This is a genomic window from Pseudomonas pudica (assembly GCF_015680405.1).
In the GTDB taxonomy this organism is placed as follows: Bacteria; Pseudomonadota; Gammaproteobacteria; order Pseudomonadales; family Pseudomonadaceae; genus Aquipseudomonas; species Aquipseudomonas pudica.
Window position 1 is genome coordinate 1 of the sequence record NZ_JADLJS010000021.1, and the last position, 89,409, is coordinate 89,409.

At 63.9% G+C, this 89,409-nt stretch carries 73 protein-coding genes and 1 riboswitch; of the genes, 53 read left to right on the top strand and 20 right to left on the bottom strand.

Translation table 11 applies throughout. The annotated features are described in order from the left end of the window. Positions 1-88: 88 nt before the first annotated feature. Entirely contained in the window at positions 89-295 is a 207-nt protein-coding gene (locus IRZ77_RS26965) for a hypothetical protein (RefSeq protein WP_080958527.1), read from the bottom strand. A gap of 229 nt (positions 296-524) precedes the next feature. On the opposite strand from IRZ77_RS26965, the gene IRZ77_RS15850 reads away from it, so the two are divergent. The 6 genes from IRZ77_RS15850 to IRZ77_RS15875 all read left to right on the top strand — a co-directional run bounded on the left by IRZ77_RS15850 (position 525) and on the right by IRZ77_RS15875 (position 5,952). Then, complete coding sequence (locus IRZ77_RS15850) at positions 525-1,505, top strand: quinone oxidoreductase family protein (protein WP_085598824.1); 981 nt, start codon at positions 525-527, stop codon at positions 1,503-1,505. Positions 1,506-1,518: 13 nt separating this feature from the next. Beyond that, complete coding sequence (locus IRZ77_RS15855; RefSeq protein ID WP_196173908.1) at positions 1,519-2,367, top strand: TauD/TfdA dioxygenase family protein; 849 nt, start codon at positions 1,519-1,521, stop codon at positions 2,365-2,367. A 54-nt stretch (positions 2,368-2,421) separates the two neighbouring features. Beyond that, on the top strand, positions 2,422-3,474 hold the full coding sequence (locus IRZ77_RS15860) for a BKACE family enzyme (RefSeq protein WP_085598828.1): 1,053 nt from the start codon (positions 2,422-2,424) through the stop codon (positions 3,472-3,474). 188 nt (positions 3,475-3,662) lie between these two features. Further along, the gene (locus IRZ77_RS15865) at positions 3,663-4,979 is read left to right on the top strand and encodes an MFS transporter (RefSeq protein WP_196173909.1); all 1,317 of its coding nucleotides are present in this window, start codon (positions 3,663-3,665) and stop codon (positions 4,977-4,979) included. Next, a complete protein-coding gene (locus IRZ77_RS15870; protein WP_108481477.1) occupies positions 4,976-5,629 on the top strand; it encodes a DsbA family oxidoreductase in 654 nt (217 codons plus the stop codon). The genes IRZ77_RS15865 and IRZ77_RS15870 overlap by 4 nt, the downstream gene beginning before the upstream one ends. Further along, entirely contained in the window at positions 5,626-5,952 is a 327-nt protein-coding gene (locus IRZ77_RS15875) for a Rieske (2Fe-2S) protein (protein ID WP_085598834.1), read from the top strand. The genes IRZ77_RS15870 and IRZ77_RS15875 overlap by 4 nt, the downstream gene beginning before the upstream one ends. 196 nt (positions 5,953-6,148) lie before the next feature. Here the strand turns inward: IRZ77_RS15875 and IRZ77_RS15880 are convergent, their stop codons facing one another. Further along, positions 6,149-7,159, bottom strand: a complete 1,011-nt coding sequence (locus IRZ77_RS15880) for an AraC family transcriptional regulator (RefSeq protein ID WP_108481478.1) — start codon at positions 7,157-7,159, stop codon at positions 6,149-6,151. A 206-nt stretch (positions 7,160-7,365) separates the two neighbouring features. Here IRZ77_RS15880 and IRZ77_RS15885 point away from each other — a divergent pair, with 206 nt between their 5' ends. The 7 genes from IRZ77_RS15885 (at position 7,366) to IRZ77_RS15915 (ending at position 18,361) form a co-directional block, all read left to right on the top strand. Then, positions 7,366-7,944, top strand: coding sequence for an RBBP9/YdeN family alpha/beta hydrolase (locus IRZ77_RS15885; RefSeq protein WP_046616696.1), 579 nt, complete (start codon positions 7,366-7,368; stop codon positions 7,942-7,944). A 74-nt stretch (positions 7,945-8,018) separates the two neighbouring features. Further along, complete coding sequence (locus IRZ77_RS15890) at positions 8,019-9,974, top strand: DUF1302 domain-containing protein (RefSeq protein ID WP_046616695.1); 1,956 nt, start codon at positions 8,019-8,021, stop codon at positions 9,972-9,974. A 38-nt stretch (positions 9,975-10,012) separates the two neighbouring features. Then, on the top strand, positions 10,013-11,371 hold the full coding sequence (locus tag IRZ77_RS15895) for a DUF1329 domain-containing protein (protein ID WP_046616694.1): 1,359 nt from the start codon (positions 10,013-10,015) through the stop codon (positions 11,369-11,371). Positions 11,372-11,392: 21 nt separating this feature from the next. Beyond that, positions 11,393-12,388, top strand: coding sequence for a WD40/YVTN/BNR-like repeat-containing protein (locus tag IRZ77_RS15900; protein ID WP_196173910.1), 996 nt, complete (start codon positions 11,393-11,395; stop codon positions 12,386-12,388). 15 nt (positions 12,389-12,403) lie between these two features. Next, on the top strand, positions 12,404-14,938 hold the full coding sequence (locus tag IRZ77_RS15905; protein WP_196173911.1) for an efflux RND transporter permease subunit: 2,535 nt from the start codon (positions 12,404-12,406) through the stop codon (positions 14,936-14,938). After that, positions 14,931-16,709 carry an acyl-CoA dehydrogenase C-terminal domain-containing protein gene (locus IRZ77_RS15910; protein ID WP_196173912.1) on the top strand — a complete coding sequence of 593 codons (1,779 nt, stop codon included), beginning with the start codon at positions 14,931-14,933 and terminating at the stop codon, positions 16,707-16,709. The genes IRZ77_RS15905 and IRZ77_RS15910 overlap by 8 nt, the downstream gene beginning before the upstream one ends. Positions 16,710-16,720: 11 nt before the next feature. Beyond that, positions 16,721-18,361 (top strand): fatty acid--CoA ligase, encoded by a 1,641-nt coding sequence (locus IRZ77_RS15915; protein ID WP_085598850.1) that lies wholly within the window; start codon positions 16,721-16,723, stop codon positions 18,359-18,361. A 139-nt stretch (positions 18,362-18,500) separates the two neighbouring features. On the opposite strand, the gene galE is transcribed toward IRZ77_RS15915, so the two are convergent. The 3 genes from galE to IRZ77_RS15930 all read right to left on the bottom strand — a co-directional run bounded on the left by galE (position 18,501) and on the right by IRZ77_RS15930 (position 23,702). Continuing rightward, positions 18,501-19,475, bottom strand: a complete 975-nt coding sequence (gene galE / locus IRZ77_RS15920) for a UDP-glucose 4-epimerase GalE (RefSeq protein ID WP_196173913.1) — start codon at positions 19,473-19,475, stop codon at positions 18,501-18,503. 79 nt (positions 19,476-19,554) lie between these two features. Continuing rightward, the gene (locus IRZ77_RS15925) at positions 19,555-22,170 is read right to left on the bottom strand and encodes a cellulase family glycosylhydrolase (protein WP_196173914.1); all 2,616 of its coding nucleotides are present in this window, start codon (positions 22,168-22,170) and stop codon (positions 19,555-19,557) included. Between the two features lie 5 nt (positions 22,171-22,175). Then, on the bottom strand, positions 22,176-23,702 hold the full coding sequence (locus IRZ77_RS15930) for an O-antigen ligase family protein (protein WP_196173915.1): 1,527 nt from the start codon (positions 23,700-23,702) through the stop codon (positions 22,176-22,178). A 96-nt stretch (positions 23,703-23,798) separates the two neighbouring features. On the opposite strand from IRZ77_RS15930, the gene IRZ77_RS15935 reads away from it, so the two are divergent. The 11 genes from IRZ77_RS15935 to IRZ77_RS15985 all read left to right on the top strand — a co-directional run bounded on the left by IRZ77_RS15935 (position 23,799) and on the right by IRZ77_RS15985 (position 35,993). Then, positions 23,799-25,175, top strand: a complete 1,377-nt coding sequence (locus tag IRZ77_RS15935) for an oligosaccharide flippase family protein (protein ID WP_196173916.1) — start codon at positions 23,799-23,801, stop codon at positions 25,173-25,175. Positions 25,176-25,408: 233 nt separating this feature from the next. Further along, entirely contained in the window at positions 25,409-26,875 is a 1,467-nt protein-coding gene (locus tag IRZ77_RS15940; protein ID WP_196173918.1) for an FAD-dependent oxidoreductase, read from the top strand. Positions 26,876-26,980: 105 nt separating this feature from the next. Further along, positions 26,981-27,598, top strand: a complete 618-nt coding sequence (locus IRZ77_RS15945) for an acyltransferase (RefSeq protein ID WP_196173919.1) — start codon at positions 26,981-26,983, stop codon at positions 27,596-27,598. Continuing rightward, positions 27,591-28,547 (top strand): glycosyltransferase family 2 protein, encoded by a 957-nt coding sequence (locus tag IRZ77_RS15950; RefSeq protein WP_046614241.1) that lies wholly within the window; start codon positions 27,591-27,593, stop codon positions 28,545-28,547. Before IRZ77_RS15945 ends, IRZ77_RS15950 begins: the two co-directional genes overlap by 8 nt. An 8-nt stretch (positions 28,548-28,555) precedes the next feature. Then, entirely contained in the window at positions 28,556-29,080 is a 525-nt protein-coding gene (locus IRZ77_RS15955) for a serine O-acetyltransferase (protein ID WP_046614240.1), read from the top strand. 5 nt (positions 29,081-29,085) lie between these two features. Continuing rightward, a complete protein-coding gene (locus tag IRZ77_RS15960; protein ID WP_046614239.1) occupies positions 29,086-30,063 on the top strand; it encodes a glycosyltransferase family 2 protein in 978 nt (325 codons plus the stop codon). A 147-nt stretch (positions 30,064-30,210) separates the two neighbouring features. Then, positions 30,211-31,215, top strand: coding sequence for a VirK/YbjX family protein (locus IRZ77_RS15965; RefSeq protein ID WP_046614238.1), 1,005 nt, complete (start codon positions 30,211-30,213; stop codon positions 31,213-31,215). A 60-nt stretch (positions 31,216-31,275) separates the two neighbouring features. Next, positions 31,276-32,478 carry a glycosyltransferase gene (locus IRZ77_RS15970; protein WP_046614237.1) on the top strand — a complete coding sequence of 401 codons (1,203 nt, stop codon included), beginning with the start codon at positions 31,276-31,278 and terminating at the stop codon, positions 32,476-32,478. Beyond that, a complete protein-coding gene (locus tag IRZ77_RS15975) occupies positions 32,475-33,662 on the top strand; it encodes a glycosyltransferase family 2 protein (protein ID WP_046614236.1) in 1,188 nt (395 codons plus the stop codon). The genes IRZ77_RS15970 and IRZ77_RS15975 overlap by 4 nt, the downstream gene beginning before the upstream one ends. Then, on the top strand, positions 33,662-34,414 hold the full coding sequence (locus tag IRZ77_RS15980) for a WecB/TagA/CpsF family glycosyltransferase (protein WP_046614235.1): 753 nt from the start codon (positions 33,662-33,664) through the stop codon (positions 34,412-34,414). The genes IRZ77_RS15975 and IRZ77_RS15980 overlap by 1 nt, the downstream gene beginning before the upstream one ends. A 157-nt stretch (positions 34,415-34,571) precedes the next feature. Beyond that, positions 34,572-35,993 (top strand): undecaprenyl-phosphate glucose phosphotransferase, encoded by a 1,422-nt coding sequence (locus IRZ77_RS15985; protein ID WP_046614234.1) that lies wholly within the window; start codon positions 34,572-34,574, stop codon positions 35,991-35,993. 199 nt (positions 35,994-36,192) lie between these two features. On the opposite strand, the gene IRZ77_RS15990 is transcribed toward IRZ77_RS15985, so the two are convergent. Further along, positions 36,193-37,134 (bottom strand): LysR substrate-binding domain-containing protein, encoded by a 942-nt coding sequence (locus IRZ77_RS15990; protein WP_046614233.1) that lies wholly within the window; start codon positions 37,132-37,134, stop codon positions 36,193-36,195. A 146-nt stretch (positions 37,135-37,280) separates the two neighbouring features. On the opposite strand from IRZ77_RS15990, the gene IRZ77_RS15995 reads away from it, so the two are divergent. Then, positions 37,281-38,657 carry an L-serine ammonia-lyase gene (locus tag IRZ77_RS15995; RefSeq protein ID WP_196173920.1) on the top strand — a complete coding sequence of 459 codons (1,377 nt, stop codon included), beginning with the start codon at positions 37,281-37,283 and terminating at the stop codon, positions 38,655-38,657. Between the two features lie 140 nt (positions 38,658-38,797). Here the strand turns inward: IRZ77_RS15995 and IRZ77_RS16000 are convergent, their stop codons facing one another. Further along, positions 38,798-39,475, bottom strand: a complete 678-nt coding sequence (locus tag IRZ77_RS16000) for a DUF3313 domain-containing protein (RefSeq protein WP_135001945.1) — start codon at positions 39,473-39,475, stop codon at positions 38,798-38,800. Positions 39,476-39,686: 211 nt separating this feature from the next. On the opposite strand from IRZ77_RS16000, the gene IRZ77_RS16005 reads away from it, so the two are divergent. Both IRZ77_RS16005 and IRZ77_RS16010 read left to right on the top strand, forming a co-directional pair. Beyond that, positions 39,687-40,070 (top strand): type II toxin-antitoxin system RelE/ParE family toxin, encoded by a 384-nt coding sequence (locus IRZ77_RS16005; protein WP_046614230.1) that lies wholly within the window; start codon positions 39,687-39,689, stop codon positions 40,068-40,070. Further along, a complete protein-coding gene (locus IRZ77_RS16010) occupies positions 40,051-40,356 on the top strand; it encodes a helix-turn-helix domain-containing protein (protein ID WP_003260255.1) in 306 nt (101 codons plus the stop codon). The genes IRZ77_RS16005 and IRZ77_RS16010 overlap by 20 nt, the downstream gene beginning before the upstream one ends. A gap of 102 nt (positions 40,357-40,458) precedes the next feature. Here IRZ77_RS16010 and IRZ77_RS16015 read toward each other — a convergent pair whose 3' ends face one another. The 3 genes from IRZ77_RS16015 to IRZ77_RS16025 all read right to left on the bottom strand — a co-directional run bounded on the left by IRZ77_RS16015 (position 40,459) and on the right by IRZ77_RS16025 (position 44,403). Beyond that, positions 40,459-41,754: an NAD(P)/FAD-dependent oxidoreductase gene (locus tag IRZ77_RS16015; RefSeq protein WP_196173921.1), complete on the bottom strand. Its 1,296-nt coding sequence runs from the start codon at positions 41,752-41,754 to the stop codon at positions 40,459-40,461. A 13-nt stretch (positions 41,755-41,767) separates the two neighbouring features. Continuing rightward, positions 41,768-42,856, bottom strand: a complete 1,089-nt coding sequence (locus IRZ77_RS16020; RefSeq protein WP_196173922.1) for a polyamine ABC transporter substrate-binding protein — start codon at positions 42,854-42,856, stop codon at positions 41,768-41,770. A gap of 188 nt (positions 42,857-43,044) precedes the next feature. Next, positions 43,045-44,403 carry a glutamine synthetase family protein gene (locus IRZ77_RS16025; protein ID WP_046614227.1) on the bottom strand — a complete coding sequence of 453 codons (1,359 nt, stop codon included), beginning with the start codon at positions 44,401-44,403 and terminating at the stop codon, positions 43,045-43,047. A gap of 184 nt (positions 44,404-44,587) precedes the next feature. On the opposite strand from IRZ77_RS16025, the gene IRZ77_RS16030 reads away from it, so the two are divergent. Both IRZ77_RS16030 and IRZ77_RS16035 read left to right on the top strand, forming a co-directional pair. Next, positions 44,588-45,487 carry a helix-turn-helix domain-containing protein gene (locus tag IRZ77_RS16030; RefSeq protein ID WP_046614226.1) on the top strand — a complete coding sequence of 300 codons (900 nt, stop codon included), beginning with the start codon at positions 44,588-44,590 and terminating at the stop codon, positions 45,485-45,487. A 175-nt stretch (positions 45,488-45,662) separates the two neighbouring features. Further along, a complete protein-coding gene (locus IRZ77_RS16035) occupies positions 45,663-47,573 on the top strand; it encodes a DEAD/DEAH box helicase (RefSeq protein WP_196173923.1) in 1,911 nt (636 codons plus the stop codon). Between the two features lie 151 nt (positions 47,574-47,724). Here IRZ77_RS16035 and IRZ77_RS16040 read toward each other — a convergent pair whose 3' ends face one another. After that, positions 47,725-49,110, bottom strand: coding sequence for an aldehyde dehydrogenase family protein (locus tag IRZ77_RS16040; RefSeq protein WP_046614224.1), 1,386 nt, complete (start codon positions 49,108-49,110; stop codon positions 47,725-47,727). A 107-nt stretch (positions 49,111-49,217) separates the two neighbouring features. Between IRZ77_RS16040 and ptrR the strand changes: the two genes are divergently transcribed. From ptrR to IRZ77_RS16060, 4 genes are all read left to right on the top strand, one after another. Continuing rightward, positions 49,218-50,084 (top strand): putrescine utilization regulator PtrR, encoded by an 867-nt coding sequence (ptrR, locus tag IRZ77_RS16045; protein ID WP_013972688.1) that lies wholly within the window; start codon positions 49,218-49,220, stop codon positions 50,082-50,084. Between the two features lie 125 nt (positions 50,085-50,209). Next, positions 50,210-50,653, top strand: coding sequence for a hypothetical protein (locus IRZ77_RS16050; protein WP_046614223.1), 444 nt, complete (start codon positions 50,210-50,212; stop codon positions 50,651-50,653). Between the two features lie 54 nt (positions 50,654-50,707). Continuing rightward, positions 50,708-51,454, top strand: a complete 747-nt coding sequence (locus IRZ77_RS16055) for a phytanoyl-CoA dioxygenase family protein (RefSeq protein ID WP_046614222.1) — start codon at positions 50,708-50,710, stop codon at positions 51,452-51,454. Positions 51,455-51,650: 196 nt separating this feature from the next. Beyond that, a complete protein-coding gene (locus tag IRZ77_RS16060; RefSeq protein ID WP_046614221.1) occupies positions 51,651-52,172 on the top strand; it encodes an acyloxyacyl hydrolase in 522 nt (173 codons plus the stop codon). 114 nt (positions 52,173-52,286) lie between these two features. On the opposite strand, the gene IRZ77_RS16065 is transcribed toward IRZ77_RS16060, so the two are convergent. Further along, on the bottom strand, positions 52,287-54,416 hold the full coding sequence (locus tag IRZ77_RS16065) for a TonB-dependent siderophore receptor (protein ID WP_046614220.1): 2,130 nt from the start codon (positions 54,414-54,416) through the stop codon (positions 52,287-52,289). 242 nt (positions 54,417-54,658) lie between these two features. Then, entirely contained in the window at positions 54,659-55,549 is an 891-nt protein-coding gene (locus IRZ77_RS16070; protein WP_046614219.1) for a universal stress protein, read from the bottom strand. A gap of 147 nt (positions 55,550-55,696) precedes the next feature. Between IRZ77_RS16070 and hisN the strand changes: the two genes are divergently transcribed. The 15 genes from hisN (at position 55,697) to IRZ77_RS16145 (ending at position 71,735) form a co-directional block, all read left to right on the top strand. Beyond that, positions 55,697-56,488, top strand: coding sequence for a histidinol-phosphatase (gene hisN, locus IRZ77_RS16075; RefSeq protein ID WP_108481603.1), 792 nt, complete (start codon positions 55,697-55,699; stop codon positions 56,486-56,488). A gap of 225 nt (positions 56,489-56,713) precedes the next feature. After that, on the top strand, positions 56,714-57,445 hold the full coding sequence (locus IRZ77_RS16080) for a hypothetical protein (protein ID WP_046614385.1): 732 nt from the start codon (positions 56,714-56,716) through the stop codon (positions 57,443-57,445). A gap of 295 nt (positions 57,446-57,740) precedes the next feature. Continuing rightward, entirely contained in the window at positions 57,741-58,697 is a 957-nt protein-coding gene (locus IRZ77_RS16085; RefSeq protein WP_196173924.1) for a helix-turn-helix transcriptional regulator, read from the top strand. Between the two features lie 159 nt (positions 58,698-58,856). Continuing rightward, entirely contained in the window at positions 58,857-60,215 is a 1,359-nt protein-coding gene (gene benA / locus IRZ77_RS16090) for a benzoate 1,2-dioxygenase large subunit (protein WP_046614216.1), read from the top strand. Continuing rightward, a complete protein-coding gene (gene benB / locus IRZ77_RS16095; RefSeq protein WP_016499611.1) occupies positions 60,212-60,697 on the top strand; it encodes a benzoate 1,2-dioxygenase small subunit in 486 nt (161 codons plus the stop codon). Before benA ends, benB begins: the two co-directional genes overlap by 4 nt. Positions 60,698-60,769: 72 nt before the next feature. Further along, positions 60,770-61,780: a benzoate 1,2-dioxygenase electron transfer component BenC gene (gene benC / locus IRZ77_RS16100; RefSeq protein ID WP_046614214.1), complete on the top strand. Its 1,011-nt coding sequence runs from the start codon at positions 60,770-60,772 to the stop codon at positions 61,778-61,780. Between the two features lie 145 nt (positions 61,781-61,925). Next, on the top strand, positions 61,926-62,687 hold the full coding sequence (locus IRZ77_RS16105; RefSeq protein ID WP_046614213.1) for a 1,6-dihydroxycyclohexa-2,4-diene-1-carboxylate dehydrogenase: 762 nt from the start codon (positions 61,926-61,928) through the stop codon (positions 62,685-62,687). Positions 62,688-62,745: 58 nt separating this feature from the next. Next, the gene (locus IRZ77_RS16110; protein WP_046614212.1) at positions 62,746-64,095 is read left to right on the top strand and encodes an MFS transporter; all 1,350 of its coding nucleotides are present in this window, start codon (positions 62,746-62,748) and stop codon (positions 64,093-64,095) included. 30 nt (positions 64,096-64,125) lie between these two features. Next, positions 64,126-65,040 (top strand): catechol 1,2-dioxygenase, encoded by a 915-nt coding sequence (catA, locus tag IRZ77_RS16115; protein ID WP_108481605.1) that lies wholly within the window; start codon positions 64,126-64,128, stop codon positions 65,038-65,040. Positions 65,041-65,171: 131 nt separating this feature from the next. Further along, entirely contained in the window at positions 65,172-66,371 is a 1,200-nt protein-coding gene (locus IRZ77_RS16120; protein ID WP_046614210.1) for a benzoate/H(+) symporter BenE family transporter, read from the top strand. A gap of 54 nt (positions 66,372-66,425) precedes the next feature. Further along, positions 66,426-67,676, top strand: coding sequence for an OprD family porin (locus IRZ77_RS16125; protein ID WP_046614209.1), 1,251 nt, complete (start codon positions 66,426-66,428; stop codon positions 67,674-67,676). Between the two features lie 186 nt (positions 67,677-67,862). Next, the gene (locus tag IRZ77_RS16130) at positions 67,863-68,939 is read left to right on the top strand and encodes a metal-dependent hydrolase (protein WP_196173925.1); all 1,077 of its coding nucleotides are present in this window, start codon (positions 67,863-67,865) and stop codon (positions 68,937-68,939) included. 3 nt (positions 68,940-68,942) lie between these two features. Further along, the gene (locus IRZ77_RS16135) at positions 68,943-69,635 is read left to right on the top strand and encodes a TraX family protein (RefSeq protein ID WP_046614207.1); all 693 of its coding nucleotides are present in this window, start codon (positions 68,943-68,945) and stop codon (positions 69,633-69,635) included. A gap of 107 nt (positions 69,636-69,742) precedes the next feature. Then, the gene (locus IRZ77_RS16140; RefSeq protein WP_196173926.1) at positions 69,743-70,654 is read left to right on the top strand and encodes a LysR family transcriptional regulator; all 912 of its coding nucleotides are present in this window, start codon (positions 69,743-69,745) and stop codon (positions 70,652-70,654) included. Positions 70,655-70,754: 100 nt separating this feature from the next. Continuing rightward, positions 70,755-71,735: an LLM class flavin-dependent oxidoreductase gene (locus tag IRZ77_RS16145; RefSeq protein ID WP_196173927.1), complete on the top strand. Its 981-nt coding sequence runs from the start codon at positions 70,755-70,757 to the stop codon at positions 71,733-71,735. Between the two features lie 116 nt (positions 71,736-71,851). On the opposite strand, the gene IRZ77_RS16150 is transcribed toward IRZ77_RS16145, so the two are convergent. From IRZ77_RS16150 to IRZ77_RS16160, 3 genes are all read right to left on the bottom strand, one after another. Further along, entirely contained in the window at positions 71,852-72,862 is a 1,011-nt protein-coding gene (locus IRZ77_RS16150) for an aldo/keto reductase (protein WP_196173928.1), read from the bottom strand. 71 nt (positions 72,863-72,933) lie between these two features. Next, entirely contained in the window at positions 72,934-74,454 is a 1,521-nt protein-coding gene (locus tag IRZ77_RS16155; RefSeq protein WP_085598910.1) for an FAD-dependent oxidoreductase, read from the bottom strand. A 198-nt stretch (positions 74,455-74,652) separates the two neighbouring features. Then, a complete protein-coding gene (locus tag IRZ77_RS16160) occupies positions 74,653-75,981 on the bottom strand; it encodes an MFS transporter (protein WP_046614202.1) in 1,329 nt (442 codons plus the stop codon). A 163-nt stretch (positions 75,982-76,144) separates the two neighbouring features. On the opposite strand from IRZ77_RS16160, the gene IRZ77_RS16165 reads away from it, so the two are divergent. The 3 genes from IRZ77_RS16165 to IRZ77_RS16175 all read left to right on the top strand — a co-directional run bounded on the left by IRZ77_RS16165 (position 76,145) and on the right by IRZ77_RS16175 (position 79,687). After that, a complete protein-coding gene (locus IRZ77_RS16165; protein WP_025339054.1) occupies positions 76,145-77,242 on the top strand; it encodes a sugar diacid recognition domain-containing protein in 1,098 nt (365 codons plus the stop codon). 222 nt (positions 77,243-77,464) lie between these two features. Further along, positions 77,465-78,604, top strand: coding sequence for a glycerate kinase (locus IRZ77_RS16170; RefSeq protein ID WP_196173930.1), 1,140 nt, complete (start codon positions 77,465-77,467; stop codon positions 78,602-78,604). A gap of 87 nt (positions 78,605-78,691) precedes the next feature. Beyond that, complete coding sequence (locus IRZ77_RS16175; protein WP_046614200.1) at positions 78,692-79,687, top strand: SMP-30/gluconolactonase/LRE family protein; 996 nt, start codon at positions 78,692-78,694, stop codon at positions 79,685-79,687. Here the strand turns inward: IRZ77_RS16175 and IRZ77_RS16180 are convergent. From IRZ77_RS16180 to IRZ77_RS16195, 4 genes are all read right to left on the bottom strand, one after another. Beyond that, the gene (locus IRZ77_RS16180) at positions 79,677-80,627 is read right to left on the bottom strand and encodes a site-specific integrase (RefSeq protein WP_196173932.1); all 951 of its coding nucleotides are present in this window, start codon (positions 80,625-80,627) and stop codon (positions 79,677-79,679) included. The two genes, IRZ77_RS16175 and IRZ77_RS16180, sit on opposite strands and share 11 nt — an antisense overlap. A gap of 119 nt (positions 80,628-80,746) precedes the next feature. Then, a complete protein-coding gene (locus IRZ77_RS16185) occupies positions 80,747-83,071 on the bottom strand; it encodes a putative bifunctional diguanylate cyclase/phosphodiesterase (protein WP_196173934.1) in 2,325 nt (774 codons plus the stop codon). Between the two features lie 81 nt (positions 83,072-83,152). Next, on the bottom strand, positions 83,153-84,136 hold the full coding sequence (locus tag IRZ77_RS16190; protein WP_046614197.1) for an SCO family protein: 984 nt from the start codon (positions 84,134-84,136) through the stop codon (positions 83,153-83,155). Between the two features lie 54 nt (positions 84,137-84,190). Continuing rightward, the gene (locus tag IRZ77_RS16195) at positions 84,191-87,583 is read right to left on the bottom strand and encodes an Ig-like domain-containing protein (protein WP_196173935.1); all 3,393 of its coding nucleotides are present in this window, start codon (positions 87,581-87,583) and stop codon (positions 84,191-84,193) included. Between the two features lie 241 nt (positions 87,584-87,824). Next, a riboswitch (TPP riboswitch) is annotated at positions 87,825-87,939 on the top strand. Between the two features lie 79 nt (positions 87,940-88,018). Between IRZ77_RS16195 and IRZ77_RS16200 the strand changes: the two genes are divergently transcribed. Together IRZ77_RS16200 and tenA are read left to right on the top strand one after the other, a co-directional pair. Further along, positions 88,019-88,666: a TenA family protein gene (locus IRZ77_RS16200; RefSeq protein ID WP_046614194.1), complete on the top strand. Its 648-nt coding sequence runs from the start codon at positions 88,019-88,021 to the stop codon at positions 88,664-88,666. Next, positions 88,663-89,325 carry a thiaminase II gene (tenA, locus tag IRZ77_RS16205; RefSeq protein ID WP_046614193.1) on the top strand — a complete coding sequence of 221 codons (663 nt, stop codon included), beginning with the start codon at positions 88,663-88,665 and terminating at the stop codon, positions 89,323-89,325. Before IRZ77_RS16200 ends, tenA begins: the two co-directional genes overlap by 4 nt. Positions 89,326-89,409 lie beyond the last annotated feature (84 nt).

Genomic DNA, 89,409 nt, shown 5'->3' on the forward strand with positions numbered 1-89,409 from the left:
GGCTGCTACGCAGCCCATCGCGACACAAGGCCGCTCCTACAGGGATCGCGCAGGCGTCTGGATTCTGGGTAAGACAGCGCGCCCGCGATCAGCCTGCATCACCGCGTTTGTTCATCTGTTCGCACTGCACCAGTGCATCCGTCCTGCTTGGATAACTGGGCTTGAGCCGCTCCTTCGCTTGGTTATCGTAAATGTCGAACCCCCCACAAACGGTAGCGGCGTAATAGCGGCTACCCACGCGGAACGATTCCTTTTCGATCGGTACAGCGGGAACGATAACGAATCTTGGTTGCATTTTTCGTGCCTCCCCAGGCAGAGACTTAAGTATTAGTCTGACCATGGATAACCATCAAGGAGACTCATGAATAAAACTTGGTTTTCGTTATCGGCAGGTCGACAGCTGTACTGTCATCAAATGAAAACCCGCTGTCGTCCGATGCGAAGCGCCCCACACACCAAGGGCATACAGTCCAGTCACACAGAACTGACGCCATGCGTCCAGATCGATGATTGGAGAGACAAGCATGTCCAAAGTCGTACGTTTCCATCAGACCGGTGGCCCCGAGGTGCTGCGCTACGAGGACGCCGAGGTCGGCGAGCCCGGCCCGGGGCAGGTGCGCTTGCGCCAGGTGGCGGTGGGCCTGAACTATGCCGATACCTATTTCCGCAACGGCACCTACCCGATCCCGTTGCCCAACGGCATTGGCGTGGAAGCGGCCGGCGTGGTCGAGGCGCTGGGCGAGGGCGTGACCCAGGTGGCGGTCGGTGACCGGGTCACCTATACCGGCTTCCTCAACACCCTGGGCGCTTACTGCACCGAGCGCCTGATCCCCGCGGCCGCGCTGATCAAGCTGCCGGATACCATCGCTTTCGAAACCGCCGCCGCCATGACCATGCGCGGCCTGACCTCCGCCTACCTGCTGCGTCGGCTCCATGACTTCAAACCCGGCGACAGCGTGCTGCTGCATGCTGCCGCTGGCGGGGTCGGCCTGATCGTCGCGCAGTGGGCGCAGTTGCTGGGGCTGAACGTGATCGGCACGGTGTCCACCGAGGCCAAGGCCGAAGTGGCTCGCGCCCATGGCTGCAACCACGTCATCAACTACAGCGCCGAGGACGTTGCCACGCGCGTGCGTGAACTGACCGATGGGGTAGGGGTGAACGTGGTGTTCGACAGCGTTGGCAAGAACACCTTCATGGGCTCGCTCGATGCGCTCAAGCGCCGCGGCCTGATGGTCTGCGTCGGTACGGCGTCGGGCACCATCCCGCCGTTCGACCCGCAGTTGCTGGCGATCAAGGGTTCGCTGCAGCTCACCCGCCCGGCGCTGGCCGACTTCATCGCCGACCCGGCGGAGAAGGCCGACCTGGCCGGCGAGCTGTTCGATCACGTTGGCAGCGGGCGCATCCGTATCGAGATCAACCAGCATTACGCACTGCAGGATGCCGTCCAGGCACACCGTGACCTGGAAGCGCGCAAGACCACCGGCTCGTCGATCTTCGTCATCTGAAGAGGGCAACAGCATGCACATCGAACAACTGACCTGCGCGATCGGTGCCGAAGTAAGTGGGGTCAACCTGGCCGACGCGATCCACGACGACGACCTGTTCGCCCAGCTTCGCGCGCAGTTGCTCCGGCACCGTGTGCTGTTCCTGCGCGACCAGCACTTCAGCCGCGCCGAACACGTGGCTTTCGCCCGCCGCTTCGGTGACCTGGAGGACCACCCGGTGGCCGGCAGCGACCCGGAGCATCCGGGCCTGGTACAGATCTACAAGCGCCCCGACCAGCCCAACGACCGCTATGAAAATGCCTGGCACACCGACGCCACCTGGCGCGAGGCACCGCCGATGGGCTGTGTGCTGCGCTGCATCGAATGCCCGCCCGTGGGCGGCGACACGATGTGGGCGAACATGGTGCTGGCCTATGAAAACCTGCCAGGCGATGTGAAGGCCAAGATCGAAGGCCTGCGCGCCCGTCACAGCATCGAGGCCAGCTTTGGCGCCGCCATGCCGCTGGAAAGACGCCTGGCGCTGAAGGCGCAGTTCCCTGATGCCGAGCACCCGGTGGTGCGCACCCACCCGGAAACCGGTGAGCAGGTGCTGTTCGTCAACGCTTTCACCACCCATTTCAGCAACTACCACACCCCGCAGCGGGTGCGCTTCGGGCAGGACGCCAACCCCGGTGCCAGCGACCTGCTGCGTTACCTGATAAGCCAGGCCTACCTGCCGGAGTACCAGGTGCGCTGGCGCTGGAAGCCCAACAGCGTGGCGATCTGGGACAACCGCAGCACACAGCATTACGCCGTCATGGACTACCCGCCGTGCCACCGCAAGATGGAACGCGCCGGGATCAAGGGCAGCACCACGTTCTGAGTTCGTCGCCGTCGCTGGCGGCAACCGCACAATAACAATAGCGAGGACTACAGCATGCAATTCTTCGACGATTCGTTGCACCCGGAAAACATGGAAAAGGTGGTGATCACCGTTGCTCCCTATGGCCCGGAGTGGATGCCCGAAGACTTCCCTGAAGACATTCCACTGACCATGGATGAGCAGGTGCAGAAGGCCGTCGACTGCTTTGATGCCGGTGCCACGGTATTGCACCTGCACGTGCGCGAACTGGATGGCAAGGGCTCCAAGCGCCTTTCCAAGTTCAACGAGCTGATCGCCGGGGTGCGCGAAGCGGTGCCGGACATGATCATCCAGGTTGGCGGGTCGATTTCCTTTGCTCCGGAAGGCGAAGGCGAGGCGGCCAAGTGGCTGTCGGACGACACCCGGCACATGCTCGCCGAGCTGACGCCGCGCCCCGACCAGGTGACCGTGGCCATCAACACCACGCAGATGAACATCATGGAGTTGCTGTACCCCGAGTACCTGGAAGGCACCTCGCTGGCCAGCCCGGCGATTCATGCCGCGTACAGCGAGATGACCGTGCCGGCCGGCCCGGCCTGGGTCCGCGAACACCTGCGCCGCCTGCAGGCCAGCAACATCCAGCCGCATTTCCAGCTGACCGGCATGCATGCCTTGGAGACGCTCGAGCGCATCGTCCGCCGTGGTGACTACATGGGCCCGCTGAACCTGACCTGGATCGGCATTGGCGGCGGCTTCGACGGCCCCAACCCGTTCAACTTCTTCAACTTCATCCACCGCGCGCCGGACGGTTGCACCCTGACCGCCGAATCGTTGCTGAAGAACGTGCTGCCGTTCAACACCATGGCCCTGGCCATGGGCCTGCACCCACGCTGCGGCAACGAAGACACCATCATCGACCAGCATGGCAAGCGCTTTACCTCGGTGCAGCAGATCCAGCAGACCGTGCGTGTGGCCCATGAGCTGGGCCGCGAGATTGCCAGCGGCAAGGAAGCACGCGCCATTTACCGCATCGGGCAGCAGTACGACAGCATCGAGCAGACCCTCAAGGCCAACGGCATGGCGCCGAATCGCCAGCCGGGCGTGAAGGGCGTGCCGCAGCGCGGCTGATGCTGGTACGGCAGGCCCGGCCTCTTCGCGGGCATGCCCGCTCCCACAGGTGCGGCACTGGCCCAAAGGTCGACGCTGTCCCTGTGGGAGCGGGCGAGCCCGCGAAGAGGCCCGCAAAAGCAATATGAATGTTGGCTGTAACCCATAACAACAAGAACAACCTCACGCCCCGCACCCAAGGAGGCAACATGGCCACCTATCTCGCCAGTGCCGAAGATTCCGGCACCGACACCGCCCACAGCGTCCCCCGGCGCTATGCCTGGGTGGTCTTCGCCCTGACCTTTGGCCTGTTGATCTCCGACTACATGTCGCGCCAGGTGCTCAACGCGGTGTTCCCGCTGCTCAAGGGCGAATGGGCATTGAGCGACAGCCAGCTCGGCCTGCTCAGCGGTATCGTCGCGCTGATGGTCGGCCTGCTGACCTTCCCGCTGTCGCTGCTGGCCGACCGCTTCGGCCGGGTGCGCAGCCTGGTGCTGATGGCGGTTCTGTGGAGCCTGGCCACCCTCGGCTGCGCCCTGGCGGAAAACTACCCGCAAATGTTCATCGCGCGGTTTCTGGTCGGGGTAGGCGAAGCTGCCTACGGCAGCGTCGGCATCGCCGTGGTGGTCGCCGTGTTCCCCCGCGACATGCGCTCGACCCTGGCCGGCGCGTTCATGGCCGGTGGCATGTTCGGTTCGGTACTGGGCATGGCCCTCGGCGGTGTACTGGCCCAGCACCTGGGCTGGCGCTGGGCATTCGCCGGCATGGCGCTGTTCGGCCTGGTGCTGGCGATGCTGTACCCGCTGATCGTCAAGGAGGCGCGTATTGCGCCTCGATGCACGCAGCAGTCGCAAGGCAAGGCCGGCCGCCCGTTGCGCACCCTGTACAGCAGCCGCTCGGTCATCGCGGCCTACGTCGGCAGCGGGCTGCAGCTGTTCGTTGGCGGCACCGTGATGGTATGGATGCCCAGCTACCTGAACCGCTATTACGCCATGGGCACCGACCGCGCCGGGGCGATTGCCGCAGTCATCGTGCTGTGCAGCGGCATCGGCATGATCCTCTGCGCCATGCTCTGCGACCGGCTCGGGCGGCAGCGCCCGGACCGCAAGATCAGCCTGGCCATCGCCTACTGCCTGGGCAGTTGCGCGCTGTTGTCCCTCGCTTTCGCGCTGCCAGCCGGAACTGCCCAACTGGTGCTGATCTGCCTGGGCATGATGATCGCCGCCGGCACCAACGGCCCGTCCAGTGCCATGGTCGCCAACCTCACCCACGCCTCGGTGCACGGCACCGCGTTTGCCACCCTGACCCTGGCCAACAACCTGTTGGGCCTGGCCACCGGGCCGCTGATCACCGGGCGCGTTTCCGACCTGGTCGGCCTGCATGCCGCCTTCCAGCTGGTGCCGCTGATGAGCATCGGCGCAGCGGGGGTGTTTTTCCTCGCCAAACGTCATTACCACCGCGACATGGACCGTCTGCATGCACCGGCACACGACACTGCCGACGCACCCCGGGAGTTGAAACCGTGAAACAGCTGTTGTCCGTCGAAGTGTTCTTCGATTTCGTCTGCCCGTGGTGCCTGATTGGCCAGCGGCACCTGCAGGCCGCCCTGTTGCACTTGCAGCGCGAACAGCCGCAAGTGCAAGTACAACTGCAATGGCGAGGTGTGCAGTTGTTGCCTGGCTTGCCAGCCGGTGGCGTGCCGTTTCATGCCTTCTATCTGCAACGCCTAGGCAGCGAGGAGGCGGTACGCGAGCGCCAGGCCCAGGTGCGCGCCGCTGCCCGTGTGGTAGGCGAGGACATCGACTTCTCACGTATTCGCCGCATGCCCAACACCGGCAATGCCCATCGGCTGCTGCAACGGGCTGCCCAGTTGCTCGAACCATCGCAACTGGAAGCCTTGCTGGCGCAGCTGTTCATCGCCTATTTCCACCAGGGGCGCGACCTGGGGGATAGCCGCACCTTGCTCGACATCGCCCAATGTTGCGGGCTGGATACCGCGCAGGTCATCGACTGCCTGCGTGACGACGGCAGCCCGTTCCTCGATGGGGCCGGGCGCGCTGGCAGTGCCGTGCCGCGTTTTCGTTTCAATCATGGGCCGCTCATCGCAGGTGCACAGCCTGCCGAGGTGCTGTATGCGGCCATGACCGAAGCGCTGCAAGAGGTCGAGAGGGCGTGACCCGACGTATTGCATTGGCTCCCCATCAGGTGCCGGAACGTGGCGGCCGTGTGCTGTTGGCCTGCGAAGGGCGCAGCGTGGCGCTGTTCAACGTTGCCGACTCGCTCTATGCCATCGAAGACAGCTGCCCGCACCAGGGCGCGTCGTTGTGCGGCGGCCGGCTGGAAGGCCGTGTCATCCAGTGCTGCGCGCATGGCCTGCGCTTTGACCTGGCCAGCGGCTACCTGGTCAATTCCAGGGCTTTGAAGGTTACCAGCTACCCGGTCGAGCAGCAGGGCGGTCAGGTCTACATCGTATTTGACGGTGAGGAAGCGGGACAATGAATACACTGGCACTTGGCGCTACCCATCAGCGTATTCGCACCCTCTCACCGTAATCGGCGTGTCGGCGCTGTCGACCCTGGCGTTGATGGTGGGGGAGAGCGTGTTTCTTGTGCTTTTGGTGCTGGCGTTGATGCACTGGGGCCTTGCCTGACTGCTTGACGCGGTCGATTGTAGGAGCGGCCGTACCAGGTTCAAGCTAAAGCCCTTGATCATCCCGCTGTGCCCGCCAACTGGCCGGCGGCATGCCGAACTGGGCGATGAACCAGCGGGTGAACGAACTTGGCATCGAATAACCCAGCATGTCGGCGATACGCCCCAGCGAATAGCCGGGGTTCTCCAGGTAGCGCATCACCAGGTCACGGCGCACGCTGTTGATCAGGTCCTTGAAGGTCAACCCGCTTTCTTCCAGGCGACGCTGCAGGGTGCGCACGTTCATTCCCTGGGTCTGTGCCACCTGCTCGATGGTGGCACGGCCCATGGGCAGCAGCAGGTAAATGGTCTTGCGCAACTCCAGCTCCAGGGACGGCGTGCCGCCCGCTGGCAGGCTGTCCAGATAGCGTTGCGCCAGGCGCGCCATGGCCTCGTTGGCCTGCGGGCTGGCGGTGTCGAGGTCGGCGGCCGGGCAGACGATACCGTTGAACTCGCTGCCGAACACCAACGTGCAGCCGAAAATGCGCCGGTGGGTGGCCAGGTCGGCGGGAGGCGCGTGGGTGAAGTTGGCGCTGATCGGGTGCCAATGCGCACCCAGCAGCGCCGCGCACAGGCGCATCATCACGCCGATTGCCAGCTCGGTGGCCTGGCGGCTGCAGGGCGCGCGTTCGTTGATCACTTCCTCGCGAATGACCACGGTCTTGCCGGCTTCCTCGATATGAATGGCCAGTGCGTCATTGAGCAGGTGACGGTATTGCACGATCACCTGCAGTGCATCACGCAGGGTGCGTTGGTGGCTGAGCAGCAAGCTGATTTCGCCGAAGTCCGACAGTTGCCGCAATTCGGCCATGCGCAGGCCGAAGCTTTCGCAGCGGCTGGCGTTGGCGGAGGCTTCCAGCAAGGCGATGACGCTGGCAACCGGAATACGCCTGTTGGGGTCTTCGAGCAACGCGGCGCTTAGGCCAACCTGTGCCAACAGCGCTTGGGGATTGAGGCCCAGGTGGCGGGACACCTCAAGATAGTTGGTCAAGCTGGCGGCACGGACTAGGGCAGGCATTTTTTTTGTTTTCCATGCGGTTTCTTGTTGTTGGGTATGCCGACATGCGTTTTGTGTCTTATAGCCTGCGTGTCATGAATTGAAAAGCAAAGCCCCGTCATGGCCATTGTCATCAAATGAAAAGTCCCTGACGCCCAATGTGAAGCACCCGGTGGGTGGGCTGTTTACTGTGAACCTCAAGAGCTACACCGCACACGAGGTTCACCGTGGAAAAACTGCAAACCACCGCCACCGTGCTGATCGTCCCCGGCCTGCGCGACCATGTCGCCGAACACTGGCAGACCCTGCTCGCAGGCCGCCTGGCCAAGGTACGCAGCGTCCCGCCGCTGCAAGTCGACGGCCTGAGCTGCACGGCCCGGGTCGAGGCGATCCAGCGCGAACTGGGCCAGATCGATGGTGAGGTGATCCTGGTGGCGCACAGCGCTGGCGTGTTGATGGTCGCCCACTGGGCGGCGCGCTACCGGCGGCCGATCAAGGGTGCATTGCTGGCGGCACCGCCCGACCTGAACGCGCCATGGCCGGCCCACTACCCAAGCCCGGCCAGCCTGGCCGAGCACGGCTGGTCGCCATTGCCCCAGCAGCCGTTGCCGTTCCCCAGCATTGTCGCGGCCAGTAGCAACGACCACCTGGCCAGCTTTGCCGCAGCCAGCACCCTGGCCCAAGGCTGGGGTAGTGAACTGGTCGCACTGGGGGCCGTCGGCCACCTCAATCCGGCCTCCGGCTTCGGCCCCTGGCCGCAGGCCGAGGCCTTCATCCTGCGACTGGACCAGCCCAACCTGCAATAGCGCATGGACGCCCCAGCCACGCTCGCAAAAGACGGGCGGCGAAAAGAACAATAACAATACGTGGAGCCATCGTAATGCCAGAACACCGCATTCACCGTGCTGTGAAACCACAGCGCTGCCTGCTCGCCTGCGCCATCGGGCTGCTCACGCTGCCCGCCGCCCAGGCGTTCGAAGTCGATACCGGTAATGAAAACTGGGCCGTGCGCTTCGACAACACCGTCAAGTACAACTACGGCGTACGCACCGAAAGCGCCGACAAGCGCATGCTAGGTACGCCCAACAGCAACGACGGTGACTACAACTTCCGCAAGGCCGGCACCAACATCACCAACAGGGTCGACCTGCTGACCGAACTGGACGTGGTCTACCAGGGCAACACCGGGTTTCGCCTCAGCACCGCCAGCTGGTACGACAAGGCCTATGACAACACCGGCTCCAATAGCAACCCGTTCGTCAACGGCAACGGTGACCAGTCCGGCATCAACCCCAGCCTCAATGGCCTGCCCGGCACCGGTGTGCCGCTGGGCAGCCCGCACCTGAGCAACTACGCCCAGCGTTACTACAGCGGCCCGTCCGGTGAAGTGCTGGATGCCTTCGTGTTCTTCAGCCGTGAAGTCGGCGAGGCCTCGCAGGTCAGCGCCAAGCTGGGCCAGCACAACCTGTTCTGGGGTGAAACCCTGCTCAACCCGGTGCACTCGCTAAGCTATGGCCAGTCGGGCCTCGACCTGGCCAAGCTGGCTGCCTCGCCGGGCACCGAGGCCAAGGAGCTGTTCGTACCGCGCAACCAACTGTCGACCTCGTTCCTGGTCAACTCCGAACTGACCCTGGGCGCCCAGTACTTCTTCGACTGGGACGCCGCCCGCCTGCCCGAAGCCGGTACCTACTATGGCGGCTCGGACGTGGTAGGCGAGGGCGCCCAAAGCTTCCTGCTCGGCCACACCGGCACCCCGGGGCTGATCCCGGTGCGCGGTGCGCTGACCACCATCCGCCGTGGCCATGACCTGAACCCCGGCAAGAGCGGCGACTGGGGCATCATGGCCAAGTGGTCGCCCGAGTGGCTGGGCGGCACCCTCGGTTTCTACTACCGCAAGACCTCCGAGATCCTCCCACAGGCCTGGCTCGACGCACGCGGCATGACCGTCGCCAACGGCCCGTTCGGCAACCCGCCGGGCAGCCGCCAAGGTGCAGTCGGCAACCTGTACAACTCGCTGCAAAGCACTACCTACCAGTTCGCCTACTCCGATGACATCGACATCTATGGCCTGAGCCTGTCCAAGGATGTGGGCGGCATCAGTGTCGGCAGCGACCTGAACATTCGCCACAACATGCCGTTGGCGAGCATCCCGGCAATCGTCAGCGCCCCCGGCCAGGGTGGCCTGGGTGGCGGCTTTGGTTTGCTGCCGGCACGCCTGCCCAGCAGCGGGGTGATCTACGACGTACCCAAGGATGGCGACGGCCTGAGCGCCACCGGCGACACCCTGCACTGGACCTTGAACGGCCTGATGACCATTGGCGATACGCCGCTGTTCGATTCGGCAACCCTGCTCGGCGAGCTGTTCTACAGCAACCTGCTCAAGCTCGATAGCCACAACGAGGCCTTGTACAAGGGCAAGAGCAGCTACCGCGGTATCGACAAGGCCACCCGCGACAACTGGGGCATCGCCGTCAACTTCACCCCTACCTGGTACCAGGTGCTGCCAGGTATGGACCTGAGCATGCCGCTATCGGTCAACGTCGGCCTCGACGGCGTGTCGCCGGTGCAGGGCGGTGGCGCCGAGAACACTGGCAACTATGCGGTGGGCGTGAGCGCCGCGATCTACAACCAGTACTTCGTCGACCTCAAGTACGTCGACAGTTTCGGTGAGACCAAGGCCTGCAAGGACGGCCAGACCGACGGCAGCACCCCCAACGCCCTGGACGGCGAACAGGATTACACCTGCTACGGCGGCGGCTACGCCTCCTTCTCCGGCGGTGGTGCCACCACCGAGGACCGTGGCGCCCTGTACCTGACCGTCAAGACGACCTTCTGAGTCATGTTTCCTACAGCCTGCACAGGAAGACAACCATCATGAATTTCGTACGTACCCTGCTGGCCTCGTGCCTGTCACTGGCCGCCCTGAACGCTGCACAGGCCGCTGTTTCCACTGATCAGGCGGCGCGCCTGGGCACCAGCCTGACCGTCATCGGCGCGGAGAAGGCCGGCAACGCCGATGGCTCGATCCCGGCCTACCAGGGCGGCCTGCTGACGCCGCCAGCCAGCTACCAGAGCGGCGCCAGCATGCGCCCCGACCCGTTCGCCAGCGACAAGCCGCTGCTGGTCATCGATGGCAAGAACGCCGAGCAGTACAAGGGCCAGTTGACCGCCACCACCCTGGAGCTGCTCAAGCGCTACCCCAGCTACCGCGTCGATGTGTACCCGACCCACCGTAGCGTGGCGCTGCCGCAAGCGGTGCTCGACAACACCCGCAAGAACGCCACCGGCGCCAACAGCAAGGAGGGCGGCACTGCGGTAGACAACGTGCTGCCGGGCATCCCGTTCCCCATTCCGCAGAACGGCGCCGAGGCCATGTGGAACTTCCTGCTGCGCTATCAGGGCGTGAGCATGACTGCCAAGTACGACTCGTGGAACGTCGACGCTGCTGGCAAACCATCGCTGTCGACCACCGGCCAGGCCAATATCAGCTACCCGATATACGAAGACATGACCAAGCCGATCGGTGCCAAGGACACCTACTACCAGATGAAGCTGGTGTACACCGGGCCCGCGCGCCGTGCCGGCGAAGCAATGATGCTGCGCGACGCCGCCAACCCGCTGGTGCAACCACGCAGCGCCTGGCAGTACCTGCCGGGTCAGCGCCGGGTCAAGCTGGCGCCGAACCTGGCCTACGACACGCCCAACCCGGGCACCTCGGGTTCGGGCACCTACGATGATGTGTTCGTTTTCAACGGAGCGCTGGACCGCTACGACTGGACCCTGGTCGGCAAGCAGGAAATGTACGTGCCGTACAACACCTATCAGCTGACCTACAACACCGACGTCAAGCAGGTGATCACCCCCAACCACCTGGCGCCGCAGTTCGTGCGTTGGGAGAAGCACCGGGTGTGGGTGGTGGAAGGCAAGCTCAAGGACGGTGCGCGCCATATCTACCACAAGCGCCGCTTCTATCTCGATGAAGACAGCTGGATCGCTCTGGCCTCGGACCAGTACGACGCCCGTGGCCAGTTGTACCGCGGCTCGTTCGCCTTCCTCACCCAGAGCTACGACAAACAGACCCCGGACGCCACGCCGTTCATGATCTACGACCTGATCGGCGGCACCTACAACCTCAATGGCGTAGTCGGTGCCTACGGCGGCATCCGCTACATCGACCCGCTGTCGAAAACCCAGTGGTCGCCCGAGTCGCTGGCCGGCAACGGCATTCGCTGAGCGCACGGAGCAGAGGTGGCAATGTCTGTCTTCAAACGATGCAGCGTGGTAGTTCTGGCCTGGGCCGCGCTGCAGGGCGCGGCCCAGGCTGCGCCCTTCACCGATGTGCTGGACCTGCCCGCCATGCCCAGCGCCCTTGTCGCCAGCAGCGCCTTGCGCGATGTAGCCCTGGCTGGGCAGCGCCTGGTCGCGGTGGGCCCGCGTGGGCACATCCTGTACTCCGACGACCATGGCACGCACTGGCAGCAGGCCCAGGTGCCGGTCAGCGCCGATCTTAATGCCGTGAGCTTCGCCACGCCCGAGCTCGGCTGGGCGGTTGGCCACGATGGCGTGGTGCTGCACAGCCGTGATGGCGGCGTGCACTGGCAGAAGCAGCTGGATGGCCGGGCGCTGGCCGAGCAACTGCCGGGCACAGGTAGCGACAATGCCTTGCTCGACGTTTGGTTCGGCGATGCCCGCAATGGCTATGCGGTCGGCGTGTTCAACCTGCTGTTACGCACCGTTGATGGCGGCGAGCACTGGCAGCCCTGGCTCGACCACAGCGATAACCCCCAAGGCCTGCACCTGACCAGCCTGGCCGCGGTGGGTGACGAGCTGTACATCACCGGCGAGCAAGGCCTGCTGCTGAAGCAGGACGGTGAGCGTTTCAGCCGTGTCGAGACACCCTACGCCGGCACACTGTTCGGTGCTGTCGGCAAGCCTGGCGTACTGCTGGTCTACGGCTTGCGCGGGCATGCCTACCGCAGTACCGACGGCGGCCGGCAATGGCAACCGGTCAGCACGGGTGTGAACACCAGCCTCACCGCCGCCGGTGTCGACCGTGACGGCCAGCTATGGCTGGCCAGCCAGGCTGGCGACCTGCTGCTCAGCCGGGATGATGGCGCAAGCTTCAGCCCGGTGCCGCAAAGCGCCCGTGGCCCGGTGACCGCGCTCGCCACCGATACCGGCAACGGCCTGGTCCTGGTGGGCGAGCGGGGCGTGCGCAACCAGGCCGGCAACCCCACGCTGCACCCATAACAAGAGAAGACCCTGATGGCCGCAACCCGCCAAGACAACCTGCCGGTAATCCGCAACCTCGACGACTTCGACCCACGCTCGGGCAATTGCCTGGAGCGCCTGGTGTTCAACCATCGCCTGCCGTTCCTGCTGTGCATGCTGCTGGCGACCCTGGTACTGGGCTACATGGCGCTCACCCGCCTGGAGCTGCGCCCCAGCTTCGACAAGATGCTGCCGCAGAGCCACCCCTACATCCAGAACTACCTGGAAAACCGCCCATCACTGCGTGGCCTGGGCAATGCGGTGCGGGTGGTAGTGGAGAACACCCAGGGCGACATCTTCGACCCGGGCTACCTGCAGACCCTGCGCCACATCAACGACGAGCTGTTCCTCAGCCAGGGCGTGGACCGGGCCTGGGTGAAGTCGCTGTGGAGCCCTGCGGTGCGCTGGACCGAGGTGACCGAGGAGGGCTTCCAGGGCGGCCCGGTGATGCCCGACGGCTACCAGGGCGCTACGGGTGACATCGAGCAGCTGCGGCAGAACATCGAGCGCGCCAACATCGTCGGCAGCCTGGTGGCGCGGGACTTTAAGTCGAGCATGCTGGTCGTGCCGCTGCTCGACCAGGATTCGGCCACCGGCAAGGGCCTCGACTACCACGCCTTCTCGCAGAAGCTCGAGCAACTGCGCAGCCAGTACCAGGCCAGCGGCCAGTACCGCATCCATGTGATCGGTTTTGCCAAGCTGATGGGCGACCTGATCGACGGGCTGATCCAGGTGATGGCGTTCTTCGCCCTGGCGGTGCTGACCAGCCTGCTGATCATCTACTGCTACACCCGTTGCCTGCGCAGCACCCTGCTGGTGGTGCTGTGTTCACTGACCGCAGTGGTGTGGCAGCTGGGCATCGTGGCCTGGCTGGGCTACGCCATCGACCCGTATTCGATCCTGGTGCCATTCCTGATCTTTGCCATCGGCGTATCCCACGCGGCGCAGAAGATGAACGGCATCCTTCAGGACATCGGCCGTGGCACCCACCGTCAGGTGGCAGCGCGCTATACCTTCCGCCGCCTGTTCGTGGCCGGGGTGACTGCATTGCTGGCCGATGCGGTGGGCTTTGCCGTGCTGATGCTGATCGACATACCGGTGATTCAGGACCTGGCGATCACCGCCAGCATCGGCGTGGCGGTGCTGATCTTCACCTCGCTGCTGCTGATGCCGGTGGCGCTGTCTTATGTTGGCGTGGGCCGCAGGGCCGCTGAACGAGCCCTGGCTATCGATGCGCGCTGGGGCCTTCGCGGGCACGCCCGCTCCCACGGGGACGGCGCGATACCTGTGGGAGCGGGCATGCCCGCGAAGGGCTGCAACGCAGCCCCAATCAACCTGTGGGACCTGCTCGACCGCTTCACCGAACGCAAATGGGCCAGCGTCGCACTGCTGGTGGCGCTGGCCCTGGGCGCCCTCGGTATCTGGGGCAGCCTGCAACTGAAAATCGGCGACCTCGACAGCGGTGCCCCCGAGTTGCGCGCCGACTCCCGCTATAACCTCGACAATGCCTACATCACCCAGCACTACGCGCTGTCCAGCGATACCTTCGCGGTGATGGTCAAGACCGCTCCGGAAGGCTGCCTGCAATACCAGACACTGGTGCTTGCCGACCGCCTGGCCTGGGAGCTGCAGCAATTGCCGGGTGTGCAGACCACCGTGTCGCTGGCCAATGCCGTGCGCCAGATCACCGCCGGCACCTACGAAGGCAACCCGCGCCTGAACAGCCTGCAGCGCAACCAGGACGTGCTCAACTACGCCGCCCAGCAGGCTTCGGTAAACGCCCCTGAGTTGTTCAACAACGATTGCTCGCTGATGCCGGTAATCGCCTACCTAAAGGACCATCGCGCCGACACCCTGGCTCAGGTGGCCGCCGTGGCAGAGCGTTTTGCCCAGGCCAACAGCAGCACCGAACAGCAGTTCCTGCTTGCCGCCGGCAGCGCCGGTATCGAGGCCGCCACCAATGTGGTGGTCAGCGAGGCCAACCACCGCATGCTGTTGCTGGTGTACCTGGCAGTCACGCTGTTCTGCCTGTTCACCTTCCGTAGCTGGCGCGCCACGCTGGTGGCGATCCTGCCGTTGATGCTCACCTCGGTACTGTGCGAGGCGCTGATGGTAGCCATGGGCATTGGCGTCAAGGTCGCCACCTTGCCGGTGATCGCACTGGGCGTAGGCATCGGCGTGGACTACGCGCTGTACCTGCTCAGCGTGCAACTGCACTACCAGCGCGCCGGGCTGAGCCTGGCCCAGGCCTACCAGAAAGCCGTGGCCTTCACCGGCCGGGTGGTCGGGCTGGTCGGCATCACCCTGGCAGCCGGCGTGGTCGGCTGGGCGTGGTCGCCGATCAAGTTCCAGGCCGACATGGGCCTGCTGCTGACCTTCATGTTTCTGTGGAACATGCTCGGCGCGCTGGTGTTGATCCCTGCGCTGTCGCATTTCCTCCTGCGTGGCCAGGCCGCCCCGGCACCTGCCGAGGCCCAGGCCACGTCGCTTCCGCAAACCCAAGAAACCGAGTGTTCGCCTCATGTCTGATTACCTTCCGCCACTGCGCGACATGGATTTTCTGTTCAACGAAGTGTTCGACATCCCGGCCTGGTGGGCGCAAACGCCCGCGCTGGCCGAGCAGGTCGATGGGGATACTGCCCGGGCCGTGCTCGAACAGGCCGGCCGGCTGATTGCCGAGGTGGTGGCGCCACTCAACCGCAGTGGTGACGAGCAGGGTTGCCGCTGGGAGGCGGGCCAGGTACGTACCCCCGATGGCTTCGCCGATGCCTACCGGGCATTCGCCGCAGATGGCTGGGTGGGTGTGGCTGGTGCCCCGGAATATGGGGGGATGGGCATGCCGAAAGTGATCGGCGCCCAGCTCGAAGAAATGCTCAATGCCGCCAACCTGTCGTTCGGCCTGTACCCGATGCTGACCGCCGGGGCCTGCCTGGCGCTGCTCAACCATGCCAGTGAGTCGTTGAAGGCGTTGTACCTGCCGCCCATGTACCAAGGGCGCTGGGCCGGTTCGATGTGCCTGACCGAGCCGCACGCTGGCACTGACCTGGGCCTGATTCGCACCCGCGCCGAGCCGGTTGCCGATGGCAGCTACCGCATCAGCGGGACCAAGATCTTCATCACTGGCGGTGAGCAGGACCTGACCGAGAACATCATCCACCTGGTGCTGGCGCGGCTGCCGGATGCGCCAGCCGGGCCCAAGGGCATCTCGCTGTTCCTGGTGCCCAAGGTGCTGGTTGACGCCGACGGCGTGCTGGGCGAGGCCAACGCGGTGAGTTGCGGGTCGATCGAGCACAAGATGGGCATCAAGGCCTCGGCCACCTGCGTGATGAACTTCGACGGTGCAATCGGCTACCTGATCGGCGAGCCGAACAAGGGCCTCAACGCGATGTTCACCATGATGAACTACGAGCGCCTGGGCGTAGGTATCCAGGGCCTGGCCCTGGGCGAACGCTCCTACCAGGGTGCCATCGCCTATGCCCGTGATCGCCAGCAGGGGCGTGCGCCGACCGGCGCCGAAGCGCCGGGGCAAGCCGCTGACCCGATCATCGTCCACCCGGACGTGCGGCGCATGCTGCTGACCATGAAAGCGCTGAACGAAGGCGGGCGGGCATTCTCCACCTATGTGGCACTGCAGCTGGACCTGGCCAAGTACAGCGAGGCCCCGGTCGCACGCGCCCAGGCCGAGGCCAAGGTGGCGTTGCTCACACCGGTGGCCAAGGCCTTCCTTACCGACATGGGGCTGGAAACCACCGTGCACGGCCAGCAGGTGCTGGGCGGTCATGGCTATATCCGCGAGTGGGGTCAGGAGCAGTTGATCCGCGACTGCCGCATCACCCAGATCTACGAGGGCACCAACGGCATCCAGGCCCTCGACCTGGTGGGGCGCAAACTGTTTGCCGATGGCGGCCAGGCCTATCGCAGCGTGTCCGAGGAAATTACCGCCTTTGCCAAGATGCTGCCTGCGGCGTGCGCCGAGTTCGGTGCGCCGCTGCTGGCTGCCGTGCGCAACCTCGACGAGCTCACCGCCTGGTTGCTCGACCGCGCCCAGAGCAACCCGCGCGAGCTTGGCGCGGCAGCGGTGGAGTACCTGCAGGTGTTTGGCTACACCTTCTACGCCTACCTGTGGGCACGCATGGCCGTGGTATGCCAGTGTCATGCGGCCCCCGAGCCGTTCCACCTTGGCAAGCTGGGCACCGCGCGGTTCTACTTTGCCCGCCTGCTGCCACGCATTCATTCGCTGAGCGCCAGTGTGAGGGCCGGTAGCGACTGCCTGTACCTGCTCGAGGCCGGGCAACTGTGAGGGCCGCCGACATGATCACCACTCGCATCATGCCCGCGGCCGAGCAGGCCTACGCCTATCCGCTGCTGATCAAGCGCCTGCTGCTGTCGGGCGTGCGCTACCAGCCGAACCAGGAAATCGTCTACGCCGACAAGCTGCGCTACACCTACACCACGCTGCTCGAACGCATTCAGCGCCTGGCCAATGTGCTGACCGCCGCCGGGGTCAAGCCTGGCGACACCGTTGCCTTGCTCGACTGGGACAGCCACCGGGCGCTGGAGTGCTTCTTTGCCGTGCCGATGCTGGGTGCGGTGCTGCACACGGTGAACATCCGCCTTTCCACCGAGCAGGTGCGCTACACCATGAAGCATGCCGATGACCGGCTGGTACTGGTGCATGACGACTTCCTGCCATTGATGGCGCAATTGCGCGATGATTTGCCGACGGTCGAGGGTTTCATCCGCCTCGGCGAAGGCGACCCCACAGCGCAAGATGTGCCGTTGCTGGGTGAGTACGAAGCGCTGCTGTCGGCTGCCGAGCCGCAGTTCGACTTCGCGGATTTCGACGAGCACTCGCTGGCCACGCTGTTCTACACCAGCGGAACCACCGGCAACCCCAAGGGCGTGTACTTCAGCCACCGGCAATTGGTGCTGCATACCCTGGTCGAGCAGGGCACCCTGGCTGCGTGCGGCGAGGTGCCGCTGCTGCGCAGCGGCGACGTGTACATGCCCATCACGCCGATGTTCCACGTGCATGCCTGGGGCGTGCCCTATGTGGCTACGGCGCTGGGCATCAAGCAGGTCTACCCCGGGCGCTACGAGCCCAACCGCCTGGTGCGCCTGTACCGCGACGAAGGCGTGACGTTCTCCCATTGCGTGCCCACGGTGCTGCAGATGATGCTCGACAGCGAGGAAGGACGCCGCGCCGACCTGAGCGGCTGGAAGATGCTGCTGGGCGGCAGCGCCCTGACCCTGGGCCTTGCGCAGCGTGCCAGCGAGCGCGGTATCAGCGTGCATTGTGGCTACGGCATGTCGGAAAGCTGCCCGTTGCTCAGCATCACCCACCTGAGCGCCGACCTGCTGGCACTGCCCATGGCGCAACAACTGCCGCTGCGTATCGATGCTGGCGTGCCGATTGCTTTAGTGGACCTGCGCATCGTCGATGTTGAAGGCAATGATGTGCCCCGCGATGGCGAAAGCCTGGGTGAAATCGTGGTGCGTGCACCGTGGTTGACCCAGGGCTACCTGCATGAGCCGGAGCAGGGTGCCGCGTTGTGGCTGGGGGGCTGGATGCATACCGGCGACCTGGCCTGCATCGACCCGGCGGGTGTGGTGCGTATTCGTGACCGGATCAAGGACGTGATCAAGACCGGAGGCGAGTGGGTCAGTTCGGTGGCGCTGGAAAACCTGATCAGCCAGCATCCGGCTGTCGCATCGGTGGCGGTGATCGGTATTCCGGACCCGCAGTGGGGTGAGCAACCGTTGGCCTTGGTAGTTTGTTGCGACGGCATGCAGTTCGACCAGGCGGGATTGGCCGGCCACCTGCAGCCGTTTGTCGACAGCGGGCAGCTGAACAAATGGGCGATACCGCGGCAGCTGCGTTGCGTGGAGGAGATCCCCAAGACCAGCGTTGGCAAGATCGACAAGAAGCGGATCCGGCAGGTATTTCTCTGAATGCTGGAAGGGCCGGCTGATTGGCACCTGTAAGAGCAGGCGACGCGGTGGATGGCACCGGCTGCGCCGGTGTTCACGGGCGCGCCCGCTCCCACAGGGTATGGCGCATTCCTTCAGCTGGGTAGCGAGCCCCATGATCTCAGCTTTGGCGATGAGCCCAGGGGTACTGCAACTCCCACTGCCATGCGTGCCGCACAATCGATTCCAGCGTGGCAAACTCCGGCCGCCAGCCCAGCATGCGCATGGCCTTGCCAGCATCCGCCACCAACCGGGGCGGGTCGCCGGGGCGGCGGGCGGCATCGAGGGTGCGGATCTGCCGGCCGGTCACCGCCCGCGCCGTATCGATCACCTGCTGCACCGAAAAACCTAGCCCATTGCCCAGGTTGAACGCGGTTCGCTCGCCACCCGACAGCAGGTAATCCACCGCCAGCGCATGAGCCGCCGCCAGGTCGGCCACATGCACATAGTCGCGTATGCAGGTACCATCCGGCGTGTCGTAGTCGCGGCCAAATACCGTTACCGCATCACGACGGCCCGAAGCGGCCTGCAGGATCAACGGGATCAGGTGGGTTTCCGGGTCATGGCGCTCTCCCAGCTGGCCTTCCGGGTCTGCTCCCGCTGCGTTGAAGTAACGCAGGCATACCGACTTCAAGCCGTAGGCCCGGTCGAAGTCCTCGAGAATCTGCTCGACCATCCATTTGCTCAGCCCGTACGGGTTGATCGGCCCCTTGGCATGCGCTTCGTCGATCGGTACGTACTGCGGGTTGCCGTAAACGGCCGCGCTGGAAGAAAACACCAGGTGCCTGATACCGGCATTCACCATGGCCTGCAGGAGGGAAAGGGTGGCCGAGACATTGTTCTGGTAATACTTGCCGGGCACGCTGACCGACTCGCCCACCTGGATGAACGAGGCAAAGTGGAACACGGCATCGAAACGGCAAACCCCGAACAGCACATCCAGGGCGGGTTCGTCGGCGATATCCAGTTTTGCCCACTGGATGCCGGGGCCGGGCGAGACCAGGTCCGCCACCACCACCTCATGGCCCGCAACGAGCAAGTGCTTGACCATGTGCGAGCCAATGTAGCCTGCGCCACCGACAACCAGAAACTTCATCCATGCCTCCCGGACTCTGCTGTTGTACAGCCGCGCTTTTCAGCTACAGGTCTGTGGTGAGGGTAGATGGCCATATGCCCTATTTCAAGAACAGCCAGTTGGACATGTACTTGCCGTCGAACGTGATGCTGTAGTGCCCATCCTGGTAAGCCATCGGCAACGGTTTCAACTGTGCCTGCGCATCCCGTGCGAACAGCTTCAGGCCAGCAGGTGCCTTGATGCGCAAGGTGCCGGTAAACGGCTCGACGTTGAACGGTGTCTTGTAATCGCCCTTGGGCACGGCACGGGTACCCAGCGACAGCAGCAGTTCGTGCGACTGGTCCAGGGGGTTGCCGTCCAGGCTTTGCACCACGACGCTGGCGTACGGCGTTCGTGCTTGCACCTGAATGGCGCCCAGGCTGATCGAACGACCTCCCAGCCACCCGGTGGCGGCCTGGGTCAGCGGTGTGTCGATGGTATAGATGCCCTGTTGCCAGTTGCGCTTGAGCTCGCCCGTGTCGCTCAGCGCTTCTGTGGCGTCGGCTGGCAGCAGGGACTGCCCGGGGTCGTGCAGTACCTGCGCACCGGCAGGGATGGCGGCGGGTTTCAGCCAGGGCAACTCCGGCGTCTGTGGCAGGGCGATCTGCAGTTGGCCCTTTTCCATGGCCGTGCGCAGCAGCGGTGAATTGCGCGGGGTGATCTCCTGGTTGTACAGGGTGGCGGGCGTCGGCGCGAACACATAGCGGGTAGTGGCCGGCTTCACGTCCGCACGGCGATAGAGCAGGGCGGCAGCGGGCAGGGTGGCGATCATCGCCGGGTCGTTGTAGGCGTGCCAGTTGTCCGCCGTGCGCCAGCCAGGGTTGAAAGCCTGCTGGCTGTAGGCGTATTGCAGCATGGCATCCCAGCCCTGGTGGGCAGCGTTACCGGCCACGTAAAGCGGCAGCGAGTGGCGGTCGGGCAGCGGGAAGGGTTCGGCGTTCCACTCAGTGACGGTCAGTGGTTTGCCGACTACCTGCGCGGCGGCGAGCCAGTCGATCATGCCGTCGCTGGTCAACGGGTTCTTCTCCAGCTGCCCGTTGGCACCGTAGGCATGGGCATCGATGACATCGCCAGCAGTCAGTGCCGGCAGTGCGCTCAGGCCATTGCCGCCCCAGGTGCTGGTGGTGGCGATCGGCACTTTCACGCCGAGGCCGCGCAGGTGGGCGATCATGTCGGCGTTGAAGCGCTGTTCCAGGTCGTTGAGAAACAGCTTCGAAGGGCCATGCTCCCAGGCGCGCCAGGTGAGGTCGGTGGGCAGGTCGTACTGTTTGGCGAAAGCTTTGGCCGCTGCCATGTAGCGGTCGCTGTGGTGCGGTACGTCCTTGTTCGGCATCAGGGCATTACCATAGTGCTGGGTGAGGTCGTTCTCATTGGTGAGCAGTATGGCGGCGATGGCCGGGTCGTCCTTGTAGGCCACGCCGGTGTATTCGTTCACATGGGTCAGGTACTGTTCGGCAAAGCGCTTCATCGCCTGTTGGATACTGCGGTTCACATAGGCGTAACCTTTCAGGTCGATGTGGTCTTCGCCCTTGGCCAGTTCCTTGAAGTCATCGATGTTGTCATTGGCCGTGAGTGCTCGCTGCACGTGCAGGTCCAGCCAGATATAGATACCCTCGTCCTTGAGCGCCTTGATCCACAGGTCGAGCTTGCGCAGCGATTCGGCACTGAGCTGCTGGGTATCGCGCACCAACGTGCCGTCACCAAACACGTTCGGGCTGACCCAGGGCGAATCGTGGTGATGCAGGCGCACCAGGTTGAAACCCAGTGCCGACAGGCGCTTGGCCTGTTGGCGGATTTCTTCGTCGGGGCTCTTGAACAGCGAATAGGCGGACAGGTTGGTGCCCCAGAAGCGCACCGGGGTGTGGTTTTCGAACATCAGCTGCTCGCCGACAGCCTTGACGAAGCCGTGCTTGCCGGCAGGCTTTTCCGTGGCATTGAGGAATGACAGGTCTACTGGCGAGGTGCGCCAGTCCAGTTGGTCGTCGGGCCAAGCGGTTGGGTCGGCCAGGCCGAAGCGTTCGCTGGGCGTGGGCCCCAGCTCGATGTCGCCGGTAATGTTCAACATCGCCTTGATCTGCTGCCGACCGGCGTTGATCGGGTCGCTGTAGATGAACGCACGCAGTTCGGACGGGTTGCCGCGCTCGAAATACACCTTGGCCAGTGGTGGGTCGAAGCGCATTTCGATGCGCCGCCCCTGGTCAGCCTTACCCCATGACCAGCCACGGTTGCCGGGAAGCAGCTGCGGGGTGCCCATCTCTCCGGCTATTTGCGCTGGGTCGAACTGGAACACCATGCCGCCGCCCATTACTCCGGCCTGGCGGCTATGGGCGTCGAGGTCGAAGGCCCAGCTCAAGGTTTGCGCCTGCTCCTTGCGGATATCCGCCGCAAGGTCGAAGTCCAGTTCCTTGTTCTTGCCCTGCAGCACGTAGTGGTAGGGGCCAACTACCTTGAACGTCGTGGCAAAACCGGTCCAGCTCCAGTTGGCCGCCCAGAAGTCGAACTTGGCTTTCATCACCGGCCCACCGCCGCGGGTCACCGTGGGCAGGCCGTTCTGTTCATCGACACTGGCTTGCCACGCTGATGCCCAGCCGGTGAGCGGTAGCAAGGCCAGGCCGGCAATGGCCGAAACCCGCAGCAGGGTTTGAAAACCCCGGTTGCGCAGGGGGAGCAGGCTCATGAGCGTCACCTTGGTAGAAGGCCGGGGTCGGCCAGCGCGATGGCCTGGCTGTTGTGCAGCCTGCGGACCATCTGGATGTAGGCCACGCCCAGCCCGGCGACAGTCCAGTACACCACCGGGATGAAGGTGATGCTGCTGACGGTGAAGATGATCACCAGGATGCCGATCAGTGTCGCCAGCAATGTCCGGCCGAGCTGGCGTTGTTCGTCGTCCTTGTCGGGGAAACTGCGCATGGCCTTGCGGATACCGTGTAGTACGGTGGCGAAGAACGCCACGAACAGGCCAAGCCCGACCAGCCCGACCCGCAGCGCCAGGTTGATGTAGGTGTTGACGATGTCGATGATGCCTTCACCCTGGATCATCGATTGCATTTCCGGGGTGTTGCGGAAGTCGAACGAGCCGAACAGCGGGTTGCGCTGGATGACGATCCACGAGTTGTCCATCAGCCGTTCGCGGTAGGTGATGTTCTCTTTCTCGAGGCTGCCAATGAACGGCAGCATGTCCAGTACCTTGTCGCCACCGGGCACGATGGTCAGCAAGGGCAGGGCCAGCATGCCGGCCGCAGCGAGCAGCGCCAGGCGCCTGACCGCACCTTTGCCCAGGGCGATGAACACCACCACGATGACCACGGCGCCGATCCACGGGCCACGGGACAGTGGTGCGAACAGCCCGGCGGCCAGCAGCAGCGCGCCCAGCGCACGCTGCAGGGGACGGCGCACGTAACCTTGAACGAACAGGAACAGGCCTATGGCCACGCTCATCACATAGCCCAGGGCGATCGCCTGCCCGGTGGTGACGCTGGCGCGCAGCGATCCGCCACGGCTCAGGTAGCCGGACATGCTCCATGGCACGCCCATGGCGTCGACCAGAGCGCTGTACAGCAGCCAGTGGCGCACGTACTCGGCCACACCGATCAGGGCCAGGACGAAGGAGGCAAGCACGAAGGCCAGCAGGGTGTCCTTGAAGTCGCTGATCTGGCGCAGGCCACGGCTGGCCACGTAATACGGCAGGAACACGTCGACATACAGATACAGCGTCTGGCGCAGGGTGTCGGTCAGGGTGGTTTCGCGCAGGTACAGCACACTCATCAGCAGCAGGCCGGCCGCCAACAACCTGTCGGGCCAGGTGCGGCCGAAGCGCAGGTTGTCGCCTTGTCGGCGCAGAGCCAGTGCCGCCGGCAGCAGCACGCACAGGGTCAGCAGGCGGATATGGTTGAGATCGACCAGGTAATTGACCACGCCAAACCCGGGCACCTGCACCGAAGCCGGCGGGACCAGGAACAGCAGCATGTAGAACAGCGCCATGGGGTTATGTTCGCGGCGCCCGGCGATGTACAGGATGACGGCGCCAGCACCCAGGTAAAGCCAGAAGCTGTGCGAGAAGAAGGCCAGCAGGGTAAGCAGGAACCACAGGTTGCGCCGGCGCTTGAAGTCGCTCAGCGGGACCAGGTCGGTGGCAGGCCGCCGCGCCAGCAGGAAGACCACGCTCGCCAGAAACAGGATGACGATCAACGCACGAAAATGTTCAGGCATTGGCTATGTGCACCTTTGCGTCGGTGGGCAACGGCTAGCATCGTGGCTGATTGAAACTATAGTGACCTTTTAGCCAATCAGTCAGAGATTGACGTCATGCCGTCGATTGATGTGTCTGCCACCGCGAGCCTGCGCAAGCGGGCCCTGAGGGCTGGGTCGTGGAACCTGGTTTCGCAAGTGGCGTCACAGGTGATGCGCCTTGGCGGCAACCTGATCATGGCCCGTTTGCTGCTGCCGGAAATGTTCGGGGTGATGGTCATCGCCACCACCGTTTCGGTACTTCTGCATCTACTGTCCGATGTCGGTCTGCGCCAGAACATCATCCAAAGCCATCGCGGTGACGACCCGCATTTTCTCAATACCGCATGGACCGTGCAGATCATCCGTGGCTTCGTGCTGTTTGCCCTGACGTTGCTGCTGACCCTGGGCGCCTGGATTGCCCAGCTGGCCGAGCTGTGGCCGGCGGGCTCCACCTATGCCGCACCGGTGTTGCCGTTGGTGCTGGCGGCGACCGGACTGTCGGCGGTGATCTGGGGGTTCCAGTCCACCAAGATAGATGTGGCAGTACGCACTTTCCAGCAGAAGCGCGTGGTGCTGGTCGACCTGGCCTCGCAGGTGGTCGGCCTGGTGGTGATGCTGGTGTTGGGCTACCTGACGCATTCGGTCTGGGCGCTGGTGATTGCCGGCCTGGTGTCGGCCCTGGCCTGGACCCTGCTGGGCCATACCGCCCTGGAGGGGCAAGGCAACCGTCTGCAGTGGGACCGCAGCGCGCTGACCGAACTGATCGTGTTCGGCCGCTGGATCCTGCTGTCGTCGATGGTCGGTGTGCTGGCCATGTACGGCGACCGCTTGTGGTTTGGCGCCAGCATGACGGCGGCCCAACTGGGGGTGTATTCGATCGCCGTGCTGATCCTCGGCGCCGTGCAGACCGCACTGATGAAAATTTTCGGGGCCGTGGCGCTGCCCGCCTTCAGCGAAGCGGCCCGGGCCGACGACAAGGAGCGCCTGAAGGCCCTGTATCACCGCTTCCGTCTGCTGGTCGACCTGCTGGTGCTGTTCATTTGTGGCGGTTTCCTGACCGCCAGCCCGCTGCTGATCGGCTGGATGTACGACGACCGTTACCGTGAAGCCGGCCCGATGCTGGCGATTCTTTCGCTGTCGTTCTTCATGTTGCGCTATACCTTGGCTCATCAGGTATGGATTGCCCTGGGCCTGACCAAGTACCAGGCCATGGACAACATCATTCGCCTGGTTTCGTTGTGGGGGCTGCTGCCGCTGTTGCTGGCGATCGGCGGGGTGGAGTGGGCGATCTGGGGGGTTGCCTTGCATACCATGCCAACTCTGGTGCTGATCGTGTACGTGAATTGCAAGCTGGATATCTTCAGCCTCAACCGTGAGCTGGTGGTGCTGCCGATGCTCGCGGTCGGGGCGCTTTGCGGGGCGCTGCTGACAGCCTTTTTCAACTGGCTGTAACGCGGCTTGCCGGGTGAAAACTAAGATACAGGTCACGGGATCATGGGGAAGCTTACTTTCTGTACTGAGCAAGTGGGTCGTAGAGGCTTTCTCCAGAGTTGTGTCTTGCTGGGCGTTGGTGGTGCGCTGTTCGGAGCAACGGCTACCGTTGCCAGCCAACCCGCTGACAAAGCCGGATTCGTGGTAATCAACGGCTGGGTATTGCCGTCCCGTTACTTCCGGAACGACCACGCATGATCAAGGACTATCAGCAGCAGAAGGCGCTGCGCGACAGCTATGATGTCTGCATCATCGGCGCCGGCCCGGCAGGCATCACCCTGGGCTTGCGCCTGGCCGCCGCCGGCTGGAGCGTACTGCTTGCCGAAGGCGGCGGGCGTGAGTTCTCGACGAACTCGCAAGCCTTGTACGCCTGTGCATCCACCGGCCTGGAGCTGTATGCCAAGGAAGCGCGCTTGCGTTACCTGGGCGGGACCTCCAACCATTGGGCAGGCCGTTGCCGGCCGTTCAGCCCCTCGGACTTCTCCATTCCCCCCCCTGGTGATTTGCCTGGCTGGCCCATTCCCTATTCGGAAATTGCAGGCTACCTGCCAGCTGCGATGGACATCGTCGACCTGCCGCCCGGGTCGGATTTTCACGCGTTGAACAGTGGCCTGGATGGGGGGGACTTCGAGCCGGACCGCTTTCTGCTCAGTCCGCCAACCCGTTTTGCGCAGAAATACGCTACGGCCCTCGAGCAGACCGAAGGCCTGGATGTCTTCATCAACTGCAATTGCGTGAACCTGGAATTTGACCAGGCTTCCGGCCACCTGGCCGCAGTCGTCCTGTCCGATTACGCATGCAATCGCCAGCGCCTGGTGGCGAGCAACTTCATACTGGCCACTGGCGCCATCGAGAATGCCCGGCAACTGCTCAACAGTGAGTCCTTGGTGGCAGCCGGGGTCGTGAGCAAGGACGGGCTGGTCGGCGGGTGCTTCATGGAGCACCTGAACATTGACCTTGGCAACTTCATCCTCAAGTCGGGGCTGGCCGCTGAGCCGCGCGAGTACTACACCACCGATGCCTTCGTTGAAGAATACAAGGCAGGTAAAGGCAATGTCCGGGCCGCCTTGCTGGCCGATGTACAAACCTATGGTCGTACTGCCGAGGTCAAGCATTTTCTGGAGAACCTGGCCTGTGACATGGGCGTTGCCAGCAAGATCGCCTTCGTGGCCAGCTTCAGTTGCCCAGGTGACGGCGTGATCAGCACCATGATCGAGCAGTTCCCCAACCTGCACAGCCGCATTTCGCTGCTGGATGAGAAGGACGCACTGGGCGTGGCCAAGGTCAATGTCAATTGGGCACTGACCGCAGATGACCGCCACACCATCAAGTGCATTGGTAGCGAATTGGCCAAGCAGTGGGCTGACATGAACCTGGGCTTCGTCAAGCTCAACGATTTCGTTCATGACACTTCGATACCGCTGAAGTTGTCGCCGCATGCCCACCACATGGGGACCACGCGCATGGCATCGTCGGCGCAATTCGGTGTTGTCGACAGCAACTGCAAGGTGTTCGGCACCGAGAACCTTTACGTCGCCGGCAGCAGCATCTTTGCCACGGGTGGCGCTTCCAACCCGACCATGCCGCTGCTGCAGTTTGCGTTACGCCTGGCCGACCACCTCGATACCAGGATGAGTTCGGCCAGGCACGCCGTGGCGTGATGCAGGTTGTACATGGGTTGAGTGCGCTGCGGTCAGCACCCACAAGAACGAGACCGGATGCGCCTCAGGAACAGTCCAGATTGCTTTGATTGCGAGGCGGGCAGCATGAAAGGATGGATACGCAAGGCAGTGATGCACTATGTCCACGCAACGGGGCGAGGAAGTGCGTTTTACCGGAAGTTTTGCAAACCTTCCGGGCTTGAGTGGGGGGCCTACCTGACGCGCTGGGGCAACTTTCACTCGGTAGGCAGCAACTTCTATGTCAATACAGGCTGCAGGTTCCTGGACCCCTCGCTGGTTCGCATCGGCAACAGTGTGGGCCTGTCCGACTGCACGCTGATCGGTCATGACGGGGTGGTACTGCTGATCGAACATCGCTTCGGCAAGCACCTGGATTCGGTCGGTTTCATCGACATAAAGGACAATTGCTTCATCGGCCATGGTGCGATCGTCATGCCGCGCGTGACCATCGGCCCTGAGTCCATCGTGGCCGCCGGTGCCGTAGTCACCAAGGACGTGCCGCCGGGCACGGTGTTTGGTGGCAACCCCGCAGAGTTCATCTGCACCACCGAGGCGTTGATAAAACGGGTCGAGGCACGTTGCGAAGCCTACCCGTGGATCGAACTGATCAAGCAGCGCAATGGCGCCTATGACCCGCTGCTGGAGCCGCTGCTGATGGCGCAAAGGCGCCAGTATTTCTTCGGGGATGGCAACCATGGCTAGCAAACCTGTGGACGTCATGGTGGTCAACTTCAACACGGCCGGGCTGCTGCAGCCGATGTTCGACGCGCTGCGCCGGGCCGACAGCGAACGGCTGGCCAGTTACCTGGTGGTGGACAACGCCTCGGTCGATGACTCGCTGCAGCGCATGGCCGAGGTGTGCCCGCAGGCGCTGCTGCTGAGCAACAAGCAGAACGTGGGGTTTGGCCGGGCCAACAACCAGCTGCTGGCGCACCTGAAGGGCAAGTACGCCTTGCTGCTGAACACCGACGCTTTCGTCGCCGCCGATTCCCTGCAGAAAACCCTCGACTACATGGAAACCCACCCGGAGTGCGGAGTGCTGGGGGTGCGCCTGGAGGGTCGCGACGGTGACCTGCAGCCCAGTTGCCGCTACTTCCCCACACCGCTCAACGTGTTCGTCGGGCGTACCGGGCTGGGGCGCTTGTTCCCCGGCTTGAAGATGGTCGACGAAATGAACTGGGACCACGCTTCGGTACGCGAGTGCGACTGGCTGCCTGGCTGCTTCTACCTGGTGCGCCGCGAAGTGCTCGACCAGGTAGGCCTGTTCGACCCGCGTTACTTTCTTTATTACGAGGAGGTCGACCACTGCAAGCGGGTGAAGGCGGCAGGCTGGAAGGTGGTGTTCTACCCGCATACCACGGTGGTGCACATCGGGGGAGAAAGCTCCCGATCGGTGGCCGAACTGGAGGCAGCCAGCCGGCAGATTTCGTCATACCAGATCGAAAGCGAGCTGCTTTACTTTCGCAAGCATCACGGGCTGGCAGGGCTTGCCCTGCACATGCTGCTGGTCACCGTGGGCGACCTGGTGCTGGCTCTGAAGGCGCTGTTGAAACGACGCGGCCGGGGCGCGATACAGGCCTGCTGGCGTCACTGCCGGGCGACCTGGTCTCTGCTGTTCAAGACCCGTTACGCCAGCCAACCGACAAGGTAGGTGTAGCCATGTTCGAGAATGTACGTGCCGACCTGCGTGCCCATGGCGGTGACTGGGGCGCCCAGGGCTTCTGGGTACTGCTGGTGTACCGCTTCGGCCGCTGGCGCTACGGGGTGCGCCCGGCATTGCTGCGCAAGCTGTTTTCGCTCATCTACAAGGTCCTGTTCAAGTTCGTGCAGATCATCACGGGTGTGGAGCTGCCGTGCGAAGTGGTGATCGGCCGCAACTTCGTCATCGACCATTTTGGCGGCATCGTCATCAGCGGCTATGCCCGCTTTGGCGATGACTGCCGTATTCGCAATGGGGTGGTGGTGGGCCTGAAGAACGTCAGCGAGCCGATAGCACCGGTGTTCGGCAACAACGTCGATATCGGTACCGGGGCCAAGGTGCTGGGTAGCATCCGTATCGGCAACGACGTGATCATCGGGGCCAATGCCGTTGTACTGGTGGATGTGCCGGACAATTCGCTGGCGGTGGGGGTGCCGGCCATCATCAAGGCCAGGCAGCCGGCCGCCAAGGCGCCTGTCGAGTGAGGCCCATGGCGAGCGGGGTCGGTGTGGTGGTGATTGGCCGCAACGAAGGCCAGCGCCTGCAGCGTTGCCTGCTTTCGCTGCAGCAGGGGGCGGACAAGGTCATGTACGTCGACTCGGGCTCCACCGATGGCTCACCGCACTTGGCCCGCAGCCTGGGGGTAGAGGTACTGGCGCTGGACATGGGCACCCCGTTCACTGCCGCACGCGCCCGCAACGAAGGCTTTTTTGCCTTGCAGCGGCGGCTGCCGTCCATGCAGCTGGTGCAGTTCGTCGATGGCGACTGCGAGGTGGATGGCGGCTGGCTGGCCGCGGCGCAAGCGTTTCTCGACGACCATCCCGACGTTGCAGTGGTGTGTGGCCGCCGACGCGAGCGCTTCCCCCAGCGGTCGGTGTACAACCTGTTGTGCGACCTGGAGTGGGACACCCCCATCGGCGAAGCCAAGGCGTGTGGTGGCGATGCTCTGATGCGGGTCGATGCCTTTGCCGCCGTCGGCGGCTTTCGCCCCGAGCTGATCGCTGGAGAAGAGCCCGAACTGTGCGTGCGCCTGCGGGCAAAGGGTTGGAAAGTCTGGCGCCTGGACGCCGAGATGACCCTGCACGACGCCGCCATGACCCGTTTCAGCCAATGGTGGCGGCGTAGCCTGCGCGCTGGCCACGCCTATGCCGAAGGGGCTTACCTGCATGGTCAGCCGCCCGAGCGGCACTGGCTGCGCGAATCGCGCCGGGCCTGGCTGTGGGGGCTGGTCATCCCCATGGGGATCGTGCTGGCCTGGCTGTTGCTGGGGGGCTGGAGCCTGCTGCTGCTGTTAGTCTACCCACTGCAGGCCGTACGCCTGGCCCGCCGTGGTGGCAAGTCGGTGCGGGAGAACTGGCTACAGGCGGTGTTCCTGGTATTGGGCAAGTTTCCGGAAATGCTCGGGCAACTGAAATTCTTGCGCCACCGCATCGCGGCCGGCAAATCGACGTTGATCGAGTACAAGTGAAAGATCACCCAGCCCTTTGCGGCGTGCTGTCGCGCAGAGAACTGAGTTGGCAAGCAGTCCGCGCACCCTGTGGGAGCGGCTTCAGCCTGTCCCACAGGACCCATGCTAATTCAATGAGTTATGTGCAGTTCCATGAGAAAGAGGCCCATGATGCTCGGCATGATCGTGAAAAGCGTGTTTACCTTGCAACCGGGCTACTCGTTGCGGGCGCTGAACAACAAGCGCAAGTTGACGCTGCAGATTGCCAGGCAATGGCCCGAGCTGAATGCGTTCCTGCATCGCATGAAGGCGACGCTGGGCGCGCAAGGTTTGCAGCGGCTGGGGGTGGATTGCATCGGTGTGGTGCAGTGGCCTTACCTCAGCAAATGCTGGGAAGCCCCGCAACGCCTCGAGGTGCTGGCTTCGCACTTCGAAGTGCTGGCCGGGCAGTTTCCGGCGCTGTTGCTGCTGGGGCGGGATGAAAGCCTGACGCTGTGCGAGCTGTCCAGCCATTCGCCGGGCTGCCGCCTGGTACTGGACCGGCCGATCTGGTTCAAGCGCGAAGGCGAGTTGGTATTGAACCTGTTCCAGGGCGACCTGCGCGTGGCATCCCTGGCGTTCAGCCTGTGCCGCAGCCAGGGCGAACTGTGCCTGTTCATCGGTGCCGTGCAGGGCATCCACAAGGGTATCGACAGCGAAACCTCACTGGCCATCTACCGCGACCTGACCAAGGATTTCGAAGGGCTGCGCCCACGCAGCCTGCTGATCGAGGCCTTGAAGTGCCTGGCCAGGACCCTGGGCGTGACACACCTGTATGCCGTCAGTGATGCCTGCCGCCATCATCGGCACGCGTATTTTGGCAATGACAAAGGCCAGGACCTGGCGGCCAACTATGACGCGATCTGGCTGGAACACGGTGCTACCGCATCGAACCATGCCGACTTCTTCGCCCTTTCGCTGGCTGCGGCACGGCGGGCGGAACAGGACATCCCGGCAAAAAAGCGGGCAATGTACCGCCGCCGCCAGGCATTGCTCGACGACGTTTTCGCGCGCTTGCAAGCCATGTTGCCAGGCAGCGGCCACAACCTTGGGCTACAAGGTGAACAGGGGGATGCATCTGACGAGGTGGCATCGGCGGGTCGCCGGCCGCCGATAGTCGACAGCCTGAAGTAACGGCCGGCCCTGCCGCGGCAGGCATGAAGGTTCACTACGCGGGTCTTGATCTGGATTCCTATGCGCATTGCCTACTTCATAAACCAGTACCCGAAGGTAAGCCACAGTTTCATCCGCCGCGAGATCCTGGCGCTGGAGCGCCAGGGGGTAGAGGTGCAGCGTATTGCCCTGCGCGGGTGGGACGCCGAGCTGCAGGACGCCGAGGATGCGAGCGAACGGACCAGGACCCGCTATGTGCTGCAGCGTGGCGTCAAGGGTTTGCTGGCGCCGGCCTGGCAAGTGTTGCGCGCACAGCCGCGCCGGTTCTTCCGGGCGCTGTGGCTGGCCATGCGCCTTGGTCTGCGGGCCGACCGCGCCTGGCCCTACCATCTGGTCTACCTGGCCGAGGCCTGCCAGGTACTGCAGTGGTTGCAGGCAGGCCAGGCAAACCATGTGCACGCACATTTCGGTACCAACTCCACAGAGGTGGTGATGCTGGCCAACGTGCTGGGCGGGCCAGCCTACAGCTTTACCGTGCACGGGCCGGAAGAGTTCGACAAGCCGCAGTTCCTGCACATGGGCGAGAAGGTGCGGCGTGCCGCATTTGTTGCGGCGGTCAGCTCGTACGGGCGCAGCCAGTTGTTTCGCTGGGTCGCACACGACCACTGGGCCAAGGTGAAGGTGGTGCATTGCGGCCTCGAGCGCAGTTTCCATGAGGTGGCGCCGGTCAGCGTGCCCACGGCACCACGCCTGGTGTGCGTCGGCCGCCTGTGCGAGCAGAAAGGCCAGTTGCTGTTGCTCGAAGCCGCCCGGCTACTGGCTGCGCGGTCGATCACCTTCGAGCTGGTGCTGGCCGGCGACGGCGAGATGCGTGGGCAGATCGAGGCGTTGATTGCACGGCATGGCTTGCAGCAGCAGGTGCGCATCACCGGCTGGATCAGCAGCGCACAGGTGCGCGAGGAAATCCTTGCGGCGCGTGCGCTGGTGCTGCCCAGCTTTGCCGAAGGTTTGCCAGTAGTCATCATGGAGGCCATGGCCTTGCGCCGGCCAGTGCTGACCACCTATGTGGCAGGCATTCCAGAGCTGGTGCGGCCGGCCGAGAACGGCTGGTTGTTCCCTGCCGGCGCCGTGGACGAACTGGCGGCGGCCATGGCCGACTGCCTGGCGCAACCTGCCGAAACGCTGCAGCGCATGGGCGAGGCGGCACGCCAGCGTGTACTGCAACGGCACGACATCGATACCGAAGCGGCCAGGCTGGCCAGCTATTTCAAGGCATCCGCATGATGAGTGTATTGGCTTGGACGTTGGGCATGCTGGCGGCCATCGCCCTGTTGCCGGTGCTGCTGCTGTTGGTGCAGGTGCTGATGGCCTGCCTGCCTGCGCGCGCGCAGCCGTTGGGCAACAACGCTCGTCCGCAGGTGGCAGTGCTGGTGCCAGCCCATGACGAGGCTTCGACGATTGCTGCCGCGCTGGCGAGCATTGCCCCGCAGTTGCGCCCTGGCGACCGCTTGCTGGTGGTGGCGGACAACTGCACGGACGACACCGCGCAACTGGCGCGCGAGGCGGGTGCCGAAGTGGTGGAGCGCCGCGATGCGCGGTTGCGCGGCAAGGGCTACGCACTGGACTTTGGCGTGCGCCACCTGGCCAGCCAGCCGCCCGAAGTGGTGATCGTGGTGGATGCCGACTGCCAGGTGGGCGAGGGGGCAATCGAGCGCCTGGCGCGGCGCTGCCACGAGGTCGCGCGCCCGGTGCAGGCGCTGTACCTGATGCACGCACCGGCAGGGGCCGGGCTGACAGTGCAGGTTGCCGAGTTCGCCTGGCGGGTCAAGAACCTGGTGCGCCCGCGTGGTTGGGCACGCCTGGGCCTGCCTTGCCAGTTGATGGGCGCCGGCATGGCGTTCGGCTGGCGTGACCTGGCCTTGATCGACCTGGCCAACGGGCACCTGGTGGAGGACGTGAAGCTGGGCCTGGACCTTTGCCAGCAGGGCAAGCCTCCAGTGTTCTGCCCCGAGGCCGTGGTAAGCAGCCGGTTCCCTGCCAGTCGGCAAGGCCTGGGTAGCCAGCGCACCCGCTGGGAGCATGGGCACCTGAGCCTGATGCTGGCCGATGCGCCCAGGCGTGCGCTGGCCGCAGTCAACCAGCGTAACGGCAGCTTGCTGGCCATGACCCTGGACCTGCTGGTGCCGCCCCTGGCGTTGCTGGTACTGAGCCTGCTCGGGCTCAACCTGGTGGCCTGGCTGGCATACCTGCTGTTCGGGCTGGCGGCACCTGCCTGGATCGCTCTTTGCGCGTTGGCATTGCTCGGTCTTGCCGTTGCACTGGCCTGGGCGCGCTTCTGTCGCGAGCTGATTCCGTTTTCCGTGCTGCTGTATGCGCCGTTTTACGCCGCAAGGAAGGTCCCCTTGTATCTGGGGTTCCTGATCAAGCGCCAGGTTGAATGGGTACGTTCGAAACGGGATGAAGACTGATGGCTGAATGGCAGAAACGCTGGAACACCCTTGTCGGCAAGCTCGAGGTGGTGGCGGATGCCACTGCCGCGCAGCGCCTGCTGGACAGGCTCACCGCCCCGCAGGCTCCGACCGTGCTGGGCTTCGTCAATGCCCATGCAATGAACCTGGTGGTTCGCGATGGCGCCTGCCACCAGGCGTTGTCGGCGGCCGACGTGCTACTGCGCGACGGTTCCGGCATGGCGATTCTGTATCGCCGGTTGGGGCTTGAACCAGGCCTCAACATGAATGGCACCGACTTCATTCCTCGGCTCCTGGCCGCCTACCGTGGGCGGCGGGTCGCGTTCTGGGGCACCCGGCAACCCTACCTCGACCAGGCCGTGCAGCGCAGCGCAACCAGGTTCGGGGTGGTACCGGTGTCGGTCCACGATGGTTTTGCCAGCGTCGATACCTATCTGCAACTGGCCAGCGAGCTACAACCGGAGCTGATCGTGCTGGGCATGGGCATGCCCAGGCAGGAGGTTGTGGCGGCAAGGCTGGCGGCCACTGGCGCGCCTTGCCTGATCGTGTGCGGTGGCGCGATCCTGGACTTCCTCGGTGGCAAGGTCAGCCGGGCGCCCGTGTGGTTGCGGCGGTTGGGCGGGGAATGGCTATATCGGCTGTTGCGCGAGCCAAAGCGTTTGTTCATGCGCTATGTGGTGGGTAACCCGTTGTTCCTGCTGCGTACCTTGCTGTACCGCCGTGACGGCGGGGCGGCCAGGCACCCCGTTTGAGCGGCAGAATCCGCGCACACTGATGGCGTGTGGCTGCTACAGTGAGATCAAAGGGGCGGGGCTGCAGGATTTCGCTTCACGGGCTTTGCATGAGCCGTTGTCAAGTCTTGCTGGTTTGTGGAAGGCGCTTGCTGCACGCAAATTGATGAGGTCTGAAATGGTTCTAGAGCCAAGAAGCAGTCGTTCCTTGTTGCAGAGAAGAAGCAGCGTAAGTAACGCCATTCAGGCCGGCCTAGATGGGATTGCAGTCACCGGTATCGCCTGGTACCTGATCTACGACAAGTTTGGCTACATCACCTCTGATTACGTGATCATGCTGCTGTTGCTGGTGGGCGCCCTGGCAGTCATCTACGACCACTATGCGATCTACCGTACCAATGTCGGCCTTTCCATCAAGGCTTTCCGGCTGTTCAAGGCCTGGTCGGTAACCTTTTGCTTCCTGGTGGTCATGGCCTTCCTGGCCAAACAGAGTGAAACCTATTCGCGGCTGCTGGTCGTGCAGTTGTTCATCATTGGCTACATCGCCCAGTTGTTCCTGCACTTTGCCGTGCGTGAATTGCAAAAGCGCTTCACCGCCCATGCGCGCCTGGACAACGCCCTGATCATCGGCGCCGGCGACCTGGCCAACTTCCTGTACCAGAAAATCAGCAACAACCCTTGGTTCGGCGAGCGTGTGCTGGGGTGCGTGCTGATCGACAGCGCCGATGAGCCAGGGCGCGAAAGCACCGAAGGCAAGCAGCGCATGCCGGTGCTCGGGCATGTTGCCGAACTCGACGATATCGTGGCTCGCCACGGCATCCGCACGGTGTATCTGGTAACCCCGCTGGGCGGTTCCGAGGTCATCAACGATGTGTATCTCAAGTTGCTCGACAAGTGCATTGCGGTGAACTGGGTGCCGGATATTTTCTCGTTGCGCCTGATCAACCACAGCGTACGGGAAATTGCCGGCATTCCCGTACTGACCCTGTCGGAAACGCCGCTGACGGGCATGAGCCTGTTCCTCAAGAACCTCGAGGACAGGGTATTGGCGGCGCTGATCCTGTTGCTTGCATCGCCGGTGTTGCTGGCCATTGCGCTGGCCATCAAGCTCGATAGCCGCGGCCCGGTGTTCTTCCGCCAGGAACGCACCGGCTGGACTGGCGAAGCATTTCGCATCTGGAAGTTCAGGAGCATGCATGTCCATCAGCCGGAAGAGGGCGTGGTGAGGCAGGCGCAGAGAAATGACCCGCGGCTGACCCGGGTCGGCGCCTTCATTCGCCGCACCAGCCTGGATGAACTGCCGCAGTTGTTCAATGTGCTGACCGGGGAGATGTCGCTGGTCGGGCCGCGGCCGCATGCGTTGCAACATGACACGTTGTATTCGCAGGACATCGTCGATTACTTTGCCCGCCACAATATCAAGCCTGGCATGACCGGCCTGGCGCAGGTGCGCGGTTTCAGGGGCGAGACCAGGGATATCGAGCAGATGATCCAGCGGGTGGACTCGGACATCGAGTACATCAACAACTGGTCGTTGTGGCTGGATTTCGTGATTCTGGTGCGCACACTCAGCGCCTTTACCGGCAAGCAGGCCTACTGACACAGCACTGTCGGTAAAGGAGCAAATTTCGTATGCACCCTGCGCACCCTGTGGGAGCGGGTTTACCCGCGAAGAATCCAACACGGTGCATGGCACCGGCTGTGCCGGTGTTCGCGGCTAAGGCCGCTCCCACAGGGTCCCTGCCAATTCAATGAGTCACTCGTAATTCCATGAAAGTGTGCAAGCGCTCTTGGCTGGCCTAGTCCTTGTTCAGCGGGTGCAGCTCCCTGAACCCCCGCGCTTCCTCCACCAGCCAGTCATGCACCGCCCGCGCCCCCGGCTGGTTCAGCCCACCCGGCGGGTAATGCACCACATAGCGCTTGTGATTGGCGATCGGCACCCCGAACGGCACGATCAGCGCCCCGCGCTCCAGTTCGTCGTTGAGCAGCGTGCGCCGGGCAATCGCCACGCCAATGCCGGCAATGGCCGCCTCGATGGTGAGGTGGTTGCGATTGAAGGTGTGCCCGCGCCGTACATCCAGGCCGGCGGCGCCTATGCCCTCCAGGTAGAACTCCCATTCGGCATATTCCGAACTGCCGCGCCAGGCCGTGATGTCGTGCAGCAGCGGGTAGTGGGCAAGGTCTGCCGGCCCGTGCAGTGGTGGGCGCCCACGCAGCAAGGTGGGGGAGCACACGGGGAAGATCTGCTCGTCCAGCAGCGGCGTCGAGAGCATGCCGGGGTAGCTGCCATCGTTCAGGTCGATGGCCAGGTCGAAATCGCCCGGGGTCAACGCTTGTGCACTGTCTTCGGCCACCAGGCGCAGTTCGATGTCCGGGTAGCGTTGTTGAAAGCGCGGCAGGCGAGGCGTGAGCCATTTGGCCAGGAACGACGGGATCGAGCGCAGGCGCAAGGTGCCGCGGATTTCCCCTGCGTCCAGGCGCACCAGTTCGGCTTCGATGCTGCCGTAGGCTTCGGTCACTGTCTGCGCCAGGCGTTGCCCTTCGGCGCTCAGTTCCACGCCGCGCGCCCGGCGCAGGAACAGCCGATAGCCCAGGCGCTCCTCCAGCTGGCGCATCTGTTGGCTGACGGCGCCCGGAGTGATGTGCAGCTCTTCGGCACAGCGGGTGAAAGACAAGTGCCGGGCCGCACAGGCGAACACGTGTAGCCAGACGAAGGTCTGGCCATTGAGTTGACGTCGCATCGTTTAGTACCACTAAAGCCTTGCTTAGGAAGTTTCGTTGGTCATCCATGAGCCAGCGCGGCAGTATCGCGCAAAATCGCAATACCGCTCAATTTTTCCAGATAACCGTGCCGCGGCTTCATACTCGGGTACGGTCAGGCATTAGCATGGCTATCAGTGTTTTCGACCTTTTCAAAATCGGCATCGGGCCGTCCAGTTCCCACACCGTCGGCCCGATGCGGGCGGCGGCTACCTTTGCCCAGGCCCTGCGCGAACAGGGGCTGCTGGCCCGGGCAAGCCGTGTCGAGGTGCGGTTGTACGGCTCGCTGTCGGCCACCGGGGTTGGTCACGCCACCGATCGCGCCTGCCTGCTTGGCCTCATGGGGCAATGGCCCGACCGTATCGACCCGACCACCATCGAGTCGCGCATTGGCCAGGTGATGCAGGAGCACTGCCTGATGCTCGATGGCAGCCACCCGCTGGCGTTCGAGTACAGCCGCGACATGCTGCTGCTCGACGAGAACTTGCCGTACCACCCCAATGCCATGAGCCTGGAAGCCATGGACGGGCAGGGCAGCCTGTTGCGCCAGACCTACTATTCGGTGGGCGGTGGCTTTATCGTCGAGCAAGCCGAGATCGATGCGCCAGCAGTCGAAGCGAATGCTGTGGCGCTGCCGTACGAGTTCGACAGTGCTGCGCAGTTGCTGGCCTTGTGCAAGACCCATGGCTTGAGCGTGGCGCAGCTGATGATGGCCAACGAATGTGCATGGCGCCCGGAGGCCGAGGTGCGCGAGGGCCTGCTGCGAATCTGGGGCGCCATGCGTGAGTGCGTCGACAATGGCCTGCGCAACGAAGGCATCCTGCCGGGCGGGTTGCACGTCAAACGCCGCGCCGCGCGGCTGCATCGCAGCCTGCAGGAGCTGGGCAAGCCCAACGTGATCGGTTCCACCCTCAGCGCCATGGAATGGGTCAACCTGTTCGCCCTGGCGGTGAATGAAGAGAACGCCGCCGGCGGGCGCATGGTCACAGCGCCTACCAACGGTGCGGCAGGCATCATCCCGGCGGTGCTGCACTACTACATGAAGTTCAACCCGAGCGCGTGCGACGCAGACGTGGTGGACTTCCTGCTGGCGGCAGCGGCGGTCGGCATCCTGTGCAAGAAGAACGCGTCGATTTCCGGGGCCGAGGTTGGTTGCCAGGGCGAGGTGGGCTCGGCCTGTTCGATGGCCGCTGCCGGCCTGGCCCAGGTGCTGGGCGCTACGCCGCCGCAATTGGAAAATGCCGCCGAGATTGCCCTGGAACACAACCTTGGGCTGACCTGCGACCCGGTGGGTGGCCTGGTGCAGGTGCCGTGCATCGAGCGCAACGCGATTGCTGCGGTGAAAGCGATCAACGCGGTGCAGATGGCGTTGCGGGGGGATGGCGAGCACTTCATCTCGCTCGACCGGGTGATCCGCACCATGCGTGATACCGGGGCGGACATGCATGCCAACTACAAGGAGACTTCGCGCGGTGGCCTGGCCGTTGCCTTCGTCGAATGCTGACGCGGTCAATTGTAGGAGCGGCCTTGTGTCGCGAAAGGGCTGCGAAGCAGCCCCAGCGATTTCAGCTTGAATACCTGCATCTGGGGCCGCTCCGCGCCCCATCGCGACACAAGGCCGCGCCTACATGTGCCAGTGAGGCTTTAGCGGGCTTTCTGCTTCGCTTCCAGGAAGCTCGCGCGCATGTCCTTGGCCCAGCCATCCAGCACCGGCTTGACGTCGTTCAGGGTCAGTTGCGTGGTCTTGTTCTCCAGTTCCTGCCCCGTACCCTTGCGCACGACCTGGGCCAGCACTTTCTGGCTGGCACCATCGAGAAACGCAGCTTCAACACCGACATCCACCTCCTGGTCACGGCCGCCCATGGCGGTGTTCACTCCGGCTGAAATCAGCGCGATGGGGATGACCTCATAGGGCTTGAGGCCCTCGTTGCTGGTGGACACTGCAGTAATGGCCGGGCGCACCACGATCACGCCCGGGCCGGGGCCCTTGGCCAGCGGTACCACGCTGCCCATTTCACGGCGCAGCGCTTCGTTGAAGTAGCGGGTGATTTCCTGCAGCGTCTGCGCCGAGATGACCGCCGTCGGCTGCGGCCTGGGGTAGAACTGGCTGGGCTCGATGAACACCTGGCTGTACTGGTTGACGTTGACCTTGGGGTCGATCCAGCGCATCACCGGGTCGCCCGACGGGCTCTTGGTTTCCTGCAGCCGGCTGTAATCCTTGAGGAAGCCGGAGTAGTCCTTTGGGTCCACGCGATTGCTGGAGCAGGCGGCAATGGTAAGCAGTGCGGCGCACAACAGGGTAATGCGGGGCAATGATTTCATGATGAAAAGGCATCCATGATAGGTCGGCCAGAACAACGCTAGCAGGTGCGCGACAGTTGGCCAGTGGGCTGGTTCAATCTGTAATGGGAATTGGCTGCGGTAATGTTCCCAGACGCGCAAATTCCTACAGTGTCTTGGGACCTCGCTGGCTTTTCAGTTTCTGCCACCCTTGGAAAACTATGCCCGTAAAGGGTATGGTTGGGGGCCGGTGATGGAAATTTTCAAGCGCAAGGATTTCGCGCGTTGGCAAGCCGCTCACAGGCTCAGCGATGAAGTGCTGTGTAAAGCAGTGGACGAGATGTGCAGGGGCCTGGTCGATGCGAGCCTGGGTGGTGAGTTGTTCAAAAAACGCGTGGCAGCGCATGGTGCGGGAAAGCGCGGCGGTTATCGAACCCTTCTTTCCGCCCGCATTGGCAATCGATGTGTTTTCCTGCATGGCTTTGCCAAAAGTGACAAGGCAAATATCACCTTGGAGGAACAGAAAGCGCTGCGATTCGCTGGCAAAGTCTTTCTGGATTTATCACCGCTAGCGCTCTGCCGGGCGTCGCAGGCGGGTGTGCTGATGGAGGTATGTTGTGAGCAGCAAACTGATTGAATCGTTACGCGAGGACCTTGTCGCTCTGCACGAGGCCGGAGCGATCGGCAAGGTCACGCTTCGGGATTACGAAGCGCTATGCCCTGCACCAGTGCGAGATTTCAGCGCACTGGACATACGCCGTTTGCGCGAGGCACTCAACTTCAGCCAGCCGGTCTTTGCGATGCATTTGCACACGAGCGCATCGACAGTGCGCAAATGGGAGCAGGGCGAGACACGCCCATCGGGACCGGCTTTGAAGCTGCTGAATATCATTAAAAACAAAGGGTTACAGGTTCTTCTTTGAGTCCTTTGTCTGATTTTTGAAAGTCCTTTAAAAACAGTGAATTACGGAATTTTTTGAAAATTTTCCTTTAACTTCCGATTCGCAGGCAAGCCTGCTGCCACGTCAACCCAGCACCTCCCGCAATCGATACCACAACATCCCCAGCGCCAGCAGCGGCGAGCGTAATGCCTTGCCGCCGGGGAAGGTCAGGTGTGGCACGGCGCTGAACACGTCCAGCCCCTGGCTGTGGCCGAGGGCGATGCTTTCGGCCAACAGTTTCGCCGTCCAGTGCGTCACGTTCAGCCCATGCCCGGAATAGCCCTGGGCGTAGTAAACGTTGGGGTGCTGGCTTAGGCGCCCGACCTGAGGGAAGCGGTTGGCGGTGATGCCGATCATGCCGCCCCACTGGTAGTCGATACGCACGTTGGCCAGCTGCGGGAACACCTTCAGCACCTTGGGCCGCATGTAGGCGGCGATGTCCTTGGGGTCGCGGCCGGAATAGTGGCAGGCGCCGCCGAACAGCAGGCGCCGGTCTGCCGTCAGGCGGTAGTAGTCCAGGCCGACTTTCTGGTCGCACAGCGCCATGTTCTGCGGGATCAGGCTGTTGGCCAGTGACTCGGGCAATGGCTCGGTAGCCACCACGTAGCTGCCGGCCGGCAGCACCTTGCCGCTCAGGCGTGGTTCCAGTTCATCGAGGTGGGCGTTGCAGCCCAGCACCAAGCTGCCTGCCCGCACCTTGCCACGAGCCGTGTGCAGGGTCACGCGAGGGCCATGCTCGATGCGCAACACCGGGCTCTGCTCGAAGATGCGTACGCCCAGCCCTTGGGCGGCGCGGGCTTCGCCCTGGACCAAGTCAAGCGGGTGCAGGTGGCCCGAGCCCATGTCCACCAGGCCGCCGGCGTACTGGTCGCTGGCGACGATTTCATGCAGCTGGTCGGCACTGACCAGGCGGGTTTCGGGGCGATAACCGAGTGCGGCCAGGTCGTCCTGTTCGTCCTTGAAGGCGGCGAACTGGGCAGGGGTGTTGGCCAGTTCGCAGAAGCCCCAGCGCAGGTCGCAGGCAATGCCGTACCGGGCGATGCGGCTGGCCACCAGCGTTACCGAATCGATGCCGGCCTGTTTCAGGTAGTGCACGCCGTCCTGGCCGACATGCCGGGCAAAGCCGCTGACGTCATGGCCGATGCCGCGAATCAACTGGCCGCCGTTGCGGCCGCTGGCGCCCCAGCCGATTCGCCGGCCTTCAAGCAGCACCACCGAGAGCCCGCGTTCGGCCAGTTCCAGGGCGGTATTGACCCCGGTCAGCCCGCCGCCGACCACGCACACATCGGCGCTCAGTTCGCCGTCCAGGCTGGGGTAGGGTGCCGCATCGCGTGCCGTCGCGGCATAGTACGAAGCGGTGTGTTGAGTAGTGAATGACATGGGCGCTCTCGACTCAGCGGTTGGACTTGATCTTGCTCCAGGAGCGGGTCATGACGCGCATGATCTTCGGGCTTGGCGTGCTGGAAATGTACAGCTTGTCCAGCACATCCTGGGGAGGGTAGATCTCGGGGTTGTTCACCAGCGACGCGTCCATGTAGGCCTGGGCGTCGGGGTTGGCGTTGGCATAGCCGACCGTGGCGCTGACCTTGGCGATCACCTTGGGGTCGAGCAGGTAGTTGATGAACGCCAAGGCCTGTTCAGGGTTGTTGGCGTCCTTGGGGATGGCCAGCAGGTCGAACCACAGGTTGCTGCCTTCCTTGGGGATGCTGTAGGCGACTTTCACGCCGTTTTTTGCCTCCACAGCTCGGTTGGCGGCCTGGAACACGTCGCCGGAATAGCCGAAGGCCACGCAGACATCGCCATTGGCCAGGTCGGAAACGTACTTGGAGGAGTGGAAGTAGGTGATGTAGGGGCGCAGTTCGAGCAGGCGGGCTTCCGCCTTGGCGTAGTCGGCCGGTTTTTCGCTGCGCGGGTCCATGCCCAGGTAGTTGAGTACGGCTGGGAACAGTTCGTCGGGCGAGTCCATGAACGCCACGCCGCACTGCTTGAGCTTTTTCAGGTTCTCGGGCTCGAACAGCACTGCCCATGAATCGATGTGGTCGACGCCCAGGGCCGCCTTGACCTTGTCGATGTTGTAGCCGATCCCGTTGATACCCCAGAGGTAGGGTACGGCGTACTGGTTGCCCGGGTCGTTCTGTTCAAGCTGCTTGAGCAGCTTGGGGTCCAGGTGCTGCCAGTTCGGTAGCTTGCTGCGGTCCAGCGGCAGGAAGGCGCCGGCCTGGGCCTGGCGTGCGAGGAAGTGGTTGGATGGCACTACCACGTCATAGCCGGTGCGCCCGGCCAGCAGCTTGCCTTCGAGGGTCTCGTTGGAGTCGAACACATCATAGACCACCTTGATCCCGCTGCTGGCCTGGAAGTCGGCCACGGTGGTGTCACCGATGTAGTCGGTCCAGTTGTACACGCTGACCGAGGGAGTGGCCTGGGTGTTGGTGGCGAACAGCAGGGTGAATGCGGCGGGGATCAGGGCTTGCAGATGACGCATGGGGACACCTCGTTGGTATTGTTCTTGGCGTTCAGTGTGTTGGGGCTGCTCCCACAGGTGACTAAACCTTGTAGGAGCAGCCTTGTGCTGCGAAGAGGCCGGCAGGGCAAAAGACCTACTGTGGCGGTACTGGCCCCTTCGCAGCACAAGGCTGCTCCTACAGGTCCAGTGCATGCCCTGGAAGGTGATTACACGCTCAGCATCAGGAATTCGCGCTCCCACGAGCTGATAACGCGCTTGTAGTTCTCATGCTCGGCGCGCTTGACCGCCACGTAACCCTGGACGAACTGCTTGCCCAGGTACTGCTGCACGGTCTCGCAGTCTTCCATGTGCTGCAGGGCGTCTTCGATGGTGATCGGCAGGCGCAGGTTGCGCCGCTCGTAGGCGCGGCCCTGCACCGGTGCGCTGGGCTCGATGCGCTCGACCATGCCCAGGTAGCCGCACAGCAGGCTGGCGGCGATGGCCAGGTACGGGTTGGCATCGGCGCCCGGCAGGCGGTTTTCCACGCGCATCGCTTCGGGGCTGGAGGTAGGCACGCGCAGGCCGGCGGTGCGGTTTTCTTCACCCCACTCGACGTTCACTGGTGCCGAGGTGTCCGGCAGGAAGCGGCGGAACGAGTTGACGTTGGGCGCGAACATCGGCAGCAGCTTGGGGATGTACTTCTGCAAACCACCGATGTGGTGCAGGAACAGCTGGCTCATGCTGCCGTCTTCATTGGCGAAGATCGGCTTGCCGGTGGCGATGTCGACCACGCTCTGGTGCAGGTGCATGGCACTGCCGGGCTCGTCGGTGATCGGTTTGGCCATGAAGGTGGCGGCCACGTTGTGCTTGAGCGCAGCTTCACGCATGGTGCGCTTGAACACGGTGATCTGGTCGGCCAGGTCCAAGGCGTCGCCGTGACGGAAGTTGATCTCCATCTGCGCCGGGCCGTCTTCATGGATCAGCGTGTCCAGGTCCAGGCCCTGGATCTCGCACCAGTCGTAGACGTCTTCGAACAGCGGGTCGAACTCGTTGGCGGCATCGATCGAGAACGACTGGCGACCGCTTTCGGCACGGCCGGAACGCCCAAGCGGCACTTGCAGTGGCAGGTCCGGGTCTTCGCAGCGCTGGGTCAGGTAGAACTCCATCTCCGGTGCCACGATCGGTTGCCAGCCTTTGTCGGCATACAGCTTGAGCACTTTCTTCAGCACGTTGCGCGGCGACAGCTCGATGGGGTTGCCTTGCTTGTCGAAGGTGTCGTGGATCACGATCGCGGTCGGCTCGATCGCCCACGGGATCTGGTACACGGCGCTCGGGTCTGGGCGGCAGACCATGTCGATGTCGGCGGCATCGAGCAGGTTGTAGTAGATGTCATCGTCGACATAGTCGCCGGTGACTGTCTGCAGCAGCACGCTCTCGGGCAGGCGCATGCCACGCTCGTGGAGAAACTTGGCGGTGGGGGCGATCTTGCCGCGGGCGATACCGGTCAGGTCGCTGATCACGCATTCGACTTCGGTGATCCGGTGTTCTTTCAGCCAGGTGGACAGCTGATCGAAGGGGGCGTTCATACAGACCTCTTGGTTGGGTTTTAGTGTGGAAGCAAGCGTGCCAAGCGTAAACCGGTGAACGGTTTCGAAAGCGTCCCGCTTCCCAGGTGACGCGCTGGAGACTATCTTGGTCGCAGCCCGCATGGCTGATCTATCCACTTTCTCCGGCAATGAATGCACCAAAAGAGTGCAACTAGGACCGAGCGTGACAACCGCCAATGCCCTGCAAGTCCAGGCTTTCCACACCACCGACGTGACCGAACAAGTACGTGCCACCCCTGGCTGGCAGCAGCAGTACCGGCAGATGTCGCCTGGGCATTTCAGCGGTGAACTGCGTTGCCTGGGGCTTGACGGGGTGGAGGTGTACGAGGAGCGGCTGAACACCCGGGTGGAGCAGTTTTTCCGCGCACCCAGCGGTTCGCTGGCGTTCTGCTTCGACCGCAGCGAAAACAGCCTGTATCTGCTGAACGAGCAGAGCCGCAACATCTGGATCACCCCGGAGAACTACCAGGAAGTGGCGGTCGTGTTCGACCAGGCTTTCCTGGCCCGTCATGGGCTTGACCCGCAGCGCCTGGAAGGGTTGTTCATGGTGCCGCTGGGCAGTGGGCAGAATGCGTTGTTCGGCAGTTGGCTGAGCGCGACACTGACCCGCCTGGGCGAGGCGGATTGCCCGCTGCAGGGGCAGGCCCTGGCGGAGCAGCTGCTGGAGGACTGCCTGTTCATCCTCGACAACGCCTGCCAGCGCCTGCAGGGCGTGGCGTTGGGCCGGCGTGACGAGGAACGGGCGATCATGCGCCGGGTGAGCGAGTGGGCGGCCGACTGCCCGGAGGAGACGCTTAACCTGGTGGAGCTGGCGGATGTTGCCGGGGTTTCCCTGCGTCAGTTGCAACAAGCCTTCAAGGCGTTTACCGGGATGCCACCGGCGCACTGGTTGCGCCTGCGCCGGCTGAACGGTGCACGGCGTGATCTGCTGCGCGGCGGTGAAGTGACCGTGGCCGAGGTGGCGATGCGTTGGTCGTTCTGGCATTTGGGAAGGTTTTCAGAGAGTTACCGGCAGTTGTTCAAGGAGTTTCCCAGTGAGACCTTGAAGCGGGGCAGGGGCTGAGTCTGGTGGTGTAGCTGGATGGTGTAACTGCTCCTACAGGATCGCCTCAATGCAGGCATCGTGAGGTCCCTGTGGGAGCGGGTTCACCCGCGAAGAGGCCGGCCCAGGCATACACAGCCCAGCATTCCACCGCAAAAATTGCTATCGTGCCGCCCTGATTCCACCCGAGGTGCCGATGTTCTACCTGCCTTTGCCCAGCGACCAGGCCGACCGCCTCGCCAGCGAGCCCACCACCGATTTCTTCACCACAGCCAGCGTCCTCGACGCTGCCGCAGTGCTGTTCGTGCAGAACCTGCCGCGCCAGTCCGCCACCGCCTCCGCGGATGCGCAGGAGCGTCGCTTTGCCGAAATGGTGCGTATTGCCAACGAGGTCGAAGGCGCCGCGCCGGGGCGCTTCCAGGGCCAGGTAGCGCAGCACTTCGATCGCGAAGCCTTCGCCATGGGCCTGGGCATGCTGGGCGAAAACGGTATCGCACTGCTGTCGACCGAGGTGCAGTATCAGGCCGACGAGCTGCTGGACGCCGAGGGCCACTGGAACTTCCAGTTCGCCGACAGCTACCGCCAGCGGGCAACTCCGCTGCACCCGGTGTACCTGCCGTCACTGGCCAGCGACCTAATGCTCAGCGACCAACAGAACCGCCTGCTGCGCGAATTCCTCAGTGGTATCGATGAGTCGGTGGCGGTACAGGGCTTTGCCGGCACCGGCAAGACCTTCCTGATTCACCAGTTCGCCAGGCTGCTCGAGCCGCAGCGTACGCTGTTGCTGGCCTTGACCGAAGGCCAGCTGCGCGCGCTGCAGGCGCGGGTCAAGGACGCCGCTGCCTACACCGCGCTGACCTTTGGCCAGTTGGCCGACGAGTTGCTCAACCGCGACCTCACCAACAATGGCTGGCGCCTGCGCGACCCGTATCGCACCAAGCTTTCGTGGCGCCCGCAGGATGCGCAGGTGGTACGTTGGCTGGCCATCCCCGACATCGGCCCGCTCGCCGCGCGCGATGTGGTTGCCTTGTGCATCCGTGCGGTACGCACGTTCTGCCACAGTGCCGACACCCAGCTGCAGTTGCACCACCTGCCCTGGGCCGGGCCGGGGACCACGCCACTGGACCAGGAAGTGTTGCTGGAAAAGGCACGGCTGTACTGGCAGGAGCTGATTCGCCCGTCGGCACGAGAAATCCAGTTGCCGGTGCGCGACTACCACCGGGTCAAACTGCTGTCGCTGACCGGTCATGTGATCGACAGCCGCTACACCCATGTCATCGTCGACGAGGCCCACGAGCTGTCGGCACCGATGCTTGCCGTGCTCGACCGCAGCCCGCAGTCGATCATTGCCCTGGGTGACGAACTGCAGAATCTCAACGGCCTCAGCGCGCATCATGGCGGCTTCATCCGCCAGCGATACATCGACCACTCACTGCGGGCCGGCCCGGCGATGGACAACGTGCTCAACCCGCTGATCCAGGCCCACCCGGCGGCGATCCAGGCAGCCTTCAGCGGCAGCGCCGAGCATTACACCCGGGTCAGCTTCTTCGATGCGGTAACGGTGCCGGAACAGCCCACGGCGTTGATCGTCGACGATGAGTGGGGCCTGTTTGGCTGGTTCCAGCGCCTGACCCACCAGGGCGTGCCGTTCGTGCTGCTGAAAAGCGCGCGCAAGGACTTCGAGCTGTTCGTCGAAGACTGCATCGAGTTGTACCGCCATGGCACCCGGCCGCGTCACCCGATGCTGTTCCGCTATGCCAGCTGGCAGGCGCTGGAGCAGGACAAGGGTGATGACAAGGCGTTCGTCGCCGTGGCCAACATGCTGCGCAAGGGCTACACGCCAGAGCACTTTGCCAGGGCCAAGAGCCGTTACCGCTGGGACAAGGCACCCAAGCTGTTCCTGGGGCGGGTGCGGGATGTGAAGAACATGGAGTTCGCCCGGGTGATGGTGTCGCCGGAGCTGATGGTGGTGCCGCAGGTGGCGGGGAACCGCAATGAGCGGGCGCGGATGCTGGCGGGGTTGTATACCGCCTGTTCGCGGGCGCGGCATGAACTGATCGTGCCGGGTGGGATGCTGGACTGGGTCAAGGACCAGGTTCGCGATTGAGGCCCCTCGGGCTGCTTTTTCAGCCCTTCAAAGTCCTTGTGGGAGCGGGTTTACCCGCGAACACCGGCGCAGCCGGTGCCAGGCACCGTGTCGCCTGATTCGCGGGTAAACCCGCTCCCACAGGGCCGCAATGCGGCCCCTGAGCATCGGATCAGTTACGGTCCAGCCACACAGTCTGGGCATTGGTGAACTCACGCACGCCAAAGTGCGACAGTTCACGCCCGAAGCCGCTTTTCTTCACCCCGCCAAACGCCACGCGAGGGTCGGAAGCGCAATAGCCGTTGATGAACACGCCGCCGGTATCCAGCGCCGCGGTCATGCGCTCGGCCAGCGCGTAGTCGGCGGTATAGATGGTCGAGGCCAGGCCGAACTCGCTGTCGTTGGCCAGCTCCACCGCATGCTCCGCATCACGTGCGCTGATGATCGCCGCCACCGGCCCGAACAGCTCCTGCTTGAACGCAGTCATCTGCGGGGTGACGTTGGCGAACACGGTCGGCGCGTAGAAGTTGGCAACGCCATCGACCTTGTGGCCGCCCAGCAGCAGGGTGGCGCCTTCGGCGATGGTCGCCTGGACCTGGCCATCCAGCTCGTCGCGCAGGTCGTAACGGGCCATCGGGCCGATGTAGGTATCTTCTTCCAGCGGGTTGCCGACCTTCAGCTCGCGGGTGGCCTCGACGAACTTGCGGGTGAATTCGTCAACGATGCTTTCCTCGACGATCAGGCGCTTGGCCGCAGCGCAGACCTGGCCGGTGTTCTGGTATCGGCCGATCACGGCTGCTTTCACGGCGGCATCCAGGTCGGCGTCGGCCAGCACGATGAACGGGTCGGAACCGCCCAGCTCCAGCACGCACTTCTTCAGCGCCGCGCCGGCTTGCGCACCAATCGCCATGCCGGCACGCACGCTGCCAGTCAGGGTCACCGCGGCGATGCGCGGGTCGTTGATGGCTCGGGTGACGCCGTCCGGGGTCACGTTCAGCACTTCGAACACGCCTTCCGGCAGGCCGGCATCCTTGAACAGCTCGCCCAGCAGGTAGGCACTGCCCATCACGTTCGGCGCATGCTTGAGTACATAGGTGTTGCCGGCCAGGATCGCCGGCACTGCGCCGCGCAATACCTGCCAGACCGGGAAGTTCCACGGCATCACGGCCAGGATAGGGCCCAGCGGGCGGTATTCGATGCGGGCTTTGTCGACCTGGGTCGGCTCGGCGGCGAGCATGGCCGGGCCATGTTCGGCGTACCAGCGGCACAGGCCGACGCACTTGCCGACTTCACCACGGGCCTGGGCGACAGGCTTGCCGATTTCGCGGCTGATCATTTGCGCGAAGGCTTCGGCCTTGGTTTCGAGGGTGCTGGCCAGGGCAAGCAGGTACTCGCTGCGCTGACCCAGCGACACCTGGCGCCACTGGCGGTAGCCAACCTTGGCGCGTTGCAGCGCCGCTTCCAGTGCGGCGTCGGTGTCGAACGGGTAGGCGCCGATCTGCTCGCCGCTGTACGGGTCGAGGGAGATGGCGTGGGTCAGGCTGCTGATCGCGCTCATGGCGGGACACTCTCGTTGTTGTGGAACCGTGACGCCAGACTAGTGGGCTATGGCTTTAATGAAAACTGAATAATAATGAGCGAAACATTCACGTTTGGAGAAAGGCTGTGGACCTGGTGCAACTGGAGATCTTCAAGGCTGTGGCAGAACAGGGCAGCATCAGTGCCGCCGCGCAGCATATCCATCGGGTGCCGTCGAACCTGACCACGCGTATCAAGCAACTGGAGGAGGACCTGGGCGTGGAGCTGTTCATCCGCGAAAAGAGCCGCCTGCGCCTGTCCCCCGCGGGCTGGAACTTCCTCGAGTACACCCGGCGCATCCTCGACCTGGTGCACGAGGCGCGGTTGACCGTGGCCGGTGAAGACCCGCAGGGCACCTTCGCACTGGGGTCGCTGGAAAGCACAGCGGCGGTGCGCATCCCGGCCTTGCTGGCGGCCTATAACCAGCGCTACCCCAAGGTCGACCTGGACCTGTCCACCGGGCCCTCCGGGACCATGCTCGAAGGTGTGCTGTCCGGGCGCCTGGTGGCGGCGTTCGTCGACGGGCCGGTGCTGCACCCGACGCTGGAGGGCATGCCAGTGTTCGAGGAAGAAATGATGGTCATCGCGCCACTCAACCATGCCCCGGTAACCCGCGCCCAGGACGTCAACGGCGAAAGCATCTACGCCTTCCGCGCCAACTGCTCGTACCGCCACCACTTCGAGAACTGGTTCGTGCAGGACCAGGCGGTGCCGGGCAAGATCCACGAAATGGAGTCGTACCACGGGATGCTGGCCTGCGTCAGCGCCGGTGCCGGCCTGGCCATGATGCCGCGCAGCATGCTCGACAACATGCCAGGTTGCAGTACCGTCAGTGCCTGGCCGATGTCGGAGGACTTCCGCTACCTGAAAACCTGGCTGGTGTGGCGCCGGGGCACGGTATCGCGCAGTTTGAGCATGTTCGTGAAATTGCTCGAGGAAGGGCGCGCAACCTGATTTTGCAGCACGATATTCACACCAATGACGCGAATTTCATCCAGACGACCATGCATCTGCACGAACGCCGTTACGTCCGAAGGATCAGATAATAGGTAAGCCATCCTCGAAAGGAGGGTCGTACCATGCGTAACCATCACTATGCCCTCGGCGCGGCACTGCTGGTCGCCTTGGCACTGCCATGGACCTTGGCGGCCGCCGCCGACCTCAATGCCCCCATCGACATGCAGGCCGTGCAATTGCAACAGCAGGAGCAGAACGGCGTCCGCTACCTGCAAGGCGGCATCGGCCAGGATGAAGCCAACGCCCTGCGCAAGACCCCGGGCTACGACCTGCACGTGGAACTTTCCACCGGCCCGGAAGGCAAGTTCCAGAGCGGTGCCACCGTCGACATCCAGAATGCACAGGGCCAGCCCGTGCTCAGCGTTACGGATGCCGGGCCGCTGCTGTATGTGCAGTTGCCTCCCGGCAAATACAAAGTGACGGGCAACGCCCAGGGTGAGACGGTGCAGCAATTGGTGACCGTGAATGGCAAGACCCCCGCGACCGTGAACCTGAACTGGCGTTGATGGAAAAACGGGCAGGAGTACGGATGTGCTCCTGCCCGAAAGGAGCGCATCCCCATGAGCCTGAATCTTCAGCTGGAGATGTTGGACGAGCGGGGCTATGTGTTGCTCCCCGATGTGCTCGAGCCCTTGCGTATCGCCTTGCTGCGCTGCGCTATCGATGACCTGCAGCCCATCCATTGGGATTACCAGGGGCTGCTGGAACACTACAAATGCGTTTTCAACCGCAACCCTTTGTGGCTGCCCTTTCTCGACCTGCCCCCGCTGATTGCCCTGGCCGAAGCGGCACTGGGCGCCGACTGCCACGTGATCGGCCAGACCGCCTGGCGCAGCCACCCGGGCTACCCCGGCATGGCCCTGCACCTGGACCATCTGCCCATGCAGTTGCCCGCCTGGCTGAGCGAGCGCGGCGACTTCATCCAGCCCCCACAGATTCTGACTGCGCAGTTGTACCTCAGCGATATCGACCATCACATCGGGCCGACCTGGATTGTGCCCGGCAGCCACCGCGCGGCTCGGCCTCCGCAGGCTGGCGAGCAACACTGGCAGGGCCGTGAGGCCCAGCCGGTGCTGTGCAAGGCAGGGGACGCGCTGGTGTTTCGCAGTGATGTCTGGCACAGCGGCGGGGCCAACTGCACCCAGTCACGCGAGCGCGACATGCTGCAAGTGCACTATGGCCGGCGCATGGTCGCGCAGAAGTTTTCGCCGTACCTGAACTGGCGCTTCAACCCGCAGGTGCTGGAGGAGGCCACACCCAGGCAAAGGCGCCTGCTGGGTGAACACGAAGAGGCGGAATACGACTGACCACTGCTGTTCGGCATGGCAGATGCTGGCGCAGGGTATTAGCCAATGGTGGCAATTACTTTCAACTTTCTGTTTATCTGGTCGATAATCAGAAAAGTATTACTTCGTGTGACCGGTCTGGATGCATCCGGTCAGCGCATAAGCTCGAGGGGCCCAAGCCCCCACTTGCCGTATAGACCATCAGGAGAAGTCATTGATGAAAACCCGTCTAGCAGCTTCGCTGGCTGCTGCAGTGCTGGCCTTTGCCGGAACAAATCTGGCTCAGGCAGCACAGGTGACCGGCGCCGTCGGCGCCACTGGCCAAGGCGACATGACCTACCGTATCGGCCTGTCGTTCGACTGGGACAAGAAATGGCTGGAAAGCAGCACCGGTCACCTGACCGGGTACTGGGATGCGGCCTACACCTATTGGGAAGGCGGTGAGGCCAGTGGTGCGCACTCGCTGTCGTTCAGCCCGGTGTTCACCTACGAGTTCAGCGGTTTCACCTATACCCCGTACATCGAGGCCGGCATTGGCCTGGCGGCGTTTTCCAAGACCGATGTGGGCGACCAGCGCCTGGGCTCGTCGGTCAACTTCGAAGACCGCATCGGTTTCGGCCTGAAACTGCCGGGGGAGCAGAAGGTGGGGATCCGCGCCATGCATTACTCCAACGCGGGGCTCAAGCAGCCTAACGACGGCATCGAATCGTACTCGCTGTTCTACAGCAAAGGGTTCTGAGACCGGGGGCCGCTTTGCGGCCCATCGCGACACAAGGCCGCTCCTACAGGAGATCGCGGTTTCCTTAGGAGCGGCCTTGTGTCGCGATGGGCTGCAAAGCAGCCCCAGGAACGGTCAGAAGGTATACGAAACTCCAGCCTGCACCGTCCGCGGCGCACCCGGGTAGACGTAGTTGTTGAACGCGCCCTCGTCATAGCCCTTGTTGAACACGTTCTTCACGTCCAGGTTCAACCGCACGTGTTCGTTGACCTTGTAGAAGCTCAGCAGGTCGACCACGCTGTAGCGCTCCATTGTGTAGGTCGTGGCTGCCGTCTGGCCGGCCCGATCATCCACGTACTTCACCCCAACCCCCAACCCCAGCCCCTTGGCCAGGCCATCCTGGAACTCGTAGGTGTTCAGCAGGCTGAAGCTGTTGCGCGGGATGTTGGCCAGGCGCGTGCCCTTGGGCAGGGTCGTATCCTGGGTCACTTCGGCGTCCACGTAGGCATAACCACCGATCACGCGCCACTCCGGCGTCAGGTTGCCGGCGATGTTGATGTCCAGGCCACGGCTGCGCACTTCGCCGGCCGCAATACTGTAGGTACCGGTTGGGTCGTTCGGGTCGCGCGCCAGGACGTTCTCCTTGACAATGTGATAGATCGCCGCGTCGATACTCAGCTGGCGGTCGAGTGCCTCCCATTTCACACCCAGTTCGTAGGATTTGCCTTTTTCCGGGTCGAAGCCTCCGCCCCCGCTTGGTGTGCCTGTATTGGGCTTGAACGAGCGCGCGGTGTTGGCATAGACCGCAACCGTATCGGTCAGGTCGTAGATCAGGCCGAAGCGTGGGGTGACGCCGTTTTCGCCTTTGCTGAAGTCGCGGTTTGCGGGCCGCTTGTCGTCGTAATCATGCTCGAAACGCTCGAAGCGTACACCTGCAAGTGCCTTCAGGCGCTCCGTCAGGGCCACCTGGTCCTGGATGAAATACGCCCAGGTCTCGAGCTTCTCGCTGTCCCAGGTTGTTGGTACCGCTGCCAGCTCCGGCCGTGGCTGGCCTAGTACCGGGTTGTAGATATCGACTGTGTAGGGCGCGGTGGAACGTCGAATGATCGAACTGTAGTGGTAGTTCTCGTACTCGACGCCGGTCAGCAAGGTATGGCTGAACGCACCTGTATCGAAATGCCCGGTGAGGTTCAACTGCCAGTCGCGGTCGGTCCACTCCAGCTTGCGGTAATTGAAGTTGCGCTGCAGGGTACGGCCATCTGCGGGGGCACTGGTGGCCTCTACAGCATTGCCTTTGAGTGAGCCATCGAGGTACTGGAAGCCTCCACCCAGCGTCCAGTTGTCGTTGAGCAGGTGTTCGAAGCGCACCTGAGCCATGTTGTTGTCATTGTGTAGCAGGTTGTCGCTGCCCTTTTCCCAGATATAGGTGTCCCGCGAGGCACTGCCGGTCTGGGTGGCGTAGCGGGTCAGGCCACGGTCCAGCGGGTGGTTGTTGCGCATGAAATCGCCCTCGAAGACGATCTTCGTACTGTCGTTTACCTGCCAGCTGAGCACCGGCGCAACGTCATAGCGCTCGCTTTCCACGTCGTCACGGAAGCTTTCGCCGCCTTCGCCCAGCAGGTTCAGACGGTAGGCCAGCGAGCCGTCCTGGTTCAGCGGCCCCGTGGCGTCCAGGGTCGCACGGTGCATGCCCTGGTCATCGAACTGGCTGCCCAGGGTGACCTTGGATTCCGGCAGCGGCTGCTTGCTGACCACGTTGAAGGTGCCGCCGGGGTCGCCACGGCCATACAGGCTGCTGGCCGGGCCACGGATCACTTCCAGGCGCTCGACGGTGTTGGCGTCGGGTGCGTTGGGGTAGCCGCGGTTGATCGGGAAACCGTTGCGGTAGAACTCGCCGGTGGTGAAGCCACGTACGGTAAAAGTGGTCAGGCCCTGGCCACCGAAGTTGTTGGCGCGGCCGACACCGCCGGCATAGTCCAGGCCGTCCTGCAGACGCGTGGCGCCGGTATCTTCCAGTACATCCTTGGGCACCACGCTGACCGATTGCGGGGTTTCGTGCAGGGCGGTGTCGGTGCGGGTGGCACTGGCCGAGCGGGTAGCCTTGTAGCCTTCGACCGGGCCATCGGCACGTTCGCTGTCGGCGCTGCTGGTGATGTTCAGGGCCTGGAGTTCGATCTGGGCGGGTTCGCCGAGCGGTTCAGGCTCGGCAAAGGCCAGCGGGGAGACAGCATGAAGCACACAAAGCGAAACGAACGTGCGACGCATCGACGGTACGATCCTGGAGTAGGGCGCTGAGGACAGGGTGGGCAAGCGCCGAGAAACTACTACGAATCATTATCAAATGCATTCTTTTTATGTGGCACTGGTGTACCAGATACCAGGTGGAATTTGTGCTGGATTCTTCGCGGGCACGCCCGCTCCCACAGGTCATGCACAAAGCCTGAGCTTGTAACGATCCTGTGGGAGCGGGCGCGCCCGCGAATAGGCCAGTTCAGGTGAAGCAGCACTCAGCGAACCGCCTTGATCGCCAGCACATTGCACAGCGGATGCTCCAGCACATGCGCCGTGGTCCCGCCCAGAAACGTCTGCATGGCGTCATGCCGGTGGCTGCCCATCACGATCACATCCGCCCGGCTGTGGCCGACGAACTGGGCAATCGCCTTGATCGCGGCCCCTTCCAGGAAGTGCCTGCGTTCCAGCGGGATCTGGTGGTGGTCGCCCAGCCGGTTGAACGCTGCCCGCTGCGCGGTCCGCACGCTGGCATCGAAGCCGGGCATGGTCACAGTGCCGGCGCCGAAGTCGGCAATGTGGGTCTTGGCCGCGTCGCACACATGCAGCAGGTGCAGTTCGGCATTGCACTGCAGGGCCAGGGCATGAGCACAGTGGATCACCTGCTCATCCAGGTGCTCGCCGGCACCGTGGCTGTTCAGGTCCACTGCGGCGGCAATCTGCCGGGGCAGCGGCAGGCGGATATCACTGACCAGGTGCACGGCGACCGGGCTGTCCTTCAGCAACTGCCAGTCCAATGGCGTTACCAGCAGGCGCTTGAGCACCGGTTCGTGCTGCACGTCCTTGATCAGCAGGTCGCAACCCAGCCGTTCGACTCGCTCCAGCACGCTACCCAGCGGGTCGCGGGTCAGCAGCAGCTCGGTAGACACATCCAGGCCGGCGTTGGCCAATTGCTCGGCTTCGTCCGCCAACCATTGGCGGTTGTCGCTGAGCAGCCGTTCACGCTCGCGGCTATCGCTCATCAAACCGAAGGTGTCGACATCGTCGACGAACACGTTGATATCCAGCAACGCACCGCTGGACTCCGCCAACGCCGCAGCGCGTTGCAGCGCCGGCGTGTGGCGCATCTGCGGGCCGAGCATGACGAACAGACGCTTGAACTGGCTCATCTCACACCTCCACTTGTGGCAGCCCCCCGGTGATCTGGTCTTGTTCAGTCTAGACCGCGCGGGGCCGCATGGGCGGCCGATGGAGGCTGGCGCGGCACGGCGTGTCGGGTATTATGCGGGCCCCATCATTTTCACGAGGCCCGCCCCATGTCCCTGAGTGCTGAACAGATCGGCGAATTCCGCGCCTTTGCCGAGCAACTGGCCGATGCTGCTGCCGTGGCGATCAAGCCATACTTTCGCGCCAGCCTGGACGTCGAGGACAAGGGCGGGCGCCTTTACGACCCGGTGACCGTGGCCGACAAGGCAGCCGAGGACGCCATGCGCGAACTGATCCAGGCCCGCTATCCCGACCATGGCATTCTCGGTGAAGAGGCCGGCGTGGCAGTGGGCAGCAGCCCACTGACCTGGGTGCTCGACCCGATCGACGGTACTCGCGCTTTCATCACCGGCCTGCCGCTGTGGGGCACGCTGATTGCCCTGAACGACGGCACGCGCCCGGTGGTCGGGGTGATGAACCAGCCGTTCACCGGCGAACGCTTTGTCGGCACACCGGAAGGCGCCTGGCGTAGCGGTACGCCATTGAAGACCCGCGCCTGTGCCGACCTGGCCTCGGCCACGCTGATGTGCACCACGCCGGACATGTTCGATACCGCCGCGCGCAAGGCTGCGTTCGAGGCCGTTGCCGGCAAGGCGCGCCTGATGCGCTACGGTGGCGACTGCTATGCCTACTGCATGCTGGCTTGCGGGTTTGTCGACGTGATCGTCGAGGCGAGCCTGCAGCCTTATGACGTGCAGGCGCTGATGCCGATCATCGAAGGGGCGGGCGGGGTGATCACGGCGTGGGATGGCAGCAGTGCGCAGAACGGCGGGTGTGTAGTGGCCTGTGGTGACCCGGCGCTGCATGCGCAGGTGGTGGAGATGTTGCGTCACGCCATGTGATTCATGTGTTGCCTGCGCCGGCCTCTTCGCGGGTAAACCCGCTCCCACAGGTACTGCACAGTTTTCAGGGTTTGCGGTGATCCTGTGGGAGCGGGTTTACCCGCGAAGAGGCCGGTACAGGCTTACTATCTTCCCAATCACCGCACTTTTTCCAATTTCCGGGCTCTATGCTTGGCCAGGCCACACTGATCCCCGGTGCGGCCGCCGAATATCGACCCGGTGCCGATGGTTGCAAGCAAGCCCATATTCTTCCCCCGCCTGCTATTGGCAGGCACCTTCGCATGCCTGTGCGCCTGCACTCAGCAGCAGGGACGCGACATGGTCAACCAGCTTGGCAACGGCAAGCCCAGCGAACTGTTCCAGACCAGCGTCGATCGCCTGGCCACGCTGTCCATGCGCGACAACCTGCAGAGCTTGTACCTGTTGATGAACAAGCTGTACCTGCGCAACCCCAACCAGTGGAAGCTGTCCGGCTACGTGGATGCTGCCACTGCCGAGCGGCAGATCCGTATCGCCATCGAACAACGCCAGCCCTTGGCGCAACTGGGCAACCGTCGCGACCTGGCAGCCTTGAGCTACGCCCTGAGCCCCGAATTTCGTGGTGACCGGGTCGGCGCCTTCATCTACGCCATCGGCAGCATGCTGATCACCGCGCACGGCGGCCGTACCGAGTTCTACATGACCGATACCATCGACCCGCTGTTCGTCAATAACGCGGCGCGCAATATCGAGAAGGCCACCTGGATGTTGAGCCAGCGGCAGGATGCCAATGGCGTGCTGCTGTTGTTCTCCAACGAAATCTCGGAAGAGGGCAGCAACCTGAGTTTTGCCGTGGAGTTCGGCAAGATCGTGGCTCGGCTGGACTTGCTGGCGGAATTGCTGGACGAGCGATACAGGCGTATTGGGTTGAATTATGCGCAAAGCTTGCTGCTGATGAACTTCCTGCCTGTACAGTGACGTGAGCGGTTTCGGGAATTCTGGGTAACCTGTACCGGCCTCTTCGCGGCGCAGAATAATACCGTTCGATAAACGAACGCGGCCCCTGTCCCGTCTGTCCGCTATCCGCCCATCCATTCCCAAGGCCGCATTGCCCAACCCCCGGCTTTTTGCTTAAGTGTGCCCATCCACCGGTTGTCGCCTGCCCCCGTGAACCGCAACCGGCTCGATAGAATGACCGTGACGACCGCAACCACAGCCCACCGGGCGGTAGGGAGCGGCAACCAGAACAATAACGATACCGAGTGCCTTGCCTATGGAAAGCTGCCTGCTGAGCGAGCGCAGTAGCGTGTTTCATCACGCCGACCCTTATGCTGTGTCTGATTATGTCAACCAGCATGTAGGCCAGCATTGCATCGGCTTGTCCCGCACCACTCATCCGCAAGCCAGCCTCAGCCACCGCAAGTTCGCTGAGTTGGACCTGTGCCGCATCAGCTACGGCGGCAGCGTGCGCGTTACCTCGCCGGCACTGGAAACCATCTACCACCTGCAGGTACTGCTGAACGGCAACTGCCTGTGGCGTGGGCACAAGCGCGAGCATCACCTGGTGCCGGGCGAGCTGTTGCTGATCAACCCCGACGACCCGGTTGACCTGACTTATTCGGAGGACTGCGAAAAGTTCATCCTCAAGGTGCCGACCCGGCTACTGGATTCGATCTGCGACGAACAACGCTGGCACCGCCCCGATGGCGGGGTGCGGTTCTTGCGCAACCATTACCGGCTGGACGAGCTGGATGGGTTCGTCAACCTGCTGGCGATGGTCTGCCAGGAGGCAGAGGTGAGCGATTCGCTGCCCAGGGTGCAGGGCCATTACAGCCAGATCGTAGCCAGCAAGCTGCTGACCCTGATGAGCACCAATATCCGCCGCGAAAGCCTGTGTTCGCCGGGCGCAAGCCTTGAACGGATCATCGACCACATCGACCGCAACCTGAAGCTTGAACTGACAGCTGAAGCGCTGGCGGAGCAGGCGTGCATGAGCCTGCGCTCCTTGTATGCATTGTTTGACCGGCATCTGCAGACCACACCCAAGCAGTATGTGCGCCAGCGCAAGCTGGAGCAGGTACACGCCTGCCTGGCTGATGCCAGTTGCGCGGTACGCAGCGTGACCGAACTGGCCATGGATTATGGCTTCATGCACCTGGGGCGGTTTTCCGAGGTGTATCGGCAGCAGTTTGGCGAGTTGCCCTCGGAAACCTTGCGAAATCGGCGCTGAGCCGCACCGGCCTCTTCGCGGGTGAACCCGCGCCCACAGGGCCCCGCAGAAACACCAACTTGCACAAAACGGATAGCACCGCGCACAAACCGGATATTCCCACCCAATACCAATCCCTAACCTGACCAGGTCTAAACAATAACAAGGGAGACCCTGGCCATGTCCCTGGGATTCGACTACCTCAATGCCTTGCTCGAGGACGACCGTGAAAAGGGCATCTACCGCTGCAAGCGCGAGATGTTCACCGACCCACGCCTGTTCGACCTGGAGATGAAACACATCTTCGAGGGCAACTGGATCTACCTGGCCCATGAAAGCCAGATCCCCGAGAAAAACGACTTCCTCACCCTGACCATGGGGCGCCAGCCGATCTTCATCGCGCGCAACAAGGACGGTGAGCTCAATGCCTTCCTCAACGCCTGCAGCCACCGCGGCGCCATGCTCTGCCGGCACAAGCGCGGCAACCGCTCCAGCTACACCTGCCCGTTCCACGGCTGGACCTTCAACAACAGCGGCAAGCTGCTCAAGGTCAAAGACCCCAGCAACGCCGGCTACCCCGACAGCTTCAACTGCGACGGCTCCCACGACCTGACCAAGGTGGCGCGCTTCGAGTCGTACCGTGGCTTCCTGTTCGGCAGCCTGAATGCCGACGTCAAGCCGCTGGTCGAGCACCTGGGCGAGTCGGCCAAGATCATCGACATGATCGTCGACCAGTCGCCGGAAGGCCTGGAAGTGCTGCGCGGTGCCAGCTCGTACATCTACGAAGGCAACTGGAAGCTCACTGCCGAGAACGGCGCCGACGGCTACCACGTCAGTTCCGTGCACTGGAACTACGCCGCCACCCAGAACCAGCGCAAGCAGCGCGAGGCGGGTGAAGAGATCAAGACCATGAGCGCCGGCGCCTGGGCCAAGCAGGGCGGTGGCTTCTACTCCTTCGACCACGGCCACCTGCTGCTGTGGACCCGCTGGGCCAACCCCGAGGACCGCCCGGCCTACGAGCGCCGTGACCAGCTGGCCGCCGACTTCGGCCAGGCCCGTGCCGACTGGATGATCGAGAACTCGCGCAACCTGTGCCTGTACCCGAACGTGTACCTGATGGACCAGTTCAGCTCGCAGATCCGCATCGCCCGGCCGATTTCGGTGAACAAGACCGAAATCACCATCTACTGCATCGCGCCGAAAGGCGAGAGCGCCGATGCCCGCGCCAAACGCATTCGCCAGTACGAAGACTTCTTCAACGTCAGCGGCATGGCCACCCCGGACGACCTGGAAGAGTTCCGCTCGTGCCAGACCGGCTACGGCGGCGGCACCGGCTGGAACGACATGTCCCGCGGCGCGGCGCACTGGGTGGAAGGCGCCGACGAAGCGGCCAGGGAAATCGAGCTCAAGCCGCTGCTGTCCGGCGTACGCACCGAGGACGAAGGCCTGTTCGTGCTGCAGCACAAGTACTGGCAGGACACCATGATCCAGGCGCTGAAGGACGAACAGCAACTGATCCCCGTGGAGGCCGTGCAATGAGCCTGTATGAAACCGTGCGCGACTTCCTCTACCGCGAAGCGCGCTACCTGGACGATGCCCAGTGGGACCAGTGGCTGGAGCTGTACGCCAGCGACGCCAGCTTCTGGATGCCGAGCTGGGACGATGACGACACCCTTACCGAAGACCCACAAAGCGAAATCTCGCTGATCTGGTACGGCAACCGCGGCGGCCTGGAAGATCGGGTGTTCCGCATCAAGACCGAGCGCTCCAGTGCGACCGTGCCCGACACCCGTACCTCGCACAACATCAGCAACATCGAGATCGTCGAGCAGGCCGAGGGCAGCTGCCAGGTGCGGTTCAACTGGCACACCCTGAGCTTCCGCTACAAGACTACCGACAGTTACTTCGGCACCAGCTTCTACACCCTCGACCTGCGCGGCGAGCAGCCGCTGATCAAGGCCAAGAAAGTGGTGTTGAAGAACGACTACGTGCGCCAGGTCATCGACATCTACCACATCTGATCCAGGGTTTTGCGAGCGCTGCCCGGTGCGTCCTGCGACGCGCCGTGGCCCGGCTCGCCCGCGAGGTGCAACATGAGCTACCAGATCGCACTGAATTTCGAAGACGGGGTGACCCGCTTCATCGAGGCCACCGGTCATGAAACCGTGGCCGATGCCGCCTACCGTCAGGGCATCAACATCCCGCTGGACTGCCGCGATGGCGCCTGCGGTACCTGCAAGTGCAAGGCCGAGTCCGGGCGTTACGACCTGGGCGACAACTTCATCGAAGATGCCCTGAGCGAAGACGAAGTCGCCGAAGGCTACGTACTGACCTGCCAGATGCGCGCTGAAAGCGACTGTGTCATCCGCATCCCGGCCTCGTCGCAGCTGTGCAAGACCGAGCAGGCCAGTTTCAAGGCCGCCATCAGCGATGTCCGCCAGCTGTCGGCCAGCACCATTGCCCTGTCGATCAAGGGCGAGGCCCTCAGCCGCCTGGCCTTCCTGCCGGGGCAATATGTCAACCTCAAGGTGCCGGGCAGCGAGCAGAGCCGCGCCTATTCGTTCAGTTCGCTGCAGAAGGACGGCGAGGTCAGCTTCCTGATCCGCAACGTGCCGGGCGGGCTGATGAGCAACTTTCTGACCAACCTGGCCAAGGCCGGCGACAGCATGACCCTGGCCGGGCCGCTGGGCAGTTTCTACCTGCGGCCGATCCAGCGCCCACTGCTGTTGCTGGCTGGTGGCACCGGCCTGGCGCCGTTCACGGCGATGCTGGAGAAGATCGCCGAGCAGGGCAGCGAGCACCCGCTGCACCTGATCTACGGCGTGACCAACGACTTCGACCTGGTCGAGCTCGACCGCCTGCAGGCGCTGGCGGCGCGCATCCCCAACTTCACCTTCAGCGCCTGCGTGGCCAACCCGGACAGCCAGTACCCGCGCAAGGGCTACGTGACCCAGCACATCGAACCGCGCCACCTCAACGACGGCGATGTGGATGTGTACCTGTGCGGCCCGCCACCAATGGTGGAGGCGGTCAGCCAGTACGTGCGCGAGCAGGGCATTACCCCGGCGAACTTCTACTACGAGAAGTTCGCGGCGGCGGCCTGATTCCTTTTATTCCAAGTAATACGCCGACCCTGTGGGAGCGGGCGTGCCCGCGAAGAGGCCAGCAGGTTCAACAACTTTGTCTGGTCGGACGCATTCGCGGGCATGCCCGCTCCCACAGGAACTGTGGCGAACCGGAGAGATGGATATGAACAACCGATTCCAAGGCAAGGTCGCCATGGTCACCGGTGCCGCCCAGGGCATCGGCCGTGGCGTGTGCTGGCGGCTCAAGGCCGAAGGCGCACAGGTGGTCGCGGTAGACCGCTCCGAACTGGTTCACGAACTGGCCGGCGAGGGCATGCTCACCCTCACCGCCGACCTGGAACAACACGGCGACTGCACCCGGGTCATGGCCAGCGCGGTTGAAGCATTCGGCCGCCTCGACATCCTGGTCAACAATGTCGGCGGCACCATCTGGGCCAAGCCCTTCGAACACTACGAAGTGGACCAGATCGAAGCCGAAGTACGCCGCTCGTTGTTCCCCACCTTGTGGTGCTGCCATGCCGCTCTGCCGTACATGCTCGAACGCGGCAGCGGCGCCATCGTCAACGTCTCGTCCATCGCCACCCGTGGCGTCAACCGAGTGCCCTATGGCGCGGCCAAGGGCGGCGTCAACGCGCTGACTGCGTGCCTGGCCTTCGAAACCGCCGGCCGGGGCATCCGGGTCAACGCCACCGCTCCCGGCGGCACCGAAGCGCCACCCCGGCGCGTGCCGCGCAACACCGCCGAGCAGACCGAACAGGAAAGGCACTGGTACCAGCAGATCGTCGACCAGACCCTCGACAGCAGCCTGATGCACCGCTACGGCAGCATCGACGAGCAGGTGGGCGCGATCCTGTTCCTGGCTTCCGACGAAGCCTCGTACATCACCGGCGTGACCTTGCCGGTAGGGGGCGGCGACCTCGGCTGAGCGACACCCACAAGGCAAAGAGCTTTCTTTCACAACAAAAACAAGAGCGACAGATGCCATGCGAACCCTTGACGTACACCCGATCATCGATAACGCGCGCTTTACCCCGTTCCACTGGATGGTCATGGCCTGGTGCGGCCTGCTGCTGATCTTCGACGGCTATGACCTGTTCATCTACGGCGTGGTACTGCCGGTCATCATGAAAGAGTGGGGCCTGACCCCGTTGCAGGCCGGTGCATTGGGCAGCTATGCACTGTTCGGCATGATGTTCGGCGCACTGGCCTTCGGCAGCCTGGCCGATCGCATCGGGCGCAAGAAGGGTATCGCCATCTGTTTCGCCTTGTTCTCCGGGGCAACGATCCTCAACGGGTTTGCCAGCAACCCGAGCGAGTTCGGCATCTACCGTTTCGTTGCTGGCCTTGGCTGTGGCGGCCTGATGCCCAACGCCGTGGCACTGATGAACGAGTACGCGCCCAAGCGCCTGCGCAGCACGCTGGTGGCGATCATGTTCAGTGGCTACTCGCTGGGCGGCATGCTCTCGGCGGGTGTCGGCATCTTCATGCTGCCGCGTTTCGGCTGGGAATCGATGTTCTTCGCCGCAGCGGTGCCACTGCTGCTGTTGCCGGTGATCCTGTACTACCTCCCTGAATCGATCGGTTTCCTGGTACGCCAGGGCCGTAAAGACGAGGCCCGCAAGCTGCTCAAGCGGCTGGACCCGGATTGCGACGTGCAACCTGACGATGTACTGGTCGCTCCTGTGGGAGCGGGCTTGTCCCGCGAAAGGGCCGGCAAGTTCACCGCTGTAGTCGAACTGTTCCGCAACGGCCTGGCCATTCGCACCCTTGCGCTGTGGTTGGCGTTCTTCTGCTGCCTGCTGATGGTCTACGCGCTCAGTTCCTGGCTGCCGAAGCTGATGGCCAACGCCGGCTACAGCCTGGGCTCGAGCCTGTCGTTCCTGCTGGCGCTGAACTTCGGTGGCATGGCCGGGGCGATCCTCGGCGGCTGGCTGGGCGACCGCTACAACCTGGTCAAGGTCAAGGTGGCGTTCTTCATTGCCGCCGCGCTGTCGATCAGCCTGCTGGGCGTCAACAGCCCGATGCCGGTGCTGTACCTGCTGATCTTCATTGCCGGCGCCACCACCATCGGCACGCAGATCCTGCTGTATGCCGGCGCCGCCCAGCTGTACGGGCTATCGGTGCGCTCCACCGGGCTGGGCTGGGCCTCGGGCATCGGCCGCAACGGCGCCATCGTCGGCCCGCTTCTGGGTGGTGCGCTGATGGGCATCAACCTGCCCCTGCAACTCAACTTCATCGCCTTCGCCATCCCCGGCGCAATTGCCGCGCTGGCCATGGCCGTGCACCTGGCCAGCGGCCGTCGGCATGCCCAGGCCATTGCGGCGCAGGCGTAACTCCAGAACAACAACATGAGGTAACCCACCATGACCGTGAAAATTTCCCACACTGCCGAGGTACAGCAGTTCTTCGAAGAGGCCGCGGGCTTTGGCAACGATGCCGGCAGCCCGCGCCTGAAGCGCATTGTGCAGCGCCTGCTGCAAGACACCGCGCGGCTGATCGAAGACCTGGAAATCAGCGAGGACGAGTTCTGGCATGCCGTCGACTACCTCAACCGCCTGGGCGGCCGTGGTGAAGCCGGGCTGCTGGTGGCGGGGTTGGGCATCGAACACTTCCTCGACCTGCTGCAGGATGCCAAAGACCAGCAGGCAGGCCTGGTCGGCGGCACCCCACGCACCATCGAAGGCCCGCTGTACGTGGCCGGTGCGCCCATCGCCGAAGGTGAAGTGCGCATGGACGACGGTAGCGAGGAGGGCGTTGCCACGCTGATGTACCTGGAGGGCCGGGTGCTCGACCCGCAAGGCCGGCCACTGCCGGGGGCCACGGTCGACCTGTGGCATGCCAATACCCGTGGCACTTATTCGTTCTTCGACCAGAGCCAGTCCGAGTACAACCTGCGCCGGCGCATCGTCACCGATGCCCAAGGGCGCTACCGCGCACGCTCCATCGTGCCATCAGGCTACGGCTGCGACCCGCAGGGGCCGACCCAGGAGTGCCTGGACCTGCTGGGCCGCCATGGCCAGCGCCCGGCGCATGTGCACTTCTTCATCTCGGCGCCTGGGCACCGGCACCTGACCACGCAGATCAACCTGGCCGGGGACAAGTACCTGTGGGATGACTTTGCCTATGCCACGCGCGATGGGCTGGTGGGCGAGGTGGTGTTCGTCGAGGGCGAGGCGGGGCGGCATGCCGAGTTGAAGTTCGACTTCCAGTTGCAGCGGGCCCAGGGCGGTGCGGATGAGCAGCGCAGTGGGCGGCCGCGGGCTTTGCAGGAGGCCTGAAGCCTTATCGCCGGCAAGCCAGCTCCCACAGGATCACCACAGGGCTGAAACCTGTGACCTCTGTGGGAGCTGGCTCGCCGGCGATCAAGGGCACACAGCCCTTGCCATAGATCACCGATGCGAGAGGTGCCATGAAAACCCTGATCAAGGACAGTTCACTGTCCGCCATCGTCGCCGGCTGCATCGCCACGATGATCTCCTACGCAGGCCCCCTGGTGATCATCTTCCACGCCGCAGAAGCCGCCGGCCTGTCCCATCGGCAACTGTCCTCCTGGGTCTGGGCAGTGTCCATGGGCAGCGCCGTGCTTGGCGCGCTGCTCAGCCTGCGCTATCGGGTGCCGGTGGTGATCGCCTGGTCGATACCAGGCTCGGCGCTGCTGGTCACCGCCTTGCCGCAACTGGGCCTGGAACAGGCCGTTGGCGCCTACCTGGTGGCCAACCTGGTTTTGCTGCTGATAGGCATCAGCGGGGCCTTCGACCGCATCATCGCGCGCCTGCCGGGCTCCATCGCCGCCGGCATGCAGGCCGGCATCCTGTTCAGCTTCGGCATCGAGGTGTTCCGCGCCTTGCCGGTGCAACCGCTGCTGGTCGTGGCAATGTTCGTCACCTACGTGCTGATGCGCCGGGTGCAGCCGCGCTACGCCGTGGCGGCGGTGCTGTGCGTGGGCACGGTGGTGACCGTCGTCAGCGGGGCGTTTCGCAGCGAGGCGTTGGTGCTGGAGCTGGCGTCGCCGCAGTGGGTCATCCCGCAGTTCAGCCTGGAAGCGGTATTCAGCCTGGCACTGCCAATGGTGCTGGTGGCCCTGACCGGGCAGTTCATGCCGGGCATGGCGGTGCTGCGCAACGCCGGCTACCCCACGCCTGCCAGCCCGATCATCAGTGCCAGCGCGCTGGCCGGTGCCGCGCTGGCGCCGTTCGGTTGCCACGGGCTGAACCTGGCGGCGGTCACCGCCAGCCTGTGCACTGGCCATGAAGCCCATGAAAACCCACGGCGGCGCTATGTCGCGGCGGTGGCTGGCAGTGCGCTGTACCTGCTGCTGGGGATCGCCGGGGCCACGCTGATGTCGCTGTTCGCAGCATTCCCCGCTGCCCTGATCGCCGCCCTGGCCGGGCTGGCGCTGCATGGTGCCATCAGCGAAGCCCTGGCCCGCAGCCTGGCGGAACCAACCGAGCGCGATGCCGGGTTGTTCACCTTCCTGGTCACCGCTTCGGGGGTGGCCTTCCTGGGCCTGTCGGCAGCGTTCTGGGGCCTGCTGTTCGGCCTGCTGAGCCATGGGTTGCTCAGGCTGCGCCAGCCACGAGCCCGGGAGGTGCTGCGCCGTACCCCATGAACCGTCGTGCTTCCAACGCTTTACCCATAAAAACAAGATCAAGAGAGCTTCGGAATGAACCACACCCCTTGCGTCGCCCTGGGCCTGACTTTGCTCAGCCAACCGTTGCTGGCCGCCGAAGGCGGCTTCTTCGAAGATTCGAAGGCTACCCTGAGTGCCCGTAACTACTACTTCAGCCGCGACTTCTCCGACATCGTCGGGGCCAATCGGCAATCCAAGGCCGAGGAGTGGGCCCAGGGCTTCATCCTCGACTTCAAGTCGGGCTACACCCCGGGTACGGTCGGCTTTGGCATTGACGCCCTGGGCCTGCTGGGTATCAAGCTCGACAGCAGCCCCGACCGTACCAACACCGGGTTGCTGCCGGTGCACGGGGATGGCCGCGCCGCCGACGAATACAGCCGCCTGGCGCCCACCTTCAAGGCACGGTTGTCCAAAACCGAATTGCGCGTCGGCGAACTGCAACCCAACCTGCCGGTGCTGACATTCAGCGACATCCGCCTGTTGCCACCGACCTACCAGGGCGCAAGCCTGAACTCGGCGGAAATCGATGGCCTGACCGTGCAGGCCGGGCACCTGAAAAGCACCCACCTGCGCAATGAAGGCGGTGACGGCAAGATGAACGCCATGCTCGGCCATGTGCCGATGCGCCAGGTAGAAAGCGATGCCTTCAACTACCTGGGCGGGGACTATGCGTTCAATGCCAACCAGAGCAGCGTCAGCCTGTGGTACGGGCAGTTGGAGGACATCTATGAACAGGGCTTTGTCGGCCTCAAGCACAGCAAGCCCGTAGGCAGCTGGGTGCTCAGCGCCAACCTGGGGTATTTCACTGCGCGCGAGGATGGCGATGCGTTGCTCGGCAACATCGACAACCAGGCATTCTTCTCCATGTTCACTGCTCGGCATGGCGGGCACAGCTTCCATGCCGGCTACCAGGGCATTTACGGCGACAGCCCGTTCCCACGGGTGTTCGCCAACATCTCGCCGCTGGGTAACGAAGTGCCGACCTATGAGTTCGCCTACACCGACGAACGCTCGTACCAGGTGCGCTACGACTACAACTTCGCGGCCATGGGCGTACCGGGGCTGACCGCGACCGTACGCTACATAACCGGTAACAATGTCGACACTGGGCTGGGTTACGAAGGGCGCGACCGCGAGCGCGACCTGGACATCGGTTACGCCGTGCAGGGCGGGGTGCTGAAGGGGCTGGGGATCAGGGTGCGCAATGCCATGGCCCGGTCCAACTACCGCAGCGACATCGACGAGAACCGTTTGACGCTGGTCTATACCTGGCAGTTGTTCTGACGCATCCACAGGATGCCTGCGGGACCTCTGTGGGAGCGGATTGCTTACAATTTCAGTTATCTACGCGACGGCGCAGCCCAAAAGGGCTGGGCAACCTCCCAGAATGAACGCCCATAACCAAGGGAATTGCGCATCAGGGCAGGATGAAGGTAGCTTCTGGAAACCACCTTTTCAGGAATGCCTCCCTTGGACTCCATCACCCAAGCCGTACTCGGCGCGGCCCTGCAAGGTACCGTACTCGGCCGCATCCAGGGCCGCCGCTCTCTGCTGTATGGCGCGGCGCTGGGCACGCTTCCCGACCTGGACGTGATCATCCGCTACGCCGACCCGGTGTCGCAGATGACTTACCACCGCGGCTTTTCTCATTCCCTGTTCGTGCTCACCGGGCTGGCCTTGCTGCTGGCCTGGCTGGTCAACAGGTGCTGGCCAGACAAAGGCTATACCTTGCCCAGGCTGTTCCTGGCGTTCTGGCTGGTGCTGGTCACCCACCCGTTGCTCGACGCTTTCACGGTCTATGGCACGCAGTTGTTCTGGCCCTTGCAGGCTACCCCGGAAAGCTGGGCAGCGGTGTTCATCATCGACCCGGTCTACACCGTGCCGCTGCTGGCCGCAGTGATCTACGCAATCATCAAAGGGCTGACCAGCAAGGCTACGCAGCTGTTGACCTTGGCCCTGGTATTCAGCGCCTGCTACCTGGGTTTCGGCCTGGCCGGACGCATGGCGGCCGAGCAGCGTTTCCAGGCCGCCCTCGACCGCCAAGGTATCGCCGTCAGCCAGATACGTGCCGTGCCGATAGCCTTCAACAGCCTGGTCTGGCGGGTGCTGGCCAAGACCCCGGAGGGCGATTACTACGAAGGCATCAGCAGTACGTTCGACCAGCAAGCGCCAGAAATGCAGCGTTTGCCGCGTAATCTGCAACTCGCGCAAGCGCTGGCCGGGAACCCGTTGCATCAGCGCTTGCGCTGGTTCACCGATGACTGGCTGCGCTACGACCAGGTCGGCGATGTGCTGGTGGTCAGCGACCTGCGCATGGGCATTCCGGGGAACTACACGTTCCGCTTCAAAATGGCCCACCGTGACAGCCAGGGGGACTGGATTGCCGATGTGCCGTCGATGTGGAAGGGTGCCGGGCCAGGGGCGGCATTAAACGGCGACGACCTGGTGCTGATCTGGCGACGGATCGTCGAACAGCAGCCACCTTTGCCGCTGGCTGCCTGGACCGATCGCTACCTGGGGCCCGCCACAGTCGAACCCGGGCGCTGAGGCATGCGATCAGCCGGGCTGGACATGGTCAAGTGGACGGCGATGCTGACCATGGTCGCCGACCACCTGCGTTTCCTGTGGCCGGGTGCCGATGGCCTGTTCGTAGTGGGCCGGTTGGCGTTTCCGCTGTTCTGCCTGGCGATTGCGGTGAATGTCGGGCGCGCCAGGGGCGGGGCTCTGTACACCCGCGGCAACCTGCGCTATCTGGGGTTGATGCTGGTGTTCGCGGTGCTGTCGGAGCCTGCCTACCGTTGGCTGGACAGTGGTTCGCCAACGTTCAGCGTGATGCCGACCCTGGTGCTGGGGTTGCTGGTTGCGTGGGGCGTGCATCATCCGTCGAGGTCGGCGCGCGTGCTTGGCGTTGCCGGTCTGCTTGCAGGGTGGTTGCTCAATGAACAGCTGATGTACGGGCTGCCGGGGGTGATGCTGCCGGGCGCCTGGTTGATGGCCCGCCGCAAAGGAGGGCCGGCCTGGGTATTGCCTTGCCTGTTGGCGATGGGGGGGAACCTGACCAACAGTTGGTTGCGGGAACATCTGTTGGCGCCCATTACCGTGCTGACGCTGATTGCTGCAGCCTTGGCCATTCCGGTCGGATTGCTGCTGCTGCGTCATGATGATAGGCGGGTGCCTGCAGTGGGACGTTGGGGCTACCTGTTCTATCCGGTGCATCTACTGGTGATCAAGGTCTTCGCTTGATCGCTCTGGCAGCCACACTTGCAGGAGCGTGCAGCCTCGATAGTCCTGGTTGCATTTCACAAATCCATACCCATCTAAACCGGCCGCACCAGACTCAGGAACCACCCATGGAACCCAACCGCTTCGGCGACATCGCCGCCTTCGTCAGCGCCGCGAAGGCCGGCAGCTTTACCGCCGCCGCCGCCACCTTGGGCCTGACGCGCTCGGCGGTGGGCAAGAGCATCGCTCGCCTGGAGGCACGCATGGCCGTGCGCCTGCTCAACCGCACCACGCGCAAGCTGAGCCTGACCGACGAGGGCCTGGTGGCCTACGAGCGCTGGCGGCAGATTCTGGATGACCTGGACGAGGTGGAAAGCACCATGGCCCAGCGCCGCGGCAAGCCCACCGGTACCTTGCGCCTGACAGCACCCCTGTCGTTCGGCCAGCGCCATGTGCTGCCGATTCTCGACCGGTACCTGAAGCAGTGGCCCGAACTGCGCGCGGATATCCGCTTCACCGACCGTTTCGTCGACCTGGTCGATGAGGGTATCGACGTTGCGGTGCGTATCGGCGCACCGAAGGAAGACTCGCAACTGTTGACGCGCACGGTGGCCTGGCAGCAGTTCGTCACCTGCGCCTCGCCCGCATACCTGGGCGCACGCGGCGTACCGCAGGTGCCCTGCGACCTCTACGGCCATGACAGGATCGCCTTCCTGGCCGGCGAAAAGGCCATGCCGTGGCGCTTCCATACCGAAGCGGGGCTGCACCTGTGCGAAGACCCCGGGCGGCTGAACATCGACAGCTCCGAGGCGATGCTCGATGGCGCCCGTGCGGGTTTCGGGCTGATTCACCTGCCCACCTACATCACTGGCGACGACCTGCGCAGTGGCACCTTGGTGGAGGTGCTGCAAGCCTATCGGCCGCCGGCGGACCCGATTCGCATCGTCTATCCAAGCAAGCGCCACCTGTCGCCACGGGTACGCGGCTTCATCGACCTGCTGGTAGCCAGCTGGGAACCGGGCGTGCCCTGGGAATACTGATTGGGGAATGGGAGGCCCCTATGCCGGGCCTGAAACCGGGTTTATCGCTGTCGGCGCAGCAAGGAAACTGGCACTCACTGATAATCCCTGTGGAGACCCCATGACTGCACTGTCCGTACTGGACCTGGTCATGATCGGCGAAGGCAAGACCTTCGCCGACGCGATCGAAGAGTCCCGCCAACTGGCGCACCATGTCGAGCAACAGCAATACAGCCGCTACTGGATCGCCGAACATCACGATATGCCGGGCATCGGCTCGGCCGCAACATCACTGGTCATCAACGAAATCGCCAACGCCACCCGGCATATTCGCGTCGGTGCCGGTGGCATCATGCTGCCCAACCACGCGCCGTTGGTGGTGGCCGAGCAGTTCGGCACGCTCGACACCCTGCACCCTGGCCGCATCGACCTTGGGCTCGGCCGGGCGCCGGGCAGCTCCGGGCCGACCGTGCGTGCCTTGCGTGGTGCCGCGCCAGAGCGCGACTTCAGCCAGGACATCGCCGAGCTGTGTGACTACCTGGCCGACAACGGCCAGCGCCGCGTACGCGGCGTGCCGGGCAAGCATGACATCCCGGTGTGGATCCTCGGCTCCAGCCTGTTCGGCGCCGACCTGGCAGCGAAACTGGGCCTGCCCTATGCCTTTGCCTCACACTTTGCCCCGCGCTACCTGCTGCAGGCCATCGCCCATTACCGGGCCAACTTCCAGCCTTCGGCACAACTGGCCAAGCCGTATGTGATGGTGGGCATGAACCTGTTCGCCGCCGATAGCGATGCCGAGGCGGATTACCTGGCCAGCTCCCATCGCAAATGGATGCTGGACCTGCATGTCGGGCGCTTCGGCTTGTTGCCCAAACCGCAGGAGGGGTATGTCGAAAGCCTGCCGGACCATGAGCGCGCGGTACTTGAACAGGTGATGGCCTGCACCGTGGCCGGCGGGCCGGAGCGGGTAAGGGAAGGGTTGCGCACCCTGATCGAGCAGACCGGGGCGGATGAACTGATGATCGACTGCCGCATCCACGACCCGCTGGCGCGGCAGCGTTCGCATGCTTATGCCGCGCAAGCCCTGGCGCAGCTGGGTTAAAGCTACCGGCCTCTTCGCGGGTAAACCCGCTCCCACAGGGGTTGCACAGGCCCTGAAGGCACAGGTGATCCTGTGGGAGCGGGTTTACCCGCGAAGAGGTCAGAACAGGAGACGGATCAGCTGCGGGCCAACCGCCCACTTACATAATGCGCCACATCTTTGAACCCCGGCGTCGACGCATGCCCCGGCGTCACCAATGAATCAATGAACGCTTCATCCTCGGCGGTAATCTTCACCGCCAGCGCGCCGCCATAGGTATCCCACTGTTCTTCCGTCCGCGGCCCGACAATTGCCGAACTGACCAGCCGGTTGTTCAGCACCCAGGCAATCGCGAACTCGACGATACCCACGCCCTTGGCCTCCACATAGGCCTGGATCTGCCGGGCGATGGCCAGCGACTCCTGGCGCCATTCCACCTCCATGATGCGCTTGTCCTGGCGCCCGGCACGGCTACCGGCATCCGGCACCGCTCCCGGCGCATACTTGCCGCTGAGCACGCCCCGCGCGAGCGGGCTGAACGGCACCACGCCCAGGCCATGGGCTGCCGCAGCAGTAAGCTGCTCCGGTTCGGCCTGGCGGTTGACGATGTTGTACAGCGGCTGGCTCACCACCGGCCTGGGCACGCCCAGCCGCTCGGCAATGTGGCATGCCTCGGCGATGCGCCAGCCACGGAAGTTGGACACGCCCCAGTAGCGGATCTTGCCCTGGCGCAGCAGGTCGCCGATGGCCTGCACGCTCTCTTCCAGCGGCACTTTGTGGTCTTCGCGGTGCAGGTAGTAGATGTCCAGGTAGTCCATGTCCATGCGCGTCAGCGTGGCTTCCAGGGCATTGAAGATGTGCTTGCGCGATAGCCCGCTGCGGTTGGGCAGGCCATCGGCCGGGCCAAAGCCAACCTTGCTGGCCACGATCCAGTCCTGACGATGGCGGGCCACCGCTTCGCCGACGATTTCCTCCGCGCGCCCGGCGTTGTACACGTCTGCGGTGTCGATGAAGTTGATGCCCTGGTCCCTGGCCTTGTCGATGATGCGCAGGGCGTCCTCGGTGCTGGTCTGCTCGCCGAACATCATGCTGCCCAGGGTAAGGGCGGAAACCTGCAGGCCACTGTGGCCGAGGGGGCGGTAGATCATGCGCTTGGGTCCTTGTGCGGTCGGCTGATCTATCCGTTTTACACACAACCGGGGCGCAATGAAAGGCAGCCTCAACCGATCAGCGCCAAGGCCTCCTGCAAGCTCAGCGGGCGCTTAAGGCGTTGCGACAGCGTCGCCATGGCATCGGAATAGCCCTTGGCGATGACCGCCTCGACCCGCTCATCCACGCATTGCAAGGCGATGAAGTCGCCTTTTTCCGGCTCGCCGACGAACTCGATACGGTTCCAGTCCCTCGCGTGGCCCAGTACTTCGTATGTGCGGCCATGCTGGTAGGTCCAGAAGAACGGTACGTCGGCGTAGCGGCGCTGCTCGCCAAGCATGTTGGCGGCGGCGATCACTCCATGTTGCTGGGCCAGGCGCCAGTGTTCGATTCGCACCGGGCGCCCGCTGAGCGGGAAGGTGGCGATATCCCCTGCGGCCCACAGGCCATCTGCAGCGCGCATTTCAGCGTCCACTTGCACCGACTTGTCTTCGGTCAGCAGCACCCCTTGTATGAAAGCGGTCGCCGGTCTGACCCCGGTGCCCAGCAGCACCAATGGCGTCTGTAGCCGTTCACCGTTGGCCAGCAGCACGGCCTCGACCTTGCCCTGGCCCTCGATCCGCTCGACCTCGGTGGGGCCATGGAAGGTGACCCCCTTGCGTTCGTGCAGCTCGCGGATGCTACGGCCAATGCGCTCGCCCAACTGCCGGGCCAGGGGGACCTCATGGCGGGTGACCAGGTGCACCTGCACGCCATATTTGCGCAAGGCCGAGGCGGCCTCCAGGCCAATGAAACCGTCGCCGACGATCACTGCCGGCTGGCCGGGCTCGGCAGCGTCCAGCAAGTGCGCGGCATCCTCCCTTGAGCGCAGGGTAAATACCCCGGGCAGGTCAACACCCGGGATATCGGGCCGCAGCGCCTTCCCGCCGGTGGCCAGCAGGCAGGCGTCATAGTCGATCTGCTGGCCGTCGGCCAAGGTAACCTGGCGTTTCTGGGTGTTCAGGGTGCGCACCTTGCCATGCTTGCGTTCCAGGTGGCCCTTGCGCAGGGCATCGGCCTCGAGCAGGGCTGGTACTTCATCGGGCGGCATCTGCCCGGCGATCACGAACTTGCTGAGGGAAGTACGATCGTAGGCTGGTTGGTGCTCCTGATCGATCCAGACCAGGCGGCCGGCAAAGCCATGGGCCAGCAGGGTGGAAACTGCGGCGCTGCCCGCGGCACCGGCGCCGACCACCACGAAACAGCGGGCATCACTGTGGCGGGGCGGTTCGGTTCTGGGCAGGGGCTGGTCGTCGACCCAGACCTCGTCGCCCTTGACCCAGGTTTTGTAGCGGCGCAGGTCGGCCAGGGCCGGCGGCTCGCAGACCGCGCCCTCGTCCACCGCGAACGCGGCCTTGTGCCAAGGGCACACCAGCAGGCCGCCGCACACCACGCCTTCATTGAGTGGCGCACCTTCGTGGGGGCAGTTGCCCTGGTAGGCGTGCACCTGGTCGCCCTGGCGGATGAGGATGATTTCCTCGCTGCCGGCCTGGACGCGCAGGGGGCGGTATTCGTCGAGTTGGGCCAGGCGGGCAACGGCGTGCTGGGTCATGGGGGTTCTCCAAAGGGGCCTTTGGAACCATTTGACGCCTGGGTCGGGGAGGGGATGCGTTGAGCTGACGATCGGTGGAGGGTGTGGATTTTACGTGGCCTGGGCTGGCTCCTTCGCGGGCTTGCCCGCTCCCACAGGGATACCACAGCGTTCGAGCTTGTGGTGATCCTGTGGGAGCGGGCGAGCCCGCGAAGAGGTTCAACTGGCCCTTGCAGTACTCAGCGCACCGGACCGGGTAACCCGCAAGGCCACCAGGCTACCGAACACGATCAACGCCGCCAGCGAATACAGTGCGGCATCGGTCGAGCCGGTCTGGTCCTTGATGAAACCGACCAGGTACGGGCTGAGGAAGCCGGCCATCTGGCCCACCGAGTTGATGATCGCAAGGCCTGCGACAGCCGCGCTTGCGCTGAGCAGCGCGGTAGGCATCGGCCAGAACATGGGCAGGCCGGTGAGCGCGCCCATGGTGGCGATCGACAGGCCGAGGATGGCGATGGCCGGGTTGCCGGCGAAGTTCACCGCGATCAGCAGGCCGATGGCGCCCATCAGCATCGGCACCACAAGATGCCAGCGGCGCTCGTTGCGCAAGTCGGCCGAGCGCCCGCAGAGGATCATGAATACGCCGGCCAGCAGGTACGGGATGGCGCTGAGCCAGCCGATCAGCAACGGGTTGTCGAAGCCCATGTTCTTGATGATCGACGGCAGCCAGAAGTTGATCGCGTACACACCGCTCTGGATGCAGAAATAGACAAAGCCGAAGGTCCAGATCAGCGGGTTGGTCAGCACGGCGAGCACGCTGTCGCCGGTAGTGCTCGGCTTGCTGGCGGCATCGGCCTCGAGGTCGGCGGCGATCAGCTGGCGTTCGGTCGGGCTCAGCCAAGCGGCTTTCTGGTAGCCGTCACTGAGCAGGAACACCGCCAGTACACCCAGTGCAACGGTTGGCAGGCCCTGGATCAGGAACATCCATTGCCAGCCGGCCAGGCCATGCTGGCCAGCGGCGAAGTGTTGCAGGATCCAGCCGGAGAACGGCCCGCCGAGCAGGCCCGAAACCGGGATCGCCGACATGAACAGGGCCATGATGCGACCGCGACGGGCCGCCGGGAACCAGCGCGAAAGGTACAGCACCACGCCCGGGAAGAAGCCGGCTTCGGCGGCGCCGGTCAGCAGGCGCAGGGCGTAGAACTCGGTGGGTGTGGTGACGAACAGCAGGCAGGTGGAGAGGCTGCCCCAGGCGATCATCATCAGCGCGATCCAGCGCCGCGGGCCGAAGCGGTTGAGCGCCAGGTTGCTCGGCAGGCCGCAGAGCACATAGCCGATGAAGAAGATGCCGGCGCCAAGGCCGTACACCGTTTCGCTGAACTTCAGGGCGTCGAGCATCTGCAGCTTGGCAAAGCCGACGTTGACGCGGTCCAGGTAGTTGAACAGGTAGCAGATGAAAATGAACGGAATCAGCCGCAGGGTGATGCGCCGGTACAGCGCGTTGCGGTGGGTGTCCGTGCCTTGGTCAGGGGCGGGGCTGTATGCCATGATCGGGTTCTCTGTTGTTATGGTTGTCGCCGCGTCGCCTGTTCCGGCGCTCGCCCTGACGAGTCTCGGGGACTGCGGCGTGCCTGTCTTTGTGCTTTTGCACAGCACTTGCACCGGGCTGCTGTGCCCGAGCCCAAAACCCTGATCTCCAAAGGACCGCTCAATGTTCGAACTCGACCATGACCTGGCACAGGATATCGTTGACCGGGCGATGGCCATTCTGCCATGCAACGTCAATGTCATGGACAGCCAGGGGTTGATCCTCGGCAGTGGTGAACCGGAGCGTATCAACACCCGCCACGAGGGCGCGCAACTGGTGTTGGCCAACGGCCGTATCGTCGAGCTGGATACCGACGCGGCCAAATGCCTGAAGGGCGTGCAGCCCGGGGTGAACCTGCCGCTGATGCTCGATGGCCGATTGATGGGCGTACTTGGCCTGACCGGTGACCCGCAGCAAGTGCGTACCTATGGTGAGCTGGTGCGCATGACCGCCGAAATGCTGCTGGCCCAGCGCCATTTGCAGGCCGACCAGCAATGGCGACGGCAGCGCTGTGACGATTTGCTGGCCCTGCTGCTGGGCGGCAGCGGCGATTCTCCGCGGTTGCTCGACGAGGCCCGGCAACTGGGCTTGAAACCCCAGTTGCCACGGGTACCGTGCCTGTTCGAACTGGCCTCGGGGCCAGCTGCCGAAACCCTGGCGGCATGGTTGATGAGCCGCTACCCGGACAGTTGGTGCGTAAGCCCGGCCCGCCAGTCGTTGTTGTGGTGTCGCCCGGCTGGCGTGGTGCTGGACGAGCCTCGTCTGCTGGAACGCCTGCAGCGTCATGGCTGGGAGGTGGAGCGGCTGGCCCTGGGCAGTGCCGCGCAAAGCCTGGAGCAACTGCGCCGGGGTTATCGCCGGGTGCGCGACCTGTTGGCCTATGGGCGCGAGGTACTGCCCGGCGAGCGCCTGCTCAGCCTGCAGCGCTACCGGTTGCCGGCATTGCTGTGGCGGCATCGCAACGATGATGCGCTGGATGAATTGCTGGAGCCGTTGCAGCGTATTCGCAGCAAGGACAGTAGCGGACAGTTGCTCACTACTCTGCGCGCCTGGTGTGCCCATGACGGCCAGAGCCAGGCCTGTGCCGATGCCCTGGGCATCCACCGCAACAGCTTGCGCTACCGCCTGGAGCGGATTGCCGAGTTGGGCGAGGTCGACCCACTGCGCATGGAAGGGATGCTTAGCTTGTACCTGGGGTTGCAGCTGCTGCCTGCCGACTGAAGGGCAGCCTGCACCGGCCCAATCGCCGGCAAGCCAGCTCCCACAGGATACTTGCTGCTCTCAGGCCTGTGTTGAACCTGTGGGAGCTGGCTTGCCGGCGATAGGGCCAGTACAGGCGAAAGGCAACTGCCCAAACAACCCGCCCGGCGTTTTGTGCATTTGACCGAGGCCTCCTTGGCAGCCACCTGTCAGCATGCCGCTCATCAGGACAGGAGAACCCCCATGAAGATCGTCATTGCCCCCGACTCGTTCAAGGACAGCCTCGACGCTGCCGGTGTCGCCCGCGCCATCGCAGCGGGTCTGGGCGAGGCATGGCCCGAGGCCGAGCTGGTCGAGTGCCCGATGGCTGACGGTGGCGAAGGCACCATGGATGCGATTCTCGCCGCCAGCCACGGCGAACTGCGTCGTCAGGCCGTGCGCGGGCCCTTGGGGCAAAGCGTGGAGGCGGGCTGGGGCTGGCTGCCGCAAAGCCGCACGGCCATTATCGAAATGGCCCAGGCCAGTGGCCTGCAGCTGGTGCCGCCTGGCCAGCGCGATGCCTGCCGCAGCAGCACCTGGGGCACCGGCGAGCTGATTGCCGCCGCCCTGGCCGCCGGCGCGCAACGGGTAGTGCTGGCCATCGGCGGCAGTGCGACCAACGACGGGGGCAGTGGCATGTTGCGGGCGCTAGGCCTGCGCCTGCTGGACGCCGACGGGCAAGTGCTGCAGGAGGGCGGCCTGGCCTTGGCCAAACTGGCCCGCATCGATGCCAGCGACCTCGACCCGCGCCTGGCTGAGGTGCAGTTCGAAGTTGCAGCAGACGTCGACAACCCGCTGTGTGGCGCCAATGGTGCCTCGGCGATCTTCGGCCCGCAGAAAGGCGCCAACCCACAGCAGGTGCAGGCGCTGGACCACGCCCTGAGTCATTTTGCCGACCATTGTGCGCAGCTGCTGGGTGAAGATGTACGGGACTACCCTGGTTGTGGCGCTGCCGGCGGCATGGGGTTCGCGGCGCGGGCATTCATGGGCGCGCAATTCCGCCCCGGGGTGGAAGTGGTGGCTGAGTTGGCCGGCCTGGATGCCTTGGTGCAGGGCGCAGCCCTGGTGGTGACCGGCGAAGGGCGCTTTGACGCCCAGACCTTGCGCGGCAAGACACCGATGGGCGTGGCCCGGGTTGCCAAGCGCCACGGGGTGCCGGTGGTGGTGCTGGCCGGGACCTTGGGTGAAGGCTACCAACAGCTGTATGCCCACGGTGTCGATGCTGCCTTTGCCCTGGCCAGCGGGCCGATGAGCCTGGAGCACGCATGTGCCGATGCCGCTGAACTGTTGCGGGCGCGTGCTTGTGATATCGGGCGGTTGTGGCGCCGCGCAACGCGAACTTGATTGACCGCTGCAGTCAGGCGCACCCCGCGCTTGGTCATTGATTTTTTTGTTGTTATCGTAGGAAGGAGAATCGAAGGTAGCCAGCAAATGCCCGTCACAGAGCCATTCCACGACAACGTAGCGGTGTTCACCGATGCCGCACAGGGCCTGGGACTGGCCTGCTCCTTGACGCTTGCGCAGGCGGGCGAGCTGCGTAACCACCTCCAGCCATGCAGCTACCTGCCAGTCAACGTCGCCAGCACCCGCGCCGACCTGGGCGAAAGCCTGGTCTGGGATGAACGCAGCGGTGCGTTGTACTTCGTCGATATCTCTGGCGGGCGCATCAACCGCCTCAGGCCCGATGGCCAAGCCGAGTGCCTGTACGAGTCCGCGGCACGCATCGGCGCGCTGGCGTTGACCAACCAAGGCAACCTGATTTTCACCGAGGATGCCAGCGTGGCCATCTTCGACGTGCCGCTGCGCAAGGTGCGTCGGCATTCGGTGTCGGTTCACCCACGGTCGACCTACCGTTTCAACGACGGCGCCTGCGACCCCCAGGGCCGCTTCGTGACCGGTCTGATGGACGATGCCCTGAGCGGCAACACCGGGGCGCTGTTCCGCTTTGACGGAAACTTGAATGATCAGGTGATCCACGACGACATGGCGTTGCCCACCGGCCTGGCCTGGTCGCAGGACGGCCACACGGTGTACTTCGTCGATTCGGCGGCGCGCTCGATCTATCGCGCCAGTTACCTGGCCGAAGGCCGGCTTGGCGCGGTCACCTTGTTTGCCGAAACCCCCGCCGAACTGGGGCGGCCGGACGGCCTTGCGCTGGACCGCGAAGGCGGCCTGTGGGTGTGCCAGTACCATGGCAGTTGCCTGCTGCGCTATGACCGCCATGGCCACCTCACCGATCAGGTGCTGATGCCGGTGCCTTGCCCCACCAGTTGCTGTTTCGGGGGGGAGGGGATGAATACCTTGTTCATCAGCACCGCGCGCTTCGGCATGAGTGCCGAAGACCTGCACCATTACCCTGATGCAGGCGACCTGTATGCCATCAGCCCCGAAATTGGCGGTATAGCCCGCCATACCTTCAAGGAATGAGCTTTTGTGCCTGGCTGGCCGGTAGCACGGCCAGTTCGCCAAAGCGCTGCGCCGCGTCGATGTAGCGCAATGCCGACTTGGCGTCTTTCCAGCCCACATAGCTCATCAGCGCCTTCAACTCCCAGCCATTGGCCGTGGCCCAGGTGGCGAAGCCACGGCGCAGCGAGTGGCCGGTATACAGCGCCGCCGGTACCCCGGCGCGTTCCAGCATGCGCCGCAGCAGGCCGACCAGGCTGTTGCTGTTGAGCGCGGTGTCGCCGAGGTTGCCCCAGCGGTCGAGCTTGCGGAACACTGGCCCATGGGCGATGCCGGCGACTTCCAGCCATTGCAGGTAGGCCGTGACCGGGCACAACGCCTTGAGGGCCGGGGTGCGGTGTTGCACGCCCAGGGCTTCGCGGTCGCCTTTGCTGCGCGGCAGGAACAGGGTGATGCCGACACCGGCCTCGGCCTGGATGTGCTCTACGCGCAGGCGTGCCAGTTCATCCCCACGGAAACCGCGCCAGAAGCCCAGCAACAGCAGCGCAGCGTCGCGACGCGCCCGGCGCAGGGTGGCCAGGTCATGCTGCTCCCGGGCCTGGCGGGCTTCTTCTTCAAAACATTCCACTGCGCTTTGCAGGTGTTGCAGCAACAGCGGCGCGGCCTGCCTGGGCGGCGTCGGGTGCAAGGTGCGGATGCCGCGCAGCACCTGGCGCACCAACGGCGCCTTGGTCGGGTCGGGAAAACCTTGGGCGACGTGCCATTGGCTGAGCGCCGCCAGGCGCTGGCGCAGGGTGCTCACGGCATGCTGGTCGGCGTGGTCGGCCAGGTATCGGGCGATGCTCTCGGCCGTGGCCGGCAGAAAACCGCCCCAGTGGGTTTCGAAATGATCGATGGCGGCCTGGTAGCTGCGCCGGGTGTTGTCACGGGTGGCGGCGCGGACGTAGCGCTCGATGTCAGTCATGGTGCAGGTGCAAGTGGATGATGGGCACACGATAAACCGAAATGAATTGCCTGTCCCGGCTGCGATGCTGGTGTGCCGACGACCCAACACTCATTCGCTGCTCCCGGCCAGAGCTTCTGTTACACGCAGGCCTTGTCCTCGATACCGTTGAACAGCGGGTGGTCGCGCAGCTGCGCCGACGACAGCGGCCGGCTGAAGTGATAGCCCTGGGCGATATCGCAGCCAGCAAGCTTCAGGCACACCACTTGTTCGCGGGTTTCCACGCCCTCGGCCACCACCTCCAGGCCCAGACGTTTGGCAAGGATGATGGTGGACGACACGATCGGGCTGTCGTCGTGGCTGTTGGACAGCGGCGCAATCAGCGAGCGGTCGATCTTCAGTTTGCTCAGCGGCAGCGAGTGCAGGTGGGCGAAGCCGGCGTAGCCGCGCCCGAAATCGTCCAGGCTGATGCCCAAACCGGCGTTGCGCAGGGTGTGCAGGTGCACCACCGCCGTGCCTTCGGGCTCTAGGATGGTGGTTTCGGTGATTTCCAGCTCCAGCCGCTGCGGAGCGATGGCGTACTGCTGCAGTTTGCTCAATAGCCGTGCAGCGAAATCCGGCTGGCGCAGTTGCAGGGCGGAGACATTGACCGCCAGCCGCGTGTCCCGGCCCTGAGCCCCCCAACCCGACAACGCCTCGCAGGCCAGGCGCAACACCTCCCAGCCCAGCTCGACAATGAAGCCACTGCGTTCGGCAAGGCCGATGAACCGGTCCGGGTACAGCAGGCCGAACTCGGGGTGGTCCCAGCGCACCAGCGCTTCGTAGCCCAGCACCTGCTGGGTGTCGAGGCGGATCTGTGGCTGGTAGTGCAGCACGAACTGGCGCTCGGCCAGGGCGCTGCCGAAGGCCTGTTCGAGGGTGAAGGCGTGGATGTCGGCCAGGTTCAGCGACGGGTCGAAGAAGCGGTACTGGGCTCGCCCGGCCTGCTTGGCCGAGTACATCGCGGCATCGGCACTGCGGATCAGGCTGTCGATGTCCTGGCCATCGCGCGGGCAGATACTCACGCCCACGCTGGGGCTGGTGTTGACCTCCTGGCCGTCCAGCGCGTAGGTGGCCGACAGCCTCTGCACCAGTACGCGGACCCAGGCATTGATCTGTTCCTCGCTGCGCTCGCCGGCCAGCAGCACCACGAACTCGTCGCCACCAAAGCGCGAGGCCTCGTCGCCGGGCTCCAGCAGGCGCTGGATACGCCCGGCCACGGCCTGCAGCAGCAAGTCGCCGATCTTGTGCCCGAGCGAGTCGTTGATCGACTTGAAGCGGTCCATGTCGATGAACAGGATCGCCATCAGCCGGCGCTTGCCGCGTTGCCGGGTGAGCACCTGGCCGGCCACCTCGACGAACTGGCGGCGGTTGTGCAGGCCGCTGAGGTGGTCGGTGGCCGCAGCGTGGCTGCTGCGCCGGTGTTCGTCCTCGAGGCGGCCGATCAACTGCTGGTTGACCTGCTGGGCCTGTTCCAGCGCGCTGAAGGCCTCCTGGCGTTTGCGCAACAGTCGCAAGGTCCATAGCAGGCTGGCGAGGATCATCAGGGTCATGCTCAGGTTCAGCCAGAACTGCCGGGAATAGGCCAGCGTGGAGGGCGCGAGGATTTCCTCCTGGCGCTGGCTGACCACCACGCTGAAACCCCGCCCGGGCAGGCGCCGGTACAGGCTCTGGTACGGGGCGCCGGCCGCGTACTGGGTCAGCATGCCCGCTTCACTGCCGTTGTCCGGCAGCCCTGGCAGCAGTGCGTCATCGGCTACCACCACGCCGCTGCGATCGATGCGCAACCGTTCCAGGCCGTCATCCTGCAACAGGCGCACCAGCCCGCTGGTGCCCAGGTCGATGTGCTGCAGCAGCACGGCGAGGTAGCCGATGTCCAGCTGCACCACCAGGATACTGTCGATCTCGCGGCCGGGCAGGTTGGTCAGCGGCAGCAGGAAGGGCAGGCGCCAGTTGGGCTCGGTGACCGGTTGGCCTGGGGGCTGCACGCTGGGCAGGAACGGTTTGAAACCGTAGCGGGCAACGTGCCGCTGCAACTGGCGCAACCAGTCTTCGGGCAGCTCGTCGGCCTCGTCGGCATGGCTGGCCGATAACAGCCGGCCGCGCCGGTCGTACAGGCTCATGCGCTTGAAAACCGGGTCTTCGGCAAGCATTCGCGCCAAGCTTGCGCTGCCCTGGCGCAGCACCTTCATGTCGTCCTGGGTGACCCGGCCCACGGCCTGGGCGCGATCCACCAGCTGGCGCAGGCTTTCGCTGACGATACCGGCCAGGTTCAGGTGCTCGGCGGCCTTGGCTGACAGCGCGTCCTGGCGGGCGGCGGCCTTCTGCGAAACGTGCAGCCCCCAGAGAAAGGCCAGGGTGGCTGCACAGAGCATCAGGATCAGCAGCCGCAGAAGGCTGGCGGATGAAAGCGAACGGCGAATCACTGCTGATAGTTCCCGACCCTGGGTGATGGTCGAAAAATACGACAGTTAGATGACAGCCTAATGACTGATGGCTAATTGCCTTTAAGGATTGCCCTTATCGGCCAGAGGCGTCTGCAGGCGCGCGGTTTCTTCCTCCATGTAGCTCATCAGCGCGCTGACTTCGGCATCGCCCAGGCGCATGTTGGGCATGGCCACGCGGTTGTACTGTTCGTACAGCAGCATGGCCAGGGGGTCTTTCTGGGCCAGCATCTGGTCAGGCTCCTTCAGCCAGCGGGTCAGCCAGTTGGCATCACGTTGGCGGGTCACGCCCAGCAGGTCTGGGCCGATGCCAGGCTGCCCTGGCTCGGCGTTGCCCAAGGTGTGGCAAGATGAGCAGCGGGTACGGAACAGCTGCTCGCCACTGCTGGGGGCGCGCACCTCGGGAGCCTGGGCGTAGTCGTTGGCCATGGCGCTGGCCTGTTTCCAGTTGTGCAGGCTATTGCCCAGGCGGTCGGCGAGGATGTACGGGCTTTCGAAGGGCGATGCCTTCATCCAGCGGCCGGTGGCCTGGTTGCCGATGATCAGGCTCAGGTTGTGGTCCTTGGAACGGCCGTTTTCCAGGCCATCGATGTACAGCCCCAGGCTGCGGCGCAATTGTTCGATATCGGCTGGTTCGCCGGTGAGCAGCGTCCAGCCGGGACCGATACCGAACTTTTCGGCGTAGCGCTTGAGGGTGGCGGGGGTGTCGTTGTAGGGGTCGATGCTGATGGAGTAGAGGAAGATGTCCTTGCCAACCCGGTCACCGAGGATTTTCTGTACCTGGCGCAGGCGAGCAGTCTCCACCGGGCAGGAATCGGAGCAGCCGGTGAAAATGAAGTTGATGGCGACCACCTTGTCCTTGATCAGGTCGTCGAAGAAATGCACTTTTTCACCGTCCTGGGTGAGCAGCGGGATGTTGGGGAAGTAGTCGGCGCCCCAGGGCGTTGCAGCTTCGTCGGCCACTGGTTGCTGCGGTTGCAGCGGCCAGAACGGGATACTGGCGGCGAACAGCGAGAGCACCAGCAGGAAACGCCATGAGCCGGACATTATGGACCCTCGTCGATAACGGTAGCGGGGCTGCTTGGCAGCCCCGCTTTACCCTCACTTGTATCTGACTGGCGCGGTCACGCTCTGCCCCAGCGCCGACTTCACGGTCACCGTCGCCGGCGTGGCCGGGCCGTAGCCGGAGGTGGTTGCCACCAACCGCCAACTGGCACCGCTGCCGGAAGCGGTCATCGTGGCGGTGCCCAGGTTCACCGGGCCGCCGGTAGTGGCCGCGGTCACAGTGATGCTGTTGCCCGTGGCCACCGAGGTAGTGCCAGCAATTTCCCAGGTGAAACGGTTGCTGCTGAGCACCTGTACCGTGGCACTGGTGACCTGGATCTGGTCGACCACCGCTGCCGAACCTACCGCGATGCTGACCGTGGCCGGCGCTACCGACTCGGCGCCCTTGGCGTCACGCGCCGAGTAGTTGAAGCTGGCGGTGAACGGCGTGGTGACAGTGGCCGGCGGGGTGTAGGTCACCTTGGTGCCATCCGTGCTGGTATTGCCTTGGCCGGAGTCTGGCTGGCTGAGCCCGACGACGGTCAGCGGCAGGTTGCCTTCCGGGTCGGTATCGTTGGCCAGCACGTTCAGGGTGATCGGCTTGCCGGCCGTGGTAGCCGCGCTGTCGTTGGCCGCGACTGGCGGCTTGTTGATGGGGTCGTCGTCGCCACGGTCTTTCGTGCGGAAGGTCGGCAGGCCAACCGAAGCGACGTACTCCACGCCATCCCAGCCTGGCAGCGGGGTCGGCATCACCTGGAACTGGCCTGGGTGCTCCAGGTCCCAGCGCAGCAGCATCGAGGTATCTTCATGCTGGGTGTTGTGGCAGTGTTCCATGTAGGTGCCGGCAAACTCGCGGAAGCGGATCGCCACTTCCACTTCTTCCGAAGAGTCGATATCCGGCCCGATGCGGAACACGTCCTTGCGCGCCCATTTTTCCCATTCCGGCGGTGCCTTGCCGTCGCGGCTGAGGATCACGCCTTCCTCGAAGTGCACATGCACCGGGTGGCTCCAGCCATTGCCGCCGTTGATGATCTTCCACACTTCCAGGGTGCCGTCGCCGCTGAAACCGCCGTCGGTCGACTGCTGGGCCAGCTGTGGCGCCGCGCTGATGCGCCGTGGGTCCATGGAGTAACCAAAGCCGCCATCGGTCTTGATGGTCCAGGGCTGGGTGTCGGTACCGTCGGAGCGACCGAAGATGAACTCGCGGTGTCGGGCAGCCTGGAGTTTGGCCTGGTCGGTGGCAGAGTTGCGGTCGATCGGCAGCGGCAGCATCTTCATGCCTGCGGCCTTCCCTGGTTTGGCGGGCTCATAGTCTGCCGGGTTCATGCTCAAGTCCTGGCCGCTGTAGGGCTGTACCACTAGTTGCAGGAACTTACCGATTGCTGGATCACCATTTTCCCAACGCGGGCCTTTGGTGGTCTGCTTGATCACTGGCTTGTACTTTTCCGACAGCACGTCGGCCAGCGAGATGGCGCCTTCCGGCCCCTTGCCGCTCTGGTGCTCCTCGAGGTTGACGAAGTACAGCTTGTCGCCGACCTTGATGCCGTTCTTGGCGAAGTTGATGATGATGTCGTAGCGCTCGGCGATGCCTTGCAGCGGCAGGATGCCGTTGTTGTCCTGCAGGTTGCCGTCACCGTTGAGGTCCAGGGTACCGTCGAACGGAACGGTGTGTTCCATGATGTTGCCGTCGTTGGCGATCATGTGGAACGGCACTCGCGCATACGACAGGTTGGAGCCGGTGGGGCCTTTGAATTCGCCACTGGTACCGGCAATTTCACGCACCACGGCGAACTTGAAGTAGCGCGACACCGAGCCGTTCAGGATACGGAAGCGGTAGCTGCGCGCGCGCACCTTGAGCGTGGGCCGGTACTGCCAGTTGACCAGGATCTGGTCGCCGAGGAAGCCATCGGTGTTGAACGGGTTGAACCACAGCTGGCCGTTGGCATCCCAGGCCTTGTCGGCGATCACCAGGTTGACGTCGTAGTCGCGGTTGCCCCACGGCATGCCCGAGCCACTGGGGAAACGCAGGTTGACGCCATCCTGCAGGGCCTCGTTGCCGCGGTCCAGGGCACTGTAGTAGTTCATCATCACGGCGTTGCCTTTGTAGACGTTCTGTGCCGTGAAATCCATCATGTGGTCGTGGAACCAATGGGTGCTCATGGTTTCGCGCCAGTCACCACGGATCTTGATGCTGCCGTTCTGGCAGGTTTTCAGCCCTGGCGAGGCGTCATTGACGAACAGCGTTTCACCCGGCGAGCAGGGGAACGCCGCGCGTGGGTCCTGGGCGCGGGTGTTGATGGTGTCGTAACCAGCCAGCTGCAACGGCCAGCGGTAATCGTAATACTGGCCGGGGAAGAAGTAGGCATTGGCATAGCCATCGCTCTCGGCCGGCGAATGGCCGTTGTGCTCGTGGGTGGAGAGGGTGTGCAGGCCAAAGCCGTTGTTGGCTGCTGGGTCGATCGGCAGGGCGTTGTAATGGCGCATCAGGATCGGCTGACCATGGCGCGCCATCAGCAGTTTGGGCGGGAACGTACCGTCGAAGGTCCATACCGATTTGTGGTTTTGCAATGGCATCTTCGGATGGAATCGGGTGTCGATGCCCTTGGTGGTGCCGAGCGTGTTCGGGATGTCAGAGGTCTGGTAGTACAGACCTCCCGGGGCAAATTCACCGACTGCATAGTTGTGCAGTTGCTTGCGGTCACGCAGTCCTTGGTTGATGCGTGCACCAGCCTGGGCGGTCTTGAAGCCGGCCTGCGGGTAGAACTCGTTCCAGCGCTGGTGCGACCAGCCTTTTCCTGGTGGCCGGCCTTCCGCCGGCGAGCCGACCGGCTTGCGGTTCAGGAACATCTCGATCTGCGCCTTCCACGGGTTGCGGTCGAGCACATTGGAATACTGGGTCGGGAACGGGTACAGGCCCGGCTGTTTGAGGAAGGCTTCCAGGGCCGTGCCGCTAGGGCCGCTGCGCGCAACCACGTTGGGGTCCTGCGCCGGTGCCGCACCCAGGGTGGGCACCGGGAAGGTCAGGGTTGGCGGCGGCAGCGTGGGGTCGAGTTTTTCCGTGCCGAATTCCTCGAACAGCAGTAGCTGCTGGGTAAACGGCAGTGCCCCGAACAGCGGGCTGGGCTTGCCATTGGTGGGGTATTTGTTGTCGGTTTGCAGGGCCGGTGGCAACACATTGTTGGCGCTTACCGTGTCGCGGTTGCCGTACACGCCATTGGTCAGCTCCAGCGAGCCTTGGTTGGCCGGCGGCATGTTGAACAGGTCCAGCAAGGCCTTTGTCGGGTCGGCTGGCTGGTCAGTGTAGGCCGACGGGTCGGTCGGCGGTGGCATGCTGTTGTCGTCGAGGGGAGCGGCGGTCGCCGTCACCAGCCCGAGGCCGAGCATCAGCGTGGTGAGGGTGGATAGCTGGAATGCATGCCTGGCAGGGTGGATCACGGCAGGTGTTTTCATTGCCTTATGCCTCGCTCGCGGCCTTATGGCTTTCAGCCATCAGTGGCGTTTTGCCCGTTTTTGGGGCTGGAGCAACGGCTGTGCCAACCCAAATGCGAGGAATGTGTTTCTAAACAAACCCTTGTGGCGCCTGATGTGAGCTAATGGCCATGGCGTCAAAAATGGGTGAGCCCCCCACTTGTGGGTCACCCATTTCCCCCAGATTGGGTGGTGACAGCAGCGGCGCCCTGGGGTATACCTGAGCGCCACCAAGGGGAGCCCGGCAACGGGCTGAGAAACCGCTGGACGCTGCAGCGCGGTGACCCTTCGAACCTGATCCGGATCATGCCGGCGAAGGGATGGGACTTGAAACCTGCCTTTTTGCCGGCCTCACTGCGAGGCCCGTCCATGCCAACCACCGCGGTCTCGCTGTCACTCTCCATCAAGGACAGCAACATGACCGAACGCTTCAGCCAGTCCCTGCGCCGCCGCAGCGAGCCGACCTGGTCGGCGGCCGTTGGCCACCGCTTCGTCACCCAATTGTGCGATGGCAGCCTGCCGGACCCGATCATGGTCGACTACCTGGTGCAGGACCACCGCTTCCTCGACAGCTTCCTGACCCTGCTGGGCGCGGCCATCGCCACCGCCGACACGTTCGAGGCGCGCCTGCGCTTCGGCCGCTTTGCCGGGATGATCTCCAGTGACGAGAACACCTACTTCCTGCGCGCCTTCGAGGCCCTGGGGGTGAGCCCCACGCAACGCAGCGAACCGGCCGACACCGTGCCAACCGCAGGCTTCAAGGCGATCATGCGCGAAGCGGCGGCCACCCGGTCCTATGCGGCCGCACTGGCAGTACTCAACGTCGCCGAAGGCCTGTACCTGGACTGGGCGCTGAAGGCGCCAAAACCGATGCCGGACAACTTCGTCCATGCCGAATGGATCACCCTGCACGACAACCCGGCATTCCAGGACTTCGTTGCCTTCCTGCAAGCCGAACTCGACCGGGTCGGCCCGCAGGAAGCCGCGCTGGCGGCTGACTTCTACCTGCGCACCGTGGCGCTGGAGCTGGCCTTCTTCGATGCCGTCTACCCGGAGGAAAAATGAGCATGGATATCTTCGACCGCCTCAAGGCTGCCGCCACGCCGCAGTGGAACAGCTACGTCGACCACGAATTCGTGCGCCAGATGGGCGAGGGTACGTTGAGCGAAGCCGCCTTTCGCACCTATCTGGTACAGGATTACCTGTTCCTCATCCAGTTCGCCCGCGCCTGGGCGCTGGCCGCCTACAAGAGCCGGCGCCCGGCCGACATCCGCGCCGCGCAGGCCGGGCTGGCGGCGATTCTGGATGAAACCGAGCTGCACTTGCGCCTGTGCGCACGCTGGGGTCTGACCCAGGCCGATATCGAGGCCGCGCCTGAACACCAGGCCACGGTTGCCTATACCCGCTATGTGCTGGACTGTGGTGCCGCGGGTGACCTGCTGGAGTTGCATGTGGCCTTGGCGCCTTGTGTAATCGGCTATGCCGAGATTGGCCGTGCGTTGTCCGGGCGCATTGGCGATCTGAGCAATCACCCGTACCGCGAGTGGATCGCCGAGTATGCCGGTGAAGGCTACCAGGGTGTCGCCACCGCGGCGCGCAAGCATCTGGACGAGCTGGCAGCGCGGAGCATGACCGAGCAACGGTTTGCCGAGCTGGTGGGGATTTTCGGCCAGGCGTCCAGCCTGGAGGCGGACTTCTGGCAGATGGGGTTGGACGGAGCCTGATTTGCTGCCTGCGCCGGCCCTATCGCCGGCAAGCCAGCTCCCACAGGTACTGCGCAGACTTCAAGGCTGTGGTTTACCTGTGGG

Bases quoted from the DNA above. Each gene is read 5' to 3' on its own strand.
- IRZ77_RS16170 (WP_196173930.1), top strand. From the start codon at position 77,465: ATGAAGATCGTCATTGCCCCCGACTCGTTCAAGGACAGCCTCGACGCT.
- IRZ77_RS16015 (WP_196173921.1), bottom strand. From the start codon at position 41,754: ATGTCATTCACTACTCAACACACCGCTTCGTACTATGCCGCGACGGCA.
- IRZ77_RS16040 (WP_046614224.1), bottom strand. From the start codon at position 49,110: ATGAGCGCGATCAGCAGCCTGACCCACGCCATCTCCCTCGACCCGTAC.
- IRZ77_RS16195 (WP_196173935.1), bottom strand. From the start codon at position 87,583: ATGAAAACACCTGCCGTGATCCACCCTGCCAGGCATGCATTCCAGCTA.
- IRZ77_RS15880 (WP_108481478.1), bottom strand. From the start codon at position 7,159: ATGCCTGCCCTAGTCCGTGCCGCCAGCTTGACCAACTATCTTGAGGTG.
- IRZ77_RS15905 (WP_196173911.1), top strand. From the start codon at position 12,404: ATGGCCGCAACCCGCCAAGACAACCTGCCGGTAATCCGCAACCTCGAC.
- IRZ77_RS16135 (WP_046614207.1), top strand. From the start codon at position 68,943: ATGCGATCAGCCGGGCTGGACATGGTCAAGTGGACGGCGATGCTGACC.
- IRZ77_RS16025 (WP_046614227.1), bottom strand. From the start codon at position 44,403: ATGAACGCCCCCTTCGATCAGCTGTCCACCTGGCTGAAAGAACACCGG.
- IRZ77_RS16145 (WP_196173927.1), top strand. From the start codon at position 70,755: ATGACTGCACTGTCCGTACTGGACCTGGTCATGATCGGCGAAGGCAAG.
- IRZ77_RS15890 (WP_046616695.1), top strand. From the start codon at position 8,019: ATGCCAGAACACCGCATTCACCGTGCTGTGAAACCACAGCGCTGCCTG.
- IRZ77_RS15850 (WP_085598824.1), top strand. From the start codon at position 525: ATGTCCAAAGTCGTACGTTTCCATCAGACCGGTGGCCCCGAGGTGCTG.
- IRZ77_RS16080 (WP_046614385.1), top strand. From the start codon at position 56,714: ATGGTTGCAAGCAAGCCCATATTCTTCCCCCGCCTGCTATTGGCAGGC.
- IRZ77_RS16060 (WP_046614221.1), top strand. From the start codon at position 51,651: ATGAAAACCCGTCTAGCAGCTTCGCTGGCTGCTGCAGTGCTGGCCTTT.
- IRZ77_RS16110 (WP_046614212.1), top strand. From the start codon at position 62,746: ATGCGAACCCTTGACGTACACCCGATCATCGATAACGCGCGCTTTACC.
- IRZ77_RS15895 (WP_046616694.1), top strand. From the start codon at position 10,013: ATGAATTTCGTACGTACCCTGCTGGCCTCGTGCCTGTCACTGGCCGCC.
- IRZ77_RS16085 (WP_196173924.1), top strand. From the start codon at position 57,741: ATGGAAAGCTGCCTGCTGAGCGAGCGCAGTAGCGTGTTTCATCACGCC.
- IRZ77_RS15985 (WP_046614234.1), top strand. From the start codon at position 34,572: ATGGTTCTAGAGCCAAGAAGCAGTCGTTCCTTGTTGCAGAGAAGAAGC.
- IRZ77_RS15990 (WP_046614233.1), bottom strand. From the start codon at position 37,134: ATGCGACGTCAACTCAATGGCCAGACCTTCGTCTGGCTACACGTGTTC.
- IRZ77_RS16105 (WP_046614213.1), top strand. From the start codon at position 61,926: ATGAACAACCGATTCCAAGGCAAGGTCGCCATGGTCACCGGTGCCGCC.
- IRZ77_RS15945 (WP_196173919.1), top strand. From the start codon at position 26,981: ATGAAAGGATGGATACGCAAGGCAGTGATGCACTATGTCCACGCAACG.
- IRZ77_RS15975 (WP_046614236.1), top strand. From the start codon at position 32,475: ATGATGAGTGTATTGGCTTGGACGTTGGGCATGCTGGCGGCCATCGCC.
- catA (WP_108481605.1), top strand. From the start codon at position 64,126: ATGACCGTGAAAATTTCCCACACTGCCGAGGTACAGCAGTTCTTCGAA.
- IRZ77_RS15935 (WP_196173916.1), top strand. From the start codon at position 23,799: ATGCCGTCGATTGATGTGTCTGCCACCGCGAGCCTGCGCAAGCGGGCC.
- IRZ77_RS16165 (WP_025339054.1), top strand. From the start codon at position 76,145: ATGTTCGAACTCGACCATGACCTGGCACAGGATATCGTTGACCGGGCG.
- IRZ77_RS15995 (WP_196173920.1), top strand. From the start codon at position 37,281: ATGGCTATCAGTGTTTTCGACCTTTTCAAAATCGGCATCGGGCCGTCC.
- tenA (WP_046614193.1), top strand. From the start codon at position 88,663: ATGAGCATGGATATCTTCGACCGCCTCAAGGCTGCCGCCACGCCGCAG.
- IRZ77_RS15940 (WP_196173918.1), top strand. From the start codon at position 25,409: ATGATCAAGGACTATCAGCAGCAGAAGGCGCTGCGCGACAGCTATGAT.
- IRZ77_RS16035 (WP_196173923.1), top strand. From the start codon at position 45,663: ATGTTCTACCTGCCTTTGCCCAGCGACCAGGCCGACCGCCTCGCCAGC.
- IRZ77_RS16200 (WP_046614194.1), top strand. From the start codon at position 88,019: ATGACCGAACGCTTCAGCCAGTCCCTGCGCCGCCGCAGCGAGCCGACC.
- IRZ77_RS16175 (WP_046614200.1), top strand. From the start codon at position 78,692: ATGCCCGTCACAGAGCCATTCCACGACAACGTAGCGGTGTTCACCGAT.
- IRZ77_RS15860 (WP_085598828.1), top strand. From the start codon at position 2,422: ATGCAATTCTTCGACGATTCGTTGCACCCGGAAAACATGGAAAAGGTG.
- galE (WP_196173913.1), bottom strand. From the start codon at position 19,475: ATGAAGTTTCTGGTTGTCGGTGGCGCAGGCTACATTGGCTCGCACATG.
- IRZ77_RS15915 (WP_085598850.1), top strand. From the start codon at position 16,721: ATGATCACCACTCGCATCATGCCCGCGGCCGAGCAGGCCTACGCCTAT.
- IRZ77_RS15955 (WP_046614240.1), top strand. From the start codon at position 28,556: ATGTTCGAGAATGTACGTGCCGACCTGCGTGCCCATGGCGGTGACTGG.
- IRZ77_RS15960 (WP_046614239.1), top strand. From the start codon at position 29,086: ATGGCGAGCGGGGTCGGTGTGGTGGTGATTGGCCGCAACGAAGGCCAG.
- benC (WP_046614214.1), top strand. From the start codon at position 60,770: ATGAGCTACCAGATCGCACTGAATTTCGAAGACGGGGTGACCCGCTTC.
- IRZ77_RS16180 (WP_196173932.1), bottom strand. From the start codon at position 80,627: ATGACTGACATCGAGCGCTACGTCCGCGCCGCCACCCGTGACAACACC.
- IRZ77_RS15965 (WP_046614238.1), top strand. From the start codon at position 30,211: ATGATGCTCGGCATGATCGTGAAAAGCGTGTTTACCTTGCAACCGGGC.
- IRZ77_RS16160 (WP_046614202.1), bottom strand. From the start codon at position 75,981: ATGGCATACAGCCCCGCCCCTGACCAAGGCACGGACACCCACCGCAAC.
- IRZ77_RS16150 (WP_196173928.1), bottom strand. From the start codon at position 72,862: ATGATCTACCGCCCCCTCGGCCACAGTGGCCTGCAGGTTTCCGCCCTT.
- IRZ77_RS16155 (WP_085598910.1), bottom strand. From the start codon at position 74,454: ATGACCCAGCACGCCGTTGCCCGCCTGGCCCAACTCGACGAATACCGC.
- IRZ77_RS16005 (WP_046614230.1), top strand. From the start codon at position 39,687: ATGGAAATTTTCAAGCGCAAGGATTTCGCGCGTTGGCAAGCCGCTCAC.
- IRZ77_RS15950 (WP_046614241.1), top strand. From the start codon at position 27,591: ATGGCTAGCAAACCTGTGGACGTCATGGTGGTCAACTTCAACACGGCC.
- IRZ77_RS15900 (WP_196173910.1), top strand. From the start codon at position 11,393: ATGTCTGTCTTCAAACGATGCAGCGTGGTAGTTCTGGCCTGGGCCGCG.
- IRZ77_RS15970 (WP_046614237.1), top strand. From the start codon at position 31,276: ATGCGCATTGCCTACTTCATAAACCAGTACCCGAAGGTAAGCCACAGT.
- IRZ77_RS26965 (WP_080958527.1), bottom strand. From the start codon at position 295: ATGCAACCAAGATTCGTTATCGTTCCCGCTGTACCGATCGAAAAGGAA.
- IRZ77_RS16140 (WP_196173926.1), top strand. From the start codon at position 69,743: ATGGAACCCAACCGCTTCGGCGACATCGCCGCCTTCGTCAGCGCCGCG.
- IRZ77_RS15925 (WP_196173914.1), bottom strand. From the start codon at position 22,170: ATGAGCCTGCTCCCCCTGCGCAACCGGGGTTTTCAAACCCTGCTGCGG.
- IRZ77_RS16050 (WP_046614223.1), top strand. From the start codon at position 50,210: ATGCGTAACCATCACTATGCCCTCGGCGCGGCACTGCTGGTCGCCTTG.
- hisN (WP_108481603.1), top strand. From the start codon at position 55,697: ATGTCCCTGAGTGCTGAACAGATCGGCGAATTCCGCGCCTTTGCCGAG.
- IRZ77_RS16055 (WP_046614222.1), top strand. From the start codon at position 50,708: ATGAGCCTGAATCTTCAGCTGGAGATGTTGGACGAGCGGGGCTATGTG.
- IRZ77_RS16190 (WP_046614197.1), bottom strand. From the start codon at position 84,136: ATGTCCGGCTCATGGCGTTTCCTGCTGGTGCTCTCGCTGTTCGCCGCC.
- IRZ77_RS15930 (WP_196173915.1), bottom strand. From the start codon at position 23,702: ATGCCTGAACATTTTCGTGCGTTGATCGTCATCCTGTTTCTGGCGAGC.
- benA (WP_046614216.1), top strand. From the start codon at position 58,857: ATGTCCCTGGGATTCGACTACCTCAATGCCTTGCTCGAGGACGACCGT.
- IRZ77_RS15865 (WP_196173909.1), top strand. From the start codon at position 3,663: ATGGCCACCTATCTCGCCAGTGCCGAAGATTCCGGCACCGACACCGCC.
- IRZ77_RS16020 (WP_196173922.1), bottom strand. From the start codon at position 42,856: ATGCGTCATCTGCAAGCCCTGATCCCCGCCGCATTCACCCTGCTGTTC.
- IRZ77_RS15910 (WP_196173912.1), top strand. From the start codon at position 14,931: ATGTCTGATTACCTTCCGCCACTGCGCGACATGGATTTTCTGTTCAAC.
- IRZ77_RS16120 (WP_046614210.1), top strand. From the start codon at position 65,172: ATGAAAACCCTGATCAAGGACAGTTCACTGTCCGCCATCGTCGCCGGC.
- benB (WP_016499611.1), top strand. From the start codon at position 60,212: ATGAGCCTGTATGAAACCGTGCGCGACTTCCTCTACCGCGAAGCGCGC.
- IRZ77_RS15980 (WP_046614235.1), top strand. From the start codon at position 33,662: ATGGCTGAATGGCAGAAACGCTGGAACACCCTTGTCGGCAAGCTCGAG.
- IRZ77_RS16125 (WP_046614209.1), top strand. From the start codon at position 66,426: ATGAACCACACCCCTTGCGTCGCCCTGGGCCTGACTTTGCTCAGCCAA.
- IRZ77_RS15855 (WP_196173908.1), top strand. From the start codon at position 1,519: ATGCACATCGAACAACTGACCTGCGCGATCGGTGCCGAAGTAAGTGGG.
- IRZ77_RS16000 (WP_135001945.1), bottom strand. From the start codon at position 39,475: ATGAAATCATTGCCCCGCATTACCCTGTTGTGCGCCGCACTGCTTACC.
- IRZ77_RS16070 (WP_046614219.1), bottom strand. From the start codon at position 55,549: ATGAGCCAGTTCAAGCGTCTGTTCGTCATGCTCGGCCCGCAGATGCGC.
- IRZ77_RS16065 (WP_046614220.1), bottom strand. From the start codon at position 54,416: ATGCGTCGCACGTTCGTTTCGCTTTGTGTGCTTCATGCTGTCTCCCCG.